Raw genomic sequence first — 87,267 nt, forward strand, 5'->3', positions numbered from 1 at the left:
GCCGCGGGGGGTTCGGACGTCTCCGGAGGCGTGGTTCAGTACGTCTCCGGAGGCGTGGACGGCGCCGGGAGCGTGGCCCCGCTAGACCAGCCCTGTGGCCCGCAGCGCCGCCGTGGTCGCCGCCGCGGCCAGGACCACCAGCACGAACGGCGCTCGTCGCCATGCCAGGATCCCGCCCACCAGGACGCCCGCCGGCCGGGCCCACCCCGCGAAGCCACCCGCCTGGGTGAGCGCGCCCGTCGCCAGCAGGGCGGCCAGCAGCACCATCGCCCCCGCCGACAGCAGTCGGTGGACGTGGTCCGGCAGCGCCAGACGCCCGTGCAGCAGCGGACCGGCCAGCCGGAATGCGTACGTCCCCACGGCGAGCGCGAGGATCGCGGCGACCGTCGCCGTCATGCCCGCCCCCCGAGCGCGAGCAGTCCGGCGAGGGCCAGCAGTACGGGCACCCCGGTGGGCACGAACGGCGTCGCCGCCAGGGCCACCGCACCACCGGTCAGCGCGGCCCGCCGGGTGCTCGGGTCCTCCCGAACTGCGGGCAGGACCAGCGCGACCAGCACGGCGGGGAAGGCGGCGTCCAGGCCGAACGTGTCCGTGTCGCCCAGCGCGCCGCCGGCCAGGGCCCCGCCGAGCACGCAGAGGTTCCAGGCCGCGTACAGCCCGAGCCCCGAGATCCAGAACGCCGCCCGGCGCCGCGCCGGATCGCGCTGGGCCAGAGCGAACGCCGCCGTCTCGTCGGTCACCAGGTGCGCGCCCGCGAACCGGGCCAGGCGCCCGTGTCCGTCCAGGACGTCCGCCACCGCAAGGCTGAACGCCGCCGTGCGCGTGTTCAGCAGCAGTCCCGTCGCCGCGGCGGCCGCCGGGCCGCCCCCGGCCAGCAGGATTCCCACCGCGCTGAACTGCGCCGAGCCGGCGTACACCACCAGTGACATCACCACCGGGACCCATACCGGCAGGCCGCCCGCGACCGCGATCGCGCCGAACGACACGCCGACCACTCCACTTGCGAGGCAGACGAGTGACACGTCCCGGAGCAGCGCACGGTCGACGGCCGGAGAGGAACAGGAAGGTGTTCGGAAGAGCGAACGCATGTTTTCTACAATGGACAGCACCCCTTCTGTTCGTCAAGATGAACGAACGTACCGATGGAGCGAACGCCCATGACCGACGACGCCACCACTCCTCCGGCCCGGCTTCCCCTCGACTGGATCGCCGCCGCGCTGCGCAGGGAGCGGACCCGAGCCGGGCTCTCGCTCTCCGAGCTGGCCAAGCGTGCGGGCATCGCGAAGTCCACGCTGTCCCAGCTGGAGGCGGCGAGCGGCAACCCCGGCATGGAGACCCTCTGGGCGCTGGGCGTCGCGCTCGGTGTGCCGTTCAGCGCGCTTGTCGAACCGCCCGCCCCGGCCGTGCAGGTGATCCGCGCGGGCGAGGGGCCCGCCGTGCACTCCGAGCAGTCCAGCTACCTGGCGACCCTGCTCTCCGCGAGCCCGCCGGGAGCGCGCCGGGACATCTACCGCGTCCGGCTGGAGCCGGGATCAGTTCGGGCGTCGGACGCACACATCCCGGGCACGATGGAGCACTTGGTGGTCAGCGCGGGGCGGGTTCTCGCGGGGCCGCGCGGCGAAGAGGAGGAACTCGCGCCCGGCGACTACATGGCCTTCCGCGGCGACGTACCGCATTCCTATGAGGCGCTGGCGCCCGGGACCGCTTTCGTGCTGATCATGCAGCACGTGTGACGGAAGCTCATGGGCGGCGCGGAAGCGCGCGAGGGCAAAAAGCAGGAGCCCCCTGCGCCGGGTGGCGCGCGGGGCTCCTTGGGTACTGCATTCCGTTCCGGATCAAAGCATCGGACTCAGTGAGCGGAGCCCTGTGAGCCGAAGGCTTGAAACCGAAGACCGAACTCCGAGACGAGGCTCAGATGGCCGTGACGTTCTCCGCCTGGGGGCCCTTCGGGCCCTGGGTCACGTCGAAGCTCACCTGCTGGTTCTCTTCGAGCGAACGGAAGCCGTTCGCGTTGATCGCGGAGTAGTGGACGAAGACGTCGGGGCCGCCGCCTTCTTGGGCGATGAAGCCAAAGCCCTTTTCGGCGTTGAACCACTTCACGGTTCCGGTAGCCATAAGCCCTCCTTGGGCCCAAAGGGTTGCCCTGCTCCAGAACCTGCGATTGTGAAAACTGAAGCGCCGCACAACTGCATATGTCTGAAAACGACGAGAGCCCGCGGTTACATGCTCCGCAGGCTCTGTACTGCAAGGGAAACCAAACTGCAACTTGCGGCGAGCCTAGCACGTGGGCAGCCGAAAGCAATAGAGGTCAAGATCACGTCACCCAAATGTTTGAGCGGGTGGTGGGCCGGATTGACGCCGGTGTGGCGCATCGTAGTCACGGAGGTGGACACCAGGTGGCCGTCGGGTGCCCGTAACGGCTTGCGGACGCCAGGGGACCCTGGAGCCAGCACCGTACCGCACGGGGTCTAGTCTCGCGATGTGGACAATTCTCGCATCCGGCCGCGCGTCGGCCACATCCAGTTCCTGAACTGCCTGCCCCTGTACTGGGGGCTCGCGAGAACCGGCACCCTCCTCGACTTCGAGCTGACCAAGGACACCCCCGAGAAGCTCAGCGAGCAGCTGGTGCGGGGCGATCTGGACATCGGGCCCATCACCCTCGTCGAATTCCTCAGGAACGCCGACCAGCTGGTCGCCTTCCCAGACATCGCGGTCGGCTGCGACGGCCCGGTGATGTCCTGCGTGATCGTCTCCCAGGTGCCGCTGGACCGGCTCGACGGCGCCCGGGTCGCCCTCGGTTCCACCTCGCGGACCTCCGTCCGCCTCGCCCAGCTGCTGCTCGCCGAGCGGTACGGGGTGGCACCGGACTACTACACCTGCCCGCCCGACCTCAGCCTGATGATGCAGGAGGCGGAAGCGGCGGTGCTGATCGGCGACGCCGCGCTCCGGGCGAACCTGCACGACGGGCCGCGCTACGGCCTCGACGTGCACGACCTGGGCTCGCTGTGGAAGGAGTGGACGGGCCTGCCGTTCGTCTTCGCGGTCTGGGCGGCCCGGCGCGACTACCTGGAGCGTGAGCCGGCCATCACCCGCAAGGTGCACGAGGCCTTCCTGGCCTCCCGCAACCTGTCCCTGGAGGAGGTCGCCAAGGTCGCGGAGCAGGCGGCGCGCTGGGAGGCCTTCGACGAGCAGGTCCTGGAGCGGTACTTCACGACGCTCGACTTCCGCTTCGGCGGCCCGCAGCTGACGGCGGTCGCGGAGTTCGCCCGGCGGGTCGGGCCGACGACGGGTTTCCCGGCCGACGTGAAGGTGAAACTTCTGGAGTCGTAGGCGCCGTACGAGAGTTGGGGCCTGCGGCCCGCCCGGTGCGGGGGCGCACGCCGGGCGGCGGCCACTACGCTGCTGGCAGGTCGGGACCGTACGGACCGACGGGCTCCAGGATCCCCCGGGTTCCAGAACCGTCCTGGCTCCAGGGGGCCTTCGGGCTCCGGGGACCCGTCGGCCGCACAGAGGACCGCTGGTGCCACGGGGGAAGGGTGGACGACGCCATGCAACCGCTCGAAGCCGGTGAGCCCACCGCCGTGGGGCCCTACCGGCTGCTCGGCCGGCTCGGCGCCGGCGGGATGGGCCGGGTCTATCTGGGGCGCAGCGCGGGCGGGCGCACGGTCGCGGTCAAGGTCGTGCATCCGCACTTCGCGCTGGACGAGGAGTTCCGCGCCCGCTTCCGCCGCGAGGTGGAGGCCGCGCGGCGGGTCGGCGGTGCCTGGACCGCGCCGGTGCTGGACGCCGACCCGGAGGCGTCGGTGCCGTGGGTCGCGACCGGTTACGCGGCCGGTCCGTCGGTGGCCGCGGCGGTGACGGACGGCGGCCCGCTTCCGCTCCACTCCGTACGGGCCCTGGGCGCGGGCCTGGCGGAGGCGCTGACGGCGGTGCACGGACTGGGCCTGGTCCACCGGGACGTGAAGCCGTCGAACGTCCTGCTGACCCTCGACGGCCCGCTCCTGATCGACTTCGGCATCGCGCGGGCCACGGACGGCACGGCGTCGCTGACCTCGACCGGAGTCTCCGTCGGCTCGCCCGGTTACATGTCCCCCGAGCAGATCCTCGGCAAGGGCATCACGGGCGCGGCGGATGTCTTCTCGCTGGGCGCGGTGCTCGCGTATGCGGCGACCGGGCAGCCCCCGTTCACCGGCGACTCCTCCGCGGCGCTGCTGTACAAGGTCGTCCACGAGGAGCCGGAACTCGGCTCGCTGGAGGACGGGTTGCGCGAGCTGGCGGCCGTGTGCCTCGCCAAGGACCCGGCCGCCCGCCCCGCCCCGACGGAGGTGGCCCGACGGCTCGCCCCCCAGGGCGCCGTCCGCCTGGTGGCGGGAGGCTGGCTGCCGGGACCACTGGTGGAACAGGTCAGCCGCAAGGCCGTACATCTGCTGAACCTGGAGGCGGGAGAGGGGGAACCGTCGGGGCCGGTGGGGTTCAGCAGGGCCTCGGCGGGGGAGACCGGGCGGCCCGGGGGCCCTGAGGGTGCATCGACTGCCGCTGATGCGAAGGTGCTTGACGTCCCGTCGGCCAACGAGTGGTCCTCGGCCCGGCCGACCGCGGGCCCGACCGGGCCGTCGCCCGCCGGAGTCTTCGGTCCGCCATCCGACCCGAACGCCGCTCTCGCCACCCAGGACGCCGTACCCGCCGCGCACGGCAGTCCCCACGGCAAGGTCTCGGTGAGCGTCGCCGCGACCTCGGCACCGGGGACCGACGGGCGCGGCCGGCGTGTGAGCTGCACCGTCGCGGTGGCCGTCGCGGGAGCGCTGGCCGCGGTCACGGTCGGGTCGGCGTTCACGCTGGGGTTGTTCGACAAGGGCGGTTCGGGGGAGGCCGGCGCGGCCCGGGGCGCCGGCCACTCACCCGGCCCGGCGGCCACCGGCGCCGGGCAGTCCGCGATCCCCGCCACCTATCTGGGCACCTGGGAGGGAGACGGGACGGCCCTCGGGGGCACGCTGCCGATGGGCACCTTCCGCGTCACCATCCACCCCGCCGCGCCGGGCCAGGAACTCGGCACGCTGCGGCAGACCGACCAGATCGGCGGCATCTGCGAGGACGTACTCCTCCTGAAGAAGGCCACGAAGGCCCGGCTCACCGCTGAGAGCGTGGCCAAGGCCACCAACCGCGACGTGTGCACGAAGGGCAGACACGCGGTACGCCTGACACCGGTCGGCTCCGACCTCAGGCTCGAGATGGACAACTCGGACGCGGGCAACCCGGTGGCTCGGCTGGGGAAGGCCGGGTAGGCGCGAACTACGGGCGGGCCGGGTCCGGTTCGGGACCTCCGGGGTCCCAGGTCCGCCGCCGTCCTGTCGGTGGATGCCGCCGTCCTGTAGGTGGATGCCGCCGTCCTGTCGGTGAATAGGGTGTGCCCGTGGACCTCGACCTCTGGCTCACCGTCGCCGCCGCGCTGTGGGGCGCCGCCGCGGGGTTGCTGGTTCCCCGGGCCGCCTACCGGTTCTCCGCCGCATCCGGTGAGCCCTGGCGGGACCGGTGTCCCGACGGGCATCTCATCGGCGGCTGGCTCGGCCGGGCCCGGTGCGGCCAGTGTGCTCGTACGGAGCCCGCGCCACCCGGTGACGCGGGACGCGCGCAGTTGTCCGGGACCCTTGCCGCGTACGGGCCGAGCACGCTCCTCGTCGCCCTGTCCACCGCCTCGGTGTGCACCGCTCTCGCCCTCGCCACCGGTACCCGCCCTGAACTCGTCGTCTGGTTGCTGCTCGCCCCCGTCGGCGTCCTGCTGACGATCGTGGACTTCCGGGTGCAGCGGCTGCCGGACGTGGTCACCCTGCCGCTCGCCGCCCTCGCCCTGCTGCTGCTCGCCGCGGCCGCGGCCCTGCCCGGGCACGCCGGGGACCGGGTCACCGCGCTGCTCGGCGCGCTCGTGCTCGGCGGCGCGTACTTCCTGCTCTTCCTCGTGAATCCGCACGGCATGGGCTTCGGCGACGTCAAGCTCGCGCTGGGGCTCGGCGCGGTGCTCGGCTGGTACGGCTGGCCGACCGTGATGCTGGGCACCTTCGCCGGGTTCCTCTTCGGGGGGTTGTACGGGCTCGGGCTCGTCCTCGCGCGCCGGGCCGGGCGGCGGACCGCGATCCCGTTCGGGCCGTTCCTCATCGCGGGCGCCTTCGTCGGGCTGCTCGTCGGCGCGTTCGCGGCCTGACGTAGGGGGGCCGAAGCCCCTGGCGTAGGCTGGTTCGGTCCGTCCACGACCCTTACGTCTGCCCACAACCCCCACGAAAGGGACGCCCGGTGACCGAGAAGGCCGACCTCACGTCAATCGATGTCACAGCCGTCCTCGACCGGGCCGCCGCAGGTGGGCGGATCACCCCAGAAGAGGCGCTCGTCCTCTACCGCGACGCCCCGCTGCACGCGCTGGGTGCCGCCGCCGACGCCGTACGCCGTCGCAAGTACGCGGGCATCGAGCACATCGCGACGTACATCGTCGAGCGCAACATCAACTACACGAACGTGTGCGTGACGGCGTGCAAGTTCTGTGCCTTCTACGCGGCCCCGAAGGACACCGCCAAGGGCTGGACCCGCGATCTCGACGACATCCTGCGCCGCTGCGCGGAGACCGTGGAGCTGGGCGGTACCCAGATCATGTTCCAGGGCGGTCACCACCCGGACTACGGCGTCGAGTACTACGAGAAGCACTTCCGCGCCATCAAGGAGGCCTTCCCGCAGCTGGTCATCCACAGCCTGGGGGCGTCCGAGGTCGAGCACATGGCGCGGATCTCGGGCGTGAGCGTGGAAGAGGCCATCACCCGTATCCACGCCGCGGGCCTCGACTCCTTCGCCGGCGCCGGCGCCGAGCTGCTCCCCGAGCGCCCGCGCAAGGCCATCGCCCCGCTGAAGGAGAGCGGCGAGCGCTGGCTGGAGATCATGGAGACCGCGCACCACCTCGGTGTGGAGTCGACGTCCACCATGCTCATGGGCACGGGCGAGACCAACGCCGAGCGCATCGAGCACATGCGGATGATCCGGGACGTACAGGACCGCACGGGCGGTTTCCGGGCTTTCATCCCGTACACCTACCAGCCCGAGAACAACCATCTGAAGGGCCGCACCCAGGCGACCCTCTTCGAGTACCTGCGGATGATCGCGATCGCCCGCATTTTCCTCGACAACGTCCGGCACATCCAGGGCTCGTGGCTGACCACCGGCAAGGAGATCGGCCAGCTGTCCCTGCACTACGGCGCGGACGACCTCGGTTCGATCATGCTCGAGGAGAACGTCGTCTCCTCGGCCGGCGCCAAGCACCGTTCCAACCGTCAGGAGATCATCGACCTGATCAGGAAGGCGGGGCGGGTCCCGGCGCAGCGCTCGACGACGTACGAGCACCTCGTCGTCCACGACGACCCGGCGAACGACCCGGTCGACGAACGGGTGGTGTCCCACCTCTCGTCGACGGCGATCGCGGGCGGCACGGCACATCCCGAGCTGAAGCTGCTCGCCTCCAACTGAGGCGTCGAGAGGCCGAGTTGGAGACGATTCACACGGCGGACGAAGTCCGGCACTCCTGGACCTCGGAGCCGATCGAGGACGGCGCCGTCGTGGTCGGGCGGGACCGGATCGGCGCCATCGGGACATTCGACGAGCTGCGCGTGCGGTTCCCGCGGGCCCGGGTGCGCAGATGGCCGGGCGCCCTGGGTCCCGCCCGCATCCACGAGGGCCCCCTCCCGGACGCCCCGACTCCCCGTGAACGCGTCCACGCGGTGCTGAAGCTCGGCGCGGTGGCGATCCTCGAGGAGCACGCCGACTCGCCCGAGGTCCGGGCCGCCGCCGAACGGAACGACGTCGTGATCCTCCTTCGCGCACGCCCGACAAGGATCGGCGAGGCCGGCCGCGCCGACCTCGCGGTCTTCGACGCCACCGGCGCCTGCCTGGCCACGGTGTGCGCCGGACGGCTGGTGCACCGGCGCCGCTGAGCCGGTCCCGGGGCGGACACCGGGCGGGTCCCGGCGGCGGGCGCGTACCGGCCGGGCGCCGCAGGTGCGCACGGGCCCTGCTGCCACAATGGGTCGGTGACCCGCGCATCCCTGGACAAGCAGCCGCACGAAGTCGCCTCGATGTTCGACGACGTGGCGGAACGGTACGACCTGACGAACGACGTGCTGTCCCTGGGGCAGACGCGACTGTGGCGCAAGGAGGTCGCGAAGGCGGTCGACGCGCGCCCCGCGCAGAAGGTCCTCGACCTGGCGGCGGGCACGGCGACCTCGTCGCTCCCCTTCACGCGCGCGGGCGCGTACGTCGTCCCCTGCGACTTCTCGCTCGGGATGCTCCAGGTCGGCAAGAAGCGGCACCCCTGGATGCCGCTCACGGCCGGGGACGCGACCCGGCTGCCGTTCAAGGACGACGTCTTCGACGCGGTGACGATCTCCTTCGGGCTGCGGAACGTGCAGGACACGGACGCGGCGCTGACGGAGCTGTACCGGGTGACGAAGCCGGGCGGGCGCGTGGTGATCTGCGAGTTCTCACACCCCACGTGGACGCCCTTCCGCACGGTCTACACCGAGTACCTGATGCGCGCGCTGCCGCCGGTGGCGCGCGCGGTGTCGTCCAACCCGGACGCGTACGTCTACCTCGCCGAGTCCATCCGGGCCTGGCCCGACCAGCCGGCCCTCGCGGAGCGGCTGCGCGAGGCGGGCTGGTCGAAGGTGGCGTGGCGGAACCTCACGGGCGGGGTCGTGGCACTGCACCGCGGGTTCAAGGCGGACTGACGGTCCTCGCGAGGCCCGCCGTCAACGGGTCGCCACGAACGGGGGATTGACGGGAACCGGTCAATGGAAGACTACGTCCGTTGATGACGTCTCATCACCGCACGAGTTCTTCGGACGACGGAGCGTTCCCATGGCGTCGTACTGCCCGCACTGCGGGACCCAGGCCCCCGACGAGGCCCGCTACTGCATGAGATGCGGACGGGAGCGCGAGCCGGTGGCGACGGAGCGGGGTGCCGTCGAGCCCACGGGCGCCCCACTCGAGCCGTCCACCGGCCCCACCGTGCCGCCGGTCTCTCCGCCGCTCGGGCCGCCGCCCCCGTCGTACGCCCCGGCTCCCGCCTCTCCCTCCGCTTCCGCCCCGGCCTCCGCCCAGGGCCGGCCGCCGCTCCTCGGCGCCTTCCTCGGGCGCACCTTCCGGGGGGACTGGGCCGGGGCCGCCCGGGCCGCCGCCTGGCCCGTCGGACTGGTGCTCGTCGCCGCGCTGGCGCTGGCCATCCCCTCGTACGGGCAGAATGACACCGTGGTCGTCGGCTTCGGGGAACGGCTGCGGATCGCGCTCGCCGCGCTGCTCCAGGCACTCGGCGGGGGGCTCGAGGTGAAGGACGCTGCCGGGTCGGTGCTCGGTGACGCCTCCGGCGGGCTCCTTTCCGGCATCCGGGGCGGCGGCTCGCTCTCGCTGGTCCCGCTGACCGTCACCGCCCTGTGGATCGCCGCGCTCTGCATCGGCGTCCGCGGCCTGCGCAGGGGTCTCGTCGAGCGCGGCTCGCGCGGGGCGACCGCCGGTGCGGAGGCGGCTGTCCGGGTCGCCCTGCTCCTGGCCGCCGCCACCCTGGTCCTCGGCCTCTGCGCCCGGCCGACCCTCGCGGAGGGCGTGGAGATCTCCACCTCGCCCTGGCTCGCCGCACTCGGCGCCCTGCTGCTCGGGTCGGCCGTGGCGGGTGGCGTACTGCTCCGCGCCGAGACCGGCCGCCTGCCGGGGACCCGGTTGCTCCTGCGGGCGACCGGCACCGCCCTGCGTGCCTACGCGGCCGTCCTCGTGCTGTGCTCGGTCGTGGCGTTCGTCGTCTGCGTCACGCAGTTCGACGACAACTCGGGCGGTTCCAGAACCTCTGCGGTCGTCTTCGCGCTGCTCCTGCTGCCCAACCTTGCGGTCCTGGCGCTCGGTCTGTCCTGGGGCGCCTCCATCGACGCGGAGGCGAACGGGAGTTCACCGTACGGCGGGGCGTACCGGCACCAGGGCTTCGGGCTGTCCGAGCTCGGGCACCAGGTCAACGCCTGGGCGGTGGTGGGGGCGCTGGCCCTCGGTCTGGTGTGCGCGCTCACGGTGGGCGCCATCGCCGCGCGCCGCTCGGCGGACCGGCGTGAACAGCTGCTGGCCTCGGGGGTCTTCATCGCGCTGTTCCTGCTGCTGGCCTGGATCGGCGGCTTCGGATGGCAGTTGTCGGCGACCGCGTCGGGCTACGGTTCCGGCTTCGGCTACGGTTCCGACTCCGGCTACTCCTCCCCGGGCGCCATCGGCGGCACGGTCGAGGCGGGTGTCAGCCTCCCGGAAGGGCTGCTCTTCGGCCTGTTGTGGGTCTTCGGGGCTGCGTTCGTGGCCCCGTACCTGGTGCGGATGACCGGCGGCCGCACCACGGTCGTCGCCCCACCGCTCCCGCCGATGCCGAGCACTCCGGCGGGGTACGGCCCCGGGATGCCACCGGTTCCCGAGGGACGGCCCAGGCCCGGTACGCCGCCGACGCCGGGCCCGGCGCCCGACGTGCCCCCCGTGCCTTCGACCCGTGTGGAGCCCCTGGCGCCCCCGGCTCCCGTCGGGCCCCCGTCGGCTTATCATGCGCCGCCCGCGCCGACCGCGAACCACCACGTTCCGGCTTACGTGCCCGGTGCTCCGGCACCCGGCGCCCCCGCGCCCTCGCCCGTGCGCCGCAGTTCCGTCCTCGTCTGGGTCGTCACGATCGTCGTGGCGTGCGTGGTCGGCGGTGGTGCGGCGGCCGCCCTGCTGTTCTGGCAGGGCCACCACTAGGCGTCGATGTCCCGGCAGGGCCACCATCGGGCGCCGCTGTCCCGGCAGGGCCACCACCAGGCGCCGCTGTCCCGGCGGAGCCGCCACCGGGCGCCGCGCCACCGGGAACGTCGGGCGGCACGGCGCCGATGACCGGGATCAGATGACCGGAGTCATCTGAGCACTTCGAACGCGTCCCCGGGCTCGTCGAGTTCGCGGCGCATCCCGCCCGGTGGCGGGATGGGCAGCCGCGGCTCGCGGACCCCGGCGCCTCCGCCGCCCTCGCCCTCACCGAGGTCGAACCACACGGTGACCACGGCACCGCGCGGCACCTCGGCGCCGGGCAGAGGATATTGGCGTACGACGTAGTCGACGACGGTGCGATGGAAGTCCGGCCGGTCGGGCGCGGCGAGCATGACGCCCTGATTGGCGGCGGCCTCGCGTGCGTCGACCGCCATCAGACCGACCAGCCGTGGCACGCGTACTTCGGGTGTTTTGGGCGTTATAGGCACAGATGTCACCCCCAGCGGTACTGGCAGGGTAACCGGGCGGGGGCGCAACTCGGAAGCGGCGCGTGTCTTTCTGCAGCAGTCGGTAACCGAGTGTCACAAGGTGAGCCGGTAGCAGTGCGCCGGCTCCCTCAGAGTGGGGTGCGTGAAGACCTCGGCCAGCTCCATGCCCAGGCGCCGGGTCACGGCGATCGACCGCTCGTTGGCGGGCTTGACCATGGCGACGACCCCGGTCACCCCCGCCGCCCGCACCCGCTCCAGCGTGGTCACCGCTGCCGCGGTGACGTAGCCCTTGCCCCAGTGCGCCCGCCCGAGCCGCCAGCCGATCTCGATCTCCCCCTCGGGTCCCCACTCGACCGGCCACGGCTGAGCGCCCGTGAAACCGATGACCTCGCCCGACTCGTCGAGCATGGTCCACAGGCAGAAGCCGCGCTCGGCGTCGTGTCTGCGCTGGCGGGCGGTGAGCTCCTCGTAGACGGACAGCTCGGCGGCCTGGCCCCCGTAGAACTCCATGACCTCCGGGTCCGCGAAGATCCGGTGCCAGGCGAAGGCGTCCTCGTCGGTGGGGACGCGCAGCTGTACGTCGGGGAGAGCTCGGTTCACGGGGGCAGCCCTTCAGCCGGGAGATCGATACCGCTGAATAGACTGCCCATGTCCAGTGCCCGTCAGCATGTCGTTTTCGCCGATGTTTTCGTCGCTGCCGCCCGCTGCCGCCGGCGCAGGCGTCGTTTGTCGAGCCGTCGTTGTCGTTGTCGTCGTTGCCGTCGTCGAGTCTTGGGGAGAACCCGCCGTGACCGAGCCCCAGCCCCTTACCGAACACACCGCCGATGTGATCGTCGTCGGGGCCGGGCCAGCCGGTTCCACCACCGCGTACCACCTGGCGAAGGCCGGGTTGGACGTGCTGCTGCTGGAGAAGACCGCCTTCCCGCGCGAGAAGGTGTGCGGCGACGGCCTGACTCCGCGCGCCACCAAGCAGCTCGTCGCGATGGGCATCGACATCTCCGAGGAAGCAGGCTGGCTGCGCAACAAGGGTCTGCGCATCATCGGCGGCGGGGTGCGGCTCCAGCTCGACTGGCCGGATCTGGCCTCGTACCCGGACTACGGACTGGTCCGCAAGCGCGACGACTTCGACGAGCAGCTGGCCCGGCAGGCGCAGAAGGCGGGCGCCCGCCTGTACGAGCGCTGCAACGTGGGCGCGCCGGTCATCGACGACCGCACCGGCCGCATCACCGGCGTGCACGCCAAGCTGGGCGAGGAGAAGCGCGCGGTGACCTTCCACGCGCCCCTGGTGGTGGCCGCGGACGGCAACTCCTCGCGCCTGTCGCTGGCGATGGGCCTGCACCGCCGCGAGGACCGCCCGATGGGCGTCGCGGTCCGTACGTACTTCACGTCCCCGCGCCACGAGGACGACTACCTGGAGTCCTGGCTGGAGCTGTGGGACCGGCGCGGCGGCCAGGAGCGGCTGCTGCCGGGCTACGGCTGGATCTTCGGCATGGGCGACGGGACGAGCAACGTCGGCCTGGGCGTCCTGAACACCTCGGCCTCCTTCAAGGAGCTGGACTGGCGCGAGGTGCTGAAGGCCTGGTGCGCCTCGATGCCCGAGGACTGGGGCTACACCCCCGAGAACATGACCGGCCCCATCCGCGGCGCCGCCCTCCCCATGGCCTTCAACCGCCAGCCGCACTACACGAAGGGCCTGCTGCTCGTCGGTGACGCGGGCGGCCTGGTGAACCCCTTCAACGGTGAGGGCATCGCGTACGCGATGGAGTCGGGCCAGATCGCCGCGGACGTCATCGTCCAGGCCCTGGCCCGCTCGACCCCCGGCGGGCGCGAACTGGCCCTGCACAACTACCCGAAGATCCTCAAGGACACCTACGGCGGCTACTACACGCTGGGCCGTGCCTTCGTGAAGCTGATCGGCAACCCGAAGGTGATGAAGATCGCGACGCAGCGGGGCCTGACGCATCCGCTCCTGATGAAGTTCACCCTGAAGCTCCTGGCCAACCTGACCGACCCGACGGGCGGCGACGCGATGGACCGCGTCATCAACGGCCTGTCCAAGGTGGCGCCCAAGGCGTGACCCCTACGGGTTGCTCGGCTCCCCCGCCTTGACCGCGCGCCGCGCGAACACCTCCGCGTGGCGGCCGGGCACGTGCCGAGGCGCGTCCTTGCGGTCGCGCCTCGGCACGTCCCGCCACGCAGTCACCGGGCTCACCGGGCGCGGATCCCGTTGGGGGTGAATCCCTCCCGCTGTCGTGTGTGGATGCCGTGCGTGACCGGTCCGCGACCTTCCGTCGCCTCGCGTCTCTCCCTACCCTCCCGTAACCATGACGACGGAACACCAGGGAACGACCCGCAGACGCTTTCTCGCCCGTGCCGGGGGAGCTGCCACCGCCCTCTCCTTATGGCCGAGTACGGCCGCTGCATGGCCGAGTGCGGCCGCTGCCGCGGGTAAACGCGTCGCCGTCCTCGGCGGCGGTGTCTCCGGGCTCAGCGCCGCCCACGAACTCGCCGAACGCGGCTACGCCGTCACCGTCTACGAGTACTACGACGTCCTCGGCGGCAAGGCCCGCTCGATGGACGTCCCCGGATCCGCCTCGGGCGGCCGCAGACCCCTGCCCGGCGAGCACGGCTTCCGGTTCTTCCCCGGCTTCTACCGCAATCTTCCGGACACCCTGCGTCGCATCCCCTTCCCGGGCAATGCGAACGGCGTCCACGACAACCTCCGCAGCGGCACCGAGGCCCTCTTCGCCCGGGCCGGCGGACGCCCGGACCTTCACTTCCCGCTGCGTCGGCTCACCACCCCGCCCGCGCCCGGCGACATCACCCCGTCCTGGATCCGCGACCAGATCCTGTCCGTCCTCGACGTGGGCACCCGGCTGCCCGCCCATGAGGCCGCGTACTTCGCCGACCGTGTCCTCGTCCACCTCACCAGCTGCGACGCCCGCCGCGAGGACCAGTGGGAGAAGACCTCCTGGTGGGAGTTCATCCGCGCCGGCCGCATGAGCGAGGAGTACCGGACGCTCCTCGGCGTCGGGCAGACCCGCAATCTCGTCGCCACCCGCGCCGAGATCGCCTCCACCCGCACCGTCGGCCGCGTCATCATCGAGGCGCTGCTGCTGTGGGGGCTGCTCGGCCGCGGCATGGACGGCGACGCGGACATCGACCGGGTGCTCAACGCCCCGACGAGCGAGGCCTGGATCGACCCCTGGGCCGCACACCTGCGTCTCCTCGGCGTCGAGTTCGTGTTCGGTGCCCAGGTGCGCGAGGTCCTGTACGAGGGCGGGCGTGTCACCGGCATCCGCGTCTCCGCGCGCGACGGGAACAACGAACGCACCGTCACCGCCGACCACTACGTATCCGCCATGCCGGTCGAGCACGCCCGCCGTACCTGGGGCGCGGCTCTGCGCGCCGCCGACCCGCAGCTCGGCCGGTGCGATGCGCTGAGGACCGACTGGATGACCGGCGTGCAGTTCTATCTGCGGGCGCCCACGCCCGTTGTCCACGGGCACATCAACTGCCTTGACTCACCCTGGTCCGTGACCGGGATCGGGCAGGCGCAATTCTGGGACAAACGGAACTTCTCGGCGGACTACGGCGACGGAAGTGCCCACGACTGTCTCTCCGCGATCGTCTCGGAATGGGACAAGCCGGGGATCCTGTACGGCAAGACGGCCCGTGAGTGCACTCGGGAAGAGGTCGTGGAGGAGTGCTGGGCACAACTGAAGGACGCCCTGAACGACTCCGGCAAGACGACGCTCACCGACGCCGACCGGCTGGGCTGGTTCATGGACCCGGCGGTGACGGGGCTCGGTGGGCCGGATCCGCAGAACCGCGAACCGCTCCTGATCCACCCCACGGGCACGCTCTACAACCGCCCGTCGGCCAGGACGGCCGTGCCGAACTTCTTCCTGGCGGGCGACTACGTCCGCACGGATGTGGATCTGGCGACGATGGAAGGCGCCAACGAGTCGGCGCGACGGGCGGTCAACGCATTGCTCGACACGGACAATTCGGGCGCAGGGCGGTGCCGGATCTGGGAGCTGTACCGCCCGCCTGAGCTGGAGCCCCTCAAACGGGTCGACGAACTGCGCTATCGGCTGGGCCTGCCGAACACCTTCGACCTGGGGTGAGAGGGCGGGCCGCCCACATTCGTGGGCGGCCCGCTGCGGCCCTCTTGAGTCCGTACCGCTCAGAGCACGCGCACCGCGCCGGTCGGCGGGTCGTACGACAGCGGCTTCTCGACGACGCCGCTGGAGGGGTTCTGCGCACCGACGAACATGCCGTCGCCGACGTACACCGCGACGTGGTACGCGCTGCCCGCGCTGCCCCAGTAGAGGATGTCGCCCGGCTGCAGATTGCTCAGCGAGACCTGGGTGCCGGCGGTCGACTGGTCCTGCGAGACGCGCGGCAGGCTGACGCCGATCTGCTTGAACGCGGTCTGCACGAGACCGGAGCAGTCCCAGGAGTTGGGGCCGGTGCCGCCGGAGACGTAAGCGTCACCGATCTGCGCCTTGACGAAGGCGATGACCGCCGCGGCCGAACCGGTGGCCGTGGACGTCGAGGTCGCCGACGAAGCGCTGCTCGACGCGGCGGTGAGCACGGTCCGCTCGGAGCTGCGCGAGGCGGCGGCCTCCGCGGTCTTGCGCTCGGCCTCGGCCTTCCGCCTGGCCTCGTCCGCCTGCTTCTTGGCGTCCGCGAGGTCCGCCTTGGCCTGCTTGGCGGCATTTGCGGCGGCGGCGTCGCGCTCGGCCTGCAGCTGGTAGTTGGCCGCGGTCTGCTGGGTGGCCTCCGCGGACTGTGCGACCTGTGTGGCCAGGTCGACCGTGAGGGTGGGCAGTTCGAGGGTCTGCGTCACCGGCTCGGCCGCGTCGGCCGAAGCGGACCCGCCGGCCACGGCCAGGGTGCTGAGCACACCACCGGCAACTCCGGCCCGCATCGCGATCGTCGATGCGCTGCGGCTGCGGGGCTTCCGGTGGCTGCGTATGTGAGCGGTGTGGGACATGGGTACAACCGGTATCAGGGGCTCCTCCATACCTTCAAGAAACGTGTGGTGCGCCACAGTTGTTCAACCGGCATGCCGAATCCCGGGTGTGTCACTCTTTATTGACGCCGTAACGGGCATTACGGACACCAGTGATCAAGCCTGTGATCATGGGCTTTCGTCGTTACGCCCGAATTGCTCGGCGCTTACCACCGGATCGGACGCTTGGCCAAGCCCGGTTTATGAGGAGCTCGCCCAATGTGGCACAGGTCACGGAACGGTCTCTGTCGCGGCGGCGTCTCGCGTGTGGCTCGCGCCCCCTCTGTCCGTGAACGGGCACACCTGCCCCATTGCGAACGAGCGCACCCGTCCGCTCGTGAACATGTGCACCCGTCGCTCGCGAACATGCACACCCCTCTGCTCGCGAACATGCACACTCGCCGCTCGTCGCGAGCGCACCCTCCGCTCGTGAATGCGTGCACACATCTGGCGTGCGCGCGCACGCGTCCCGTGGGGGACGCGCGCGCGTCCACACTCGACCCGCCCCTCCCCCTGATGTGTGAACGGCGTCCCTTATCAAGAGATCCAGTCCAGGGCTAATTTGCCTTGACCATCTTCTCTTTGATATCGCAAGAGTGCTCCGACCAGCGAAGACGAGCGAAAATGTCACCTCTTGGTGATCACTCGACTGCTTCGCGTATGAAGATCACCGCTCATCCGACTTCATGATCCTTCGCCAGGTGGTGGAGATCACAAAGTACGTGGTGACCCCCGTGTCGCAGATCACATACCGCCGGGCATAAGATGCGGGGCAGTTGGGCTTGTGACCTGCTTCACATGTACGCGATCTTCGCTGGGGCGAGCGGGGCTCGTGGGACAGGCGGGGCGGCTGTGAGTCCAGTGCAACCGCCAGCAGTCAGTGCCGACTGAGAGGAGCGAGGAGCGGTGAACGCGTATGCGCCCATCCTCGTACTGGGAGCCCTCGGGGCAGGCTTTGCGATCTTCTCCGTGGTCATGGCCACGCTGATCGGTCCGAAGCGGTACAACCGCGCCAAACTCGAGGCCTACGAGTGCGGAATCGAGCCGACCCCCACGCCGGCCGGCGGCGGGCGCTTCCCCATCAAGTACTACCTGACGGCGATGCTCTTCATCGTCTTCGACATCGAGATCGTCTTCCTCTACCCCTGGGCCGTCACCTTCGACGCCCTCGGGATTTTCGGGCTCGTGGAGATGCTGCTCTTCGTGCTCACCGTCTTCGTCGCCTACGCGTACGTATGGCGGCGTGGCGGTCTGGAATGGGACTGAGGGGCCTTTAGTCATGGGACTCGAAGAAAAGCTGCCGAGCGGTTTCCTTCTGACCACCGTCGAGCAGGCCGCGGGCTGGGTGCGCAAGGCATCGGTCTTCCCCGCCACCTTCGGCCTGGCCTGCTGTGCCATCGAGATGATGACCACCGGCGCCGGCCGCTACGACCTGGCGCGCTTCGGCATGGAGGTCTTCCGCGGCTCGCCCCGCCAGGCAGACCTGATGATCGTGGCCGGCCGGGTCAGCCAGAAGATGGCGCCGGTCCTCCGGCAGGTCTACGACCAGATGCCGAACCCCAAGTGGGTGATCTCCATGGGGGTCTGCGCCTCCTCGGGCGGCATGTTCAACAACTACGCGATCGTCCAGGGCGTCGATCACATCGTCCCCGTCGACATCTATCTGCCCGGTTGTCCGCCGCGGCCGGAGATGCTGATGGACGCGATCCTCAAGCTCCACCACAAGATCCAGACCTCCAAGCTCGGCGTCAACGCCGAGGAGGCGGCCCGTGAGGCGGAGGAAGCGGCGCTCAAGGCCCTCCCGACGATCGAGATGAAGGGGCTGCTGCGATGAGCGACGCGAAGAGCAACGGCGCGAACACGCCGGGCAACGGCGCGAACGGCACCCCAGCCAACGGCGCGAACGGCGCCGAGTCCGCTCGAAATGGCGTCAATCCCGAGAAGGACCTCGGCTCCGCGAACCTGCCCGGCATGCGCGGCGACCACGGCGAGGAGATCCGCGTCCAGCGCGGCATGTTCGGCGCCGCCAACGGCGGGGACACCTCCGGCTACGGCGGCCTGGTCCGCTCCATCCGGCTCCCGGGCGCGGCCACCCGCCCCTACGGCGGCTGGTTCGACGAGGTCGCCGACGAGCTGGAGGGTGCGCTGGAGGAGCAGGGCCTCGTCCCCGAGAACGCCATCGAGAAGACCGTCGTCGACCGTGGCGAGCTGACCTTCCACATCGAACGCGAGTACCTCGTCGCCGTCGCCCAGACCCTCCGCGACGACCCGGCGCTCCGCTTCGAACTGTGCACAGGCGTCAGCGGAGTGCACTACCTCGGCGACAAGGGCCGCGAGCTGCACGCCGTCTACCACCTGCGCTCGATCACCCACAACCGGCTGATCCGCCTGGAGGTCAGCGCCCCCGACGCCGACCCGCACATCCCGTCGCTGGTCTCCGTCTATCCCACGAACGACTGGCACGAACGCGAGACGTACGACTTCTTCGGCCTGATCTTCGACGGACATCCGGCGCTGACGCGGATCATGATGCCCGACGACTGGCAGGGCTTCCCGCAGCGCAAGGACTACCCCCTCGGCGGCATCCCCGTCGAGTACAAGGGCGCCCAGATCCCGGCTCCGGACCAGCGGAGGTCGTACTCATGAGCACGCAGACCCCTTCCTCCGCTTCCTCGGCGTCCTCGCGCGAGACCACCGAGGGCACCGTCTACACGGTCACCGGCGGCGACTGGGACGAGGTCGTCGAGTCGGCGGCCCGCGCCGACGACGAGCGCCTGATCGTCAACATGGGCCCGCAGCATCCTTCCACGCACGGCGTGCTCCGGCTCATCCTGGAGATCGAGGGCGAGACCGTCATCGAGGCGCGCTGCGGCATCGGCTACCTCCACACGGGCATCGAGAAGAACCTCGAGTACCGCACGTGGACGCAGGGCACCACGTTCGTGACGCGCATGGACTACCTGACGCCGTTCTTCAACGAGACGGCGTACTGCCTGGCCGTGGAGAAGCTCCTCGGCATCGAGGACCAGATCCCCGACCGTGCCACGCTCATCCGGGTGCTCCTGATGGAGCTGAACCGCATGTCCTCCCACCTGGTGTGCATCGCCACCGGAGGCATGGAGCTCGGCGCCACCACCATCATGATCTACGGCTTCCGCGACCGGGAGATGATCCTCGACATCTACGAGCTGATCACCGGCCTGCGGATGAACCACGCCTACGTCCGCCCCGGCGGACTCGCCCAGGACCTGCCGCCGGGTGCGGTGGACCAGATCCGCGAGTTCGTGAAGAAGATGAAGAAGAACCTCCCGGAATACGACAAGCTCGCCACCGGGAACCCCATCTTCAAGGCCCGAATGCAGGACATCGGCTACCTCGACCTGGCCGGCTGCATGGCCCTCGGGGCCACCGGCCCGATCCTGCGCTCCGCCGGCCTGCCGCACGACCTGCGCAAGACGCAGCCCTACTGCGGCTACGAGACGTACGACTTCGACGTGCCGACCGCCGACACCTGTGACGCCTACGGCCGCTTCCTCATCCGCATCGAGGAGATGCGCCAGTCGCTCAGGATCATCGAGCAGTGCCTGGACCGGCTGGGGCCCGGACCGGTGATGGTCGCCGACAAGAAGATCGCCTGGCCCGCCCAGCTCGCCCTGGGACCGGACGGACTGGGCAACTCCCTCGATCACATCAAGAAGATCATGGGCACCTCCATGGAGGCCCTGATCCACCACTTCAAGCTGGTGACCGAGGGCTTCCGCGTCCCGCCGGGACAGGTGTACGCGGCGGTCGAGTCCCCCAAGGGCGAACTCGGCGTGCACGCCGTGTCCGACGGCGGCACCCGCCCCTACCGGGTCCACTTCCGCGACCCGTCCTTCACCAATCTGCAGGCCATGGCGGCGATGTGCGAGGGCGGCCAGGTCGCCGACGTGATCGTCGCCGTCGCGTCCATCGACCCCGTGATGGGAGGCGTCGACCGGTGACCACCAGTTCTTCGGAGCGAAGCGTCGGCCTGGGTATGCCGCAGCTGCCCGCGCCCGGCTACCCGGACGACGTTCGAGCCAGGCTCGAGCGGGACGCGCGCGAGATCATCACCCGTTACCCGGACTCGCGGTCCGCCCTGCTGCCGTTGCTGCACCTGGTGCAGTCGGAGGAGGGTCATGTCACGCGCACCGGGATGCAGTTCTGCGCGGACATGCTGGATCTGACCACGGCCGAGGTCACCGCGGTCGCCACCTTCTACACCATGTACCGGCGGCGTCCGTCCGGTGACTACCAGGTGGGCGTCTGCACCAACACGCTGTGCGCCGTGATGGGCGGCGACGCGATCTTCTCAGCCCTGCAGGAACACCTGGGCGTCGGCAACGGCGAGACCACCGACGACGGCAAGGTCACCCTGGAGCACATCGAGTGCAACGCGGCCTGCGACTACGCGCCGGTCGTGATGGTCAACTGGGAATTCTTCGACAACCAGACCCCCGAGAGCGCCAAGCGTCTCGTGGACGACCTGCGGGCGGGAGGGCAGGTCGAACCCACCCGCGGCGCCCCCCTGTGCACGTTCAAGGAGACCGCCCGGATGCTGGCCGGCTTCCCCGACGAACGGGAAGGCGCCGTCGAGGCGACCGGCAGCGCGGGCCCGGCCTCGCTGGTCGGGTTGCGGCTGGCCAGGGGCGAGGGCGCCGCCGCGCGCGTGGTGCACCCGCGGGACGGCGGACCGCACGACGAGCCGGGGAACGCGGTGCACGAGCCGTCACCGGCCGAGCACCTCAGCTCGCACGACGCACCGCAGGACACATCGGCCTCCGACTCCGCCCACCCGGCCGGGCCTGTCGCCGAGGAGGGGCAGTGATGACCTTGGCACCAGAGAATGGGGGCACCTCCCGCCCGAGCGGATTCGAGGGTGAGGGAGAGACCAGTCCCGAGAAGCTGCTCGTACCCGTGCTGTCGGCCTTCTGGGACGAGGAGAAGTCCTGGACGCTGGACGTCTACCAAAGGCACGAGGGGTACGAGGGGCTTCGCAAGGCGCTCGCCATGTCGCCGGACGACGTGATCGCGTACGTCAAGGAGTCCGGACTGCGCGGGCGAGGCGGCGCGGGCTTCCCCACGGGAATGAAGTGGCAGTTCATTCCCCAGGGGGACGGCAAGCCCCACTATCTAGTTGTCAACGCCGACGAATCGGAGCCCGGAACCTGCAAGGACATCCCGCTCCTCTTCTCGAACCCGCACAGCCTCATCGAGGGCATCGTCATCGCGTGTTACGCCATCAGGTCGTCGCATGCCTTCATCTATCTGCGGGGTGAAGTCGTCCCCGTGCTGCGGCGGTTGCACTCCGCTGTGCGCGAGGCCCATGCGGCGGGCTACCTGGGCGAGAACATCCTGGGCAGCGGACTCGACCTCGAACTCACCGTGCACGCGGGCGCGGGCGCGTACATCTGCGGTGAGGAGACCGCACTGCTCGACTCGCTCGAAGGCCGCCGTGGCCAACCGCGGCTCCGTCCCCCCTTCCCTGCCGTCGCGGGCCTCTACGCGTGCCCGACTGTAGTGAACAACGTCGAGTCGATCGCGTCGGTTCCCGCGATCCTGAACCGGGGCAAGGAGTGGTTCCGGTCGATGGGCAGCGACAAGTCGCCGGGCTTCACGCTCTACTCGCTCAGCGGCCATGTCGCCGGCCCCGGCCAGTACGAGGCCCCGCTCGGCGTCACGCTCCGCCAGCTCCTCGACATGAGCGGCGGCATGCGGCCCGGCCACCGCCTCAAGTTCTGGACGCCGGGCGGCTCCTCGACCCCGATGTTCACCGACGAGCACCTCGACGTCCCGCTCGACTACGAGGCCGTGGGCGCCGCCGGTTCCATGCTCGGCACCAAGGCTCTGCAGTGCTTCGACGAGACGACCTGCGTGGTCCGCGCCGTCACCCGCTGGACCGAGTTCTACGCCCACGAGTCCTGCGGAAAGTGCACGCCCTGCCGTGAAGGGACGTACTGGCTCGTGCAGTTGCTGAGGGACATCGAGGCCGGCAAGGGCACGATGTCCGACCTCGACAAGCTCGCCGACATCGCCGACAACATCAACGGCAAGTCCTTCTGCGCCCTCGGCGACGGCGCCGCTTCGCCGATCTTCTCCTCCCTCAAGTACTTCCGCGCGGAGTACGAGGAGCACATCACGGGCCGGGGCTGCCCCTTCGACCCGGCCAAGTCCACGGCCTGGGCGGACAAGCCCGCGGAGGTGAACGCATGACCGTACAGCAGTCCACCAGCGGCTCCGCCGCGGGCCAACGCTCCGCCGGGGGCGGTCAGGCGCCGGTCCCGCCGGAGGATCTCGTCACGCTGACGATCGACGGCGCCGAGATCAGCGTGCCCAAGGGCACCCTGGTCATCCGCGCCGCCGAACAGCTCGGCATCGAGATCCCCCGCTTCTGCGACCACCCCCTCCTCGACCCGGTCGGCGCCTGCCGCCAGTGCATCGTCGAGGTCGAGGGCCAGCGCAAGCCCATGGCGTCCTGCACGATCACCTGTACGGACGGGATGGTCGTGAAGACTCACCTCACCTCGCCCGTCGCCGAAAAGGCCCAGAAGGGTGTGATGGAGCTGCTGCTCATCAACCACCCGCTGGACTGCCCGGTCTGCGACAAGGGCGGCGAGTGCCCGCTCCAGAACCAGGCGATGTCGCACGGCAACGCCGAGTCCCGCTTCGAGGGCAGGAAGCGCACGTACGAGAAGCCCGTCGCGATCTCCACCCAGGTGCTGCTCGACCGCGAGCGGTGCGTGCTGTGCGCCCGCTGCACCCGGTTCTCCAACCAGATCGCGGGCGACCCGATGATCGAACTGCTCGAACGGGGTGCCCTCCAGCAGGTCGGCACCGGTGAGGGCGACCCCTTCGAGTCGTACTTCTCCGGGAACACCATCCAGATCTGCCCGGTCGGCGCGCTGACGTCGGCGGCATACCGCTTCCGCTCCCGCCCCTTCGACCTTGTCTCGTCGCCGTCCGTGTGCGAGCACTGCGCCGGCGGCTGCGCGACCCGCACGGATCACCGGCGCGGCAAGGTCATGCGGCGCCTCGCGGCCAACGACCCCGAGGTCAACGAGGAGTGGGTCTGCGACAAGGGGCGGTTCGCGTTCCGGTACGCGCAGCTGCGCGACCGGCTCGACACACCGCTGGTACGGCGTGAGTCCGGCGAGCTGGAGCCCGCCTCCTGGCCCGAGGCGCTGGAGGCCGCCGCCCAGGGCCTGCTGGCCGCGCGGGGCCGGGCCGGGGTGCTGACCGGAGGCCGTCTCACCGTCGAGGACGCGTACGCGTACAGCAAGTTCGCGCGCGTGGCCCTCGACACGAACGACATCGACTTCCGCGCGCGTGTGCACAGCCGCGAGGAGGCCGACTTCCTGGCCGCGCGGGTCGCCGGACGCGGCCGGGACCTCGACGGCAGTGGCGTCACGTACACCTCCCTGGAGAAGGCGCCCGCCGTGCTGCTGGTCGGGTTCGAGTCCGAGGAGGAGGCGCCCGGCGTCTTCCTGCGGCTGCGCAAGGCCTGGCGGGCCCACGGACAGCGGGTCTTCTCGCTCGCCACCCACGTCACCCGGGGCCTGACGAAGGCGGGCGGCACCCTGCTGTCCGCCGCCCCCGGCACGGAGACCGAGTGGCTGGACGCTCTGGCCGGCCAGGTCGGTCTGGAGGAGGACGGGGTACGGGCCTCCGAGGCTCTGCGCACCGAGGGCGCGGTCATCATCGTCGGTGAACGGCTCGCCGGCGTGGAGGGCGGACTCACCGCCGCCGTCCGCACCGCGGCCGCGACCGGTGCCCAGCTGGTGTGGATCCCGCGCCGGGCCGGTGAGCGCGGCGCGATCGAGGCGGGCGCGTTGCCGTCGCTGCTGCCGGGCGGACGTCCGTCCACCGACCCCCGCGCCCGGGACCAGGTCGCCGCCGCCTGGGGCGTCGCCGGACTCCCGCACCGCTACGGCCGGGACACGGACCAGATCGTCGAGGCCGCGGCCGACGGCGAACTGCGGGCCCTGGTGGTCGCCGGCGTCGAGGTCGCCGACCTGCCCGATCCGGCACGCGCGCGTGAAGCACTCTCCGCGGTGGACTTCCTGGTCTCGCTGGAACTGCGTCCCAGCGAGGTCACCGCCCACGCCGACGTGGTGCTGCCGGTCGCGGCGGTCGCCGAGAAGGCAGGCACCTTCCTCAACTGGGAGGGCCGGGTCCGCCTCTTCGAGGCGGCGCTCAAGCCCGACCAGATGACCCGCACCCTGGCGCCCACCGACGCGCGCGTGCTGCAGATGCTCGCCGACGCCATGGACGTCCATCTGGGGCTGCCCGATCTGCGCACCGCGCGCGCGGAGCTGGACCGGCTCGGCGCCTGGGACGGACTGCCGGCGGGCGACTCCCTGGCGATCGCCGCCCAGCCGCCGCGCCCGGCAGCCGGGGAGGCCGTGCTCGCCGGCCACCGGCTGCTGCTCGACCAGGGCCGACTCCAGGACGGCGACGAAGCGCTCGCCGGCACGCGGCACGCGGCACGCGCGCGCGTGTCTGCCGCCACCGCCGCCGAGGCGGGCGTCGCGGACGGCGACGTCCTGGCCGTGAGCGGTCCCTCCGGAACCGTCGAACTCCCGTTGGAGATCACCGAGATGCCCGACCGGGTGGTCTGGCTCCCGCTGAACTCAACGGGCGGCGGCGTCGCCTCCGACACCGGGGCGCTGCCCGGCACCCTCGTCCGCATCGGCCCGGCGACGCCTGCCGCCGAAGCCCCCAAGGAGGTGGAGGCATGAGCCCGTACCTCGCCGCTGAAGACCTCTCCATGTTCGGCCACGACCCCTGGTGGCTGGTCGTCATCAAGGCGGTGTTCTGCTTCGCCTTCCTGATGGTGACCGTGCTCTTCTCCATCGTGTGGGAGCGCAAGGTCGTCGCCTGGATGCAGTTGCGCATCGGTCCCAACCGGCACGGCCCCTGGGGCATGCTCCAGTCGCTCGCCGACGGCGTGAAGCTGATGCTCAAGGAAGACGTCATCGTCAAGCGCGCGGACAAGGTGGTCTACGTCCTCGCGCCGATCGTCGCGGCCATCCCGGCCTTCATGGCGATCGCGGTGATCCCCTTCGGGCCGGCCGACAACGAGATCTCGATCTTCGGGCACCGCACCACGATGCAGCTCACCGACCTGCCGATCGCGACGCTCTACATCCTCGCGGTCGCCTCGGTCGGGATCTACGGAATCGTGCTGGCGGGCTGGAGTTCGGGATCCACCTACCCGCTGCTCGGCGGTCTGCGCTCCTGCGCGCAGATGATCTCGTACGAGATCGCGATGGGCGCCGCCTTCGCCTCCGTGTTCCTCTACTCGGGGTCGATGTCCACGTCCAGGATCGTCGAGCAGCAGCACGACCGCTGGTTCATCCTGCTGCTGCCGGTCTCCTTCGTGATCTACATCGTGACGATGGTCGGCGAGACCAACCGGGCCCCCTTCGACATGCCGGAGTCCGAGGGCGACCTGGTCGGCGGCTTCAACACCGAGTACTCGTCGATCAAGTTCGCGTTGTTCATGCTCGCCGAGTACGTGAACATGGTGACGGTCTCGGCCGTGTCGACCACGCTCTTCCTCGGTGGCTGGCGGGCCCCGTGGCCGATCAGCTCCTTCTGGGCGGGCGCGAACCACGGCTGGTGGCCGTTGCTCTGGTTCGTGATCAAGGTCCAGCTGCTGCTGTTCTTCTTCATCTGGCTGCGCGGCACGCTCCCGCGCGTCCGCTACGACCAGCTGATGAAGCTCGGCTGGAAGGTCCTCATCCCGGTCTCCGTGGTCTGGCTGATGCTCGTGGCGACCGTGCGTGCGCTGCGCAACGAGCACTACGGCTTCGCCGACATCGCCCTGTACGTCGCCGGCGGCGTCCTCGCGCTGCTGCTGCTGTCGTTCGTCGCCGACATGTTCCGCGAGAAGGCGAAGGAGGACGCGCGGGCCGCCGAGGAGCCCGCCGCCTTCGACCCGATGGCGGGCGGCTTCCCCGTACCGCCGCTGCCGGGACAGACGCTTCCACCGGTGCCGCGGCGCCGCTCGCGACAGGAGCGGGAGCTGATTGTCAGTGGTGGGCCGGACACTGTCAGTGATGGAACCTCGGATGGAAAGGAGGCGTCCGATGGCTGAGGAGCCCAAGGAGACCAAGCCCGGTTTCCAGAATCCCGTGGCCGGCTTCGGCGTGACCTTCAGGGCCATGTTCAAGAAGCGGCTGACCGAGCAGTACCCGGAGCAGAAGAAGACCACGGCCCCGCGCTTCCACGGACGGCACCAGCTCAACCGCCATCCGGACGGCCTGGAGAAGTGCGTCGGGTGCGAGCTGTGCGCCTGGGCCTGCCCCGCCGACGCGATCTACGTGGAGGGCGCGGACAACACGGACGAGGAGCGCTACTCCCCGGGCGAGCGGTACGGCCGGGTGTACCAGATCAACTACGCCCGCTGCATCCTGTGCGGCCTGTGCATCGAGGCGTGCCCCACGCGTGCGCTCACGATGACGAACGAGTTCGAGCTGGCGGACTCCAGCCGCGCCAACCTCATCTACACCAAGGAGCAGCTGCTCGCCGGTCTCGAAGAGGGCATGGTCGACACCCCGCACGCCATCTATCCGGGGATGGACGAGCAGGACTACTACCGGGGCCTGGTGGCGGAGGCCGCGCCCGGCACGGTGCGCCAGGTCGCCGTCTCCAAGGGCGAACAGCCTCAAATGGCAGGCCCGTCGGGCGCGGCCGAGGAACAGGGGGCCGACGAATGAGCGCGCAACTCGCCGCCTACTCCACCTCCACCGGAGAGGCCCTCCAGTTCTGGGTCCTCGGCACGGTCGCGGTGATCGGCGCGCTGTGCACCGTGTTCATGAAGAAGGCCGTGCACAGCGCGCTGTGCCTGGCCGGCACCATGATCGTGCTGGCGGTGTTCTACCTCGCCAACGGCGCCTACTTCCTGGGGATCGTGCAGATCGTCGTCTACACCGGCGCGATCATGATGCTGTTCCTCTTCGTGGTGATGCTCGTCGGTGTCACGGCTGCGGACTCCCTGAAGGAGACCATCAAGGGCCAGCGCTGGCTGGCCCTTCTGTGCGGGCTCGGCTTCGGCGTGCTGCTGTTCGCGGGCATCGCCAACGCGTCCCTGAAGGACTTCGACGGCCTGGGCAGGGTGAACGCGAACGGCAATGTGGAAGGCCTGGCGGCCCTCATCTTCACCAAGTACGTGTTCGCCTTCGAAATCACCGGTGCCCTGCTCATCACGGCCGCGGTGGGCGCCATGGTGCTCACCCACCGCGAGCGCACCGAGCGCGCCAGGACCCAGCGCGAGCTGTCCCAGCAGCGGGTACGGGAGGGCAAGCACGTGCCGCCGCTGCCGGCTCCCGGCGTCTACGCCCGGCACAACGCGGTGGACATCGCGGGCCTCCTCCCGGACGGCACCCCGTCCGAGCTGACCGTCAGCAAGACGCTGCGCGACCGCGGTCAGGTCCGTGATGTGTCGGACGAGGCGATCAGCGACCTGAAGGCCCTGGAACAGCGCGCCGCCGAGCGCCTGGAGCGGGCCGAGGACGAGCGGCCGGCGCACAAGAGGACCGAGGAGGCGTCGAAGTGAACCCGGTCAACTATCTGTATCTCGCGGCCTTGTTGTTCACGATCGGCGCCACCGGCGTGCTGATCCGGCGGAACGCGATCGTGGTGTTCATGTGCATCGAGCTGATGCTCAACGCCTGCAATCTCGCGTTCGTCGTCTTCTCCCGGATGCACGGCAATCTCGACGGCCAGATCATCGCGTTCTTCACGATGGTCGTCGCCGCCGCGGAGGTCGTGGTCGGGCTCGCGATCATCGTGTCGCTGTTCCGTACCCGCCACTCGGCCTCGGTCGACGACGCCAGCCTGATGAAGCTGTAAGGGGTCGCTGAATCGTGGACAACCTGATTGCGCTGCTGATCGCGGCGCCCCTGCTCGGAGCCGCCGTCCTCCTGTGCGGCGGCAGAAGGCTCGACGCGGCCGGCCACTGGATCGGCACCGCGCTGGCCGCCGCCTCCTTCGTGCTCGGCGTCGTCCTCTTCGGCGACATGCTGGGGAAGGCCGCCGACCACCGGACCGTGACACAGCACCTGTACAGCTGGATCCCGGTGGGCGGCTTCCAGGCCGACGTCACCTTCCGGCTCGACCAGTTGTCGATGACGTTCGTCCTGCTGATCACCGGTGTCGGCTCGCTCATCCACCTGTACTCGGTCGGGTACATGGAGCACGACGAGCGCCGGCGCCGCTTCTTCGGCTATCTCAACCTGTTCCTCGCGGCGATGCTGCTGCTCGTCCTCGCCGACAACTACCTGTTGCTGTACGTCGGCTGGGAGGGCGTCGGCCTCGCCTCGTACCTGCTGATCGGGTTCTGGCAGCACAAGCCCAGCGCGGCGACGGCGGCCAAGAAGGCGTTCCTGGTCAACCGTGTCGGCGACATGGGCCTGTCGATCGCGATCATGCTGATGTTCACGACGTTCGGGACCTTCGCCTTCGCGCCGGTCTTCGCGGACGTCGCCAGGACCGGTGAGGGGAAGCTCACCGCGATCGGTCTGATGCTGCTGCTCGCCGCGTGCGGCAAGTCGGCGCAGGTGCCGCTCCAGTCCTGGCTCGGGGACGCGATGGAAGGCCCGACCCCGGTGTCGGCCCTCATCCACGCGGCGACCATGGTGACGGCGGGCGTGTATCTGATCGTCCGCTCCGGCGCGATCTTCAATGCCGCGCCCGACGCACGACTGGCCGTCACCGTGGTCGGTGCGGTCACGCTCCTGTTCGGTGCGATCGTCGGTTGCGCGAAGGACGACATCAAGAAGGCGCTGGCCGGTTCGACCATGTCGCAGATCGGCTACATGGTGCTGGCCGCGGGCCTCGGCCCGATCGGCTACGTCTTCGCGATCATGCACCTGGTGACGCACGGCTTCTTCAAGGCCGGGCTGTTCCTCGGCGCGGGCTCGGTCATGCACGGCATGAACGACGAGGTCGACATGCGCAAGTACGGCGGCCTGCGGAAGTACATGCCGATCACCTTCGTCACCTTCGGCCTCGGTTACCTCGCCATCATCGGCTTTCCCGGGCTGTCCGGCTTCTTCTCCAAGGACAAGATCATCGAGGCGGCCTTCGCGAAGGGCGGCACCGAGGGCTGGATCCTCGGCGGCGCGGCCCTGCTGGGCGCGGCGATCACCGCGTACTACATGACGCGCGTGATGCTGATGACGTTCTTCGGCGAGGAGCGCTGGAGGAACCGGGCGACCGCCTCCCCTCAGGAGCCGGACGTGGAGCCGGCCGCGGAGCACCACGGCGAACACGCGGAGCCGCATCCGCACGAGTCGCCCAAGGTCATGACGATCCCGATGATCGTGCTGGCCTTCGGATCGGTGTTCGCGGGCGGGATCTTCTCGATCGGCGACCGCTTCGTGCACTGGCTGGAGCCGGTCACCGGGCACTCCGAGGGCCACTCACCGGTCAGCGCCATGACGGTCACGGCCGCCACCCTGGTGCTGCTCGTCGTGGGTGTCGCCATCGCCTACGCCCAGTACGGCCGCCGCCCGGTCCCGGTCGTCGCCCCGCGCGGATCGCTGCTCACTCGGGCCGCGCGCCGCGACCTGCTCCAGGACGACTTCAACCATGTCGTCCTCGTCCGCGGCGGAGAGCACCTCACGCGCTCGCTCGTGTACGTGGACCACACCCTGGTCGACGGCGCCGTCAACGGCACGGCGGCCTCGGTCGGTGGCCTCTCCGGACGACTGAGGCGACTGCAGAACGGCTACGCACGGTCGTACGCGGTCTCGATGTTCGGCGGTGCGGCGGTGCTCGTCGCCCTGACCCTGCTGATGAGGGCGGTCTGATAGCGATGTCCTTTCCTCTGCTGACAGCGACGGCGGCGCTCCCGGCCGTGGGAGCGATCGCCACGGCCGCGGTCCCGGCCGCCCGGCGCACCGCCGCCAAGTGGCTCGCGCTGGTCGTCTCACTCGCCACGCTCGTGCTCGCCGCGGTGATCGGCTTCCGCTTCGAACCGGGCGGGGCGCGCTACCAGTTCACCGAATCGCACGCCTGGATCAGGGACTTCGGGGTGCGGTACGAGCTGGGGGTGGACGGCATCGCGGTGGCGCTCGTCGCGCTGACCGCGCTGCTGATCCCGTTCGTGATCCTGGCCGGCTGGCACGACGCCGACCCGCTGGAGACCGGAAGCCGCCGCTGGCGGCCGACGCAGGGCTTCTTCGCCCTGATCCTGGCCGTCGAGGCGATGGTGATCATCTCCTTCGAGGCCATGGATGTCTTCGTCTTCTACATCTTCTTCGAAGCCATGCTCATCCCGATGTACTTCCTCATCGGTGGCTTCGGGGACCGCGCCCACGAGCACGGCGAGGAGGCGGCCTCGACGCAACGGTCGTACGCCGCGGTGAAGTTCCTCCTCTACAACCTGGTCGGCGGCCTGATCATGCTGGCCGCGGTGATCGGTCTCTATGTGCAGGCCGGGACCTTCTCGCTCCCGGAGATCGTGCAGGCGCGGGCGAACGGCTCGCTCCACATGGCGACCGGCACCGAGCGCTGGCTGTTCCTCGGCTTCTTCTTCGCCTTCGCGGTGAAGGCGCCGCTGTGGCCGCTCCACACCTGGCTGCCCAACGCCATGGGGGAGGCCACCGCCCCGGTGGCCGTCCTCATCACGGCCGTCGTCGACAAGGTGGGCACGTTCGCGATGCTGCGCTTCTGCCTCCAGCTGTTCCCGGAGGCGAGCAAGTGGGCGACGCCCGTCATCCTCGTCCTGGCGCTCATCAGCATCGTCTACGGGGCGCTGCTCGCCGTCGGCCAGCGCGACATCAAGCGACTGGTGGCGTATGCGTCGATCTCGCACTTCGGCTTCATCATCCTGGGCATCTTCGCGATGACCAGCCAGGGTCAGTCGGGCGCGACGCTCTACATGGTCAACCACGGGATCTCGACCGCCGCCCTGATGCTGGTGGCGGGCTTCCTGATCTCCCGGCGCGGCTCGCGTCTGATCGCGGACTACGGAGGCGTGCAGAAGGTCGCGCCCGTGCTCGCCGGCACGTTCCTGATCGGCAGCCTGGCGACGCTCTCCCTGCCGGGGCTGGCGCCGTTCGTCAGTGAGTTCCTGGTCCTGGTCGGCACGTTCGTGCGCCACCCGGCGATCGGCATCATCGCCACGTTCGGCATCGTGCTCGCCGCGCTCTACACCCTCGTCCTGTACCAGCGGACGATGACGGGCCCGGTGAAGCCGCAGGTCGCCGAGATGCCGGACCTGCGCGTACGCGAACTTCTGGTCGTCGCCCCGCTGATCGTGCTGCTGATCTTCCTCGGCGTCTACCCGAAGCCGGTCGCCGACATCGTCAACCCGGCGGTCAAACAGACCATGTCCGATGTGCATCAGACCGATCCCAAGCCCGAGGTGGAGGCGGTCAAGTGAGTACAGCAGCCGTCCACAGCCTGTGGACAACCGCGGCCGATCCGATCTCGAGGATCCAGGCCCCGAAGATCGAGTACGGACAGCTGTCGCCGACCTTGATCGTCATCGGTGCGGCGCTCGTCGGAGTGCTGATCGAGGCGTTCGTCCCGCGCGCGTCCCGTTACTACGCGCAGGTGTTCGTGTCGGTCGTAGCGCTCGCCGCCGCCTTCGCCGCGGTGGTGGCACTGGCGGCCGACGGGTACGGCACGACCAAGGCGCACATCGCGGCAATGGGCGCGATCGCGGTCGACGGACCGTCCTTGTTCCTCCAGGGGACGATCCTGCTGGCCGGACTGCTCGGCGTGTTCACCTTCGCCGAGCGGCGCCTGGACCCGGCGGCCCACGGCAACCGGGTCGACTCGTTCGCCGCGCAGGCCGCGTCCGTCCCGGGCAGCGAGAGCGAGAAGGCCGCCATGAAGGCGGGTTTCACGACGACCGAGGCGTTCCCGCTGCTGCTGTTCGCGGTGGGCGGCATGCTCGTCTTCCCCTCGGCGAACGACCTGCTGACGCTGTTCGTCGCCCTGGAGGTCTTCTCGCTGCCGCTGTACCTGCTCTGCGCCCTGGCCCGCCGCAAGCGGCTCATGTCGCAGGAGGCCGCGGTCAAGTACTTCCTGCTCGGCGCGTTCGCCTCGGCGTTCACGCTGTTCGGCATCGCCATGCTGTACGGGTACGCGGGCTCGGTGTCGTACGCGAGGATCGCACAGGTCGTCGAGGGCACGGTCACCAATGTCGACCCGGCGCTCGCCAACACCATGGGCAACGACGTGCTGCTGCTCATCGGCGCCGCGATGATCGCGATGGGCCTGCTGTTCAAGGTGGCCGCGGTGCCGTTCCACATGTGGACGCCCGATGTGTACCAGGGCGCGCCCACCCCGGTGACCGGCTTCATGGCGGCGGCGACCAAGGTGGCGGCGTTCGGCGCGCTGCTGCGGCTGCTCTACGTCGTCCTGCCGGGTCTGCGCTGGGACTGGCGGCCGGTCATGTGGGCGGTCGCGATCGTCACCATGCTGGGCGGTGCGATCGTCGCGATCACACAGACCGACATCAAGCGGATGCTGGCCTACTCGTCCATCGCGCATGCCGGATTCATCCTCGCGGGTGTCATCGCGACGACCCGGGACGGTGTGTCCTCGGTCCTCTTCTACCTGGCCGCGTACTCGTTCGTGACGATCGGCGCCTTCGCCGTCGTGACGCTCGTGCGCGACGCGGGCGGCGAGGCCACACACCTGTCCAAGTGGGCCGGACTCGGGCGCAGGTCTCCGCTTGTGGCGGCCGTGTTCGCGGTGTTCCTGCTGGCCTTCGCGGGCATCCCGCTGACCTCCGGCTTCGCCGGGAAGTTCGCCGTGTTCAAGGCGGCTGCGGAGGGCGGGGCGACTCCGCTGGTCGTGATCGGTGTGATCTCGTCGGCCATCGCGGCCTTCTTCTACGTCCGTGTGATCGTCCTGATGTTCTTCAGCGAGCCGCGACCCGAGGGCCCGACGGTGGCGGTCCCGTCACCGCTGACGATGACGGCGATCGGGGTGGGCGTGGCGGTCACGCTCGCGCTGGGTGTGGCACCGCAGTACTTCCTGGACCTGGCGAGCCAGGCGGGAGTCTTCGTGCGCTGACCCGGGCCGCCCACCGGCGACGGCCCGGCACCCGCTCGGGGGGTGCCGGGCCGTGTGCTGCCCACGGTTGCTGCACGCCCTCGGGGCGTGCCCCCTCGCTTCGGGTCACTGATCCACGACGGTCGGAGTCGGACAAGCCTGTGGATAACTCAGGCGCTGTCGGCGGCGGCCCCTATCGTGGACGTCGTGGTCGAGGGACGACACACGGGGGACGGGCGATGGACGGGACGGGTGCGATGACCGAGGCGGGCGTGATGCCGGCGCCGGGCGGCGGGAGCGAGGCGCAGGCCACGCTGCACCGGATCTTCGGGTACGAGACCTTCCGCGGCGAGCAGGAATCGATCATCGAGCACGTGGTGGCCGGCGGCGACGCCGTCGTGCTCATGCCGACCGGCGGCGGCAAGTCGCTGTGTTACCAGATCCCGGCCCTGGTCAGACCCGGTACGGGCGTGGTCGTCTCCCCTCTGATCGCGCTGATGCAGGACCAGGTGGACGCGCTGCGGGCGCTCGGTGTGCGCGCCGGGTTCGTCAACTCCACGCAGGACTTCGACGAGCGGCGCGTGGTGGAGGCGGAGTTCCTGGCCGGTGAGCTGGACCTGCTCTATCTCGCCCCGGAGCGGCTGCGCCTGGAGTCCACCCTCGACCTGCTCTCGCGCGGCAAGATCTCGGTGTTCGCGATCGACGAGGCCCACTGTGTCTCCCAGTGGGGCCACGACTTCCGTCCCGACTACATGGCGCTGTCCCTGCTGGGCGAGCGGTGGCCTGACGTCCCCCGCATCGCGCTCACGGCGACGGCGACACGCGCGACGCATCAGGAGATCACCCAGCGGCTGAACATGCCGGGAGCCCGTCACTTCGTCGCGAGCTTCGACCGGCCCAACATCCAGTACCGGATCGTCGGGAAGGCCGACCCCAGGAAGCAGCTGCTGTCGTTCCTGCGGGAGGAGCACGCGGGCGACGCGGGCATCGTGTACTGCCTCTCGCGGAACTCGGTGGAGAAGACCGCGGAGTTCCTGGCTCGCAACGGCATCGAGGCGGTGCCGTACCACGCGGGCCTGGACGGGGGCACTCGCGCGGCGCACCAGTCCCGCTTCCTGCGTGAGGACGGCCTGGTCGTGGTCGCGACGATCGCCTTCGGAATGGGCATCGACAAGCCGGACGTACGGTTCGTCGCGCACCTGGACCTGCCGAAGTCGGTCGAGGGCTACTACCAGGAGACGGGCCGCGCTGGCCGCGACGGCCTGCCGTCCACGGCCTGGATGGCATACGGGCTGAACGACGTCATACAGCAGCGCAAGCTGATCCAGTCCGGCGAGGGCGACGAGGCGTTCCGCCGCCGGGCCCAGGCACACCTGGACGCGATGCTCGCGCTGTGCGAGACCGCCCGGTGCCGCCGAGGCCAGCTGCTTGCCTACTTCGGCCAGGACCCGGAGCCGGGCGTCTGCGGCAACTGCGACACGTGCCTGGTGCCGCCCGAAACCTGGGACGGCACGATCGCGGCGCAGAAGGTGCTGTCCACGGTGTGGCGCCTGGACCGTGAGCGCAGGCAGAAGTTCGGCGCGGTGCAGATCGTCGACATCCTGCTGGGGCGGCGCACGGCCAAGGTCATCCAGTTCGACCACGACCAGTTGTCCGTGTTCGGCATCGGCGAGGAGCTGACCGAGGGCGAATGGCGGGGGGTCGTCCGGCAGTTGCTGGCGCAGGGTCTGCTCGCGGTCGAGGGCGAGTACGGGACGCTGGTGCTCACCGAGGCGAGCGGGCCGGTGCTGCGGCGGGAGCGCGAGGTGCCGCTGCGCAAGGAGCCGAAGAAGCCGGAGGCGTCCAGGTCGTCCTCGGGCTCCGCCCGTTCCGACCGCAAGCCCAGGACGGCCGCCGCCGAGCTGCCCCCGGAGCTGGCCCCCGTCTTCGAGGCCCTGCGCGCCTGGCGCGCCGAACAGGCCAGGGAACAGGGCGTCCCGGCGTACGTCATCTTCCATGACGCCACGCTCCGCGAGATCGCCACCATCCGGCCCGCGTCGGTGGCGGAGCTCGGCGGGATCAGCGGGGTCGGCGAGAAGAAGCTGGCCACGTACGGGGAGGGGGTGCTCGGGGTGCTCGCCTCGCTCGACGGGTCGCCCGGCGCCGCCCCGGCCCCGGCAGGCGCGGGGGCCGGGGCCGGGGCCGACGCACAAGCGGACGAGGACTGGCCGGACCAGGAACCGGACCATGCCCAGGAGCCGGACCACGCCCCGGAATCCGGGGACTGGATATAGCGGCGGGGGTCGGCGAACAGAAGTCCCGGCTCCCGGTCGTCACAGTGCGCGCGACGCATACGCCCTGACGTCCGCGTCCGAGTCCGTCGTTGCCGTGGCGAGGGCCGCGTGGGCGCCCTCCGCCCGGGTGTGCCGGGTCAGCGCCAGCACGGCCGCCTTGCGCACATCGGCGTTGGGGTCGGCGAGGGCCTTGCCGAGGGCGGGGACCGCCGCCTCGGGGTCCGCTGCGGCGAGCGCCGCGGCGGCTCCGGCGCGGACCTGCCAGGCCGGGTCGGACAGGGCGGCCGTGGCCCGTGCGGCGAGCGGTCCCGGGCATCCGGTGGCGGCCAGCGCTCCATAGGCGGCCGCGCGGACCAGGGCGTCGGGGTCGTCGGTGAGGTTGGCAAGGGCGGACAGAACACCGTCTGTCTCCTGCCCCTCTGACGCGCCGTGACCGACGTTTGCCGTGCCCACCGTGCTGAGGGCCTTGGCGAGCGCGACGCGGACCTCGCGTGCCGGGTCGGCGGTCGCCGCGCTGACCAGCGGTGTGACCGCGTCGACCGAGACGAGGGCGCGCACGGCCTCGATACGGACGCTCGTGTCGGAGTCGGCGAGAGCGCCCGCGAACAGGCGCGCGTCGCCGAGCCGCAGCGCGCGCAGCAGGTCCAGCGCGGCGGCCCGGACCACGGGGTCGGCCTGGGACACGGCCTCGGCGAGGCGGTCGCGCAGGGCCGGTTCCGGCGGCAGCGTCTCGACGAGTTCGCGCAGCGACGCCGCCGCGGCGGCGCGCACCCCGGCGTCGGCGTCGAACAGCGCGGCGGCCAGCGCCGGCCCGGTCCCGGGCGGTGCGGTCTCGGTGACGACCGTGACGGCCGTCCGGCGCACCGAGGGCTCGGCGTCGGTCAAGTAGGGCTCGAGCGCGGCGAGTTCGGGTGTCTCCTCCGCGAGAGCGAGGAGGGCGAGCAGGCGGGGTGACGGCGGCGCCTCGGTGCCGGTGGTGGTGGCGGTGGCGGTGGCGGTCGTGGTGGGGGCGGGGCCGGCCACGGACGATACGGCCGTGCCGACCGCCACGGGCGCCACCTCCCGGGCCCCGGCCGTCGCCACCTGCTCGGCATGAACCTCGCCGAGCCGCCGGGACGGGCCGCCCACGGGGGCGAAGCCTTCCACCGGAACGAGATAGGGAGCCACGGGACGGGCCATGAACTCCATCGCACCAGAGGGGGACTTGTGCAGATCGAGATGGTGGAACCACGAGGTGTCGTCGCGACGAGGATGGTCCAGCCGGTCGTGGTAGAGGCCCCAACGGGACTCCGTGCGGGCCAGGGAGGCGCGGGCCGCCATTTCCGCGCAGTCGCGGATGAAGGTCACCTCCGCGCAGCGCATCAGCTCGTGCGGGGTCCGGGCACCCATCGAGGCGATGTCGGACCGCATCCGCTCGAACGCCTCCAGGGCCAGCGACAGACGGGCCCCGGACTTCGGCGGGGCCACGTAGTCGTTCACGAAGCGGCGCAGCTTGTACTCGACCTGGGGCTGCGGCGGGCCGTCGGGGTTGCGCAGCGGACGGTAGATCAGGTCGTGGGCCTCGCGCAGCTGGCCGGCCGGCAGTTCGCCCGCGTACGGCGTGTACCGCGCGGCGTCCTCGCCCGCCAGATCGCCGAACACGAACGCGCCGATCATGTAGTTGTGCGGAACGCAGGCCAGGTCCCCGGCGGCGTACAGACGGGGCACGGTCGTACGGGCGTGGTCGTCGACACGTACACCCGAGGCCGAGTGGCCGCCGCACAGACCGATCTCGGAGATGTGCATCTCGACGTCGTGGGTGCGGTAGTCATGGCTCCGTCCGGAGTGGAAGGTGCCGCGCGTCGGCCGTTCCGTCGAGTGCAGGATCGACTCCAGCGCCGTGATGGACTCCTGCGGCAGATGGCTCAGCTTCAGGTACACCGGGCCCCGGGCGGACGCGACCTCCGTCGCGAACTCCGCCATCATCTGCCCCGACCAGTAGTCGGAGTCGACGAAGCGTTCGCCGTGCCGGTTGACCTGGTAGCCGCCGAAGGGGTTGGCCACGTAGGCGCAGGCCGGGCCGTTGTAGTCCTTGATCAGCGGGTTGATCTGGAAGCACTCGATCCCGGTCAACTCGGCGCCCGCATGGTAGGCCATCGCGTAGCCGTCGCCCGCGTTCGTCGGGTTCTCGTACGTGCCGTAGAGGTAGCCGGAGGCAGGCAGGCCGAGGCGCCCGCAGGCACCCGTCGCCAGGATCACCGCGCCCGCGCGGACGACGACGAAAGCGCCCGTGCGGGTGTGGAAGCCCGCTGCCCCGACGGCGCTCCCGCCCGCTGTCAGCACCCGCACCGGCATCACCCGGTTCTCGATCCGGATCCGCTCCCGCATCTCGCGCCGCCGCAACTGCCGGTAAAGGACCTTCTTGACGTCCTTGCCCTCCGGCATCGGCAGCACATAGGAGCCCGACCGGTGCACCTGGCGGACCGCGTAATCGCCGTGCTCGTCCTTCTCGAACTTCACGCCGTACGACTCCAGCCGCCGCACCATGGCGAACCCGCGGTTCGCCGTCTGCCGGACGGTGGACTGGTCGACGATGCCGTCGTTGGCGCGGGTGATCTCCGCGACGTAGTCGTCCGGCTCGGCTCGGCCGGGGATGACCGCGTTGTTCACGCCGTCCATGCCCATGGCGAGCGCACCGGAGTGCCGGACGTGCGCCTTCTCCAGCAGCAGGACGTTCGCCCCGTGTTCGGCGGCCGTCAGCGCCGCCATGGTGCCGGCGGTGCCGCCGCCGATCACGAGCACGTCGCAGGAGAGTTCGTCGGCGTCGGTGAGGGCGGGGATCTCCATGGGGGTGTCCACCAGGGGTGCCTTTCACATGCTCAAGAACCGAGGGAGGTGAGGACGTCGCGCCGCAGGACGCGCCGCGCGGGATCGTCGTGCGCCGTCCGGTCGCGCGGGCGCGGCACGCCCCGTACGGACAGCAGCCGCCCCGTGCCGAGCAGGGCGACCCGGTCGCCGAGATACAGGGCCTCGTCCACGTCGTGGGTGACGAAGACGACGGTCGCGCCCGTGCCGTGCAGCACCTCCACCAGCAGGTCCTGCATGCCGGCGCGGGTCTGGGCGTCGAGGGCGCCGAAGGGCTCGTCCATGAGGACGACGCGCGGGGCGGCGGCCAGGGCGCGGGCCAGCTGGGCGCGCTGGCGCTGGCCGCCGGAGACGCGATGGGGCAGGTGCCGTGCCCGTTCGGCCAGTCCGACCCGGTCGAGCCAGGCCTCCGCCTGGGCGCGGCGCTCGCCGCGCGGCACCCCCTTGACGGCGAGGGGCAGTTCGACGTTCGCCCGCAGGGTGCGCCAGGGGAGCAGGGCGTCCTCCTGGAAGACCAGCGCGCGGTCCGCGGCGGGGCCGTTGATCCGGCGGCCGTCCTGCTCCACCGAACCGGCCTGCGTGGGCAGCAGCCCCGCCAGCGTGCGCAGGAGGGTCGACTTGCCGCACCCGGAGGGGCCGACGACGGTGAGGATCTCACCGGGGGCGACGTCCAGGTCGACGCCCTCCAGGGCAGGGGCGCCCGGCCGCCCGAGCGTGGCCCCCCGCAGGGTGAGTCCGGTACCGGGGCGGGACGGCGTCCGGACGTCAGACGAGCTGGTCATCCGGCACCTCCTGCATGGCTTCGGAGCTGCTCTCCACAGGTGCGGGGGCGGTGGCCCGCACCCGGGGGACACGGTCGGCGGCGGAGTACGACGTCGTCCGGGGCAGCCAGCGCGTCAGCCGGCGGCCCAGCAGCTCCACCGCGGTGGACGTCACCCAGCCGAGCACGCCGATGGTGACCATGCCGACGAAGACGCCCGGGTAGTCGACGACGGTGTAGGCCTGCCAGGTGCGGTAGCCGACGCCGTACTGGCCGGAGATCATCTCGGCGGAGATCACACAGATCCACGACACTCCGATGCCGACCGACAGGCCGCCGAAGATGCCGGGCAGCGCGCCCGGCAGGACGACCGAGCCGAGGATCCGCCATCGGCCGCCGCCCATGGTCCGCACCGCCTCCTCCCACACGGGCGTCAGCGCCCGCACCGCGTGCCGGGTGGAGACCAGTACGGGGAAGAAGGCGGCCGTGCACGTGATGAAGACGATCCCCTGTTCGTTGCTGGGGAAGAGAAGGATCGCCACGGGGACCAGCGCGACCGCCGGGATCGGTCGGACCACTTCGAGAAGCGGGCCGAGCAGGTCCTCGGCGAGGCGGGAGCGGGCCACGAGCACGCCCGTGGCAACGCCGAGGACCGCCGCCAGCAGGAAGCCGGCGAGGATGCGGGTGACGCTGTCGGTCAGATCCGTCCAGTAGTCGCCGCCGGACAGCCGTCCGGCGAACGCGCGAGCCACCTCGACGACCGTCGGGAACTGCGAGAAGCGCAGCCACAGGTCGACCTTCAGGCCGGTCAGCAGCTGCCAGAGGCCGAGGGCGGCGGCCAGGGACGCCACCCTCAGCGCATACCGGCTCATGACGCCCGCCCGAGCGCGTCGGCGTACGGAACCGTGCGCGCTCCCGGGTGCGCCGCCACGTACGCCCTGGCCGTCTCCGGTGCGACGAAGGGCAGTAGCCGGCCGCCGTCGGCCACCCACACCGCCTTGTCGGCGAACCAGGGGGTGCCGGTGGCCGCGTCGGGCACGTACGCCGCCCGGATGTCCGCGCGGTGCCGCGCCACGTATGTCAGCAGCGCGGTGGGGGAGGCGAAGGTGCGCGTGGTGTCGGCGCCTTTGGGCCACACCTCGCTCGCGGCCGGCGGGGGCCCCGCGGCGAGCCGCTTGGCGTACGCGGTTCCGAGGGCCTTCTTCGCATACTGGTCGTCGACGAAGGCGTTCACGTCGATGTCGCCCGTCAGCTTCGCCGACTTCAGGACCGAGACGTCCTGTTTCAGGGCGGAGACCAGCCGGGGCTTGACCGCCGGGTCGAAGGTGGAGATGCCGTGGGCTCCGTTGTAGAGGTAGACGACCTCGGCGGGCAGGCCGGTGGCCTTCGCGACCTTCTCCGCGGCGGCCACGGGGTGGGCGTTCAGGTAGTCCGTCGCCTCGGCCTGCGCCTTGAGGAACGCCTCGAGGACGGCCGGATGCTGCTGCGCGAAGTCCTCGCGCGCGGTGACCCCGTGGAACGTCGGCAGGTCGAGCTGAGCACCGTCGTACAGCGCCTTCGCCTTGCCCTGGTAGGCGAGCAGTCCGGGCCAGGCGACGAATTGCGACAGCGCGTCGGCACTGCCCGCCGCGAGGGCGGAAGCGCCCACCGCGGGTTGCTGGTTGAGCTTCTGGATGTCCTTGTCAGGGTCCATCCCGGCGCGCTGCAGGGCGCGTACGAGAGTGCCGTCCGCTGCGGAGCCGACGCTCGTGGAGACCCTCCTGCCCTTCAGGTCCCGCAGGGACGCGAGCTTCGAATCGGGTGTGGTGACAATGGTGTTGAGGCCGCCGCGCAGGTTGTAGCCGGTGACGGAGACCAGATGAGTGGGGCGGCCGAGCTGTCTGCCGCGGGCCGCGTTGATCAGGAGGGGGAAGTCGCCCATCGAGCCGATGTCGATCTTCCCGGCGGTCATCTGGGCGGTGATGGGGGCGCCGGTCGCGTAGTCCTGCCAGACGAGCTTGTAGGTGTGCCCGTCGTGGAGCGCGCCCAACTGCCGCTCGAAGGAGCCGAGGGTGCGCAGCAGGGTGCCCGCGGTGACGGTGTTGATGGTCCTGGACTGGTAGCCGACCGTGACGGTGACCGTGGAGCCGGTGCCCGCCTGGTCGCTCGAGCCGCAGGCGGCGAGCGGAAGGAGGAGGGCGGCCGTGACGAGGGGAACTGCCGTGCGTTTCATGGGACTCGAGGCCTTTCAGCGGAGCAGGTAGGGCATGTTGACCGTGACCGCTCCGGTGGGACAGCGGGCCGCGCACGGTCCGCAGTACCAGCACTCGTCGACGTGCATGTACGCCTTCCCGCTGCTCTCGTCGATGGCGAGCGAGTCCAGCGGGCACATGTCCACGCACAGGGTGCAGCCGTCGATGCACTTCGACTCGTCGATGGTCACGGGCACGTCGGCCCGCTGGGGCGCCAAGGGCATGGCTGTCTCCAGGAAGGTGCTCGAACAGGGGGATGACTAGGACCGGTGCAGCAGGCCGCTCATCGTGATGCGGTCGCCGCGGAAGCGGATGAACTCCAGGTCGACGGGGCGGCCGTCGGCGAGGTGGGTGAGGCGTTCCAGCATCAGGAGGGCGGCGCCGCGCGGTGCCTGGAGCACGGCGGCGGAGTGGGCGTCCGCGTTCACCGCCTCCAAAGTGATCTCGGCATGCCCGAGGGACCGCCCGGTGACGGCCTCGAGGAGGCGGAAGACATCGGTGTTCTCCAGGTCGGCGCCGAGGAGGGCGGTGCCGATGTCCAGGGGGATGTAGGTGAGGTCGAGGGAGAGGGGCAGGCCGCCGAGACTGCGCAGGCGTTCGATGCAGAGGACGTCGGCGCCGGGCGGGACGTGAAGGCGTTCGGCGACGGGGGCGGGCGCGGGGACGGGGCCCATCGTGCGGACCTCGTTGGTGACCCGGCCGTGCTCGCGCAGGGTTTCCGCGAGGCCCATCAGCCGGTCGAGCCCGTGGGAGTACTTCCGGGCGACGACGACCGTGCCGACGCCGGGCAGCCGGTCGACCAGGCCCTCGGCGCGCAGGAGGTCGAGGGCCTGGCGGACGGTGTTGCGGGAGGCGCGGTAGTCGGTGCCGAGGGTCGTCTCATGGGGGAGGGCGCCGTCCGGGAAGCCGCCGGTGAGGATCTGGCGGCGGAGCAGGTCGGCGAGTTGCCGGGCCCGGTCCGCGCGCAACCGTCGCCGACGTGCGGCGACGGTGGTCGCGCCGTGGCCTGCGTGGTCTCGGATGCGGTCGGGCATGTTCCGGACCATAGCGAGGGGGCACCGGCTGTGGTGTTGCCGGAGTGTTGCGCCATGTGCCGGTGCGTCACACACCACTCTGAGCTGGGCCTTCGCGGGAGGCGGGGCAAGATCTGCCACTGCTCGGTGCGTGGCGCCCCCGGGCCCGGGGGCGCCACCTCCGGCCACGGCCGGTGCCGCTCAGAGGCTCGGCACCACCCGCCCCGTCACCTCCCCGAGCCCCACGCGCGTCCCGTTCGGCCCCGGGGCCCACGCCGTCAGCGTCACCACGTCGCCGTCCTCGAGGAAGGTCCGCTTGCCGTCCGGGAGTTCGAGCGGGTCCCGGCCGTTCCAGGTCAGTTCGAGGAGCGAGCCGCGTTCACGCTCCGCCGGGCCGCTCACGGTGCCCGAGCCGTACAGGTCGCCCGTCCGCAGCGACGCCCCGTTCACCGTCATGTGCGCCAGCTGCTGGGCCGCCGTCCAGTACATGGTCGAGAACGGCGGCTCGGAGACCACATGGCCGTTGATCGCGACGGAGATGCGCAGGTCGTAGCCCGCCGGTTCCTCCTGGGAGTCGTCCAGGTACGGCAGCAGCGGATGCGTGCGCTCCGGCGGTGCGGTCCGTGCCTCCTCCAGCGCGTCCAGCGGAGTGATCCACGCCGAGACGGACGTGGCGAACGACTTGCCGAGGAACGGTCCGAGCGGCACGTACTCCCAGGCCTGGATGTCCCGCGCCGACCAGTCGTTGAGCAGACACAGTCCGAACACATGGTCGCGGAACCCGGACAGCCCCACCGGCCGGCCCAGCTGCGACGGCACCCCGACCACGAATCCCACCTCCGCCTCGATGTCCAGGCGGACCGAGGGCCCGAAGACCGGCGCCGGGTCGGTCGGGGCCTTGCGCTGTCCCTGCGGGCGCACGACATCCGTGCCCGACACCACCACCGTCCCGGACCGGCCGTGGTAGCCGATCGGCAGGTGCTTCCAGTTGGGGGTCAGGGAGTCCTCCGCGTCCGGGCGGAACATCTGACCGACGTTACGGGCGTGGTTCTCGGAGGCGTAGAAATCGACGTAGTCCGCGACCTCGAAGGGCAGGTGCAGGGTCACCTCGGAGAGCGGATGCAGGAGGGGTGCGACGGTCTCCTGGTGCGCGGGCACGGTCACCCACGCCGTCAGCGCCCGGCGCACGTCCGACCAGGCGGTGCGCCCCGCCGCCAGCAGCGGGCCCAGGGAGGGCCGGGCCAGCAGGGAGGCGTACGCGGAGCCGAGCGCCTGGGCCGCCGCGCCCGCGTCGAGCACGCGGTCGCCCAGGCGGACGCCAACGCTCCGCTTGTCCGATCCCGCGGGCGAGAAGACGCCGTAGGGGAGGTTGTGCGCGCCGAAGGGGTCGCCCTCGGGGGCATCGAAGGGGGGCATGGGATGCTGCCTCGCTTTCGTGCAGTCCAGGTGTGCCGTTGCACGCGGGTGCGTTTCGTGTGGTCGTCGCACACGTTACGGGTGAGTCGACCGTCCTGGGCAGTGTCTAAAGAGTTCGCAATGTCCGAATAGGCCTTGTCGGAGCGTCTAATTCCGGCTTAGCGTCCTTTGGGGACACGGACGGGGTGGGTCCGGTCCGTAGGGGGGACACGTGGGGGGACCCGTGGCCAGGAGCACCGGCAGCGAGCCGTTCGACGCGGACCGCGACGTACCGGGGCTCATCGTGAAGTTCGGCGACTATCCACTGCACCATGGCGGGGTGGGTGCCATCCGCAGCCTGGGCCGGCTCGGCATACCGATGTATGCGATCACCGAGGACCGTTACACACCCGCGGCGGTCTCCCGCTATCTGCGGCGCGCCTTCGTCTGGCCGACCACGGGGACGGAGGAACCGGAGCGGCTCGTGGAGGGCCTGCTGCGCATCGGACGCCGCATCGGGCGGCCGACGGTCCTCGTCCCCACCGACGAGGAGGCCGCCGTCCTGATCGCGGAGCACCAGGACGTCCTGGCGGGCCCCTTTCTGTTCCCGAGGGTGGACGCCAAGCTGCCGCGCCGCCTCGCCAGCAAACAGGGCCTGCACGAACTGTGCGTGGAACACGGCATCCCGAGCCCGATGGCCGCCTTCCCACAGTCCTACGACGACATCGTGCGCTTCGCGGAGACGGCCCGCTTCCCGCTCGTGGCCAAGAACCGCGAGGCGTTCGTGCGGCGCGCCCAGCCCGCCGTGGGCGGCACGACGAAGATCACCACGCGCGAGGGGCTTCTCACGCTCGCCCGCGACTGGGGCGAGCGCCCCGGTGTGATCCTCCAGGAGTACCTGCCCCGGGAGCAGGCCGAGGACTGGATCGTGCACGCCTACTTCGACCAGGACTCGGCCCCGCTCGCCATGTTCACCGGCGTCAAGGTCCGCTCCTGGCCGCCGCACGCGGGCATGACCGCGAACGCGTACGTCGTCCACAACCCGGAACTCGCCGACCTCGCCGCGCGTTTCATCAAACAGATCGGCTTCACCGGGATCGTCGACCTCGACCTGCGCTTCGACCGGCGTGACGGTCAGTACAAACTGCTCGACTTCAACCCCCGCATGGGCGCCCAGTTCCGGCTCTTCGAGAACGAGTCGGGGGTGGACGTGGTCCGCGCCATGCACCTGGACCTGACCGGCCGTGCGGTCCCGGAGGGGGAACAGCGCGCCGGCCATCGCTACATCGTGGAGAACATCGACCTGGCCGCGATGCTCGCCTATCGCCGCAGCGGCTATACGACGCCGCATGCACCGGCCCGCCCAAGCGGTACGGAGCTGGCCTGGCTCGCGGGTGACGACCTGCGGCCCTTCTTCACGATGCTCGCACGCTTCGTGCGGCCGGGCGCGAAGCATCTGTATCAGCTGTGGCGGACCAACCGCCGAGGGAGCACCACGAGTACGTCGTAGTCACGTCGTAGTGCGTAAGGGCTCCAACACGAAGTAGGCACGTTGCGTCCTGGGGAGGGACTTCGTGATTCAACCGGTAGCAGTCATCGGTGCCGGACCGTTCGGCCTGTCCACCGCCGCCCATCTACGGGCGCGCGGTATCCCGGTACGCGTTTTCGGCGAGCCCATGGTGAGCTGGCGCGACCACATGCCCGCGAGCATGCTCCTGAAGTCGACCCCGGCCGCGTCGAACTTCGACGCCCCCCAGCACGGGCACACGCTGGCGGACTACTGCGACGCGGCGGGCATCGCCCGGCTGGTGACGGACGAGGACATCATCCCGGTCGAGACGTTCATCGCGTACGGCGACTGGTTCCAGCAGAAGCTGGTGCCGGGCCTGGAGCGGGTGCGCGTCGTCTCCGTGGACCGACGACAGGGCGGCGGCTTCGAGCTGAAGCTTGACTCCGGCGAGTTGTTCGCCGCGCGAGCGGTGGTGGTGGCGACCGGCCTCTCGGGCCTGGCCCACCTCCCCCCGGAGCTGGCCGCGGCGCCGGACGGTCCCACCCCCACGGGCCCGGTCTCCCACAGCTCCCAGCACCACGACCTGACCCGCTTCTCCGGCAAGGAGCTGCTGGTCGTGGGTGCGGGCCAGTCCGCGCTGGAGACGGCGGCGCTGGCGGCCGAGGCGGGCGCCCGGGTGTGCGTGGTCTCGCGTGGCCGGGGCCGGGTGGCGTTCGGTGCGGCGCCGTGGCAGCAGCCGAAGCTGCGTCCGGAGTCGCCGTTCGGGCGCGCCTGGTCGTTGTGGGCGCTGAGCTACTACCCGCATCCTTACCGCTTCCTGCCCGCCCGGACCCGTCACTACCTGGTCCGCCGCGTCCTCGGCCCGCTCGGTGCGTGGTGGCTGCGCGACCGCTTCCAGGGCAAGGTGGAGGTCCGTGAGGTCGCCCGTCTCGTGGGTACGTCCGCCCGCGACGGCAGCCCGGCCCTGACGGTCCGGACCCACGCGGGCCGCACGGAGGAACTGACCGCGGACCACGTCATCGCCGCGACGGGCTACCGGGTGGACATCGCCGCGATGGACTTCCTGGGCCACGAACTGCGAACGGAACTGGCGGTGAGCCGGGGCGCGCCCAGGCTCGGGGCGGGATATGTGTCGTCCGTTCCGGGCCTGTACTTCACCGGCCTGCCCGCGGCGGCCTCGTACGGCCCGGTGATGCGCTTCGTGTGCGGTACGGAGTTCGCCTCCCCGCGCCTGGCGAGGCATCTGGCGGCGGCGCACCGCTGAGAACGGAGACGCACCGCTGAGAACGGAGACCGGCGGGGGTGCGGCGCCTCGCGCCCCCGCCGAGCGTCAGGAGCGCAGTGCGCGGCACCTGGCTCCCCCGCCGAGCGTCAGGAGCGCAAGGCGCGGCACCTGGCTCCCCCGCCGTACCCCACGGGCGCAGGTCCCGGGGCAAAACCGCACAACAGCACATCGAGCAGCAGGCGTTGGTCACCGGACGTCGTCCGGATCACGCCGAGTCGCCGGGGAGTTCCATCCGTATTCTCTGATCATGGCCGCACCCCTCGCATATTCACTCATCGCCACTGACCTGGACGGAACGCTGCTGCGTGGTGACGACACGCTCTCCGACCGGTCGAAGGCCGCTCTGGCGAGGGCCGCAGCGGCCGGCGCGCGGCACTTGGTGGTGACGGGGCGCCCGGCGCCGAGAGTGCGGCCACTGCTCGACGACCTCGGCAGCAGAGGGCTCGCGGTGTGCGGGCAGGGCGCGCAGGTGTACGACGTCGGCGCGGAGCGGCTGCTGTTCTCCGTCACCCTGGAACGGGAGTTGGCCGAGACCGCGCTCGGCAAGATCGAGGCCGAGGTGGGGGAGGTGTACGCGGCCGTCGACCAGGACGGCGTGGACGGGCTCACCCTCGTCGAGCCCGGCTACCGCATGCCCCATCCCACCCTTCCCGCCGTGCGGGTCCGGCGGCGCGACGACCTGTGGTGCGAGCCGATCAGCAAGGTGCTGCTGCGCCATCACGCGCTGTCGGACGACGAGTTGGCGAGGGCGGCCCGGGCGGCTGTCGGCTCCCTGGCGACGGTCACCATGTCCGGGCCCGGCACCGTCGAACTCCAGCCGGTCGGCATCACCAAGGCGACGGGACTCGCGCTGGCCGCCGAGTTCCTGGGTCTCGGCCCGGCGGAGACGATCGCCTTCGGCGACATGCCGAACGACATCCCCATGTTCGACTGGGCCGCGCACGGCGTCGCGATGGCCAACGCCCACCCGGAACTTAAGGCCGTCGCCGACGAGATCACCACGTCGAACGAGGACGACGGCATCGCCGTCGTCCTCGAACGACTCTTCACGGGCCGGTAGATCCGGCCGGAGACGTCAGTACGCGCTGTTGACGTTGTCGATCGAGCCGTACCGGTGGGCGGCGTAGTTGCACGCGGCCGTGATGTTCGCGACCGGGTCGTAGGGGCTGAAGGACGTGCCCGGCACGTGGTACGCGGCGAAGGTAGGGTCGATGATCTGGAGGAGACCCTTGGACGGGATGCCCATCCTGGCGTTCGAGTCCCAGTTGTTGATGGCGAACGGGTTGCCGGACGACTCGCGCATCACGTTGCGGTAGATGCCGGAGTACGAGCCGGGGATGCCGTGCTGACGCATGATCGCGAGCGACTGGCGGATCCAGCCGTCGAGGCTGCCGGCGCGGGTCGTCAGGGCCTTGGCGGCTGCGACCGTGGTCGTGGACGTGCTGGGGGCGGCGGAAGCACTGGTCGCACCCATGATCGGCAGGGCGAGAACGGCGGCGCTCGTGCCCGCGACGGCGAGGGCACGGGTGAGGCGGGCGGACTTGGAACCGCGGTCCCGGCGGCGTGCGGGCAGGGCGAAAGCAGACATGTGGCGTTCCTCTCCGGCGCCTGCGAGGTGAGCTGTCGGGTTCGGGCTGGGAGGTGCCCGGCCGTGCCCTCGGGGTCGAGGGCGCGACTTCGCCCCAAGCCGTGCCGGAACGCGTCCCGCTCGGCGCTTACCTGGGTCCCCCGCTCCTGCCGTCGTGGGTCGGTGGGTTCGCGAGCGGCGGCAGGATTCGGCGATCCGCTCGGAACGAGGGGAAGGTATGCGAGAGCACATGTCGGGAACAAGCCTTGAATTCACACTTCGTCTGAATTGACCTTGACGTGCTTGAATGAGGGGGATGATCCATTTTGTTGAGTGAGGCTCAACTTGCCGTTCGCAAACGGGAGATCGGTGGCTTTCCCGAATCGACACACAACGGGCATGAGTGATGTATTTCACTCACGTCACGCCTAGGTGTCGAAAGCTGTATTGACTACTAAAAGCGGCGTTAAGGTGCATTACGTGCAATACGGGCATAACGTGCATGGCCCTCGGGCGCCTTGCGGGAGGATGCGCTGCGGGACGTCGCGTAAGAGGTGTCGCTCCCCAATGAGTGTGACGCCGGTCACCCTCCAGAGGGGGTGAGCGCCCCGGTGCCCCGATCCGGTCGTGCATCCATGTCTGTCTGCGTCCGGCCGGGTGATCGTGATCGGGATCGTGCCACCCGATGGCGGGGCTTCGAGACGCGCCTGTCTGCAATGCCGCCACATATCTGTTCGTATCAGCTGATCGAGAACATGCCGTGCGTGGTCCGATACCGCCCGGCCTGGAACAGTGGGCGCTCGTGGTGATCGAAACCTGACCGGATACGCTGACTTGAGTGATGGCGGCGACAGATCGACAAACTCGATGAGTGACGTCGGCCGACGGCGTCATCGACCAAGTGACCGACCTTGAGACCGACCGTGTGATCGTCAGCAGACGTCAGCAGACAGGAGACCCCACGTGACCGTCGTCGGGCCGTTCGGGCTGAGCGTGCGGGACCAGGCTCTGGAGGCCGATGTCCAGGCCGGATTGGCCGCTGTCGAGGAGGGGTTGTTCGAGGCCACCAAGAGCGAGGTGCCCTTCATCACGCAGGCGGCGCAGCACCTCGTGCGCGCGGGTGGGAAGCGGTTCCGGCCGCTCCTCGTGATGCTCGCGGCGCAGTTCGGCGACCCGTATGCGCCCGGGGTCGTGCCCTCGGCCGTGGTCGTGGAGCTCACCCACCTCGCCACCCTGTACCACGACGACGTGATGGACGAGGCCGACGTACGCCGTGGAGTGGACAGCGCGAACACCCGCTGGGGCAACTCGGTCGCGGTGCTCACCGGTGACTTCCTGTTCGCCAGGGCGTCGCACATCCTGGCCGACCTCGGCCCGGAGGCCGTCCGCATCCAGGCGGAGGCGTTCGAGCGGCTGGTCACCGGCCAGATCCTGGAGACGGCGGGGCCACGGGACGGCCGCGATCCGGTGGAGCACTACCTCGATGTCCTCGGTGGCAAGACGGGCTCACTGGTGGCGGTGGCGTGCCGCTTCGGCGCGATGATGTCGGGCGCCGACGAGACGGTCGTGGACGTGCTCACGCAGTACGGCGAGCGGCTGGGTGTGGCGTTCCAGCTGGCCGACGACGTCCTGGACATTGCGTCCGACTCACGCGAGTCCGGAAAGACGCCCGGCACTGATCTGCGTGAGGGGATCCCCACCCTTCCGGTGCTGCGCCTGCGGGAGCGGGCGGAGCGCCTGGGTCGGCCCGAGGACGTCGCCCTGTGCGAGTTGCTCGACTCCGACCTCACGGATGACGCCCGTCATGCCGAGGCCCTGTCCCGTCTTCGGGGCCACCCGGCCCTCGAGCAGGCCCGCCGTGACACGGTCCGCTATGCGGAGGACGCCCGCTCGGCCCTGGCTCCGCTGCCGGAGTGCGGTGCGAAGGCGGCCCTTGTGCAGCTGTGTGACGCGGTGGTGCATCGGGCGGGCTGACTGTGACCCACCTGTTGCACTCCTGTCACAGCTGGCACACCCGTAACACTTTCGTCATGCATTCCGGTGAAATGTGAGGCAGGTCACATGATTGGAATGAGTCCAGCCTCGGATCGGGTCCGTACCCATGCCCGGAAGCTGACGCAGGGGGCGTCGGCTCGGATACGGGGAGATATACGATCATGCGCACTGACGCCACGTTCGCGAAGCGTCGTACCGGACTGATCACCACCTGCGTCGCCACCGTCGCCGCGGCCGGAGTGGCCGCGGCCGTCATCCCGGCGTTCGCCGCCGGCCGGGGGAGCGCACACCACGGCACCGACCACCCCGGGCACGCACAGGCCGTCGTCACCGAGAGCGGCACCCTCACCGGCAGTGGCTCGGGCGGCACCACACTCGTCGCGAGCCTCCGCGGCGCCAACGAGGTGCCCGTCACCGGAGGCCCCGCGGCCGGCGACAAGGACGGCGCGGCCCTGGAGTTCATCAGCGTCAAGGGCGACACCGTCTCCGTCGCCGTCACCTGGCGCGGCACCGGCCGCCCCACCATGCTCCACCTCCACGAGGGCGCCAAGGGCGTCAACGGCGGGGTCAGGGTGGACCTCAGCGGACTGCTGAAGAAGGGCGTCAAGGGGCACACCGCCGTCGGCAGCGTGAAGGTCGAGGACGCCGCCCTGCTCTCCCGGCTCAAGACCGACCCCGGCGCCTTCTACGCCAACCTGCACACCGCCGAGTTCCCCGGCGGGGCGGTCCGCGGCCAGCTCCACAACGTCACCACCGCCTTCGACTTCCGCCACGCCCTGGACAACTTCCAGGCGTCCGTGGTCAAGGGCAAGCAGATCTACGAGTGCAAGCCGGCCGCCGGCGGGGGCTATGCCTTCGCCCAGCGCGACGTCGCCGCCCTGCTCGGCGGCGACATCCTGCACTCCTTCGTGAAGCCCGGCTCCGGCACGCCGCAGTGGGTCGCACCCGACCGCAGCGCCGTCACCGGCACGGTGGTGACCCGGACGCCGAACGGCGCCACGAACATCCCCGAACTCGACCTGAAGGCCACCCGGTCCGGCAGGCAGCACGGTCTGCTCGCGGACACCGCCGAGATCCTGCGCCTGAACACCACCGGCGGCCTCGCGCCCACCGGCTCCTGCACGCCCGGCTCGATCGTGGGCGTCCCGTACCGCGCGGACTACGTGTTCGTCCAGCACTGAGCGGGGAGTTGATCCGGGGCTGCGCCTTTCCCGTACGACCCCTACGGGTCGGGGGAGGCGCGGCCTCGCGATGTCATACCCGAGGATTACGCGGAGTTGGGCCCGCGGGCTGACGCTTCTCCTGAGTCGATTTGGTCAGATGGACAACACCACCTCACAGGAGTTCGGGTGAGAATGGCGGCGCAGGGGTGGAGACGTGCATGACGGCAAGCCGCCGCCGACGACGGAGGTTGAGCACACATGGCACCGTACGAATCCGACGACAACACACCCGCCGGGGAGGTCGAGGACGTACGTGACGGGCGGCGCGCGGCCGCACGGTACGTCGTCCCGGTTGCGGTGGTGGGAGTCGCGGCGGCGACCATCGGGCTTGTCCCGGCGTTCGCCGGCTCCGGCGACCCCACCCTGCCGAAGATCAGCGCGCAGCAGCTCATCGAGAAGATCGCCAAGTCGGACGTCCAGCAGTTGTCCGGCACGGTGAAGATCAGCACGGACCTGGGTCTGCCGAACCTCGGCGGGCTGCAGAGCAGCTTCGCCTCGGGCGCGCTCGGCAAGGGCGCCGGGGGCAAGGACGGCTCCGCCGCCGACCCGAGCTCCAAGCTGCTCGAACTGGCTTCCGGAACGCACACCCTGCGGGTCGCGACCGACGGCCAGGACAAGCAGAAGCTCTCGCTCATCGAGCAGGCCGCCGAGTACAGCGTCATCCGCAACGGCACGGACGTGTGGGGGTACGACAGCGCGTCGAACTCGGCGTACCACTCGACCGCCGCGGGCGACCACAAGAGCGACAAGGTCACGCCCAGGGACGTCCCCGCCACACCGAAGGACCTGGCCGAGCAGGCGCTGAAGGCCACCGACCGGACGACTTCGGTGACGGTCGACGGCACGGCGCAGATCGCGGGCCGGGACGCCTACAAGCTGCTCATCAAGCCGAAGCAGTCGGGCACGACGGTCGGCGCGATCAGCATCGCGGTGGACGCCAAGACCGGGCTGCCGCTGAAGTTCACGCTCACCCCGGCCTCGGGCGGCGCGGCCGTCGTGGACGTCGGCTTCACCGAGGTCTCGTTCGCCAAGCCGGCGGCGTCGACGTTCGACTTCACCCCGCCCAAGGGTGCGAAGGTCACCCAGGGCGACGACCGGAAGGCCGGGGAGAAGGCGCAGAAGCCGGGGCCCAAGGGCAGGGAGAAGGCGGAGCGCGGCGCCGAACCGAAGACCATCGGCCAGGGCTGGAACTCGATCGTCGTGCTCGACACCGGCAGCAAGGGCGGCCTCCCCTCGGCCTCTTCGTCCGGCAACAGCACGGCCTCCGGCTTCCTGAACTCGCTCGGCGACCACGTCTCCGGCAAGTTCGGCTCGGGCACGGTCTTCTCGACCCGTCTGGTCAACGCCTTGATCACCGACAACGGCAAGGTCTACGCCGGCGCGGTCACCAAGGACGCGCTGCTGAAGGCCGCCAACGCGGGGAAGTAGACCCCGCAGGGACGGCAGGACCGGGAGAGCCCATGGAGCAACTGTCCGCCGCGGGGGCGCAGCCGGAGAACCGGGAGCCACAGGACCCGGAGTCGAAGGACCCTGAGCCCTCGGGCTCGGGCTCGGGCTCGGGGTCGGAGGGCTCAGGGCCGGAGTGCTCGGATCTCTCGGGCTCGGGGTCGGAGGGCTCTGGGCCAAAGTGCTCGGATCTCTCGGGCGCGGGGTCGCAGGCTTCGTCGCTGCGGGGCTCGGGGCCGGAGGGCCCGGATCTCTCGGGCTCGGGGTCGGAGGGCTCAGGGCCAAAGTGCTCGGATCTCTCGGGCGCGGGGTCGCAGGCTTCGTCGCTGCGGGGCTCGGGGCCGGAGGGCCCGGATCTCTCGGGCTCGGGGCCGGAGGGCTCTGGGCCAAAGTGCTCGGATCTCTCGGGCGCGGGGTCGCAGGCTTCGTCGCTGCGGGGCTCGGGGCCGGAGGGCTCGTCGCCGCGGGGCTCGGGGTCGCCGGACCCGGAGTCGGCGGCGAGCGACCCGGATGCCCCGGTCATCGCCACCCGCGCCCTCACCAAGCGCTACCGCGGCGGGCAGCTCGCCGTGGACGGGCTCGATCTGACCGTCCCGGCGGGCAGCGTCTTCGGCTTCCTCGGACCGAACGGCTCCGGCAAGACCACCACCATCCGCATGCTGATGGGCCTCATCGCGCCCACCTCGGGCACGGCGAGCGTGCTGGGGCAGCCCATGCCCCGCGCCTCGCGCGCCGTGCTCCCGCACGTCGGCGCCCTCATCGAGGGCCCGGCGCTGTACGGCTTCCTCTCCGGCCGCGACAACCTCCTGCGGTACGACGCCGCCGACCCCACCGCCGACCCGCACACCCGGCGTGCCCGCGTCGCGGCCGCGCTGGACAGGGTCGGCCTCACCGCGGCGGCCGCCAAGAAGGCAAAGGCGTACTCCCTGGGCATGAAGCAGCGCCTCGGCCTCGCGGCCGCCCTGCTCCAGCCCCGCAGACTCCTCGTCCTGGACGAGCCGACCAACGGCCTCGACCCGCAGGGCATGCGCGAAATCCGCACCCTGGTGAGGGAGCTGGCGTCCGACGGCACGACCGTCTTCCTCTCCTCCCATCTGCTCGACGAGATCGAGCAGGTCTGCACGCACGCGGCGGTGATGGCCCAGGGCCGGCTGATCACCCAGGGCGCGGTGGCGGACCTGGCGGCCGGGGCGCGCGGACGCCTCGTCGTGACGACCCCGGACACCGCCGACGCGGCCCGGGTCCTGAAGGAACTGGGCGTGGCCGACGTGGTCGTGGCCGAGGACCGCGTGACGGGCGAGGTGCCCGACCGTGAACTGGCGGACGTGAATGCCGCGTTGGTCACCGCCGAGGTCCGCGTCCGCGGCTTCGGCGTCGAACGCGCCTCCCTCGAGGACGCGTTCGTGGCGCTGACGGGAGAGGGCTTCGATGTCGCAGGTTGAGCTGGTCGGGCCGAGCGGTACCGGGGCCGTCCGTCGGCCGAACCCGTTGTGGACCCTCGGCCTGCTGCGCAGCGAGCTGGTGACCACCTTCCGGCGCTGGCGCACACTCGCTCTGCTCGCGGTGCTGGCCGCCGTCCCGGTCCTGGTCGGCATCGCGGTCAAGATCCAGACCAGTGGCGGCTCCGGCGGCCGGGGCGGCGACGGCGGCCCGGCGTTCATCACGCAGATCACCAACAACGGGCTGTTCCTGGTCTTCACCGCACTGGCCGCGACGCTTCCGTTCTTCCTGCCGATGGCGATCGGGGTCGTCGCGGGCGACGCCATCGCGGGCGAGGCGAACTCCGGCACGCTCCGCTACCTCCTGGTCGCCCCCGCCGGCCGCAGCCGTCTCCTCCTCGTCAAGTACACGACCACGATGGCCTTCTGCCTCGTGGCCACACTCGTCGTCGCGGTCTCGGCGCTCACGGTGGGCGCCCTGCTCTTCCCACTGGGCGAGCTGACGACGATCTCGGGCACGCGCATCAGCTTCGCCGACGGCCTGGGCCGCGCCCTGCTGATCGCGCTGGTCGTCGCCGCCTCCCTGGTCGGTGTCGCGGCCCTGGGGCTCTTCATCTCCACGCTCACCCACAGCGGCATCGCGGCGATGGCGACGACGGTGGGCCTGCTGATCACCGTGCAGATCCTCGACCAGATCCCCCAACTGCACGCGCTCCAGCCGTACTTCTTCTCGCACTACTGGCTGTCCTTCGCGGACCTCATGCGCGACCCGGTCTACTGGGACGACCTGATCCACAATCTGGGCCTGCAGGTCCTGTACGCGGCGGTCTTCGGCTCGGCGGCCTGGGCGCGCTTCACGACGAAGGACATCACCGCGTAGGACGCGCTCGGCCGCCGCGGTACGGAAACCGCGCGAGCGGGGGCTCCTTCGCGAAGAACGTCTTGGCGCGGGTCAGCGCCCCGGTGTCCTTGAGCACGTCGCCGGGCTTGCTGCCGGTGCCGAGCAGGACCCCACCGAAGCGCATCCCCATATAGGCGGCCGAGTTGTTGAGCGTGCCGACCAGCGGATCGGCGACGGACGGCTCCCGGTCGGCGAGGACGGTGACGCCCCAGAGGGTACGTCCGGCCAGGGTCTCCCTGAAACCGAGTCCGGGGACGCGCAGCCAGGCGGACCAGTGGTCCAGATAGCGCTTGGTGTGAGAGGACACCGAGTACCAGTACAGCGGCGAGGCGATCACGATGTCGGTCGCGTCGAGCGTGGCGTCCAGGAGCAGTGCGAGGTCCCCGCCCTCGGGCCGCGGATGATCCGCGTCGTGCCGCAGGTCCCCGAAGTCGGGAAGCGGATGATCGGCGAGCGCGATCCACCGCTGCTCGACGTCACCCGGGAGTTGCTCGGCGGCCCGGCGTGCCAGCAGCTCGGTGTTGCCGTCGTTGCGGGCGCTGCCGAGGACGAAGAGGAAACGGCGACTCATGGAACCCCTTGGATGCGGCCGCGACGAGCGCCGGGCAGACGGAGATCTCACCGCGCAGATCTCGGCTGCGCAGTCTCGATGCGTACACATTAAATGCGTACGCAACTAACTGTCCAGCGTGACCGTGCCACCATCGGCGCTCAAGGCGAGGTCCAGCAACAGGGCCATCACACCCACCAGGGCGGCGCTGCTGACGATCTCGCCGCGTTCGATCATCACGCGCACCCGCGACAGCGGGATCCACTCCAGGCGGTCCGACTCGTTGCGCTCGGTCGCCTCGCCGACGCGGACGGCGTCGTCCGTGCGGAAGACGAAGTGCCGGGCGTCGGTGATGCCGGCTGCGGGCTCGGCGTGGAGGAGCGGCCGCAGCGTGCCGGCGCGCCAGCCCGTCTCCTCCTCGAGCTCGCGGCCCGCCGCCGCGGCGGGCTCCTCGCCGTCCTCGACGAGGCCCATGGGCAGCTCCCACGCCCAGGTGCCGGTGACGAAGCGGTGACGCCACATCATCAGGACACGCCGCTCGCGGTCCACGGCCGCGGCGACGGCGACGTCCCGCAGCCGGACCACGTGGTAGTCGCAGCGGGTACCGTCGGGCTGCTCCACATCCAGCGAACGCACCCGCACCCAGGGCGTCTCGTACAGCGGGTGCTCCCCATGGACCTCCCAGCGCATGCTCACCAGGACCCCCGTCGGCCGCCAGGCGCCGTGAACGCCCCGGTCAGGCGGGCCAGTTGCTCGCACTCGCGGGGCGGCCTACCGCTCAGGTCGCCGATGCGCCAGGCCGGAACCCACGGCACCCGGTAGACGTCGATCACCGACTCGATCGCCCTGACCTGCGGGACGAGTTGGCGGGGCAGCCGGCCCGGCGCGTCCGCGACCAGCACGACGGCGTCGAGGTCGAGGCCGGGCGGTGCCTCGCCGCGCCGGAAGACGTCGACGTACTGCGGTACGGCCCGGAGGCCGTTCGCGTGTGTCCGCGCGACCAGGAGCACGGAAGAGGGTTCGCCCTGGTCGGGGCGGGGCCAGCCGCGGCCGGCGTCGAACCCGCCGAAGACGGCGGCGAGCGTCGAGGTGCCCGCTCCGCCGTGCGTGGCCACCCAGGAGAACCGCCGTGGACCGGCGGCGCCGCGGGCCGCCTCCGGCCGCAGCCCCGGGGTGTCCACCGGCCCGCGAACCCATATCTCCGGCCCGGCGGGTCCCTGTCGCGCCGTCCCCTGCATCGCCACTCTCCTCGCTCGGTCGTCGCACCTCGATCTTCCCGGCAGGCGTGGGCACTCCGGAACCGGGGCACGGGCTCCTGGGACGAGGCTGTGACGTCGTGGTGACGCCCTACGGGGACGGGGGCGGGAGACTCGACTGCGTACGCATGTCTCCGTACGGGTGTCCGGAACCGGAGATCGAGGGGAGCCGATGGGGAACGGGGCGGGATCGCCGTGAAGAGGGCCCTGGGTGGCCGAACCGGCGCCGTGGGCAGGCCGGTTGCCGCAGCGGTGCCCCGGGTCCGGGGACGTGGCGACGATGGCGCGGGCGCCCGTGCGACCACGTCGGCCGCAGGGACCGTCGTGACCCGGACCGACGGCTTGCGGGGCACATCGAACGGCCCGCGTAGGCTGGGCCCCTGCGCGTTCTTCGTGGGGGACGCGGCGAGCTCTCCCTCCTCCGCCACCGCCGCCCTTTCCTCGACCGACCGACCCGAGTGAGGGAACGATGTCTCGACTCAGCCGCGAACAGAAGCGGGCACGCTCCGCTGCGGGGGCCGTGTCCCAGGAGGGTGCGGGCTCCGGGGTGACTCCGATCGAAGTCCATGTGCCGGCGACCGCGCGGGACGGGGTTCCGGGTGCCGGGGCGACCGTCGGCGGGATGCCGGTGGTCGCGGGGCCGGGGGAGCCGGTCCAGCAGGCGGTCCTGAACTACCTCCACCGCCTCGCGCTCGCCACGGGCCACCCCGTCCTCGCGACGGTCCACGACGAACGGATCGGCTTCGTCGTACCGATCCGGGTGTACGTCGACGGATCGAGCGAGTTCGCGGGCGAACCGGCGCGGACGGGGGCGCCCGGGGGCGCGGCCGGACCGGACGCACCGCTTTCGCACACTGCTGCCGTGTCCGGTGCCGGCCCGGCCGCGGCAGTTCCGCCCGCGCCGCCCGCGCCGCCGGGTGAGGGACAGCGTCCCGCCCGCGACAGGGCCACCCACGTCCTGCGGGCGGTGGAGACCCAGAAGCCGGACCCGAGGTTGCCCGAGGGCGCGGTACGGGACCTGAACGCGCCGTCGGCCCCGCAACCGCAGGAACAGGCCCCTGCCGAGAACCGTATGCCTGTCCCGGACCCGGTAGCCCCGCCGCCGCCCGGTCCCCCGCACATCCGGCACATGGCCCCCGAGCCGACGGCGCCGCCACCGCGGGCTGCTTCGACGGTCCCGGCTCAGACGCCTGCGCCCCTGCCGGAGGCGCCCGCGATCCGGCCGCCCGCGAGCCCGGCGACCGATGGAGCGGCGACCGCGCCGCAGTCTGCGGCGGCGTCGTCTCAGGCGTCCGCGTCCGCGCCCCGGCCTTCCGCGCCCCGGCCTTCCGCGCCCCGGCCTTCCGCGCCCCGGCCTTCCGCGGCCCCGTCGGTCGGCGGACCCGCCCCCCAACCCGCCCCGGACCAGCCACCCGCAGCCACGCCGACCGACTCCGGCGCCCCCGGCGCCTCAACCACCCCGACCGACCCCGCGACCAGGGTTCAGCCCCTCGGGCCGGCTCCGGCTCACCCCGGCGTCGGCGTCGCCACGTTCGTGCTGCGGGCCGTGCCCGGGGAGGCCGCCTTGATCACCACGACCTCCGGGCCCGACCAGGCGCTGCCGGATTCCTCCGAGGACGGCCTTCCGCTTCCGCCCGGCGAGCCCTCCGCGCCTCTGCCGCGGGCTCCCGGCACGGTCTCACCGCCCACTGGAACCTTCGGTCCCCCGCCCATCCCCGGCGCACCCCCCGCACCCGCCGACTTGGCGGAGCCGCCCACGTGGCCCGCCCCCGCGCCCTCGCCCGTGGAGGCCCCCGAGGTGGTCCTTTCCCCCACCGCCGACGTGGACTCCGATGTGGACTCCTACTCCGCTCCCGCCTGGAGGCCCACCCCGCCCCCGAAGACCGTGCCGGTCGCCGAGGTGGACGGGGAAGAGGTCAAGGAGCCGCCCGTCCGGGAGTTCGACTCCGTGGCCGAGGCCGTGCTCGCGCCCGAGTCGGGGGCCGTGCCGCCCGGCGGGGCCGGACCGATCGCGGAGCCCCTGGCCCGGATCAACGCGGCCGTGAAGCAGGGCCGCCTCGAGGAGGCCGCCGGCCTGGCCGAGCGTGCCGTCGCCGAGTACACCGCGACCCTGGGCACGGAGCACCCGGACGTACTGCGCCTGCGCGAACTCACGGCGTACATCGCCTACCTGGCCGGAGACGCCCTGCGCTCCTTCCACCTCTCGCTCGACCTGGCGCGCATCCGCCACCACTTGGGCGACCCGCGTGGCGCGTACGGCAACGTCCAGAGCGCGGCCGCGGCGTGGCGTGCCGTCCGCGACCCGATCCAGGGCCTGCACCTCGGCCGCGACCTCATCTCCGCGTGGTCCGTACTCGCCGCCGATGAGGGCCCCGCCGCCGACGACCTCGACCAGCTCGAACGCGCCCGCACTCGTATGGGACGCCTAGCCGCCCGGGCCCGCACCGCCGACGGCGAGCATCCCCACGCGCAGTAAGAGACGCGCAGCAAAAGACGCGCAGCAAGAGACGCGCAGTAAGAGACGCGCAGTAAGAGACGCGCAGTAGGAGACGCGCAGTAAGAGACGCGCAGTAAGAGACGCGCAGTAGGAGACGCGCTACGGCCTGGAATCCGCCGGACCGGACCCCGCCACCACACCGTCCGCCGTCGGCGCCGCGTTCACCGTCGTCGCGGTGCCGCTTGCGGCGGCGCCCGGTGCCCCGGTCTGGTTCCTGAGCGCCCGCCCCGCCCGGTGGGCCGCCCGCAGCGCGTCGCCGGTCAGCAGCGCCAGAGCCAGCCACACCAGCGCGAAGCCCGCCCAGCGCTCGGCCGGCATGGCCTCGTGGAAGTAGAGGATGCCCAGCAGGAACTGGAAGACCGGCGCCAGGTACTGGAGCAGACCGAGCGTCGACAGCGGCACACGGATCGCGGCCGCGCCGAAGCACACGAGGGGGAGCGCGGTGACCACGCCTGTGGCGGCGAGCAGCGTCGCATGCCCAGGGCCGTGGGAGGCGAACGTCGAGCCCCCGTGCGCCGAGAGCCACAGCAGATAGGCCAGCGCGGGCAGGAACTGCACGGCGGTCTCCGCGGCCAGCGACTCGATGCCGCCCAGACGGACCTTCTTCTTCACCAGGCCGTACGTGGCGAAGGAGAAGGCGAGACACAGAGAGATCCACGGCGGGCGGCCGTAGCCGATCGTCAGGACGAGGACGGCGGCGAACCCGACCGCGACCGCCGCCCACTGCACCGGCCGCAGCCGCTCCTTCAGGATCAGCACGCCCATCGCGATGGTGACGAGCGGGTTGATGAAATAGCCGAGTGACGCCTCCACCACATGACCGCTGTTCACGGCCCAGATGTAGACGCCCCAGTTGACGGTGATGACCGCCGCGGCGACCGTGACCAGGCCCAGTCGGCGCGGCTGTCGTATCAGCTCGCCCGCCCAGGCCCAGCGCCGCATCACCAGCAGCGCGACGGCGACCAGTACCAGGGACCAGACCATCCGGTGGGCGAGGATCTCCATCGCCCCGGCCGGTTTCAGCAGCGGCCAGAAGAGGGGAACGAGCCCCCACATCCCGTAGGCCGCGAAGCCGTTCAGCAGTCCTGTCCGCCGCTCGCCCCTCGACTTCTCGGTCACGGGCCCCTCCTTCTCGCGTGGCTGCTCCCGTGCAGCCTCCAAGAAGGTAGCGCGAGCGCCCCCGCCTGTCATGCCCGTATCGTCATACGGTCATGACAGGCGGAGGTCGAAGGTGCTCGGGGGCCCGGCTCGGGAGTTCAGCCCTTCAGCGCCACGGCGATCGATTCGGCGATCCGGGTGGTCGGGCGGCCGGTCAGCCGGGAGAGGTCGCCGGTGGTGACGGCGAGTTCGCCCTTCTCGATCGAGGCGTCCACGGCGGCCAGGATCGCGGCGACGGGCTCGGGGAAGCCGACGCCGGTCAGGATGCCGGCCAGGGTTTCGACGGAGACGTGGCTGCTCGCGATGTCCTTGCCCGTCTGCCTGCTCAGCTCGGCGGCGTACTCGGCGAAGCTCCACGCGGTGTCGCCGCTCAGCTCGTACGTCTTGTTCTCGTGGCCCTCACCGGTCAGTACCGCGACGGCAGCCGCCGCGTAGTCGGCACGCGCGGCCGAGGCGACCCGGCCCTCGCCGGCGGCCTGGACGACGGCTCCGTGCTCCAGGACCGGGGCGAGATGCTCGGTGTAGTTCTCGTTGTACCAGCCGTTGCGCAGCAGCACGTACGGCACGCCCGAGGTCAGGATCGCCTCCTCGGTGCCCCGGTGGTCGTCGGCGAGGGCGGCCTCCAGGCTGCCGGGGGCGCTGGTGTAGGCGAACAGCGCGACTCCGGCTGCCTTGGCGGCGTCGAGGACGACCTGGTGCTGGCCCACCCGGCCCTTGTCGAACTCGTTGCCGGAGATCAGCAGCACCTTGTCGCCGGAGGCGAAGAGGCCGTCGAAGGTCCCGGGGGCGTTGTAGTCGGCGACGGCGATCCGCACACCGCGGGCCGCGAAGTCGGCGGCCTTCTCCGGGGTGCGGACGACCGCGGTGATCCGCTCGGCCGGAACCTTCTCCAGCAACTGCTCCACGACGTGCCGGCCGAGGTGTCCGGTGGCTCCGGTGACGACGATGCTCATGATGTGGCTCTCCTTGTGGGGTGCGTCTGGCACTAACCCTAGGAGTGGCGCTAACTCAACGAAAGTACCCACTTTGAAGTAAGGTACTGGCATGACAGTAAGTGGCCCGGTCGTCGGCGGAGGCGACAACGACGCGGCGATGTGCCCCTACCGCCTCGTCATGGAGCACGTCACCAGCCGCTGGGGCGTGCTCGTCCTGATCGAACTCCTCGACCGCCCCCACCGCTTCAGTGAGCTGCGCCGGGCGATCGGTCAGGTGGCCCGGGTCAGCGAGAAGATGCTCACCCAGACGCTGCAGACCCTGGAACGCGACGGCCTGGTCCACCGTGACGCCAAGCCGGTGATCCCGCCCAGGGTCGACTACTCCCTGACCGATCTGGGCCGCGAGGCGGCGCAGCAGGTGCGCACCCTGGCGCAGTGGACCCAGGACCGCATGGCCGACGTCGAGGACGCCCGCCGGGCATACGACGCCCGCCGGGCGAGCGACGCCGGGGCACATGGCGGAGGCCGGTCACACGGCGGAGCCCGGTCACACGGCGGAGCCCAGCCGTACGACGAGGCCGGACGTGCGCCGGTGCCAGGGCGGCCACCGGGGCCAGGGCGGCCGCCGGGGCCAGGGCGGCCGCCGGGGCCGGGGGCATACGACGAGGCCCGGGCGGCCAAGGCGGCCCAGGCCTCGTGAGCCGCGTGGTGTCCTAGCCGACGACCGTCCAGGTGTCGCCGCCCGCCAGCAGCGCCGCCAGATCGCCCTTGCCGTTCTGTTCCACGGCGGCGTCGAGCTGGTCGGTCATCAGGGTGTCGTAGACGGGCCGGTCCACGGAGCGGAAGACGCCGATCGGGGTGTGGTGCAGGGTGTCCGGGTCGGCCAGGCGGGACAGCGCGAACGCCGTGGTGGGCGAGGCGGCGTGGGCGTCGTGGACGAGGATGTCCGCCTCGTTCTCCGGCGTCACGGTGACGATCTTCAGATCACCGGTCCGCGCATCCCTTACGACACCGCGGGAGCTCTCCGGGCCGAAGCGGATGGGCTGTCCGTGCTCCAGGTGGATCACGGCCTCCTCGGAGGTCTGCTTGTCCTTGAGGACGTCGAAGGCGCCGTCGTTGAAGATGTTGCAGTTCTGGTAGATCTCGATCAGCGCGGTGCCCGGGTGGGCGGCCGCCTGGCGCAGCACCTCGGTCAGATGCTTGCGGTCGGAGTCGACCGTACGGGCCACGAAGGACGCCTCGGCGCCGATCGCCAGCGACACCGGGTTGAAGGGCGCGTCCAGCGAGCCCATCGGCGTCGACTTGGTGATCTTGCCGATCTCGGACGTGGGCGAGTACTGGCCCTTGGTCAGACCGTAGATCCGGTTGTTGAACAAAAGGATCTTCAGGTTGACGTTGCGGCGCAGAGCGTGGATGAGGTGGTTGCCGCCGATGGAGAGCGCGTCACCGTCACCCGTGACCACCCACACCGACAGATCGCGGCGCGAGGTGGCGAGGCCCGTCGCGATCGCGGGGGCGCGGCCGTGGATGGAGTGCATGCCGTACGTGTTCATGTAGTACGGGAAGCGGGACGAGCAGCCGATGCCCGAGACGAAGACGATGTTCTCCTTGGCCAGGCCCAGCTCCGGCATGAAGCCCTGGACGGCGGCGAGGATGGCGTAGTCACCGCACCCGGGGCACCAGCGCACTTCCTGATCGGACTTGAAGTCCTTCATGGACTGCCTGCCGACGGCCCTGGGGACTAGCGAAAGCGCCTCGATCGTGTCCGTGCCTTCCGTGGTCGTCTCAGCCATCGATGGCCTCCTTGAGAGCCGCGGCGAGCTGCTCCGCCTTGAACGGCATGCCGTTGACCTGGTTGTACGAGTGGGCGTCGACCAGGTATTTCGCCCGGATGAGCGTGGCGAGCTGACCGAGGTTCATCTCGGGGATCACCACCTTGTCATAACGCTTCAGAACCGGGCCCAGATTCCGCGGGAAGGGGTTCAGGTGCCGCAGATGCGCCTGCGCGATCGACTCCCCGGCCGCGCGCAGCCGCCGTACCGCCGCGGTGATCGGCCCGTACGTCGAGCCCCAGCCCAGCACCAGGATCTTCGCCCCGTGCGGGTCGTCGACCTCGACGTCCGGGACCTCGATGCCGTCGACCTTGGCCTGGCGGGTGCGGACCATGAAGTCGTGGTTGGCCGGGTCGTAGGAGATGTTGCCCGTGCCGTCCTGCTTCTCGATGCCGCCGATGCGGTGCTCGAGGCCCGGAGTGCCCGGGATCGCCCACGGCCGCGCGAGGGTCCGCGGGTCGCGCTTGTACGGCCAGAACACCTCGGTGCCGTCGTCCAGCGTGTGGTTCGGCCCCTGCGCGAACTGCACCCGCAGGTCCGGCAGCTCGTCCAGCTGCGGGATGCGCCATGGCTCCGAACCGTTGGCCAGATAACCGTCCGAGAGCAGGAAGACGGGCGTGCGGTAGGTGAGCGCGATCCGCGCTGCCTCCAGGGCCGCGTCGAAGCAGTCGGCCGGGGTACGCGGGGCGATCACCGGGACCGGCGCCTCGCCGTTGCGGCCGAACATCGCCTGGAGCAGGTCGGCCTGCTCCGTCTTGGTCGGCAGACCCGTGGACGGTCCGCCGCGCTGGATGTCGACCACCAGCAGCGGCAGCTCCAGGGAGACTGCGAGACCGATCGTCTCGCTCTTGAGGGCCACACCGGGGCCGGAGGTCGTGGTGACGGCGAGCGAGCCGCCGAAGGCCGCGCCCAGGGCGGCGCCGATGCCGGCGATCTCGTCCTCGGCCTGGAAGGTCCGCACGCCGAAGTTCTTGTGCTTGGACAGCTCGTGCAGGATGTCGGAGGCCGGGGTGATCGGGTACGAGCCCAGGAACAGCGGCAGGTCCGCCTGGCGGGAGGCCGTGATCAGGCCGTACGACAGGGCCAGGTTCCCGGAGATGTTCCGGTACGTGCCCACCGGGAAGGCTTGCGTGGCCGGCGCCACCTCGTAGGAGACCGCGAAGTCCTCCGTCGTCTCGCCGAAGTTCCAGCCGGCGCGGAAGGCGGCGATGTTGGCGGCCGCGATGTCCGGCTTCTTCGCGAACTTCGACCTCAGGAACTTCTCGGTGCCCTCGGTCGGCCGGTGGTACATCCAGCTCAGCAGGCCCAGCGCGAACATGTTCTTGCTGCGCTCGGCCTCCTTACGGCTGAGGTCGAACTCCTTGAGCGCCTCGACGGTAAGGGTCGTCAGCGGCACGGGGTGGACGTTGTACCCGTCCAGCGTCCCGTCCTCCAGGGGGCTGGCGGCGTAGCCGACCTTCTGCATCGCCCGCTTGGTGAACTCGTCCGTGTTGACGATGATCTCCGCGCCTCGCGGCAGGTCGCCGACGTTGGCCTTCAGGGCGGCCGGGTTCATGGCCACCAGGACGTTCGGAGCGTCCCCGGGGGTGAGGATGTCGTGGTCGGCAAAGTGCAGCTGGAACGACGAGACGCCGGGCAGAGTGCCTGCCGGGGCGCGGATCTCCGCGGGGAAGTTCGGCAGCGTCGACAGGTCGTTGCCGAAGGATGCCGTCTCCGAGGTGAAACGGTCACCGGTGAGCTGCATACCGTCACCGGAGTCTCCCGCGAACCGGATGATCACCCGGTCGAGCTTGCGTACGTCCTTCGTGCCCGCCGGTTTGCGCTGCTCTCCCACGACGGCTTCGTCGGCCTGTTCCGCTGCACTGCTGACCTGGCTGGTCACTGAACTGGACCTCCCTCGAGGCGGCTGTCTGGGAGTGGCCGTCCCGCCGGCCTTCCCAGGATCAACCCTACGTCTGTAAGGGTCGCCTTCCTTCGGCCGTTCGGATGATGGACACCCTTGTGAGACGGTCCGCCGCCCTGACTTGTCATGATTTTCCAGCCCCCCCGGTGGTGTTTTCGAAGACGCTCCCTGCTCATGCTTCGGTTCTTGTGCCATGGCCTGACACAGTTTCAGTCGATTAGGAGTTGATATAGGTGAGGACGGCCAGAACACGCCGGTGATCCCCGTCGCTCTGGGACAGACCGAGCTTCAGGAAGATGTTGCTGACGTGCTTCTCGACGGCCCCGTCGCTCACCACGAGCTGCCGGGCGATCGCGGAGTTCGTCCGCCCCTCGGCCATGAGGCCCAGGACCTCACGCTCCCGCGGGGTGAGCGCGGCGAGCACATCCTGCTTGCGGCTGCGCCCGAGCAGCTGTGCGACCACCTCCGGGTCCAGCGCGGTGCCTCCCCGGGCCACCCGCACCACGGCGTCCACGAACTCGCGCACCTCGGCGACCCGGTCCTTGAGCAGATAGCCGACGCCGCGACTGGAGCCGGCCAGCAACTCGGTGGCATACCGCTCCTCGACGTACTGGGACAGAACCAGCACGCCGACCCCGGGATGCGTTTTGCGCAGCCGGACTGCTGCCCGCACTCCCTCGTCCGTATGGGTCGGGGGCATCCGCACGTCGGCGACCACCACGTCGGGCAACGCGCCGCCGTCCGCCAGGTCGGTGATGGTCCTGATGAGCGCGTCGCCGTCGCCCACACCGGCGACCACCTCGTGCCCGCGATCGGTCAGCAGCCGGGTCAGGCCCTCTCTCAGCAGCACTGAATCCTCGGCGATGACCACCCGCACCCTGTCCTCCACGATCCCTGGCCCCCGAGCCCCGTGTCTAAGGCCGTGCGTCCTGTGCGTCCGGCGATCTCCGGGGCGGCCCGTCGTCCCGCCACCCCCTCGGCCCCTCAGTATCGCGCGATCCGCGATTCCGCACGGGGGCTGTGGACAGACTGCCCGTTCGTGTTCCAGGGGGGCGGCCGGGGCAGGGGGCTGGGAGAGGAGACAGCCGGGGGATGGGGCCGGGGAGGGGCGACAGCCGCGGGAGGGGCCGGGACACGCAACGGTCGGGACACGCAACGGTCGGGACACGCAACGGTCGGGACACGCAACGGCCGGGGGAGGGGGCTGGACAGGTTACCGGGGTCGGCGAGTCGCGGGAAGGCGCAGCCCGGCGGGGCCGGCGAGATGTGGGAAGGCGCACGATGACGGGGCCGGCGAGCCGCGGGGAGGCGCACGCCGACGGGGCACGCCGACGGGGCACGCCGACGGGGCATGGGACAAGCAGCCCCTCAGATCACCCAAACCGGTGTCCCCCGCTCGCGTACGAGCAGGGGTCGGCACACCGGGGTGTCCTGGCCGGTCAGGCCGAGCGCCACGGCAGTTCCGCGGTGATGCGGGTCGGCCCGCCCGCCGGCGAATCCACCACCAGGACTCCGTCCACCGCATCGAGCCGCCCCGCCAGCCCGGCCAGTCCCGACCCGGCCGAGGCGTCCGCACGCCCCACTCCGTCGTCCAGCACCTGCAACAGCAGGCGGTCGTCCACCCGCCACACGTCCACCGTCGCCCGCGACGCCCGGGCGTGCTTGCTGACGTTCTGCAGCAGCTCCGACACCGTGAAGTAGGCGATCCCCTCGATCGCGGGCGCCGGCCGCGCCGGCAGATCCACGTCCACCCGCACCGGCACGGCGCACCGCGAGGCCACCGCCGACAGAGCCGCATCCAGTCCCCGGTCCGTCAGCACCGCCGGATGGATCCCGCGCGCCAGGTCCCGCAACTCCTGCAGGGCCGTCTTCACCTCGCCGTGCGCCTCGTCCACCATCCGCGCCGCCGCCTGCGGGTCGGCCGTCAGCTTCTCCTTCGCCAGGCCCAGATCCATGGCCAGAGCCACCAGCCGCGCCTGTGCCCCGTCGTGCAGGTCGCGCTCGATGCGCCGCAGATCCGCCGCCGCCGTGTCGACCACCACGCCCCGGTCCGACTCCAGCTCCACCACCCGAGACGCCAGCCGTGACGGCCCGAGCAGCCCGTGCACCAGCAGCCGGTCCACGGTCGTCAGGCCCCGTACGATCCAAGGCGTGGCCAGCGTGAACAGCAGTCCGACCAGCGCGGTCACCGTGATCTCGAACGGGTTGTCGAGATAGACGCTGTGCGTCTCGTCGCCGTACAGCTGAAGCCCGCCCTGACCGGCGTACATCGGAAACACCCAGAACCACAGCGGATACGTGAGCAGCGCCCACCCGCACGTCCACAGCGTCACCCCCACCGTGAACGAGAACGCCGCCCACGGGAACTGCAGCACCGTGTACAACAGGTGCCGCCACGACGTCCCGCTCTTGAGCATCGCCCCCACCCAGGCCATCGGCCCGCGCCGCTTCACCCGCAGCGGCTCCGGATCGGCCACCTCGAGTCCCAGCAGCCCCCGCGCCCGCGCCCGCTCCAGCGCCCCGAGCCCGCGGCATCCCGCCAGCGCCGCCGCCAGTACCGGGATCCCCAGGAACGTCACCAGCAGCCCCGCCCCGAGCGAGAACATCGTGACGCTGTACGTGAACATCACGATCCCGATCGGCAGGCTCAGCAGCAGGTAGCAGAACTCGGCCCAGCTGCGCCCCTCGACCGGCGCCCGCAGCGCGACCGGAAGCCGGTGCCGGCGCCCCCCGGCGTCCTGGGGTCCAGGGCCGTCCCACTCTCCGTACCCCTGCCCGTACTGCGTGGCCATCGGCGTCGTCCGTTCTCCTTGTCGTCCACCCCGGTGCGGTGGGCCTTCTGGCCCGGGCGCCGGCTCGTACCTCCACCCTGCTGCCCCCGCGCCCGCCCGGCCATGGAGCGGGTCGGCGTCTTGAACCGGGGGTTTTCCCCACCACCCGGAAACGCGCACGCACCCGGAAACGCGCACGCATCCCGAAACGTGCACGCATCCCGGAGCGTGCACGCCCCCCCCGCGGGGAGGCGGTTGCACACCCCTGTGTACGACCGCCTTCGTGACCCCCGGGCGGCACCGCTTCCACCAGCACGCACTGCCTCCAGCAGCACTACCTCCGCCGCGCCTCGCCCTCCCTGTCCCGCCACGGCAGCTCGGCCGTGATCGTCGTGGGGCCGCCCATCGGCGAGTCGATGACGAACAGGCCGTCGACCGCGCCGAGCCGTTCCGCGAGCCCCGACATGCCGGTACCGCCGTCCAGGCGGGCGCCGCCCCGGCCGTCGTCCCGCACCTGCATGAGCAACCGGTCCTCGGCCCGCCACACATCGATGGAGGCGGACGCCGCCCCGCTGTGCTTGCTGACGTTCTGCAGCAGCTCGGAGACCGTGAAATAGGCGATGCCCTCGATCGCCGCCGCCGGTCTTGCCCCCAGGTCCACGGTCACCTTCACCGGCACGGTGCAGCGTGTGGCGACCGCCGACAGCGCGGCGTCCAGACCACGGTCGGTGAGGACCGCCGGATGGATCCCGCGCGCGAGGTCCCGCAACTCCTGCAGCGCCAGCTTCACCTCGCCGTGCGCCTCCTCGACCATCGCCGCCGCCGAGTCCGGGTCCTCGAGCAGTTTCTCCTTGGCCAGTCCGAGCCCCATCGCCAGGTTCACCAGCCGGGCCTGCGCCCCGTCGTGCAGGTCGCGCTCGATGCGCCGCAGATCGGCCGCCGCCGTGTCCACGACCACCCCACGGTCGGACTCCAGTTCGGCGATGCGCCGCTCCAACTCGTCGGAGGGGGACAGCAGCCCCCGCACCATCACCCGGTCCACGGTCGTCAGCCCCCGCGTGATGAACGGGAGGACCGGCCACAGGAGGAACAGCGACACGAACGTCACCGCGAACGTCAGAATCCCCCAGGGCAGCCGGACGAACTCGTACAGGACCGTCCGCCACCCCACCGGGTCCTTCAGCGCCATCCACAGCCGCTGGAACATGCTGTCGGTCCTGTGCAACGGAAGCGGAGTCGGCTCCTCCACCTGCACCCCGAGCAGAGCCCTGGCCCGTGCCCGCTCCAGCCTGCCAAGCTGCCGCGCGCCCAGCAGCCCGGCTGCCAGCAGCGGGAAGCCGATCACGGTCACCGTCAGGCACGCACCCGTGAACGGCACCGTCATCACATACGTGAACCCGACCAGCGACACCGGCAGATTTGCGAGGAGATGCGCGATCTCGCGCCAGGTGTATCCGTCCAGGGCGAAGCGCGGGGCTGGCGGACGCTCGGCCTCCGGGGCATCGGGGTGGGTGGTGCGTTCGGTCCGTCGGCTCATATGGGCCGGCCTCGTTCACTCATGCCCGCCAGCCTGCCGCGCGGTGCGCCGCGACGCCATGAGGCGGCCCGCCCCGAGCCCGCTGGGGGAAACCCCACCTCGCCGGGACACCCGGAGCCCCTGCAGATCCCCATGGGATGCACTGAGTCCTCCTACGGATCCCCAAGCCCCTACGGACCCCCAGGGGACGACCTCAGACGTGAGCGGAGTCCCGCCCCGGGTGCGTGATCGGAGCCGCACGGGGGAGTACCAGAGCATCCCGAGACGCGACGGGCTGCTTACGCTCTCTTTAGCAGGGCCTAGACTCCCGTGCGTACAGATCGTCGAACACAGGGTTCACCAGGGTCACGAGGTCAGGGAGCGAGGGGCTGACGTGCCGGATCCGACCGCCGTCGCTGTCGTGGCGGAGACGGGGAGCGCGAGTACCGCCGCGTACGCCGGGAACACCGGGTATACGGGGAACGTCTTCGCGGCGGGCTACTTCCACTCCTACTCCGTCGTAGGGCTGCTCGCCGCCGTCGGCGTCCTCTTCGTCGCCGTCGCCTTCGGCGCGGGCCGGCTGCTGCGCCCCGTCGTGCCGACCCCGGAGAAACTCCTGACGTACGAGTGCGGCGTCGACCCTGTCGGCGAGGGCTGGGCCCACACCCAGGTCCGCTACTACGTCTATGCGTTCCTTTACGTGATCTTCGCGGTCGACTCGATCTTCCTCTTCCCCTGGGCGACGGTCTTCGCCGATCCCCGTTACGGCGCGACCACGCTCGTGGAGATGTTCGTCTTCCTCGGCTTCCTGGCCGTGGGACTGCTTTATGCATACAAGAAGGGCGTCCTGACATGGACGTGAACCCCTCGACTCCGTCGGCTCCCGAGCCGGTGTTCCTGCCGGAGCCGAAGCGGCTCGGCGCGCTCGCCCGTCTCGCCCCCGAGCCGATGAAGGTGGTCCTGAACTGGGGCCGCCGCTACTCGCTGTGGGTCTTCAACTTCGGCCTCGCCTGCTGCGCCATCGAGTTCATCGCCGCGTCGATGGCCCGGCACGACTTCATCCGCCTCGGTGTCATCCCGTTCGCGCCCGGTCCGCGCCAGGCCGACCTGATGGTGGTGTCCGGCACGGTCACGGACAAGATGGCCCCGGCCGTCAAACGCCTGTACGAGCAGATGCCCGAGCCCAAGTACGTCATCTCCTTCGGCGCATGCTCGAACTGCGGCGGTCCGTACTGGGACTCGTACTCCGTCACCAAGGGCGTCGACCAGATCATCCCGGTGGACGTGTACGTCCCCGGCTGTCCGCCGCGCCCCGAGGCGCTGCTCCAGGGCATTCTCAAGCTCCAGGAGAAGATCTCGCGCGAGTCGCTGGGTGAGCGGTACGGGTCGGCGCGGCCGTCCACCGCCGCCCTGCAGAGCGGCCTGGTCAAGGCGCCGTCTCCGGTCCCGGTCCCGGGTCCGGAGACGGACCCGGCGCCGGGCCGGACTGCCGACTCGGCCTCGGTCCCGGGGGTGGGGCGATGACCGCGATCGGCTGGCTGCCCGCATCCGCCGAGGACCTCTTCGGCCCGCAGGCCACGGCCGAGGAGTCGTACGAGGTCCTGACCGTCGACGTACCGCCGACGGACTGGACCGCGGCGCTGCGGGTCGCGCGCGACGAGCTGGGCTGCACGTACTTCGACTGGCTGAGCGCGGTCGACGAGCCGGGCGCGGGCCTGCGCGTCTCGGCCCACGTGGTGGCCCTATCCCCGGTACGCCGTCTTCTCGTACGTACGACGGTTCCGCACGACGCCCCCGTCCTCCCCTCCGCCGTGGGCGTCTACGCGGGTGCCGCCTGGCACGAACGCGAGACCCACGAAATGTTCGGCGTCGCCTTCGAGGGCCACCCGGCGCTGGACCACCTGCTCCTGCCCGAGAACTTCGAGGGCCACCCCCTCCGCAAGGACTTCGTGCTGGCGGCCCGGGTCGCCAAGGCCTGGCCCGGCGCGAAGGAACCGGGCGAGTCGGACCACGGCGGCCCCAAGCGTCGCCAGATGCTGCCTCCCGGTGTCCCCGACCCGAACGAGTGGGGCCCCCTGAAGGGCCAGCTTCCCCCAGCCCCGGCCCGGCCGGCCCGAGCCGCGGGCCGCACCGCGGGCGACCGCCCGGTGCGCCGTACCCGCACGGCGGAGGACGGCTCGGCCGACCGGGCCCCGGCCACGGACGACACCGCCCAGGCCCCGGCCGCGCCGCGCCGGGCCCGCACCGCCTCGGGGGGTTCCGCTTCACAGCGCGCAACGGAGCCGAGCACGACGCCTGCCACTCCGACGACTCCCGGTGCTTCTGGTGCTTCTGGTGCTTCTGGTGCTCCGGGTGCTCCGGGTGCTCCGGGTCCTGGTGGTCCGCGGCGTGCACGAAGTGCTTCGCAGGGTTCCGCTTCTCAGCGTGCCGAGGGTGGCGCTGAGCCGTCGGCTTCCACTGGTGCGCCCACTGGTCCGCGGCGTGTGCGCAGCGCGTCCGAGGGCTCCGGCTCGCAACGCGCGGGCGCGACGTCTGCCGAGGGCGAGACAGCCAAGCCCGCCACGGCTCCGCGCAGCTCGGACGCCCCCTGGCACCACGCCCGCCCGGCCTTCGGAGAGTCCGAACCTGCTCCCGAACCGCCGACCAAGGCGAAAGCCGAGGGCGATGCTGCCGAAGCGAAAGCGCCGGCCGAAGCGAAAGCGCCAGCCGGAGCGGAAACGGCAACCGAAGAAGCAACGGCAACTGGAGCGGAAACGGCGGCCGGAGCGGAAACGGCGGCCGGACCGGAAACGGCGGCCGAAAAGGCAAGGGCAGGCGAAGCGGAAACGCCGACCGGAGCCGAAACCGGAGCGTCCGAGCCCGCGCACCCCGAGGAACGCCCCACTCCCGACGAATCCCCCGTCCCCGAAGAACCCCCGACCCCTGACGACACCGCCGGAGGCACGCAGTGAACGGCGCTCTCGACGTCGCCCTGCGACTCCTCGTCGTGTTCGCCGTCTTCCTCACCTTCCCCCTGATCATCGGTCAGACCGAGCACAAGGTCATGGCCCATATGCAGGGCCGCCTCGGTCCGATGTACGCCGGTGGTTTCCACGGCTGGGCCCAACTCGTCGCCGACGGTGTGAAGTTCGCGCAGAAGGAGGACGTGGTCCCGACGGGTGCGGACCGCCGCATCTTCCAGCTGGCCCCCGCTGTCGCGCTGCTCCCGTACCTCCTCGTTCTCCTCGCCATCCCGATCGGCCCGGGCCAGGGCGCGGTCGGCCAGGTCGTCGACGCGGGCATCTTCTTCGTCCTCGCCGTCATGGGCGTCGGCGTCCTCGGCTCGCTCATGGCCGGCTGGGCCTCCGCCAACAAGTTCTCCCTCCTCGGCGGCCTTCGTACCGCCGCCCAGCTCCTCGCCTACGAGTTGCCCATGCTGCTCGCCGCCGCGTCGGTGGCCATGGCGGCGGGCACTGTCTCGCTCCCTGGCATCGTCGACGCGTTCAAGTGGTGGTGGGTGCCCTGGCAGATCGTCGGCGCGCTCGTCTTCTTCGTCGCCGGCCTCGCCGAACTGCAACGCCCGCCCTTCGACATGCCCGTCGCCGACTCGGAGATCATCTTCGGCGCGTACACGGAGTACACCGGCCTCCGTTTCGCCCTGTTCCTCCTCGCCGAGTACGCCGGAATCGTCGTCCTGTGCGGCCTCACCACCGTCCTCTTCCTGGGCGGCTGGCACGGCCCCTGGGGCGCCGACGGCCTCGGCTGGCTCTGGACGCTCCTGAAGGCAGCGGTGCTGGCCTTCGTGGTCATCTGGCTGCGCGTCACCTACCCCCGCCTTCGCGAGGACCAGCTCCAGAAACTCTCCTGGACCCTCCTCGTCCCCCTCTCCCTCGCTCAAATCGCCCTCACCGGCATCGTCAAGGTGGTGATCTCCTAATGGCCCCCATCCCCGGCTCCGGCCTCGCCAAGGGCCTGGCCGTCACCCTGCGCACGATGACAAAGAAGTCCGTCACCGAGCAGTACCCGGACGTCCGGCCCGCCCTTCCGCCGCGCAGCCGCGGCGTCATCGGCCTGTTCGAGGAGAACTGCACGGTCTGCATGCTGTGCGCCCGCGAGTGCCCGGACTGGTGCATCTACATCGACTCCCACAAGGAGACGGTCCCGCCGGCCGCCCCCGGCGGCCGTGAGCGCAGCCGCAACGTCCTCGACCGCTTCGCCATCGACTTCTCCCTCTGCATGTACTGCGGTATCTGCATCGAGGTCTGTCCCTTCGACGCCCTCTTCTGGTCCCCGGAGTTCGAGTACGCCGAGACCGACATCCGCGACCTCACCCACGAGCGCGACAAGCTCCGCGAGTGGATGTGGACCGTGCCGGCCCCGCCCGCTCTCGACCTCGCTGCCGAGGAGCCCAAGGAGATCGCCGCCGCCCGCAAGGCCGCCGAGAAGCTGGCCGCCGCCCAGGCCGAACCGACCCAGCCGCAGGAGGGAGAGTCGTGAGCCTCGCCTCCGCCGCGCTGACCGTGGCCGCCGCCGCACCGCACGGCTTTCTCTCCCCGACCGGCGTCGAGATCACCTTCCTGCTCGTCAGTGTGGTCACCCTCGCCGCGGCGCTCGTCACCGTCACCACCCGGCAACTGGTGCACGCCGCCCTGTGGCTCGTGGCGACCCTCGGCGGGCTCGCCGTCGAGTACCTGCTGCTCACCGCCGAGTTCATTGCCTGGATGCAGGTCCTCATCTACGTCGGTTCCGTCGTCGTCCTCCTGCTGTTCGGTCTGATGCTCACCAAGGCCCCCATCGGCCGCTCCCCGGACGCCGACTCCGGCAACCGCTGGGCCGCCCTCACCGTGGCGGTCGCCGCCGCGGCCGCCCTGGTCTGGGTTGTCGTCGACGCCTTCCGCACCACCTGGATCGACCTCGCCGGCGCCCCCTCCGGCACCACCAAGATCACGGGCGCGAGCCTCTTCCAGTACTGGGTCCTCCCCTTCGAGGCCCTCTCCGTCCTCCTCCTCGCCGCCCTGGTCGGCGCGATCGTCCTGTCCCGCAAGGCCAAGGGCGAAGCGACCACCACCGCGAGCACCCCCGCCGTCCCGGGCACCCGGAGCGAGAAGGAAGGCGTCCGCTGATGCACCTCGTCTATCCCGCCGTGCTCTCCGCCCTCCTGTTCTGCACGGGCCTGTACGGCGTCCTCGCCCGCCGCAACGCGGTCCTCGTCCTGATGTCGGTCGAGCTGATGCTCAACGCCGTCAACCTCAACCTCGTCGCCTTCGACGTCTGGCTGAGCAGGACCGCCCGCGAGACCCTGCACTCCGGTCAGGCCCTGACCCTGTTCACCATCGCCATCGCCGCCGCCGAGATCGGCATCGGCCTGGCGATCGTCCTCGCCGTCTACCGCAACCGCGGCACCTCGGACATCGACAGACTCCGCGACACCGCCGAGGGCCACGAAACCGACGCACTCGCGGCCGAGAAGGCCGAGGCCACCGCGTGACCACCACCACCCTCGCCGTCCTCGTCCCTCTCCTTCCCTTCCTGGGCGCCGCAGCCGGCCTGCTCCTCGGCCGCACGGCCCCCGGCTTCGTCCGCCCGCTCGCCGTCCTGCCGACCCTCGCGTCGCTCGTACTGGCCGTGCTGGTCGCCGCACGTCAGGGCGGTGGCCAGGCCGTCGACTCGGCCACGGAGCTCACGCCCACCGGCTCGGTTCCGATCGAACTGGCCCTGTACATCAACGGCTTCGCCGCCCTCGTCGCCGTGCTGGTCGGCGTCGTCGCCTCCTGCGTGCAGATCTACTCGACGGGCTACCTGCGCGACGACCCGCGCTACCCCTCGTACGCCGCTCTCGTCTCCCTGTTCACCTCCGCGATGCTCCTGGTCGTCTACTCCGGTGACCTGATCGTGCTGCTGGTCGGCTGGGAAGTCATGGGCATCTGCTCCTACTTCCTGGTCGGCCACTACTGGGAGACCCCGGAGGCCCGCGCCGCCTCCATCAAGGCCTTCCTGGTCACCAAGCTCGGCGATGTCCCGTTCCTCATCGGACTGTTCGCACTGGGCACCGACGCCGGTTCCTTCCGCATCACGCACGTCCTCGGCGCCGTCGCAAGCGGCGGACTGCACCAGCCGACCCTGATCGCCCTGCTGCTCCTGGCCGGCGTGGCGGGCAAGTCGGCGCAGTTCCCGCTGCACACCTGGCTCCCCGACGCGATGGCCGGCCCGACCCCCGTCTCCGCGCTGATCCACGCCGCGACGATGGTCGCCGCCGGTGTCTACTTCATCGCCCGTCTCCTTCCGGTCTTCGAGGCCTCCTCGGCCACGATGGTGGTCCTCGCCGTGATGGCCGGCGTGACCATGGTGGGCTCCGCGCTCGCCGCGCTCGCCCAGGACGACATCAAGCGCGTCCTCGCGTACTCGACGATCGGCCAGCTCGGTTACATGACCGGCGCCCTCGCCGTCGGCGAGCGGGGGGCCGCCGTTTTCCACCTCCTGTCCCACGGTGCCTTCAAGGCGCTGCTCTTCCTCGGCGCCGGCGTGATCATCCACGCCGCCGGCACCAACTCGCTGGCCGCCATGTCCCGGATGAAGGACCTGCGCGCCCGCGTCCCCGACGCCTACTGGACGATGACCGTGGCGCTCCTCGCGCTCGCCGCCATCCCGCCGTTCTCCGGCTTCTTCTCCAAGGAGTCCGTCCTCGGCGCCGCCGAGCACGCCGCGACCGGTCACACCGCTCACGCTCCGGGTGCCGCGGGCTGGACCGTCCTCGTCACCGGCCTGCTCACGGCCCTGCTCACCGCCGCCTACGCGACCCGCCTGTGGCTGCTCGCCTTCCGCGGCCACGGAGCCGAGGCACCCGACCACGGCAAGCAGCCCCTCGTCATGAACGCCGTGCTGTGGGTGCTCGCCGTCCCGTCGCTCGCGTTCGGACTCGCGTACCGCGTCCTGCCCGGCTGGTTCGACGGCCGTGACCTGACACCGACGCTCACCACCTCCGTCCTCGGCACGGGCCTCGCCCTGGTCGGCGGGCTCATGACGTACGGCGCCTGGCGGCACACCACCGCGGTCGCGGACCGCTTCCCGCTGGGTGCGGTCGCGGCCCACCCCGAGGCGGACGCCGGCCTCGTCGAGGCCGAGGCCATCGCGAGCCACGCGCCCGCGTACGGCGACGTGGCCTACGCGCCCGACCCGGCGGATCCGGGCCGCCTCCTGCTCGGCCCGCTGCACCGCCACGCGGCTGTCGGCTTCCACCTGGACGCCCTGTACGACGCTCTCTTCGTCCGCCCGGTCAGGGCGGGCGCGAGCCTCGTCCAATTCCTCGACCGCGAGGTCGTCGAGACCTACGTACGCGGTGCGGGCGCCCTACCCCGCCTGCTCGGCGCCGCCGTACGGCGTGCCCAGACCGGCAATGTGCAGACCTATGTGAGCGCGCTGCTCGCCGGCACCGTCGTCCTGGCGGTCGCCGTCCTCCTCGTCGCCACGGGAGCGTGAGCAGGCGTGATCGATATCAGCGAGTCCGTGATGCAGTTCCTTCTGGCATTCATCGTCGTCGTGCCGCTCATCGGCGCGCTCGCCGCCCTCCTGCCGGCCCCGCCCGGACTGAAGGGGAAGTCGCCCGAGCAGGCCGTGCTGCGGCACGGTGTGACCGTCACCGGTGTCGTCCTCATCGCCGCGATCGCCCTGGCGCTCGGCTTCGACCACGACCACCCGTCGAAGATGCAGGCCACGACCGACATCAGCTGGATCCCCGCACTCGACGTGCGGATCCACCTCGGCATCGACGGCATTTCCCTCCCCCTTCTGGTCCTGACCGCGCTGCTGACCTTCCTCTGCGCGCTGTACTCCTACTTCAAGACGCCTTCGGGCCCGACCCCGAAGGCCTTCGTGGCCCTCCTGCTCGTCCTCGAGTCCGGCACTCTCGCGACCTTCGCCGTCCTCGACCTGCTCCTGTTCTTCCTCGCGTTCGAGATGGTCCTCGTCCCGATGTACTTCCTCATCGCCCGCTGGGGCGGTGAGGGGCGCACCCGGGCTGCCTGGAGGTTCATCCTCTACACACTGCTCGGCTCCGTCGTCATGCTGCTCGGCCTGCTCCTGATCGGAATCAAGGCGGGCACGTTCGACATGGTGGCACTCGCCACTGACAACGGCCGGTCGCTCACCACATCCGTGCAGGTCATCGCGGTTTTGGCGATCGGAATCGGGCTCGCGGTGAAGACGCCGATGTGGCCGCTGCACAGCTGGCTGCCCGACGCCCACACCGCCGCGCCGACCGTCGGTTCGGTTCTGCTGGCCGGTGTCCTGCTGAAGATGGGAACGTACGGGTTCGTCCGGATCCTGCTGCCTGTCGCGCCCCACGGCTTCCACACCTTCGCGCCGTACCTCGCCGCCTTCGCCGTCGTCGGGATCATCTACGGATCCCTCGCCTGCCTCGCTCTCGCCAAGCGGGGCGCGAAGGGCGACCTCAAGCGCCTCATCGCCTACTCCTCCGTCGGCCACATGGGCTTCGTGCTGCTCGGCATCGCGACGACGACGCCGACCGGCGTGAACGGAGCACTGTTCGCCAACATCGCCCACGGCCTCATCACCGGCCTGCTGTTCTTCCTGGTGGGCGCGCTGAAGGACCGCACGGGCACCACCGACCTCGACACCCTCGAGGAGACCGGTGCCGCCCTCTACGGCAAGGCCCCCCGCCTCGGCGGCCTGCTCGCCTTCGCCGCCGTCGCCTCGCTCGGCCTGCCCGGTCTGGCCGGGTTCTGGGGCGAAATGCTGGCCCTGTTCGGCGCCTTCAATCCCGCCGCCGACCTCAGCCGCCCCGCCTTCCTCACCTTCATGGCGATCGCCGCGTTCGGCACGCTGCTCACTGCCGCGTACATGCTCGTGGTGGTACGGCGAGTGTGCATGGGTGCCGTCCCGCAGGAGGCCCCGAAGCTCGCCGACGTCCACACGTACGAATTCGCGGCCTGGACGCCGCTCGTCGCCCTCACCGTCATCGCGGGCCTGTGGCCGAGGGCCCTCCTCGCCCTGACCGACCCGGCCGTGCAGCAGCTCCTCGCAGGAGGCACCCGATGAGCTCCCTCGTCCAGTCCGTCGACTGGTCGGCGATCGCGCCGCCCACCATCGCGGCGGTCGTCGGACTCGTCGTCCTCGTCGCCGACCTCTTCATCGGGGAGCAGAAGAAAGCACTCCTCGGCTGGCTCTCCGTCGCGGGACTGGCCGCCGCGGCGCTCATGCTGCTGCCCCTTCTGCACGGAGACCGTGCCACCTTCTGTCTGACCGGTGCGCCGCACGTCTGCAGCTACACGGCGGACCGTTTCACCGTGGTGATCCAGTTCCTCGTCCTCGGCGGCGCCCTCCTCGCGGCGCTTCTGTCCGTCCCCGCCCTGCGGGACGTCAAGAAGGAGCTCCCCGAAGGGGAGTTCTGGTTCCTGCTGCTCTCCTCCGCGGCCGGTGCCGCCCTGCTGCCCGCCTCCCGCGACCTGGCGACCCTCATCGTCGCCCTGGAGGTCGCCTCCCTGCCCGCGTTCGCCCTCGTGGGCATCAGATACGGCGACAAGCGGTCCTCCGAAGCGGCCCTGAAGTTCTTCCTGTCGTCGGTCACCGCGACCGCGGTGAGCCTCCTGGGCATCAGCTTCGTGTACGCGTCCACGGGCACCCTGTACCTCACCCAGGTCGCGGGCAGGATCCAGCACGTGAACGGTCAGCTGCACACGCTCGCCCAGGCGGGTGTCGTCCTCACGCTCGTGGGCTTCGCCTTCAAGACGGCCGCCGTCCCGTTCCACTTCTGGGTGCCCGACACCTACGTGGGCGCGCCCCTGCCGGTCGCCGCCTACCTGTCGGTCGTCGGCAAGGCGGTCGGTTTCTCCGGTCTGATCCTCATCACCGTCGTCGCCCTCCCGTCGTACTCCGACGTGTGGGGCCCGGCGCTCGCCGTGCTTGCCGCCCTCACCATGACCGTCGGCAACGTGGGCGCGCTCCGCCAGCAGGCCACGCGCGCGTACAGCGCCGTACGCCTGCTCGCCTGGTCCTCCGTGGGCCAGGCCGGCTACCTGCTGGTGCCGATCGCCGCGGCCGCATACTCCAAGGACGCATCGAAGGCGATCGGCTCCACCGTCGCGTACGCCCTCATGTACGCGGCGGTGAACCTCGGCGCCTTCGCCGTGGTCGCCCTCGTGGGCCGTACGAGGGCCCGAAACCGACTCACCGACTACCGCGGCCTGTATGCGTCGAACCCCCTCGCCGCCCTGACCCTGGCGTTCTTCCTGCTCTGCCTGGCAGGCCTCCCGCCGGGCATCATCGGCCTCTTCGCGAAGGTCACCGTCTTCTCCGCGGCCGTCCACGCGGGGCTCGGCTGGCTCGCCGTGGTGATGGCCGTCAATGTGGTGATCGCGCTCTTCTACTACCTACAGTGGACGGCCCTGCTCTTCCGCGCACCCGAGGGGGCGCCCGAGAGGCACCCCGTCCCCGCCCCGCTCACGGCCGCCATCGCCCTGACCGCGGTGCTGGGCGTCGTCCTCTCCGGAGCACCCCAGCTGGTGCTCCGTTTCTCCGCCACCGGCCTGTTCTGACGGACGCCCTCACGCGCGCGGGCACATACGACGCGGCACGCGCGCGTGCAGGGCGCCACCTCACCCGGACGGCCCACGCGTTCCGGTGTGCGCACAAGGGAACTTGCGCTCCCCGCCTGGCGTTGACCAGTGCGGGAGGGTCCACTGAGAAGTGGAGTCAACAGCATTCGCAGACAAAGGGTTCCCCTGCCGCACCACTTGGAGGGCGTACCGTGCACCGCCGGCACAACGGGCTCAGGACCGCAGTACTCCTCGGGGGACTGTCCGCACTCATCATCGTCATCGGCAGTTTCTTCGGGCGCATGGGGCTGGTCGTCGCGGTCCTCGTCGCGATCGGCACGAACGCGTACGCGTACTGGAACAGCGACAAGCTGGCTCTACGCGCGATGCGCGCCCGCCCGGTGAGCGAGTTCGAGGCCCCCGGCCTGTACCGCATCGTCCGCGAGCTCTCCAACCAGGCCCGCCAGCCCATGCCCCGGCTGTACATCTCGCCGACGGAGGCGCCGAACGCGTTCGCGACGGGCCGCAACCCGCGCAATGCGGCGGTGTGCTGCACCGACGGCATCCTCCGCATCCTCGACGAGCGCGAGCTGCGCGGCGTCATCGGGCACGAGCTGAGCCATGTCTACAACCGTGACATCCTGATCTCGTCGGTCGCCGCGGCCCTCGCCTCGGTGATCCTGTTCTTGGTGAACTTCGCCTGGCTGATCCCCTTCGGCCGCTCCGACGACGACGAGGGCCCCGGCATCCTGGGCATGCTCCTGATCATGATCCTGGGCCCGCTCGCCGCGACGATCATCCAGCTCGCCATCAGCCGCTCCAGGGAGTACGAGGCGGACTCGTCCGGAGCGCAGCTCACCGGCGATCCCCTCGCGCTCGCCAGCGCTCTGCGCAAACTGGAGATGGGTACCCAGCAGCTTCCGCTCCCGCCCGAGCCGCGCATCGAGACGGCGAGCCACATGATGATCGCGAATCCCTTCCGTCCGGGCCAGGGACTCGCCAAGATGTTTTCCACGCACCCGCCGATGGCGGAGCGCATCGCCCGGCTCGAGCAGATGGCAGGTCGCCACCAGTGAAGACAATCCTGAACATCATTTGGCTCGTCCTGAGCGGCTTCTGGCTGTTCCTCGGGTATGTGTTCGCGGGCGTGCTGCTGTGCATCACCATCATCGGCATCCCGTTCGGGATCGTTCTTCTGCGTGCAGCATCGCGCTCGTATCGACCCGCCCTTCGATGATCATTGACGGGAGTAGTTCCGGCTCCGGCAGGGCGACATGTTCCACGTCTGCCAGAGCAGCATTCACACGGGCCCAGGTGCCATCGGAAGTCCAGGTGTTGAAGTGCTTCGAGGCTTGGCGGGTGGCACCGGTCTCCCTGATCACCTGAGGCCATGACTTGCCTGTACGAGCCTTGTAGAAGATGGCGTCGACTGAGCGCCGAACGGTGCCCATGCGCCCCTTCGGGAGCAGCGAAGCGACCTTTGCCCAGTCGCCGTCCGAGAGCGTGGCAGCGGGCACGTCGAGGCCCGTAGCGCTGTACCAAGCCCGCACGGTGCAGGGCACCCCGCCCCGCCGTCCATCGGGCACCGGGCCGGTAACAGTGACCTTCAGCTCCAGCATGGACAGAATGGCCGCCTGCTGCTCCGGCGCCATGTCGGGGAACGAATTCCTCACCATGCTTGCCAGTGCTCGGAGATCTCGGGCGCGCCGATCTGACTCCTCCATCTCGGCAAGCCATTCGACCGCCTCGCCACGCAGGTTCTGGAGCTGCTGAAGTTCTTCGTGCAGTGCCACAGTCGCGGCCTCAATGGCTTCGGCCGACTTGCTCTGTTTGGCCGTCGCCACGATCACGGCCGCGATCGATGCGTTCATGCCCTCAATCTGTTGATCGAGGTCCGCGATACGGTCGGTCAGGGCGGACGTGTCTCCCTCCGCCATGCCGATCCATTCGGCAGCAAGTTCCTGAAGCTTTTCGCTGTCGCTCGCGATCTCAGTGACTTTCTTCCAGACGTGCGACTCAAGCGCGTCAGCGTCGATGAGCGAGCAGCCGCAGGACTTCAGGCGAGGGTCTCGTGGCGCGTTGCCCTTGCATCGGTAGTATCGGGGACTTTCCGGATCGGCCGCATGGCTGATCCCTGTGTACGTCTTCCCGCACAGACTGATGACACGACCAGTCAAAGGGTAGAACTCCCGCTGCCCGCTGCTGTGCTTTGCTGTCTCAGATACTTTGCGCCGCAGCTCTGCGCTCTGTTCCTCGGTCAGGATTCGAGGTAATTCGATCCTGACGGACTCGCCCCAGATGGGGTTGCCGTCATCGTCGGTTTTGGCGTGCTTGCCGCGGAAGACCATCACGCCGTCGAGTACGGGTGCCGACATGATTCGGTCCCGCAGGTTGTCTCGGATCCATGCCTTGCCCGAACGCGCCGTAATCCCCTCAGCGTTGAGACGGATGGTGACCTTACGGAGGTTGAGCCCTTCGCCAACCACCAGTTCGTACACGTAGCGGATGATCTTGGCTTCATCCGCGTCGATCACCAAGTACGAGCCAGGCGTGCCCTTGTTGGCGATGCGGTAGCCGTAGGGAGGACGCCCCCCGATGTGCGCGGCGGGCGTAAACTCGGCCTTCTCCTGCAAGCCGCCCTGCGTGCGGTCGCGAATCGTCTCCCACTCGGTCTCGGCGTAGTCGGCATCACGGCGCATCTTCTTGCGTCCCTCGGACGTGGTGTTGTCGTAATCGTCAGCGACGACGGCGACGTACACGCCGATGTCTTCAAGGGCCCAGACCCAGCGCCAGAAAGCACGACCCTTGCGGCCGATCACACGGCCGTCCGGCACGACCACGATGTCGAAGGGACGCGGAGTCGTCTGTGCGTCTTCCATCAGGCGCTTCAGATCACCCCGGTCCGCCGCTTCCAGGGAGCCTGAGACTCCCTCGTCTTTGTACGTGCCGACGTGTGCCCACTGCTTGAGCGCGATGTGGCGGACGGTCTTCCGGCTCTGCCTGGCTACGCCATAGCCCTTTTTCTGCTCCTCAGTGGAGACCCGCAGATAGTCGACGGCGCGCAACGCGCGCGAGCCAGCCAACCGGGCAGAGGGCTCGTTGGAGGAGGGCAGGGGTGTGCTTACATTGGACATGTCGACTCCCAATCAGTCGGCCAGCCCCGGGGCGGTGCCAGCCGCTGCCGGGGCGTCTGTTTTAACCCAACGGTATCTCTCAGGTGTGACGCTTCGTCGGGTCTTTTCGGTGTTCCGCCGAAGTTGCGCCTGCGGTCCGAACAGAATCCGCAACAGTAGTGCTCGCTCGGCAGGGGAGAGTGTCTTGTTGGGCGTCCAGATGACCGTGGTGTCGGGCACTACAGGCACCCCCGGTCAGCTGCTGCTTCCCGCCCCAACTCTCGGTTCACGGCCAGGTCCTCGGCGATGCCCACGGCAATGAGTGCCGCGCCGGGGGAGTGGCCGGAGCCGAGGTAGCGCCAGTGTCGCTCGGTGACCGTGTCAGGGATATCAGCGTGACCTACGTGGTGGGCGCGTTCGGCTCGCAATACCGCGTATGTCGTGGAATAGGCGCGGGACTTGGTGAGGATGTGTCCCCGGTAGCCGAGCGTGTGCGCCCAGGCGCGCAGGTTGAGCGGCGCGTACTCGGGAAGGCCGCCGAGGCGCCAGCAGGTCCGCATAAGGGTACGGACGTGTTCGCTGACGGGTGCCGACTCGATGTCGGCCCAGGTCTTGAGCGGATGGTCGGTGCCGGCACCTGTCTCGCTCGCTCCCTTGGTGACGTACTTGGCCACATACGCGGCCACGGCGTCATCGTCGGGTCCGTCGCTCTCTGCGTGCAGTGGCCGGGCGTCGATCTGCTTGCCCCAGCGGAAGGCGAGTACGCCGACGGCGGGACTGTAGGGGGTGTGGAGCTGGACCCGCCCGGCGGAGGCGTGCGCTGCTGACGGCGACGGCAACGGACCCGCTTCAGCGGCCCGGCTCCCGGTCGGGCAAGTCCACCCTGCTGGCAAGGCTGATCACCCAGTTGGCGACTCAGCCCAGGATCTGATAAGTCAGCGATTGAAGCAAACCGCGGGGATGCCCATCGATCACGATCGGCTGTTCAAGATCGTCGACGACGCGAGCCGCCGGAAACCCCTTACCCTCGGCGACCTGAACAAGGACGCCGTGGCCGTCGCCCAGTCCATCACGGCAGAGGAACGTGGCGTGGCCGTATGCACCGGCCCGGATGGCGGCTGGGGCCGCGCATCGGTGGGCGGTTGAGCGCGCTGGCCACGTGCAGGCGTGAGGCGGTAGAGATCCTGTCCGCGCTCGTGGTCGACACCGCAACGAACCCGGCGAACGCCTCCTCGTCCGTTGCCGCAACCGACGCGCAACCGTCTGCCCGGCCTGCTCCCGCCTCCACGCCGGAGACACCTACCATCTGGTCCGCGCGGGCCTCCTAGGAGGCAAGAACGTCCCCGCCTCGGTACGCGACCGCTCGCTTCTGGTACTCGGCCACGCGGGCGAAGGACAGCCGGGCATGTTGCGCGAAGCGGGACTGTACGAGTCCGGCCGAGGAGGCGAGGCGCCGTCGGACGTCGATGACGAACCGGTCCCACAGCTTGGATGCGTGCGCGTGCCACAGCGCGTGGGCGGTGTAGTCGTAGCAGTCGGCGCACAGCGGTTGACCGATCTGCGACCAAGTCCACCCAGACCTGGGCCGTCGCAGAAACTCTCGACGTTAAATTTGACAATGAACCGGACGCGCGAAATGAAAACGAGGTTTTGACTCGGGCATTCGAGAGGTGTCTGTCTGCAATAAGTCTACTAAGCGAAAGTTCGCGTCTCACAACAGGAGAAATTTGGTCGAGCCCGCTTGCGAGGGATTCTCTAGATCCGGAGATAAAATACGCCCTGCTCGCTCCGGGTAGCCGTGCTACCCTGACGGAAAATTACTTCCGAGTCAACCACCGCAAGATAAATCCAGTTGCTCTTCCCCATAATGAACAAGAGGTGAGCGCGCTTATTCGTCATGCCGTGGCACGTCGACTCGAATCCGACGCCGCAGCTTCGCCCCATCCGTTCATCACTGCGCGTTCTCTTGCCTTGGAGGCAGAGAATCAACGCTTGCACGGTGCGTCGTCGGCCAGCATCGTTTCTTTGCAGGCATCACTGGAAAGCCTTCTTCGAGGGCTATGCACGATGCTTCATCGTGACCTTGGAACTCCGGTAGGGGTAATCACTGAGAAGGGTGGAATCCCTTTCGAGTCTCTACTCAAGAGAGAGTTGCCCGGCTTGCTTGGGGGGGCGATGGAGTGGCTCTCAGTCAATCGCCGGCGAATACGAGACCAAGCTTTACAAGCTGCGCAACAGGATTGTGCATGCCGGTTATGCCCCATCATATCTTGAGGTCAATCCGGCTTTCGATATCCGAGGTAGATTCGTCGACTTCCTTGAGCGCCAACTCAAGGAGCGTTGGCGAAGATATCCCAAGACTACGCTCGCTTGGCATGATGGCCTGGCTGGTGGTCCGGAGGGGATCCCAAAAGCCGCGAAGTTCGCTCTGGAAGAGTTGAGGAGAAACTCCCGATTCTATTGGATTGACTAGCCACCTAGTGGCCTTGATCCCATCCCAATCGAGAAAGGTGATCAGAACGTCGGCCAGCCACTCGGCACCCAGCGCAACGCACACGATCCAAGGTCACCAGCGGAGACGTCTTGCTTCTTTGCGGAATTCGGCCATGGCTGCCTCGTTAATCGTCAATGTCAGCGTGAGTGTGAAAATGATTGGCCGGGGGTTCTCCTGAGCTAATCTAGCAGGTATCTCATCGATTGCCGTTACAGTTTGATCGATGAAGGTCCGAATATCTGCGACCGGTTGTGCTGCCACCATAGCGGCCGCATCGAATGCCCTCTTCATGTCCTCTGGAAGAACAGTACCACGAATTTCTCCTGCCCAGTCGAGCAGATCCTCATAGCTCTTCACGATGCGATCAGCAGAGTGCTTGATTAGCTCAGCATTTCCAGGTTCTCCAGGAGCCCCGAAGGCTTCTAATTGCAGCCTCTCGTCGAAGGCCGAAATTACACGCTCGGCGATTGATTCAACATCCGACCAGATGCCATGTAGATAGATTCGCGCGGCCCCCTTGTCCAGGTAACGACCTGTGCGGCTACCGTTTCCCACTAGGTAGTCGCGCCACTTTGGTTCAAGGATCTCCTTCCTTTGGCGCAAGATTCCTGCAAATAACAGATACTCCCAGGCAGGCGGTTTTTGAGAGATTAGCGCTCGTTGCTCCTGCGCGTTCCGGGGAACCCAGTTAATGACGGGCTCAGCCACCGAAAGGGATTCCAGCTTTGCGGTTATTGCATCAAGTTGGTCAAGGATATCGTTACCCAAGAGGTTCGGGAACATTTCCCGAACACTCCTGAAGCGCTGAAGAACCTCCGCGAAGTAGCCCGGCCCGTTCCAGCTTACGTCAATTCCGGATTCTTTACCTGTTACGATCACCTGTCGGGCGATGTTCTCCGGGATTGGATAGTTCGAGAGGAATGTCCAGGCCTCAATATCCCAGTCGCCTTCCATCTTAAGCTGGATCGCCTTACGTAAGTCACCCATCATTTTGGCGCGGATTTCGTGATCAATACGTTGGTTCTGGATTCTCTTGAAGCAGTGTGCCGCAAAAATCCGCTTCTCAGATTTCAGGTACCCATCGTTTCCTCGGTCTGCTCGATCATCATCGATTGGCAGAAAGTCGGTGCCATGTTCGGCCTGAAGTACTGCATTGCAGAGGCGTGTGAAATCCTGCGGTACGGTAATCAGTTCGATTTGGGTCATGAGGTTCATCCAGCTAGCGTACTTACTGGCAAGGACGTACGGCGCAGATCTCATGGAAAGCCCCTTTAACAACCTGGCTCACGCTGCGACAGGGGCATGTGCCAGCCGTCAGAGGGGAGCACGAAAGGCGCCCTCGACCGCGGCCGGGGAGCAAGCAGAGCGCTGGAGGAACGGGGCGGAGGGTCACTCCTTGGTCGGCACAGGGGCGAGCCCGGTCGGGCACGAGACCCCTGTTTGTTTCGAACGGGGTACTTAGAGGTCATCTCATTTGGGCTGTTCGATAAACTCCAGGTGT

General features: G+C 70.2%; 75 protein-coding genes, 3 pseudogenes and 1 riboswitch. Of the genes and pseudogenes, 49 read left to right on the forward strand and 29 right to left on the reverse strand.

The features are described from left to right. Positions 1–81: 81 nt before the first annotated feature. Both AAW14_RS27860 and AAW14_RS27865 read right to left on the reverse strand, forming a co-directional pair. Positions 82–396 (reverse strand): AzlD domain-containing protein, encoded by a 315-nt coding sequence (locus AAW14_RS27860; protein ID WP_265566719.1) that lies wholly within the window; start codon positions 394–396, stop codon positions 82–84. Next, positions 393–1,088 (reverse strand): AzlC family ABC transporter permease, encoded by a 696-nt coding sequence (locus AAW14_RS27865; protein ID WP_265566720.1) that lies wholly within the window; start codon positions 1,086–1,088, stop codon positions 393–395. The genes AAW14_RS27860 and AAW14_RS27865 overlap by 4 nt, the downstream gene beginning before the upstream one ends. Before the next feature lie 69 nt (positions 1,089–1,157). On the opposite strand from AAW14_RS27865, the gene AAW14_RS27870 reads away from it, so the two are divergent. Continuing rightward, the gene (locus tag AAW14_RS27870) at positions 1,158–1,733 is read left to right on the forward strand and encodes a helix-turn-helix domain-containing protein (protein ID WP_265566721.1); all 576 of its coding nucleotides are present in this window, start codon (positions 1,158–1,160) and stop codon (positions 1,731–1,733) included. A 178-nt stretch (positions 1,734–1,911) separates the two neighbouring features. On the opposite strand, the gene AAW14_RS27875 is transcribed toward AAW14_RS27870, so the two are convergent. Next, on the reverse strand, positions 1,912–2,115 hold the full coding sequence (locus AAW14_RS27875; RefSeq protein WP_043442843.1) for a cold-shock protein: 204 nt from the start codon (positions 2,113–2,115) through the stop codon (positions 1,912–1,914). Between the two features lie 366 nt (positions 2,116–2,481). Here AAW14_RS27875 and AAW14_RS27880 point away from each other — a divergent pair, with 366 nt between their 5' ends. From AAW14_RS27880 to AAW14_RS27910, 7 genes are all read left to right on the forward strand, one after another. Continuing rightward, positions 2,482–3,330 (forward strand): menaquinone biosynthetic enzyme MqnA/MqnD family protein, encoded by an 849-nt coding sequence (locus AAW14_RS27880; RefSeq protein ID WP_265566722.1) that lies wholly within the window; start codon positions 2,482–2,484, stop codon positions 3,328–3,330. Positions 3,331–3,548: 218 nt separating this feature from the next. Continuing rightward, a complete protein-coding gene (locus AAW14_RS27885; protein WP_265566723.1) occupies positions 3,549–5,282 on the forward strand; it encodes a serine/threonine-protein kinase in 1,734 nt (577 codons plus the stop codon). A 122-nt stretch (positions 5,283–5,404) separates the two neighbouring features. Beyond that, the gene (locus AAW14_RS27890) at positions 5,405–6,196 is read left to right on the forward strand and encodes a prepilin peptidase (protein ID WP_416223386.1); all 792 of its coding nucleotides are present in this window, start codon (positions 5,405–5,407) and stop codon (positions 6,194–6,196) included. A gap of 89 nt (positions 6,197–6,285) precedes the next feature. Beyond that, positions 6,286–7,500, forward strand: a complete 1,215-nt coding sequence (gene mqnC, locus AAW14_RS27895; RefSeq protein ID WP_265566725.1) for a cyclic dehypoxanthinyl futalosine synthase — start codon at positions 6,286–6,288, stop codon at positions 7,498–7,500. Between the two features lie 17 nt (positions 7,501–7,517). Further along, on the forward strand, positions 7,518–7,964 hold the full coding sequence (locus AAW14_RS27900; RefSeq protein WP_265566726.1) for an imidazolonepropionase-like domain-containing protein: 447 nt from the start codon (positions 7,518–7,520) through the stop codon (positions 7,962–7,964). 96 nt (positions 7,965–8,060) lie between these two features. After that, a complete protein-coding gene (locus AAW14_RS27905; RefSeq protein WP_265566727.1) occupies positions 8,061–8,756 on the forward strand; it encodes a demethylmenaquinone methyltransferase in 696 nt (231 codons plus the stop codon). 130 nt (positions 8,757–8,886) lie between these two features. Beyond that, a complete protein-coding gene (locus AAW14_RS27910) occupies positions 8,887–10,779 on the forward strand; it encodes a zinc ribbon domain-containing protein (protein ID WP_265566728.1) in 1,893 nt (630 codons plus the stop codon). A 152-nt stretch (positions 10,780–10,931) separates the two neighbouring features. Here the strand turns inward: AAW14_RS27910 and AAW14_RS27915 are convergent, their stop codons facing one another. Together AAW14_RS27915 and AAW14_RS27920 are read right to left on the reverse strand one after the other, a co-directional pair. Further along, the gene (locus tag AAW14_RS27915) at positions 10,932–11,270 is read right to left on the reverse strand and encodes a PASTA domain-containing protein (protein WP_265566729.1); all 339 of its coding nucleotides are present in this window, start codon (positions 11,268–11,270) and stop codon (positions 10,932–10,934) included. A 93-nt stretch (positions 11,271–11,363) separates the two neighbouring features. Then, positions 11,364–11,870 (reverse strand): GNAT family N-acetyltransferase, encoded by a 507-nt coding sequence (locus AAW14_RS27920; RefSeq protein WP_265566730.1) that lies wholly within the window; start codon positions 11,868–11,870, stop codon positions 11,364–11,366. 187 nt (positions 11,871–12,057) lie between these two features. Between AAW14_RS27920 and AAW14_RS27925 the strand changes: the two genes are divergently transcribed. Then, positions 12,058–13,347 (forward strand): geranylgeranyl reductase family protein, encoded by a 1,290-nt coding sequence (locus AAW14_RS27925; RefSeq protein ID WP_265566731.1) that lies wholly within the window; start codon positions 12,058–12,060, stop codon positions 13,345–13,347. Between the two features lie 247 nt (positions 13,348–13,594). Continuing rightward, positions 13,595–15,400: a hydroxysqualene dehydroxylase gene (locus AAW14_RS27930; RefSeq protein ID WP_265566732.1), complete on the forward strand. Its 1,806-nt coding sequence runs from the start codon at positions 13,595–13,597 to the stop codon at positions 15,398–15,400. Positions 15,401–15,459: 59 nt separating this feature from the next. Here AAW14_RS27930 and AAW14_RS27935 read toward each other — a convergent pair whose 3' ends face one another. Beyond that, complete coding sequence (locus tag AAW14_RS27935; RefSeq protein ID WP_265566733.1) at positions 15,460–16,272, reverse strand: C40 family peptidase; 813 nt, start codon at positions 16,270–16,272, stop codon at positions 15,460–15,462. Between the two features lie 924 nt (positions 16,273–17,196). Here AAW14_RS27935 and AAW14_RS27940 point away from each other — a divergent pair. From AAW14_RS27940 to recQ, 15 genes are all read left to right on the forward strand, one after another. Further along, a complete protein-coding gene (locus tag AAW14_RS27940; RefSeq protein ID WP_003992243.1) occupies positions 17,197–17,556 on the forward strand; it encodes an NADH-quinone oxidoreductase subunit A in 360 nt (119 codons plus the stop codon). 13 nt (positions 17,557–17,569) lie between these two features. Continuing rightward, complete coding sequence (locus tag AAW14_RS27945) at positions 17,570–18,124, forward strand: NuoB/complex I 20 kDa subunit family protein (RefSeq protein WP_023547484.1); 555 nt, start codon at positions 17,570–17,572, stop codon at positions 18,122–18,124. Next, complete coding sequence (locus tag AAW14_RS27950) at positions 18,121–18,936, forward strand: NADH-quinone oxidoreductase subunit C (RefSeq protein ID WP_265566734.1); 816 nt, start codon at positions 18,121–18,123, stop codon at positions 18,934–18,936. Before AAW14_RS27945 ends, AAW14_RS27950 begins: the two co-directional genes overlap by 4 nt. Beyond that, positions 18,933–20,273, forward strand: coding sequence for an NADH-quinone oxidoreductase subunit D (locus AAW14_RS27955; RefSeq protein WP_265566735.1), 1,341 nt, complete (start codon positions 18,933–18,935; stop codon positions 20,271–20,273). Before AAW14_RS27950 ends, AAW14_RS27955 begins: the two co-directional genes overlap by 4 nt. After that, positions 20,270–21,139: an NADH-quinone oxidoreductase subunit NuoE gene (nuoE, locus tag AAW14_RS27960; protein WP_265566736.1), complete on the forward strand. Its 870-nt coding sequence runs from the start codon at positions 20,270–20,272 to the stop codon at positions 21,137–21,139. The genes AAW14_RS27955 and nuoE overlap by 4 nt, the downstream gene beginning before the upstream one ends. Beyond that, positions 21,136–22,524: an NADH-quinone oxidoreductase subunit NuoF gene (nuoF, locus tag AAW14_RS27965; protein ID WP_416223387.1), complete on the forward strand. Its 1,389-nt coding sequence runs from the start codon at positions 21,136–21,138 to the stop codon at positions 22,522–22,524. The genes nuoE and nuoF overlap by 4 nt, the downstream gene beginning before the upstream one ends. Further along, positions 22,521–25,049, forward strand: a complete 2,529-nt coding sequence (locus AAW14_RS27970; protein ID WP_265566738.1) for an NADH-quinone oxidoreductase subunit G — start codon at positions 22,521–22,523, stop codon at positions 25,047–25,049. Before nuoF ends, AAW14_RS27970 begins: the two co-directional genes overlap by 4 nt. After that, positions 25,046–26,410 carry an NADH-quinone oxidoreductase subunit NuoH gene (gene nuoH, locus AAW14_RS27975; protein WP_265566739.1) on the forward strand — a complete coding sequence of 455 codons (1,365 nt, stop codon included), beginning with the start codon at positions 25,046–25,048 and terminating at the stop codon, positions 26,408–26,410. Before AAW14_RS27970 ends, nuoH begins: the two co-directional genes overlap by 4 nt. Beyond that, the gene (gene nuoI, locus AAW14_RS27980; protein WP_265566740.1) at positions 26,403–27,032 is read left to right on the forward strand and encodes an NADH-quinone oxidoreductase subunit NuoI; all 630 of its coding nucleotides are present in this window, start codon (positions 26,403–26,405) and stop codon (positions 27,030–27,032) included. Before nuoH ends, nuoI begins: the two co-directional genes overlap by 8 nt. Beyond that, positions 27,029–27,871, forward strand: a complete 843-nt coding sequence (locus tag AAW14_RS27985; protein ID WP_265566741.1) for an NADH-quinone oxidoreductase subunit J — start codon at positions 27,029–27,031, stop codon at positions 27,869–27,871. Before nuoI ends, AAW14_RS27985 begins: the two co-directional genes overlap by 4 nt. Beyond that, positions 27,868–28,167, forward strand: coding sequence for an NADH-quinone oxidoreductase subunit NuoK (nuoK, locus tag AAW14_RS27990; protein ID WP_073901863.1), 300 nt, complete (start codon positions 27,868–27,870; stop codon positions 28,165–28,167). Before AAW14_RS27985 ends, nuoK (AAW14_RS27990) begins: the two co-directional genes overlap by 4 nt. Positions 28,168–28,181: 14 nt before the next feature. After that, positions 28,182–30,128, forward strand: coding sequence for an NADH-quinone oxidoreductase subunit L (gene nuoL, locus AAW14_RS27995; protein ID WP_265566742.1), 1,947 nt, complete (start codon positions 28,182–28,184; stop codon positions 30,126–30,128). Between the two features lie 5 nt (positions 30,129–30,133). Further along, entirely contained in the window at positions 30,134–31,705 is a 1,572-nt protein-coding gene (locus tag AAW14_RS28000; RefSeq protein WP_265566743.1) for an NADH-quinone oxidoreductase subunit M, read from the forward strand. Then, positions 31,702–33,351 carry an NADH-quinone oxidoreductase subunit NuoN gene (gene nuoN / locus AAW14_RS28005; protein WP_265566744.1) on the forward strand — a complete coding sequence of 550 codons (1,650 nt, stop codon included), beginning with the start codon at positions 31,702–31,704 and terminating at the stop codon, positions 33,349–33,351. The genes AAW14_RS28000 and nuoN overlap by 4 nt, the downstream gene beginning before the upstream one ends. A gap of 218 nt (positions 33,352–33,569) precedes the next feature. Then, the gene (recQ, locus tag AAW14_RS28010; protein ID WP_265566745.1) at positions 33,570–35,603 is read left to right on the forward strand and encodes a DNA helicase RecQ; all 2,034 of its coding nucleotides are present in this window, start codon (positions 33,570–33,572) and stop codon (positions 35,601–35,603) included. 39 nt (positions 35,604–35,642) lie between these two features. On the opposite strand, the gene AAW14_RS28015 is transcribed toward recQ, so the two are convergent. The 7 genes from AAW14_RS28015 to fahA all read right to left on the reverse strand — a co-directional run bounded on the left by AAW14_RS28015 (position 35,643) and on the right by fahA (position 43,867). Continuing rightward, entirely contained in the window at positions 35,643–38,429 is a 2,787-nt protein-coding gene (locus tag AAW14_RS28015; RefSeq protein ID WP_265566784.1) for a fumarate reductase/succinate dehydrogenase flavoprotein subunit, read from the reverse strand. Between the two features lie 32 nt (positions 38,430–38,461). Next, positions 38,462–39,229, reverse strand: a complete 768-nt coding sequence (locus AAW14_RS28020) for an ABC transporter ATP-binding protein (RefSeq protein ID WP_265566746.1) — start codon at positions 39,227–39,229, stop codon at positions 38,462–38,464. Next, a complete protein-coding gene (locus tag AAW14_RS28025; RefSeq protein ID WP_265566747.1) occupies positions 39,213–40,079 on the reverse strand; it encodes an ABC transporter permease in 867 nt (288 codons plus the stop codon). The genes AAW14_RS28020 and AAW14_RS28025 overlap by 17 nt, the downstream gene beginning before the upstream one ends. Then, the gene (locus tag AAW14_RS28030) at positions 40,076–41,419 is read right to left on the reverse strand and encodes an ABC transporter substrate-binding protein (RefSeq protein ID WP_265566748.1); all 1,344 of its coding nucleotides are present in this window, start codon (positions 41,417–41,419) and stop codon (positions 40,076–40,078) included. Before AAW14_RS28030 ends, AAW14_RS28025 begins: the two co-directional genes overlap by 4 nt. 15 nt (positions 41,420–41,434) lie before the next feature. Further along, on the reverse strand, positions 41,435–41,662 hold the full coding sequence (locus tag AAW14_RS28035; protein WP_030347217.1) for a 4Fe-4S dicluster domain-containing protein: 228 nt from the start codon (positions 41,660–41,662) through the stop codon (positions 41,435–41,437). Positions 41,663–41,698: 36 nt separating this feature from the next. After that, positions 41,699–42,484 carry a GntR family transcriptional regulator gene (locus tag AAW14_RS28040; protein WP_416223388.1) on the reverse strand — a complete coding sequence of 262 codons (786 nt, stop codon included), beginning with the start codon at positions 42,482–42,484 and terminating at the stop codon, positions 41,699–41,701. Between the two features lie 168 nt (positions 42,485–42,652). Continuing rightward, the gene (fahA, locus tag AAW14_RS28045) at positions 42,653–43,867 is read right to left on the reverse strand and encodes a fumarylacetoacetase (protein ID WP_265566750.1); all 1,215 of its coding nucleotides are present in this window, start codon (positions 43,865–43,867) and stop codon (positions 42,653–42,655) included. Between the two features lie 223 nt (positions 43,868–44,090). Here fahA and AAW14_RS28050 point away from each other — a divergent pair, with 223 nt between their 5' ends. The 3 genes from AAW14_RS28050 to AAW14_RS28060 all read left to right on the forward strand — a co-directional run bounded on the left by AAW14_RS28050 (position 44,091) and on the right by AAW14_RS28060 (position 47,701). Next, complete coding sequence (locus AAW14_RS28050; protein ID WP_265566751.1) at positions 44,091–45,356, forward strand: ATP-grasp domain-containing protein; 1,266 nt, start codon at positions 44,091–44,093, stop codon at positions 45,354–45,356. A gap of 64 nt (positions 45,357–45,420) precedes the next feature. Next, positions 45,421–46,620: an FAD-dependent oxidoreductase gene (locus AAW14_RS28055; RefSeq protein WP_265566752.1), complete on the forward strand. Its 1,200-nt coding sequence runs from the start codon at positions 45,421–45,423 to the stop codon at positions 46,618–46,620. A gap of 268 nt (positions 46,621–46,888) precedes the next feature. Continuing rightward, positions 46,889–47,701: an HAD family hydrolase gene (locus tag AAW14_RS28060; protein ID WP_265566753.1), complete on the forward strand. Its 813-nt coding sequence runs from the start codon at positions 46,889–46,891 to the stop codon at positions 47,699–47,701. Positions 47,702–47,716: 15 nt separating this feature from the next. Here the strand turns inward: AAW14_RS28060 and AAW14_RS28065 are convergent, their stop codons facing one another. Next, a complete protein-coding gene (locus AAW14_RS28065) occupies positions 47,717–48,229 on the reverse strand; it encodes a transglycosylase SLT domain-containing protein (protein ID WP_265566754.1) in 513 nt (170 codons plus the stop codon). 4 nt (positions 48,230–48,233) lie between these two features. Continuing rightward, positions 48,234–48,404, reverse strand: a riboswitch (cyclic di-AMP (ydaO/yuaA leader). 767 nt (positions 48,405–49,171) lie between these two features. Between AAW14_RS28065 and AAW14_RS28070 the strand changes: the two genes are divergently transcribed. From AAW14_RS28070 to AAW14_RS28090, 5 genes are all read left to right on the forward strand, one after another. After that, entirely contained in the window at positions 49,172–50,182 is a 1,011-nt protein-coding gene (locus AAW14_RS28070) for a polyprenyl synthetase family protein (protein ID WP_265566755.1), read from the forward strand. Between the two features lie 182 nt (positions 50,183–50,364). Next, complete coding sequence (locus tag AAW14_RS28075; RefSeq protein WP_265566756.1) at positions 50,365–51,384, forward strand: CHRD domain-containing protein; 1,020 nt, start codon at positions 50,365–50,367, stop codon at positions 51,382–51,384. A gap of 240 nt (positions 51,385–51,624) precedes the next feature. Further along, complete coding sequence (locus AAW14_RS28080; RefSeq protein ID WP_265566757.1) at positions 51,625–52,854, forward strand: LolA family protein; 1,230 nt, start codon at positions 51,625–51,627, stop codon at positions 52,852–52,854. A gap of 539 nt (positions 52,855–53,393) precedes the next feature. Then, a complete protein-coding gene (locus AAW14_RS28085; RefSeq protein ID WP_265566786.1) occupies positions 53,394–54,314 on the forward strand; it encodes an ABC transporter ATP-binding protein in 921 nt (306 codons plus the stop codon). Further along, positions 54,301–55,191 carry an ABC transporter permease gene (locus AAW14_RS28090; RefSeq protein ID WP_265566758.1) on the forward strand — a complete coding sequence of 297 codons (891 nt, stop codon included), beginning with the start codon at positions 54,301–54,303 and terminating at the stop codon, positions 55,189–55,191. Before AAW14_RS28085 ends, AAW14_RS28090 begins: the two co-directional genes overlap by 14 nt. Here the strand turns inward: AAW14_RS28090 and AAW14_RS28095 are convergent. The 3 genes from AAW14_RS28095 to AAW14_RS28105 form a co-directional block, all read right to left on the reverse strand. Continuing rightward, on the reverse strand, positions 55,181–55,783 hold the full coding sequence (locus tag AAW14_RS28095; RefSeq protein ID WP_265566759.1) for a flavodoxin family protein: 603 nt from the start codon (positions 55,781–55,783) through the stop codon (positions 55,181–55,183). The genes AAW14_RS28090 and AAW14_RS28095 overlap by 11 nt on opposite strands. A 105-nt stretch (positions 55,784–55,888) precedes the next feature. Next, positions 55,889–56,452, reverse strand: a complete 564-nt coding sequence (locus AAW14_RS28100; RefSeq protein ID WP_265566787.1) for an NUDIX hydrolase — start codon at positions 56,450–56,452, stop codon at positions 55,889–55,891. Positions 56,453–56,454: 2 nt separating this feature from the next. Further along, the gene (locus AAW14_RS28105; protein ID WP_265566760.1) at positions 56,455–57,000 is read right to left on the reverse strand and encodes a DUF6668 family protein; all 546 of its coding nucleotides are present in this window, start codon (positions 56,998–57,000) and stop codon (positions 56,455–56,457) included. A gap of 565 nt (positions 57,001–57,565) precedes the next feature. Between AAW14_RS28105 and AAW14_RS28110 the strand changes: the two genes are divergently transcribed. Further along, positions 57,566–59,494 (forward strand): tetratricopeptide repeat protein, encoded by a 1,929-nt coding sequence (locus tag AAW14_RS28110; RefSeq protein ID WP_265566761.1) that lies wholly within the window; start codon positions 57,566–57,568, stop codon positions 59,492–59,494. Between the two features lie 120 nt (positions 59,495–59,614). Here the strand turns inward: AAW14_RS28110 and rarD are convergent, their stop codons facing one another. After that, positions 59,615–60,634 carry an EamA family transporter RarD gene (gene rarD / locus AAW14_RS28115; RefSeq protein WP_265566762.1) on the reverse strand — a complete coding sequence of 340 codons (1,020 nt, stop codon included), beginning with the start codon at positions 60,632–60,634 and terminating at the stop codon, positions 59,615–59,617. A 137-nt stretch (positions 60,635–60,771) separates the two neighbouring features. Further along, complete coding sequence (locus AAW14_RS28120) at positions 60,772–61,626, reverse strand: SDR family oxidoreductase (RefSeq protein WP_265566763.1); 855 nt, start codon at positions 61,624–61,626, stop codon at positions 60,772–60,774. Between the two features lie 91 nt (positions 61,627–61,717). Here AAW14_RS28120 and AAW14_RS28125 point away from each other — a divergent pair. Continuing rightward, a pseudogene (locus AAW14_RS28125) lies at positions 61,718–62,113 on the forward strand (winged helix-turn-helix transcriptional regulator); the annotation flags it as partial. A gap of 208 nt (positions 62,114–62,321) precedes the next feature. On the opposite strand, the gene AAW14_RS28130 reads toward AAW14_RS28125, so the two are convergent. The 5 genes from AAW14_RS28130 to AAW14_RS28150 all read right to left on the reverse strand — a co-directional run bounded on the left by AAW14_RS28130 (position 62,322) and on the right by AAW14_RS28150 (position 69,651). Further along, the gene (locus AAW14_RS28130) at positions 62,322–63,401 is read right to left on the reverse strand and encodes a 2-oxoacid:ferredoxin oxidoreductase subunit beta (protein WP_265566764.1); all 1,080 of its coding nucleotides are present in this window, start codon (positions 63,399–63,401) and stop codon (positions 62,322–62,324) included. After that, positions 63,394–65,322 (reverse strand): 2-oxoacid:acceptor oxidoreductase subunit alpha, encoded by a 1,929-nt coding sequence (locus AAW14_RS28135; protein WP_265566765.1) that lies wholly within the window; start codon positions 65,320–65,322, stop codon positions 63,394–63,396. The genes AAW14_RS28130 and AAW14_RS28135 overlap by 8 nt, the downstream gene beginning before the upstream one ends. A gap of 238 nt (positions 65,323–65,560) precedes the next feature. Then, positions 65,561–66,220, reverse strand: a complete 660-nt coding sequence (locus tag AAW14_RS28140) for a response regulator transcription factor (RefSeq protein ID WP_322741133.1) — start codon at positions 66,218–66,220, stop codon at positions 65,561–65,563. Between the two features lie 562 nt (positions 66,221–66,782). Next, a complete protein-coding gene (locus tag AAW14_RS28145) occupies positions 66,783–68,135 on the reverse strand; it encodes a sensor histidine kinase (protein WP_265566767.1) in 1,353 nt (450 codons plus the stop codon). Positions 68,136–68,448: 313 nt separating this feature from the next. Continuing rightward, positions 68,449–69,651, reverse strand: coding sequence for a sensor histidine kinase (locus AAW14_RS28150; RefSeq protein WP_265566768.1), 1,203 nt, complete (start codon positions 69,649–69,651; stop codon positions 68,449–68,451). A 373-nt stretch (positions 69,652–70,024) separates the two neighbouring features. On the opposite strand from AAW14_RS28150, the gene AAW14_RS28155 reads away from it, so the two are divergent. From AAW14_RS28155 to AAW14_RS28210, 12 genes and pseudogenes are all read left to right on the forward strand, one after another. Further along, positions 70,025–70,492 (forward strand): NADH-quinone oxidoreductase subunit A, encoded by a 468-nt coding sequence (locus AAW14_RS28155; protein ID WP_416223389.1) that lies wholly within the window; start codon positions 70,025–70,027, stop codon positions 70,490–70,492. Next, positions 70,483–71,154 (forward strand): NADH-quinone oxidoreductase subunit B, encoded by a 672-nt coding sequence (locus tag AAW14_RS28160; RefSeq protein ID WP_265566769.1) that lies wholly within the window; start codon positions 70,483–70,485, stop codon positions 71,152–71,154. The genes AAW14_RS28155 and AAW14_RS28160 overlap by 10 nt, the downstream gene beginning before the upstream one ends. After that, positions 71,151–72,581 (forward strand): NADH-quinone oxidoreductase subunit C, encoded by a 1,431-nt coding sequence (locus AAW14_RS28165; protein WP_265566770.1) that lies wholly within the window; start codon positions 71,151–71,153, stop codon positions 72,579–72,581. The genes AAW14_RS28160 and AAW14_RS28165 overlap by 4 nt, the downstream gene beginning before the upstream one ends. Beyond that, entirely contained in the window at positions 72,578–73,546 is a 969-nt protein-coding gene (locus AAW14_RS28170) for a complex I subunit 1/NuoH family protein (protein WP_265566771.1), read from the forward strand. Before AAW14_RS28165 ends, AAW14_RS28170 begins: the two co-directional genes overlap by 4 nt. After that, complete coding sequence (locus AAW14_RS28175) at positions 73,546–74,106, forward strand: NuoI/complex I 23 kDa subunit family protein (RefSeq protein ID WP_265566772.1); 561 nt, start codon at positions 73,546–73,548, stop codon at positions 74,104–74,106. The genes AAW14_RS28170 and AAW14_RS28175 overlap by 1 nt, the downstream gene beginning before the upstream one ends. Beyond that, a complete protein-coding gene (locus AAW14_RS28180) occupies positions 74,103–74,732 on the forward strand; it encodes an NADH-quinone oxidoreductase subunit J (protein ID WP_265566773.1) in 630 nt (209 codons plus the stop codon). The genes AAW14_RS28175 and AAW14_RS28180 overlap by 4 nt, the downstream gene beginning before the upstream one ends. Continuing rightward, complete coding sequence (gene nuoK, locus AAW14_RS28185; protein WP_265566774.1) at positions 74,732–75,097, forward strand: NADH-quinone oxidoreductase subunit NuoK; 366 nt, start codon at positions 74,732–74,734, stop codon at positions 75,095–75,097. The genes AAW14_RS28180 and nuoK (AAW14_RS28185) overlap by 1 nt, the downstream gene beginning before the upstream one ends. Next, complete coding sequence (locus AAW14_RS28190; RefSeq protein ID WP_265566775.1) at positions 75,094–77,085, forward strand: NADH-quinone oxidoreductase subunit L; 1,992 nt, start codon at positions 75,094–75,096, stop codon at positions 77,083–77,085. Before nuoK (AAW14_RS28185) ends, AAW14_RS28190 begins: the two co-directional genes overlap by 4 nt. Positions 77,086–77,091: 6 nt before the next feature. Further along, positions 77,092–78,663, forward strand: a complete 1,572-nt coding sequence (locus AAW14_RS28195; RefSeq protein ID WP_265566776.1) for a complex I subunit 4 family protein — start codon at positions 77,092–77,094, stop codon at positions 78,661–78,663. Continuing rightward, positions 78,660–80,159: an NADH-quinone oxidoreductase subunit N gene (locus AAW14_RS28200; RefSeq protein ID WP_265566777.1), complete on the forward strand. Its 1,500-nt coding sequence runs from the start codon at positions 78,660–78,662 to the stop codon at positions 80,157–80,159. Before AAW14_RS28195 ends, AAW14_RS28200 begins: the two co-directional genes overlap by 4 nt. Positions 80,160–80,371: 212 nt before the next feature. Beyond that, the gene (htpX, locus tag AAW14_RS28205; RefSeq protein WP_265566778.1) at positions 80,372–81,235 is read left to right on the forward strand and encodes a zinc metalloprotease HtpX; all 864 of its coding nucleotides are present in this window, start codon (positions 80,372–80,374) and stop codon (positions 81,233–81,235) included. Further along, positions 81,232–81,360: pseudogene (locus tag AAW14_RS28210) on the forward strand (YccF domain-containing protein); the annotation flags it as partial. The gene htpX and the pseudogene AAW14_RS28210, both read left to right, overlap by 4 nt. Here AAW14_RS28210 and AAW14_RS28215 read toward each other — a convergent pair. Both AAW14_RS28215 and AAW14_RS28220 read right to left on the reverse strand, forming a co-directional pair. Further along, on the reverse strand, positions 81,326–83,293 hold the full coding sequence (locus tag AAW14_RS28215) for a recombinase family protein (protein ID WP_265566779.1): 1,968 nt from the start codon (positions 83,291–83,293) through the stop codon (positions 81,326–81,328). The pseudogene AAW14_RS28210 and the gene AAW14_RS28215 sit on opposite strands and share 35 nt — an antisense overlap. A 218-nt stretch (positions 83,294–83,511) precedes the next feature. Next, on the reverse strand, positions 83,512–84,111 hold the full coding sequence (locus AAW14_RS28220) for a replication initiator (protein WP_322741132.1): 600 nt from the start codon (positions 84,109–84,111) through the stop codon (positions 83,512–83,514). A gap of 121 nt (positions 84,112–84,232) precedes the next feature. Here AAW14_RS28220 and AAW14_RS28225 point away from each other — a divergent pair, with 121 nt between their 5' ends. Then, positions 84,233–84,418 carry a hypothetical protein gene (locus tag AAW14_RS28225; RefSeq protein ID WP_265566789.1) on the forward strand — a complete coding sequence of 62 codons (186 nt, stop codon included), beginning with the start codon at positions 84,233–84,235 and terminating at the stop codon, positions 84,416–84,418. A 64-nt stretch (positions 84,419–84,482) separates the two neighbouring features. After that, positions 84,483–84,629 (forward strand): annotated as a pseudogene (locus tag AAW14_RS28230) (replication initiator); the annotation flags it as partial. Here the strand turns inward: AAW14_RS28230 and AAW14_RS28235 are convergent. From AAW14_RS28235 to AAW14_RS28245, 3 genes are all read right to left on the reverse strand, one after another. Further along, entirely contained in the window at positions 84,597–84,866 is a 270-nt protein-coding gene (locus tag AAW14_RS28235; protein ID WP_416223390.1) for a replication initiator, read from the reverse strand. The pseudogene AAW14_RS28230 and the gene AAW14_RS28235 sit on opposite strands and share 33 nt — an antisense overlap. Before the next feature lie 669 nt (positions 84,867–85,535). Beyond that, complete coding sequence (locus tag AAW14_RS28240; protein WP_265566781.1) at positions 85,536–85,829, reverse strand: hypothetical protein; 294 nt, start codon at positions 85,827–85,829, stop codon at positions 85,536–85,538. Between the two features lie 9 nt (positions 85,830–85,838). Then, positions 85,839–86,981 carry a hypothetical protein gene (locus tag AAW14_RS28245; protein WP_265566782.1) on the reverse strand — a complete coding sequence of 381 codons (1,143 nt, stop codon included), beginning with the start codon at positions 86,979–86,981 and terminating at the stop codon, positions 85,839–85,841. Positions 86,982–87,267 lie beyond the last annotated feature (286 nt).

The sequence above is a fragment of the Streptomyces hygroscopicus genome (assembly GCF_026168105.1).
Lineage (GTDB): Bacteria > Actinomycetota > Actinomycetes > Streptomycetales > Streptomycetaceae > Streptomyces > Streptomyces hygroscopicus_D.

Coding starts and splice junctions, on each gene's coding strand:
- AAW14_RS28215 (WP_265566779.1), bottom strand. CDS start 83,293: ATGTCCAATGTAAGCACACCCCTGCCCTCCTCCAACGAGCCCTCTGCC.
- nuoK (WP_265566774.1), top strand. CDS start 74,732: ATGCACCTCGTCTATCCCGCCGTGCTCTCCGCCCTCCTGTTCTGCACG.
- AAW14_RS28080 (WP_265566757.1), top strand. CDS start 51,625: ATGGCACCGTACGAATCCGACGACAACACACCCGCCGGGGAGGTCGAG.
- AAW14_RS27970 (WP_265566738.1), top strand. CDS start 22,521: ATGACCGTACAGCAGTCCACCAGCGGCTCCGCCGCGGGCCAACGCTCC.
- AAW14_RS28175 (WP_265566772.1), top strand. CDS start 73,546: ATGGCCCCCATCCCCGGCTCCGGCCTCGCCAAGGGCCTGGCCGTCACC.
- AAW14_RS27930 (WP_265566732.1), top strand. CDS start 13,595: ATGACGACGGAACACCAGGGAACGACCCGCAGACGCTTTCTCGCCCGT.
- AAW14_RS27935 (WP_265566733.1), bottom strand. CDS start 16,272: ATGTCCCACACCGCTCACATACGCAGCCACCGGAAGCCCCGCAGCCGC.
- AAW14_RS27865 (WP_265566720.1), bottom strand. CDS start 1,088: ATGCGTTCGCTCTTCCGAACACCTTCCTGTTCCTCTCCGGCCGTCGAC.
- AAW14_RS27985 (WP_265566741.1), top strand. CDS start 27,029: ATGAGCGCGCAACTCGCCGCCTACTCCACCTCCACCGGAGAGGCCCTC.
- AAW14_RS28015 (WP_265566784.1), bottom strand. CDS start 38,429: ATGGAGATCCCCGCCCTCACCGACGCCGACGAACTCTCCTGCGACGTG.
- AAW14_RS28105 (WP_265566760.1), bottom strand. CDS start 57,000: ATGCAGGGGACGGCGCGACAGGGACCCGCCGGGCCGGAGATATGGGTT.
- AAW14_RS28025 (WP_265566747.1), bottom strand. CDS start 40,079: ATGAGCCGGTATGCGCTGAGGGTGGCGTCCCTGGCCGCCGCCCTCGGC.
- AAW14_RS28065 (WP_265566754.1), bottom strand. CDS start 48,229: ATGTCTGCTTTCGCCCTGCCCGCACGCCGCCGGGACCGCGGTTCCAAG.
- AAW14_RS27885 (WP_265566723.1), top strand. CDS start 3,549: ATGCAACCGCTCGAAGCCGGTGAGCCCACCGCCGTGGGGCCCTACCGG.
- nuoI (WP_265566740.1), top strand. CDS start 26,403: ATGGCTGAGGAGCCCAAGGAGACCAAGCCCGGTTTCCAGAATCCCGTG.
- fahA (WP_265566750.1), bottom strand. CDS start 43,867: ATGCCCCCCTTCGATGCCCCCGAGGGCGACCCCTTCGGCGCGCACAAC.
- AAW14_RS27870 (WP_265566721.1), top strand. CDS start 1,158: ATGACCGACGACGCCACCACTCCTCCGGCCCGGCTTCCCCTCGACTGG.
- AAW14_RS28095 (WP_265566759.1), bottom strand. CDS start 55,783: ATGAGTCGCCGTTTCCTCTTCGTCCTCGGCAGCGCCCGCAACGACGGC.
- AAW14_RS28165 (WP_265566770.1), top strand. CDS start 71,151: ATGACCGCGATCGGCTGGCTGCCCGCATCCGCCGAGGACCTCTTCGGC.
- AAW14_RS28200 (WP_265566777.1), top strand. CDS start 78,660: ATGAGCTCCCTCGTCCAGTCCGTCGACTGGTCGGCGATCGCGCCGCCC.
- nuoH (WP_265566739.1), top strand. CDS start 25,046: ATGAGCCCGTACCTCGCCGCTGAAGACCTCTCCATGTTCGGCCACGAC.
- AAW14_RS28225 (WP_265566789.1), top strand. CDS start 84,233: ATGCCCATCGATCACGATCGGCTGTTCAAGATCGTCGACGACGCGAGC.
- AAW14_RS28130 (WP_265566764.1), bottom strand. CDS start 63,401: ATGGCTGAGACGACCACGGAAGGCACGGACACGATCGAGGCGCTTTCG.
- AAW14_RS28030 (WP_265566748.1), bottom strand. CDS start 41,419: ATGAAACGCACGGCAGTTCCCCTCGTCACGGCCGCCCTCCTCCTTCCG.
- AAW14_RS28090 (WP_265566758.1), top strand. CDS start 54,301: ATGTCGCAGGTTGAGCTGGTCGGGCCGAGCGGTACCGGGGCCGTCCGT.
- AAW14_RS28100 (WP_265566787.1), bottom strand. CDS start 56,452: ATGCGCTGGGAGGTCCATGGGGAGCACCCGCTGTACGAGACGCCCTGG.
- AAW14_RS27910 (WP_265566728.1), top strand. CDS start 8,887: ATGGCGTCGTACTGCCCGCACTGCGGGACCCAGGCCCCCGACGAGGCC.
- AAW14_RS27875 (WP_043442843.1), bottom strand. CDS start 2,115: ATGGCTACCGGAACCGTGAAGTGGTTCAACGCCGAAAAGGGCTTTGGC.
- recQ (WP_265566745.1), top strand. CDS start 33,570: ATGGACGGGACGGGTGCGATGACCGAGGCGGGCGTGATGCCGGCGCCG.
- AAW14_RS28040 (WP_416223388.1), bottom strand. CDS start 42,484: ATGGTCCGGAACATGCCCGACCGCATCCGAGACCACGCAGGCCACGGC.
- AAW14_RS28120 (WP_265566763.1), bottom strand. CDS start 61,626: ATGAGCATCGTCGTCACCGGAGCCACCGGACACCTCGGCCGGCACGTC.
- AAW14_RS28035 (WP_030347217.1), bottom strand. CDS start 41,662: ATGCCCTTGGCGCCCCAGCGGGCCGACGTGCCCGTGACCATCGACGAG.
- AAW14_RS28160 (WP_265566769.1), top strand. CDS start 70,483: ATGGACGTGAACCCCTCGACTCCGTCGGCTCCCGAGCCGGTGTTCCTG.
- AAW14_RS28000 (WP_265566743.1), top strand. CDS start 30,134: ATGTCCTTTCCTCTGCTGACAGCGACGGCGGCGCTCCCGGCCGTGGGA.
- AAW14_RS28245 (WP_265566782.1), bottom strand. CDS start 86,981: ATGAACCTCATGACCCAAATCGAACTGATTACCGTACCGCAGGATTTC.
- AAW14_RS28060 (WP_265566753.1), top strand. CDS start 46,889: ATGGCCGCACCCCTCGCATATTCACTCATCGCCACTGACCTGGACGGA.
- AAW14_RS27945 (WP_023547484.1), top strand. CDS start 17,570: ATGGGACTCGAAGAAAAGCTGCCGAGCGGTTTCCTTCTGACCACCGTC.
- AAW14_RS27950 (WP_265566734.1), top strand. CDS start 18,121: ATGAGCGACGCGAAGAGCAACGGCGCGAACACGCCGGGCAACGGCGCG.
- AAW14_RS28150 (WP_265566768.1), bottom strand. CDS start 69,651: ATGAGCCGACGGACCGAACGCACCACCCACCCCGATGCCCCGGAGGCC.
- AAW14_RS28145 (WP_265566767.1), bottom strand. CDS start 68,135: ATGGCCACGCAGTACGGGCAGGGGTACGGAGAGTGGGACGGCCCTGGA.
- AAW14_RS28075 (WP_265566756.1), top strand. CDS start 50,365: ATGCGCACTGACGCCACGTTCGCGAAGCGTCGTACCGGACTGATCACC.
- AAW14_RS27955 (WP_265566735.1), top strand. CDS start 18,933: ATGAGCACGCAGACCCCTTCCTCCGCTTCCTCGGCGTCCTCGCGCGAG.
- AAW14_RS27860 (WP_265566719.1), bottom strand. CDS start 396: ATGACGGCGACGGTCGCCGCGATCCTCGCGCTCGCCGTGGGGACGTAC.
- AAW14_RS28020 (WP_265566746.1), bottom strand. CDS start 39,229: ATGACCAGCTCGTCTGACGTCCGGACGCCGTCCCGCCCCGGTACCGGA.